This is a genomic window from Streptomyces sp. NPDC005181 (assembly GCF_040608395.1).
GTDB lineage: Bacteria > Actinomycetota > Actinomycetes > Streptomycetales > Streptomycetaceae > Streptomyces.
The window spans coordinates 1-113,138 of sequence record NZ_JBEXID010000003.1 but is presented as its reverse complement, the minus strand read 5'-3'; the positions used below and the strand labels follow the sequence as shown (position 1 = coordinate 113,138).

The 113,138-nt window shown below is 70.7% G+C and carries 96 protein-coding genes, 1 tRNA gene and 3 pseudogenes (1 of these 100 running past the window's edge); 44 read left to right on the top strand and 56 right to left on the bottom strand.

What is annotated here, in order from left to right; genetic code table 11:
• Together ABZV38_RS03540 and ABZV38_RS03535 are read right to left on the bottom strand one after the other, a co-directional pair.
• Positions 1-233: the 5' portion of an SDR family oxidoreductase gene (locus ABZV38_RS03540; RefSeq protein WP_356324112.1), read on the bottom strand. The gene continues 547 nt to the left of window position 1, outside the view; the window shows 233 of its 780 coding nt (coding positions 1-233); it begins with the start codon at positions 231-233; its stop codon lies beyond the left edge, outside the window.
• Entirely contained in the window at positions 230-1,576 is a 1,347-nt protein-coding gene (locus ABZV38_RS03535; RefSeq protein ID WP_356324110.1) for an L-fuconate dehydratase, read from the bottom strand. The genes ABZV38_RS03540 and ABZV38_RS03535 overlap by 4 nt, the downstream gene beginning before the upstream one ends.
• A gap of 256 nt (positions 1,577-1,832) precedes the next feature.
• On the opposite strand from ABZV38_RS03535, the gene ABZV38_RS03530 reads away from it, so the two are divergent.
• Positions 1,833-2,879 (top strand): PAC2 family protein, encoded by a 1,047-nt coding sequence (locus ABZV38_RS03530; protein WP_356324108.1) that lies wholly within the window; start codon positions 1,833-1,835, stop codon positions 2,877-2,879.
• 69 nt (positions 2,880-2,948) lie between these two features.
• Here ABZV38_RS03530 and ABZV38_RS03525 read toward each other — a convergent pair whose 3' ends face one another.
• The 5 genes from ABZV38_RS03525 to ABZV38_RS03505 form a co-directional block, all read right to left on the bottom strand.
• Positions 2,949-5,996, bottom strand: a complete 3,048-nt coding sequence (locus ABZV38_RS03525; RefSeq protein ID WP_356324106.1) for an NPCBM/NEW2 domain-containing protein — start codon at positions 5,994-5,996, stop codon at positions 2,949-2,951.
• 119 nt (positions 5,997-6,115) lie between these two features.
• Positions 6,116-7,345 carry a cysteine--1-D-myo-inosityl 2-amino-2-deoxy-alpha-D-glucopyranoside ligase gene (gene mshC / locus ABZV38_RS03520; protein ID WP_356324104.1) on the bottom strand — a complete coding sequence of 410 codons (1,230 nt, stop codon included), beginning with the start codon at positions 7,343-7,345 and terminating at the stop codon, positions 6,116-6,118.
• A gap of 329 nt (positions 7,346-7,674) precedes the next feature.
• Positions 7,675-8,520 carry an SCO1664 family protein gene (locus ABZV38_RS03515; RefSeq protein ID WP_356324101.1) on the bottom strand — a complete coding sequence of 282 codons (846 nt, stop codon included), beginning with the start codon at positions 8,518-8,520 and terminating at the stop codon, positions 7,675-7,677.
• Entirely contained in the window at positions 8,484-9,074 is a 591-nt protein-coding gene (locus ABZV38_RS03510; protein ID WP_356324099.1) for a DUF3090 domain-containing protein, read from the bottom strand. The genes ABZV38_RS03515 and ABZV38_RS03510 overlap by 37 nt, the downstream gene beginning before the upstream one ends.
• Before the next feature lie 104 nt (positions 9,075-9,178).
• Positions 9,179-9,877 carry a histidine phosphatase family protein gene (locus ABZV38_RS03505; RefSeq protein ID WP_356324097.1) on the bottom strand — a complete coding sequence of 233 codons (699 nt, stop codon included), beginning with the start codon at positions 9,875-9,877 and terminating at the stop codon, positions 9,179-9,181.
• Between the two features lie 59 nt (positions 9,878-9,936).
• Between ABZV38_RS03505 and corA the strand changes: the two genes are divergently transcribed.
• A complete protein-coding gene (gene corA / locus ABZV38_RS03500; RefSeq protein WP_356324095.1) occupies positions 9,937-10,932 on the top strand; it encodes a magnesium/cobalt transporter CorA in 996 nt (331 codons plus the stop codon).
• 64 nt (positions 10,933-10,996) lie between these two features.
• On the opposite strand, the gene ABZV38_RS03495 is transcribed toward corA, so the two are convergent.
• Positions 10,997-11,785 (bottom strand): ferritin-like domain-containing protein, encoded by a 789-nt coding sequence (locus ABZV38_RS03495; protein ID WP_356324093.1) that lies wholly within the window; start codon positions 11,783-11,785, stop codon positions 10,997-10,999.
• 199 nt (positions 11,786-11,984) lie between these two features.
• A complete protein-coding gene (locus tag ABZV38_RS03490; protein ID WP_356324091.1) occupies positions 11,985-13,034 on the bottom strand; it encodes an LLM class F420-dependent oxidoreductase in 1,050 nt (349 codons plus the stop codon).
• Between the two features lie 140 nt (positions 13,035-13,174).
• Here ABZV38_RS03490 and ABZV38_RS03485 point away from each other — a divergent pair, with 140 nt between their 5' ends.
• Entirely contained in the window at positions 13,175-14,158 is a 984-nt protein-coding gene (locus ABZV38_RS03485; RefSeq protein ID WP_356324089.1) for an aldo/keto reductase, read from the top strand.
• Positions 14,155-16,410 carry an ATP-dependent RecD-like DNA helicase gene (locus tag ABZV38_RS03480; RefSeq protein WP_356324087.1) on the top strand — a complete coding sequence of 752 codons (2,256 nt, stop codon included), beginning with the start codon at positions 14,155-14,157 and terminating at the stop codon, positions 16,408-16,410. The genes ABZV38_RS03485 and ABZV38_RS03480 overlap by 4 nt, the downstream gene beginning before the upstream one ends.
• A 63-nt stretch (positions 16,411-16,473) precedes the next feature.
• On the opposite strand, the gene ABZV38_RS03475 is transcribed toward ABZV38_RS03480, so the two are convergent.
• A complete protein-coding gene (locus tag ABZV38_RS03475) occupies positions 16,474-17,133 on the bottom strand; it encodes a hypothetical protein (protein ID WP_356324085.1) in 660 nt (219 codons plus the stop codon).
• A gap of 47 nt (positions 17,134-17,180) precedes the next feature.
• Here ABZV38_RS03475 and ABZV38_RS03470 point away from each other — a divergent pair, with 47 nt between their 5' ends.
• Positions 17,181-17,369, top strand: a complete 189-nt coding sequence (locus ABZV38_RS03470; protein WP_030918345.1) for a DUF5703 family protein — start codon at positions 17,181-17,183, stop codon at positions 17,367-17,369.
• 69 nt (positions 17,370-17,438) lie between these two features.
• On the opposite strand, the gene ABZV38_RS03465 is transcribed toward ABZV38_RS03470, so the two are convergent.
• The 3 genes from ABZV38_RS03465 to ABZV38_RS03455 form a co-directional block, all read right to left on the bottom strand.
• The gene (locus ABZV38_RS03465) at positions 17,439-18,203 is read right to left on the bottom strand and encodes a chaplin (RefSeq protein WP_356324083.1); all 765 of its coding nucleotides are present in this window, start codon (positions 18,201-18,203) and stop codon (positions 17,439-17,441) included.
• 137 nt (positions 18,204-18,340) lie between these two features.
• A complete protein-coding gene (chpH, locus tag ABZV38_RS03460) occupies positions 18,341-18,574 on the bottom strand; it encodes a chaplin ChpH (protein ID WP_356324081.1) in 234 nt (77 codons plus the stop codon).
• A gap of 142 nt (positions 18,575-18,716) precedes the next feature.
• Positions 18,717-20,042: a M20/M25/M40 family metallo-hydrolase gene (locus tag ABZV38_RS03455; RefSeq protein WP_356324079.1), complete on the bottom strand. Its 1,326-nt coding sequence runs from the start codon at positions 20,040-20,042 to the stop codon at positions 18,717-18,719.
• 183 nt (positions 20,043-20,225) lie between these two features.
• On the opposite strand from ABZV38_RS03455, the gene ABZV38_RS03450 reads away from it, so the two are divergent.
• Positions 20,226-20,313: transfer RNA gene (locus tag ABZV38_RS03450), tRNA-Leu, on the top strand.
• A 92-nt stretch (positions 20,314-20,405) separates the two neighbouring features.
• Here ABZV38_RS03450 and ABZV38_RS03445 read toward each other — a convergent pair.
• The gene (locus tag ABZV38_RS03445) at positions 20,406-22,196 is read right to left on the bottom strand and encodes a cation:proton antiporter (RefSeq protein WP_356324077.1); all 1,791 of its coding nucleotides are present in this window, start codon (positions 22,194-22,196) and stop codon (positions 20,406-20,408) included.
• A 96-nt stretch (positions 22,197-22,292) separates the two neighbouring features.
• Positions 22,293-23,213, bottom strand: coding sequence for an aldose 1-epimerase family protein (locus ABZV38_RS03440; protein ID WP_356324075.1), 921 nt, complete (start codon positions 23,211-23,213; stop codon positions 22,293-22,295).
• Between the two features lie 370 nt (positions 23,214-23,583).
• On the opposite strand from ABZV38_RS03440, the gene ABZV38_RS03435 reads away from it, so the two are divergent.
• The 4 genes from ABZV38_RS03435 to ABZV38_RS03420 all read left to right on the top strand — a co-directional run bounded on the left by ABZV38_RS03435 (position 23,584) and on the right by ABZV38_RS03420 (position 28,615).
• The gene (locus ABZV38_RS03435) at positions 23,584-25,407 is read left to right on the top strand and encodes a glycoside hydrolase family 15 protein (RefSeq protein ID WP_356324073.1); all 1,824 of its coding nucleotides are present in this window, start codon (positions 23,584-23,586) and stop codon (positions 25,405-25,407) included.
• Positions 25,408-25,485: 78 nt separating this feature from the next.
• A complete protein-coding gene (locus tag ABZV38_RS03430; protein ID WP_356324071.1) occupies positions 25,486-26,433 on the top strand; it encodes a cyclase family protein in 948 nt (315 codons plus the stop codon).
• A gap of 15 nt (positions 26,434-26,448) precedes the next feature.
• On the top strand, positions 26,449-28,029 hold the full coding sequence (locus ABZV38_RS03425) for a GMC family oxidoreductase (RefSeq protein WP_356324069.1): 1,581 nt from the start codon (positions 26,449-26,451) through the stop codon (positions 28,027-28,029).
• A gap of 292 nt (positions 28,030-28,321) precedes the next feature.
• Positions 28,322-28,615: a hypothetical protein gene (locus ABZV38_RS03420; protein ID WP_356324067.1), complete on the top strand. Its 294-nt coding sequence runs from the start codon at positions 28,322-28,324 to the stop codon at positions 28,613-28,615.
• A 7-nt stretch (positions 28,616-28,622) separates the two neighbouring features.
• On the opposite strand, the gene ABZV38_RS03415 is transcribed toward ABZV38_RS03420, so the two are convergent.
• The gene (locus tag ABZV38_RS03415) at positions 28,623-29,462 is read right to left on the bottom strand and encodes an SDR family oxidoreductase (RefSeq protein ID WP_356324065.1); all 840 of its coding nucleotides are present in this window, start codon (positions 29,460-29,462) and stop codon (positions 28,623-28,625) included.
• A gap of 417 nt (positions 29,463-29,879) precedes the next feature.
• Here ABZV38_RS03415 and ABZV38_RS03410 point away from each other — a divergent pair, with 417 nt between their 5' ends.
• The 3 genes and pseudogenes from ABZV38_RS03410 to ABZV38_RS03400 all read left to right on the top strand — a co-directional run bounded on the left by ABZV38_RS03410 (position 29,880) and on the right by ABZV38_RS03400 (position 35,031).
• The gene (locus ABZV38_RS03410) at positions 29,880-30,833 is read left to right on the top strand and encodes a DUF389 domain-containing protein (RefSeq protein ID WP_356324063.1); all 954 of its coding nucleotides are present in this window, start codon (positions 29,880-29,882) and stop codon (positions 30,831-30,833) included.
• A gap of 155 nt (positions 30,834-30,988) precedes the next feature.
• Positions 30,989-33,873: pseudogene (locus ABZV38_RS03405) on the top strand (glycoside hydrolase family 2 TIM barrel-domain containing protein).
• Between the two features lie 222 nt (positions 33,874-34,095).
• On the top strand, positions 34,096-35,031 hold the full coding sequence (locus tag ABZV38_RS03400) for an RluA family pseudouridine synthase (protein ID WP_356324061.1): 936 nt from the start codon (positions 34,096-34,098) through the stop codon (positions 35,029-35,031).
• Positions 35,032-35,041: 10 nt separating this feature from the next.
• Here the strand turns inward: ABZV38_RS03400 and ABZV38_RS03395 are convergent, their stop codons facing one another.
• The 4 genes from ABZV38_RS03395 to ABZV38_RS03380 all read right to left on the bottom strand — a co-directional run bounded on the left by ABZV38_RS03395 (position 35,042) and on the right by ABZV38_RS03380 (position 40,121).
• Positions 35,042-35,671 carry an MBL fold metallo-hydrolase gene (locus ABZV38_RS03395; RefSeq protein ID WP_356324059.1) on the bottom strand — a complete coding sequence of 210 codons (630 nt, stop codon included), beginning with the start codon at positions 35,669-35,671 and terminating at the stop codon, positions 35,042-35,044.
• Positions 35,671-36,756: an S-(hydroxymethyl)mycothiol dehydrogenase gene (locus ABZV38_RS03390; protein WP_356324056.1), complete on the bottom strand. Its 1,086-nt coding sequence runs from the start codon at positions 36,754-36,756 to the stop codon at positions 35,671-35,673. The genes ABZV38_RS03395 and ABZV38_RS03390 overlap by 1 nt, the downstream gene beginning before the upstream one ends.
• A gap of 169 nt (positions 36,757-36,925) precedes the next feature.
• Positions 36,926-38,569, bottom strand: coding sequence for an amidohydrolase (locus ABZV38_RS03385; protein WP_356324054.1), 1,644 nt, complete (start codon positions 38,567-38,569; stop codon positions 36,926-36,928).
• Positions 38,570-38,615: 46 nt separating this feature from the next.
• Positions 38,616-40,121 (bottom strand): APC family permease, encoded by a 1,506-nt coding sequence (locus ABZV38_RS03380; protein ID WP_356324052.1) that lies wholly within the window; start codon positions 40,119-40,121, stop codon positions 38,616-38,618.
• A 99-nt stretch (positions 40,122-40,220) separates the two neighbouring features.
• Between ABZV38_RS03380 and ABZV38_RS03375 the strand changes: the two genes are divergently transcribed.
• Positions 40,221-40,949: a TetR/AcrR family transcriptional regulator gene (locus ABZV38_RS03375; RefSeq protein ID WP_356324050.1), complete on the top strand. Its 729-nt coding sequence runs from the start codon at positions 40,221-40,223 to the stop codon at positions 40,947-40,949.
• A gap of 72 nt (positions 40,950-41,021) precedes the next feature.
• Here the strand turns inward: ABZV38_RS03375 and ABZV38_RS03370 are convergent, their stop codons facing one another.
• Positions 41,022-41,723, bottom strand: coding sequence for an FCD domain-containing protein (locus ABZV38_RS03370; protein WP_356324048.1), 702 nt, complete (start codon positions 41,721-41,723; stop codon positions 41,022-41,024).
• 144 nt (positions 41,724-41,867) lie between these two features.
• Here ABZV38_RS03370 and ABZV38_RS03365 point away from each other — a divergent pair, with 144 nt between their 5' ends.
• On the top strand, positions 41,868-42,377 hold the full coding sequence (locus ABZV38_RS03365) for a gluconokinase (protein WP_356324046.1): 510 nt from the start codon (positions 41,868-41,870) through the stop codon (positions 42,375-42,377).
• 11 nt (positions 42,378-42,388) lie between these two features.
• Positions 42,389-43,786: a gluconate:H+ symporter gene (locus ABZV38_RS03360; RefSeq protein ID WP_356324045.1), complete on the top strand. Its 1,398-nt coding sequence runs from the start codon at positions 42,389-42,391 to the stop codon at positions 43,784-43,786.
• Here ABZV38_RS03360 and ABZV38_RS03355 read toward each other — a convergent pair.
• The 4 genes from ABZV38_RS03355 to ABZV38_RS03340 form a co-directional block, all read right to left on the bottom strand.
• Complete coding sequence (locus ABZV38_RS03355) at positions 43,783-44,490, bottom strand: cytochrome b/b6 domain-containing protein (RefSeq protein WP_356324043.1); 708 nt, start codon at positions 44,488-44,490, stop codon at positions 43,783-43,785. The two genes, ABZV38_RS03360 and ABZV38_RS03355, sit on opposite strands and share 4 nt — an antisense overlap.
• Positions 44,432-45,097, bottom strand: coding sequence for a molybdopterin-dependent oxidoreductase (locus tag ABZV38_RS03350; protein WP_356324273.1), 666 nt, complete (start codon positions 45,095-45,097; stop codon positions 44,432-44,434). Before ABZV38_RS03350 ends, ABZV38_RS03355 begins: the two co-directional genes overlap by 59 nt.
• A gap of 137 nt (positions 45,098-45,234) precedes the next feature.
• Positions 45,235-46,797: an APC family permease gene (locus ABZV38_RS03345; protein WP_356324041.1), complete on the bottom strand. Its 1,563-nt coding sequence runs from the start codon at positions 46,795-46,797 to the stop codon at positions 45,235-45,237.
• A gap of 102 nt (positions 46,798-46,899) precedes the next feature.
• Complete coding sequence (locus tag ABZV38_RS03340) at positions 46,900-47,859, bottom strand: hypothetical protein (RefSeq protein ID WP_356324039.1); 960 nt, start codon at positions 47,857-47,859, stop codon at positions 46,900-46,902.
• Between the two features lie 247 nt (positions 47,860-48,106).
• On the opposite strand from ABZV38_RS03340, the gene ABZV38_RS03335 reads away from it, so the two are divergent.
• On the top strand, positions 48,107-48,577 hold the full coding sequence (locus ABZV38_RS03335) for an ASCH domain-containing protein (protein ID WP_356324037.1): 471 nt from the start codon (positions 48,107-48,109) through the stop codon (positions 48,575-48,577).
• Positions 48,578-48,765: 188 nt separating this feature from the next.
• Here ABZV38_RS03335 and ABZV38_RS03330 read toward each other — a convergent pair whose 3' ends face one another.
• Complete coding sequence (locus ABZV38_RS03330) at positions 48,766-50,421, bottom strand: FAD-binding dehydrogenase (RefSeq protein WP_356324035.1); 1,656 nt, start codon at positions 50,419-50,421, stop codon at positions 48,766-48,768.
• A 226-nt stretch (positions 50,422-50,647) separates the two neighbouring features.
• On the opposite strand from ABZV38_RS03330, the gene ABZV38_RS03325 reads away from it, so the two are divergent.
• From ABZV38_RS03325 to ABZV38_RS03310, 4 genes are all read left to right on the top strand, one after another.
• Positions 50,648-51,541, top strand: coding sequence for a DMT family transporter (locus tag ABZV38_RS03325; RefSeq protein WP_356324034.1), 894 nt, complete (start codon positions 50,648-50,650; stop codon positions 51,539-51,541).
• Between the two features lie 83 nt (positions 51,542-51,624).
• Positions 51,625-52,170, top strand: coding sequence for an NUDIX domain-containing protein (locus tag ABZV38_RS03320; protein WP_356324032.1), 546 nt, complete (start codon positions 51,625-51,627; stop codon positions 52,168-52,170).
• Between the two features lie 9 nt (positions 52,171-52,179).
• The gene (locus ABZV38_RS03315; protein WP_356324030.1) at positions 52,180-52,575 is read left to right on the top strand and encodes a DUF202 domain-containing protein; all 396 of its coding nucleotides are present in this window, start codon (positions 52,180-52,182) and stop codon (positions 52,573-52,575) included.
• The gene (locus ABZV38_RS03310; RefSeq protein WP_356324028.1) at positions 52,572-52,883 is read left to right on the top strand and encodes a DUF202 domain-containing protein; all 312 of its coding nucleotides are present in this window, start codon (positions 52,572-52,574) and stop codon (positions 52,881-52,883) included. The genes ABZV38_RS03315 and ABZV38_RS03310 overlap by 4 nt, the downstream gene beginning before the upstream one ends.
• An 18-nt stretch (positions 52,884-52,901) precedes the next feature.
• On the opposite strand, the gene ABZV38_RS03305 is transcribed toward ABZV38_RS03310, so the two are convergent.
• Positions 52,902-53,837, bottom strand: a complete 936-nt coding sequence (locus ABZV38_RS03305; protein WP_356324271.1) for an NADP-dependent oxidoreductase — start codon at positions 53,835-53,837, stop codon at positions 52,902-52,904.
• Positions 53,838-54,205: 368 nt separating this feature from the next.
• Here ABZV38_RS03305 and ABZV38_RS03300 point away from each other — a divergent pair, with 368 nt between their 5' ends.
• Together ABZV38_RS03300 and ABZV38_RS03295 are read left to right on the top strand one after the other, a co-directional pair.
• Positions 54,206-55,228, top strand: a complete 1,023-nt coding sequence (locus ABZV38_RS03300; protein ID WP_356324026.1) for a phosphotransferase family protein — start codon at positions 54,206-54,208, stop codon at positions 55,226-55,228.
• A 7-nt stretch (positions 55,229-55,235) separates the two neighbouring features.
• Entirely contained in the window at positions 55,236-56,450 is a 1,215-nt protein-coding gene (locus ABZV38_RS03295; protein WP_356324024.1) for an acyl-CoA dehydrogenase family protein, read from the top strand.
• A gap of 152 nt (positions 56,451-56,602) precedes the next feature.
• Here the strand turns inward: ABZV38_RS03295 and ABZV38_RS03290 are convergent, their stop codons facing one another.
• Genes ABZV38_RS03290 through ABZV38_RS03280 form a run of 3 tightly spaced genes read right to left on the bottom strand, consistent with a single transcriptional unit; the run spans position 56,603 to position 59,672 of the window.
• Positions 56,603-57,196 (bottom strand): TetR/AcrR family transcriptional regulator, encoded by a 594-nt coding sequence (locus ABZV38_RS03290; protein WP_356324022.1) that lies wholly within the window; start codon positions 57,194-57,196, stop codon positions 56,603-56,605.
• A gap of 38 nt (positions 57,197-57,234) precedes the next feature.
• On the bottom strand, positions 57,235-58,911 hold the full coding sequence (locus ABZV38_RS03285; RefSeq protein ID WP_356324020.1) for an AMP-binding protein: 1,677 nt from the start codon (positions 58,909-58,911) through the stop codon (positions 57,235-57,237).
• Entirely contained in the window at positions 58,908-59,672 is a 765-nt protein-coding gene (locus ABZV38_RS03280) for an SDR family oxidoreductase (RefSeq protein WP_356324018.1), read from the bottom strand. The genes ABZV38_RS03285 and ABZV38_RS03280 overlap by 4 nt, the downstream gene beginning before the upstream one ends.
• Before the next feature lie 184 nt (positions 59,673-59,856).
• Between ABZV38_RS03280 and ABZV38_RS03275 the strand changes: the two genes are divergently transcribed.
• Positions 59,857-61,134 carry a DUF1343 domain-containing protein gene (locus tag ABZV38_RS03275; protein ID WP_356324016.1) on the top strand — a complete coding sequence of 426 codons (1,278 nt, stop codon included), beginning with the start codon at positions 59,857-59,859 and terminating at the stop codon, positions 61,132-61,134.
• An 83-nt stretch (positions 61,135-61,217) separates the two neighbouring features.
• Here the strand turns inward: ABZV38_RS03275 and ABZV38_RS03270 are convergent, their stop codons facing one another.
• Positions 61,218-64,046, bottom strand: coding sequence for a penicillin acylase family protein (locus ABZV38_RS03270; RefSeq protein WP_356324015.1), 2,829 nt, complete (start codon positions 64,044-64,046; stop codon positions 61,218-61,220).
• Positions 64,047-64,308: 262 nt separating this feature from the next.
• On the opposite strand from ABZV38_RS03270, the gene ABZV38_RS03265 reads away from it, so the two are divergent.
• A complete protein-coding gene (locus ABZV38_RS03265) occupies positions 64,309-64,920 on the top strand; it encodes a hypothetical protein (protein ID WP_356324013.1) in 612 nt (203 codons plus the stop codon).
• Between the two features lie 32 nt (positions 64,921-64,952).
• Here the strand turns inward: ABZV38_RS03265 and soxR are convergent, their stop codons facing one another.
• Complete coding sequence (gene soxR, locus ABZV38_RS03260) at positions 64,953-65,426, bottom strand: redox-sensitive transcriptional activator SoxR (protein ID WP_330243991.1); 474 nt, start codon at positions 65,424-65,426, stop codon at positions 64,953-64,955.
• 149 nt (positions 65,427-65,575) lie between these two features.
• Between soxR and ABZV38_RS03255 the strand changes: the two genes are divergently transcribed.
• The gene (locus ABZV38_RS03255; RefSeq protein ID WP_356324010.1) at positions 65,576-66,037 is read left to right on the top strand and encodes a MaoC family dehydratase; all 462 of its coding nucleotides are present in this window, start codon (positions 65,576-65,578) and stop codon (positions 66,035-66,037) included.
• Between the two features lie 20 nt (positions 66,038-66,057).
• On the opposite strand, the gene ABZV38_RS03250 is transcribed toward ABZV38_RS03255, so the two are convergent.
• The 3 genes from ABZV38_RS03250 to ABZV38_RS03240 form a co-directional block, all read right to left on the bottom strand.
• A complete protein-coding gene (locus ABZV38_RS03250) occupies positions 66,058-66,681 on the bottom strand; it encodes a TetR/AcrR family transcriptional regulator (protein ID WP_356324008.1) in 624 nt (207 codons plus the stop codon).
• Positions 66,682-66,764: 83 nt separating this feature from the next.
• On the bottom strand, positions 66,765-67,055 hold the full coding sequence (locus ABZV38_RS03245; RefSeq protein WP_356324007.1) for a YiaA/YiaB family inner membrane protein: 291 nt from the start codon (positions 67,053-67,055) through the stop codon (positions 66,765-66,767).
• Between the two features lie 85 nt (positions 67,056-67,140).
• Complete coding sequence (locus tag ABZV38_RS03240) at positions 67,141-68,292, bottom strand: acyl-CoA dehydrogenase family protein (RefSeq protein ID WP_356324005.1); 1,152 nt, start codon at positions 68,290-68,292, stop codon at positions 67,141-67,143.
• Positions 68,293-68,358: 66 nt separating this feature from the next.
• Here ABZV38_RS03240 and ABZV38_RS03235 point away from each other — a divergent pair, with 66 nt between their 5' ends.
• Genes ABZV38_RS03235 through ppk2 form a run of 4 tightly spaced genes read left to right on the top strand, consistent with a single transcriptional unit; the run spans position 68,359 to position 71,791 of the window.
• Complete coding sequence (locus tag ABZV38_RS03235; protein ID WP_356324003.1) at positions 68,359-69,033, top strand: TetR/AcrR family transcriptional regulator C-terminal domain-containing protein; 675 nt, start codon at positions 68,359-68,361, stop codon at positions 69,031-69,033.
• Between the two features lie 15 nt (positions 69,034-69,048).
• Complete coding sequence (locus tag ABZV38_RS03230; RefSeq protein WP_356324001.1) at positions 69,049-69,768, top strand: winged helix-turn-helix domain-containing protein; 720 nt, start codon at positions 69,049-69,051, stop codon at positions 69,766-69,768.
• A 33-nt stretch (positions 69,769-69,801) separates the two neighbouring features.
• Positions 69,802-70,833, top strand: a complete 1,032-nt coding sequence (locus ABZV38_RS03225; RefSeq protein WP_356323999.1) for a DMT family transporter — start codon at positions 69,802-69,804, stop codon at positions 70,831-70,833.
• The gene (gene ppk2, locus ABZV38_RS03220; RefSeq protein WP_356323997.1) at positions 70,760-71,791 is read left to right on the top strand and encodes a polyphosphate kinase 2; all 1,032 of its coding nucleotides are present in this window, start codon (positions 70,760-70,762) and stop codon (positions 71,789-71,791) included. Before ABZV38_RS03225 ends, ppk2 begins: the two co-directional genes overlap by 74 nt.
• Before the next feature lie 116 nt (positions 71,792-71,907).
• Here the strand turns inward: ppk2 and ABZV38_RS03215 are convergent, their stop codons facing one another.
• The 3 genes from ABZV38_RS03215 to ABZV38_RS03205 form a co-directional block, all read right to left on the bottom strand.
• Complete coding sequence (locus ABZV38_RS03215; RefSeq protein ID WP_356323995.1) at positions 71,908-73,245, bottom strand: MFS transporter; 1,338 nt, start codon at positions 73,243-73,245, stop codon at positions 71,908-71,910.
• Positions 73,246-73,463: 218 nt separating this feature from the next.
• Entirely contained in the window at positions 73,464-74,543 is a 1,080-nt protein-coding gene (locus ABZV38_RS03210) for a Zn-dependent alcohol dehydrogenase (protein ID WP_356323993.1), read from the bottom strand.
• A 40-nt stretch (positions 74,544-74,583) separates the two neighbouring features.
• Complete coding sequence (locus ABZV38_RS03205) at positions 74,584-75,978, bottom strand: aldehyde dehydrogenase family protein (protein ID WP_356323991.1); 1,395 nt, start codon at positions 75,976-75,978, stop codon at positions 74,584-74,586.
• 669 nt (positions 75,979-76,647) lie between these two features.
• Between ABZV38_RS03205 and ABZV38_RS03200 the strand changes: the two genes are divergently transcribed.
• On the top strand, positions 76,648-77,694 hold the full coding sequence (locus tag ABZV38_RS03200; RefSeq protein ID WP_356323990.1) for a hypothetical protein: 1,047 nt from the start codon (positions 76,648-76,650) through the stop codon (positions 77,692-77,694).
• 110 nt (positions 77,695-77,804) lie between these two features.
• Here ABZV38_RS03200 and ABZV38_RS03195 read toward each other — a convergent pair whose 3' ends face one another.
• The 7 genes and pseudogenes from ABZV38_RS03195 to ABZV38_RS03165 all read right to left on the bottom strand — a co-directional run.
• The gene (locus tag ABZV38_RS03195; RefSeq protein ID WP_356323988.1) at positions 77,805-79,694 is read right to left on the bottom strand and encodes an ABC transporter ATP-binding protein; all 1,890 of its coding nucleotides are present in this window, start codon (positions 79,692-79,694) and stop codon (positions 77,805-77,807) included.
• 158 nt (positions 79,695-79,852) lie between these two features.
• Positions 79,853-80,493, bottom strand: a pseudogene (locus tag ABZV38_RS03190) (ATP-binding cassette domain-containing protein); the annotation flags it as partial.
• A 140-nt stretch (positions 80,494-80,633) separates the two neighbouring features.
• Entirely contained in the window at positions 80,634-81,893 is a 1,260-nt protein-coding gene (locus ABZV38_RS03185; protein ID WP_356323986.1) for an MFS transporter, read from the bottom strand.
• 3 nt (positions 81,894-81,896) lie between these two features.
• Positions 81,897-83,315, bottom strand: a complete 1,419-nt coding sequence (locus tag ABZV38_RS03180; protein ID WP_356323984.1) for a citrate:proton symporter — start codon at positions 83,313-83,315, stop codon at positions 81,897-81,899.
• Positions 83,316-83,436: 121 nt separating this feature from the next.
• Positions 83,437-85,716 carry a molybdopterin-dependent oxidoreductase gene (locus ABZV38_RS03175; protein WP_356323982.1) on the bottom strand — a complete coding sequence of 760 codons (2,280 nt, stop codon included), beginning with the start codon at positions 85,714-85,716 and terminating at the stop codon, positions 83,437-83,439.
• Positions 85,717-85,882: 166 nt separating this feature from the next.
• Positions 85,883-86,509: a TetR/AcrR family transcriptional regulator gene (locus ABZV38_RS03170; RefSeq protein WP_356323980.1), complete on the bottom strand. Its 627-nt coding sequence runs from the start codon at positions 86,507-86,509 to the stop codon at positions 85,883-85,885.
• Between the two features lie 46 nt (positions 86,510-86,555).
• Positions 86,556-86,974, bottom strand: a pseudogene (locus tag ABZV38_RS03165) (hypothetical protein); the annotation flags it as partial.
• Between the two features lie 135 nt (positions 86,975-87,109).
• On the opposite strand from ABZV38_RS03165, the gene hmgA reads away from it, so the two are divergent.
• The 3 genes from hmgA to ABZV38_RS03150 all read left to right on the top strand — a co-directional run bounded on the left by hmgA (position 87,110) and on the right by ABZV38_RS03150 (position 90,578).
• On the top strand, positions 87,110-88,447 hold the full coding sequence (hmgA, locus tag ABZV38_RS03160; protein ID WP_356323978.1) for a homogentisate 1,2-dioxygenase: 1,338 nt from the start codon (positions 87,110-87,112) through the stop codon (positions 88,445-88,447).
• A gap of 65 nt (positions 88,448-88,512) precedes the next feature.
• On the top strand, positions 88,513-89,298 hold the full coding sequence (locus ABZV38_RS03155; protein ID WP_356323976.1) for a GntR family transcriptional regulator: 786 nt from the start codon (positions 88,513-88,515) through the stop codon (positions 89,296-89,298).
• Positions 89,299-89,360: 62 nt separating this feature from the next.
• Positions 89,361-90,578 (top strand): type ISP restriction/modification enzyme, encoded by a 1,218-nt coding sequence (locus tag ABZV38_RS03150; RefSeq protein WP_356323974.1) that lies wholly within the window; start codon positions 89,361-89,363, stop codon positions 90,576-90,578.
• Between the two features lie 22 nt (positions 90,579-90,600).
• On the opposite strand, the gene ABZV38_RS03145 is transcribed toward ABZV38_RS03150, so the two are convergent.
• Positions 90,601-91,308 (bottom strand): TetR/AcrR family transcriptional regulator, encoded by a 708-nt coding sequence (locus ABZV38_RS03145; protein WP_352266526.1) that lies wholly within the window; start codon positions 91,306-91,308, stop codon positions 90,601-90,603.
• A gap of 64 nt (positions 91,309-91,372) precedes the next feature.
• Here ABZV38_RS03145 and ABZV38_RS03140 point away from each other — a divergent pair, with 64 nt between their 5' ends.
• On the top strand, positions 91,373-92,350 hold the full coding sequence (locus tag ABZV38_RS03140; RefSeq protein WP_356323972.1) for an ATP-binding cassette domain-containing protein: 978 nt from the start codon (positions 91,373-91,375) through the stop codon (positions 92,348-92,350).
• On the top strand, positions 92,347-93,174 hold the full coding sequence (locus ABZV38_RS03135; protein ID WP_356323970.1) for an ABC transporter permease: 828 nt from the start codon (positions 92,347-92,349) through the stop codon (positions 93,172-93,174). The genes ABZV38_RS03140 and ABZV38_RS03135 overlap by 4 nt, the downstream gene beginning before the upstream one ends.
• 338 nt (positions 93,175-93,512) lie before the next feature.
• Here ABZV38_RS03135 and ABZV38_RS03130 read toward each other — a convergent pair whose 3' ends face one another.
• A complete protein-coding gene (locus ABZV38_RS03130) occupies positions 93,513-93,776 on the bottom strand; it encodes a hypothetical protein (protein WP_356323968.1) in 264 nt (87 codons plus the stop codon).
• Positions 93,777-94,054: 278 nt separating this feature from the next.
• Here ABZV38_RS03130 and ABZV38_RS03125 point away from each other — a divergent pair, with 278 nt between their 5' ends.
• A complete protein-coding gene (locus ABZV38_RS03125; RefSeq protein WP_356323966.1) occupies positions 94,055-95,695 on the top strand; it encodes a serine/threonine-protein kinase in 1,641 nt (546 codons plus the stop codon).
• Positions 95,696-95,713: 18 nt separating this feature from the next.
• On the opposite strand, the gene ABZV38_RS03120 is transcribed toward ABZV38_RS03125, so the two are convergent.
• Complete coding sequence (locus tag ABZV38_RS03120) at positions 95,714-96,523, bottom strand: SGNH/GDSL hydrolase family protein (protein WP_356323963.1); 810 nt, start codon at positions 96,521-96,523, stop codon at positions 95,714-95,716.
• A 252-nt stretch (positions 96,524-96,775) separates the two neighbouring features.
• On the opposite strand from ABZV38_RS03120, the gene ABZV38_RS03115 reads away from it, so the two are divergent.
• Complete coding sequence (locus ABZV38_RS03115) at positions 96,776-97,879, top strand: DUF5925 domain-containing protein (RefSeq protein WP_356323961.1); 1,104 nt, start codon at positions 96,776-96,778, stop codon at positions 97,877-97,879.
• 120 nt (positions 97,880-97,999) lie between these two features.
• Here the strand turns inward: ABZV38_RS03115 and ABZV38_RS03110 are convergent, their stop codons facing one another.
• Positions 98,000-98,374, bottom strand: a complete 375-nt coding sequence (locus ABZV38_RS03110) for a GntR family transcriptional regulator (protein WP_356323959.1) — start codon at positions 98,372-98,374, stop codon at positions 98,000-98,002.
• Positions 98,375-98,443: 69 nt separating this feature from the next.
• On the opposite strand from ABZV38_RS03110, the gene ABZV38_RS03105 reads away from it, so the two are divergent.
• Positions 98,444-99,364 (top strand): GNAT family N-acetyltransferase, encoded by a 921-nt coding sequence (locus tag ABZV38_RS03105; RefSeq protein WP_356323957.1) that lies wholly within the window; start codon positions 98,444-98,446, stop codon positions 99,362-99,364.
• Positions 99,345-99,854, top strand: coding sequence for a DUF402 domain-containing protein (locus ABZV38_RS03100; protein ID WP_356323955.1), 510 nt, complete (start codon positions 99,345-99,347; stop codon positions 99,852-99,854). Before ABZV38_RS03105 ends, ABZV38_RS03100 begins: the two co-directional genes overlap by 20 nt.
• Here the strand turns inward: ABZV38_RS03100 and ABZV38_RS03095 are convergent.
• Complete coding sequence (locus ABZV38_RS03095; protein WP_356323953.1) at positions 99,851-101,329, bottom strand: trifunctional class I SAM-dependent methyltransferase/NUDIX hydrolase/VOC family protein; 1,479 nt, start codon at positions 101,327-101,329, stop codon at positions 99,851-99,853. The genes ABZV38_RS03100 and ABZV38_RS03095 overlap by 4 nt on opposite strands.
• A gap of 59 nt (positions 101,330-101,388) precedes the next feature.
• Between ABZV38_RS03095 and ABZV38_RS03090 the strand changes: the two genes are divergently transcribed.
• Together ABZV38_RS03090 and ABZV38_RS03085 are read left to right on the top strand one after the other, a co-directional pair.
• On the top strand, positions 101,389-101,583 hold the full coding sequence (locus tag ABZV38_RS03090; RefSeq protein ID WP_356323950.1) for a hypothetical protein: 195 nt from the start codon (positions 101,389-101,391) through the stop codon (positions 101,581-101,583).
• Entirely contained in the window at positions 101,567-101,863 is a 297-nt protein-coding gene (locus tag ABZV38_RS03085; RefSeq protein ID WP_356323948.1) for an integrase core domain-containing protein, read from the top strand. Before ABZV38_RS03090 ends, ABZV38_RS03085 begins: the two co-directional genes overlap by 17 nt.
• 40 nt (positions 101,864-101,903) lie before the next feature.
• On the opposite strand, the gene ABZV38_RS03080 is transcribed toward ABZV38_RS03085, so the two are convergent.
• Positions 101,904-102,395: a hypothetical protein gene (locus ABZV38_RS03080; RefSeq protein WP_356323946.1), complete on the bottom strand. Its 492-nt coding sequence runs from the start codon at positions 102,393-102,395 to the stop codon at positions 101,904-101,906.
• Positions 102,396-102,688: 293 nt separating this feature from the next.
• On the opposite strand from ABZV38_RS03080, the gene ABZV38_RS03075 reads away from it, so the two are divergent.
• A complete protein-coding gene (locus ABZV38_RS03075; protein ID WP_356323944.1) occupies positions 102,689-103,186 on the top strand; it encodes a hypothetical protein in 498 nt (165 codons plus the stop codon).
• Positions 103,187-103,441: 255 nt separating this feature from the next.
• Here the strand turns inward: ABZV38_RS03075 and ABZV38_RS03070 are convergent, their stop codons facing one another.
• Positions 103,442-104,425: a tetratricopeptide repeat protein gene (locus ABZV38_RS03070; protein WP_356323942.1), complete on the bottom strand. Its 984-nt coding sequence runs from the start codon at positions 104,423-104,425 to the stop codon at positions 103,442-103,444.
• Positions 104,426-104,743: 318 nt separating this feature from the next.
• Here ABZV38_RS03070 and ABZV38_RS03065 point away from each other — a divergent pair, with 318 nt between their 5' ends.
• The gene (locus ABZV38_RS03065) at positions 104,744-105,778 is read left to right on the top strand and encodes a lytic polysaccharide monooxygenase (RefSeq protein ID WP_356323940.1); all 1,035 of its coding nucleotides are present in this window, start codon (positions 104,744-104,746) and stop codon (positions 105,776-105,778) included.
• Between the two features lie 19 nt (positions 105,779-105,797).
• Here ABZV38_RS03065 and ABZV38_RS03060 read toward each other — a convergent pair whose 3' ends face one another.
• The 4 genes from ABZV38_RS03060 to ABZV38_RS03045 form a co-directional block, all read right to left on the bottom strand.
• Positions 105,798-106,691, bottom strand: a complete 894-nt coding sequence (locus tag ABZV38_RS03060; protein ID WP_356323938.1) for an alpha/beta fold hydrolase — start codon at positions 106,689-106,691, stop codon at positions 105,798-105,800.
• 190 nt (positions 106,692-106,881) lie between these two features.
• On the bottom strand, positions 106,882-107,889 hold the full coding sequence (locus ABZV38_RS03055; RefSeq protein WP_356323936.1) for a hypothetical protein: 1,008 nt from the start codon (positions 107,887-107,889) through the stop codon (positions 106,882-106,884).
• The gene (locus ABZV38_RS03050) at positions 107,886-111,374 is read right to left on the bottom strand and encodes a DNA polymerase III subunit alpha (RefSeq protein ID WP_356323934.1); all 3,489 of its coding nucleotides are present in this window, start codon (positions 111,372-111,374) and stop codon (positions 107,886-107,888) included. Before ABZV38_RS03050 ends, ABZV38_RS03055 begins: the two co-directional genes overlap by 4 nt.
• A gap of 324 nt (positions 111,375-111,698) precedes the next feature.
• The gene (locus ABZV38_RS03045) at positions 111,699-112,874 is read right to left on the bottom strand and encodes a macrolide family glycosyltransferase (protein ID WP_356323931.1); all 1,176 of its coding nucleotides are present in this window, start codon (positions 112,872-112,874) and stop codon (positions 111,699-111,701) included.
• Between the last annotated feature and the right edge of the window lie 264 nt (positions 112,875-113,138).

The following is a 113,138-nucleotide window of genomic DNA, read 5'->3' as shown; positions in this document are numbered from 1 at the left end:
TGCAGACCCCCCAGTTCGGCGGCGGCCCGGTCGACCGCGTCGCGTACGGCGTCGTCGTCGGTGACGTCCGCCTTGAGGGCGAGTGTGCCCGCGGGGGCGCCGGCGGTCTCCCGGTCGAGTACGGCGACGTTCGCGCCGCGCTCCAGCAGCAGGGTCGCGACGGCGGCCCCGATGCCGGAGGCGCCGCCCGTCACCAGGGCGGACATCCCGTCGAAGTCCCTTGTACCGGTCATCGGTTGGCCTCCTCAGGCGTGCGGCGGGCCTGCCATACGGGGCCCTCCGGATAGCGGTGTGCGGTGATCGACGCGGGGAGCATACGGGCGGAGAAGCCCGGGGAACACGGGGTGACATAGCGCCCCCCTTCGATCACGGCGGGGTCGGCGAAGTGTTCGTGGAGGTGGTCGACGTACTCGATCACGCGGTTCTCCCAGCTGCCGGAGACGGCCACGTAGTCGAACATCGACAGGTGCTGCACCAGCTCGCACAGGCCGACGCCGCCCGCGTGCGGGCAGACCGGTACGCCGAATTTGGCGGCGAGCAGCAGGATCGCCAGGTTCTCGTTGACGCCCGCCACGCGCGCGGCGTCGATCTGGACGAAGTCGACGGCGCCGGCCTGGAGCAGCTGCTTGAACACGACGCGGTTGGCGACGTGTTCGCCGGTGGCGACCTTGACCGGCTGGCCGGCCCGGACGGCGGCGTGGCCGAGGATGTCGTCGGGACTGGTCGGTTCCTCGATCCAGTGCGGGTCGTACGGCGCGAGCGCGGTCATCCACTCCACCGCGTCGGGGACGTCCCACCGCTGGTTGGCGTCGACGGCAATCCTGATGTCCGGTCCGACGGCTTCCCGGGCCAGGGCGAGTCTGCGGACGTCGTCGCCGAGGTCTCCGCCGACCTTCAGCTTGATCTGGGTGAAGCCGTCGGCGACGGCCTCTTTCGCCAGTCGGACCAGCTTGTCGTCGGAGTAGCCGAGCCAGCCGGGCGAGGTGGTGTACGCGGGGTAGCCCTCGGCGCGCAGCCGTTCGGCACGCTCGGTGCGGCCCGGTTCGGCGGCTTGCAGGATTTCGAGGGCCTCGTCGGGGGTGAGGACGTCGGTGAGGTAGCGGAAGTCGACGAGGGAGACGAGCTCCTGCGGCGTCATTTCGGAGAGGAACTGCCAGACGGGTCTGCCCGCCTGCTTGGCGGCCAGGTCCCAGGCGGCGTTGACGACCGCGCCGGCCGCCATGTGCATCACGCCCTTCTCGGGGCCGAGCCAGCGCAGTTGCGAGTCATGGGTGAGCTCGCGGTACAGCGCGCCGAGATCGGCCGCGGTACGGGGCGCCGGGCGCCCGATCATGTACGGGCGCAGCGCTTCGATGGCCGCTGCCATGACCTCGTTGCCACGTCCGATGGTGAAGCAGAAACCATGGCCCTCGACGGCGGTTCCTGCTTCGTCCGAACCGTGCGGGGTATCGCTACGCAGGACGACATAGGCGGCGGAGTAGTCGGGATCGGGGTTCATGGCGTCCGAGCCGTCCAGTTGCTCCGAGGTCGGAAAGCGGATGTCGTGGACCTCGAAGTCCGTGACGGTCTGACTCATGTGCGCCCCCAGGGGAATAACATCGGACCTCTGTTCCGGTCATCCGATGTATAGCGGTGCGACAGCCCCAACGTCCAGAGTTGAGACGAAATCCCCGGGGCACAGCTCGGATGAATTCGGAGACTGATGCCCTGGTTGGACTCGTGACGCACCCCGTGGGGGCAGATTCACCCGGCCGTGCGCAGGGGCTGCGGCGAGCGAGGCCGGAAGCCGTAAGGTTGGTGCGTACGCAAGGGAACTTCGGAAGGAGGCCTGGGTGATCGAGCTCGAGGGGGTTCCCGAGCTGATCGACCCGGTCATGGTGGCCGCGTTCGAGGGATGGAACGACGCAGGTGACGCCGCTTCCACAGCGGTCGCGCACCTGGACCGGGAGTGGAAGGGCGAGGTGTTCGCGGCGCTCGACGCCGAGGACTACTACGACTTCCAGGTCAACCGGCCGACGGTCTGGCTGGACGGCGGGGTACGCAAGATCACCTGGCCCACCACCCGGCTCTCCGTGGTCCGCGTCGGCGGGGACAAGCCCCGCGATCTCGTCCTGGTCCGCGGCATCGAGCCGTCGATGCGCTGGCGCTCGTTCTGCAACGAGCTCCTGGGCTTCGCCCATGAGCTGGGCGTGGAGATGGTGGTGGTCCTGGGCGCGCTGCTCGGCGACACCCCGCACACCCGCCCCGTGCCGGTCAGCGGAGTCACCTCCGACCCGGATCTGGCGCGGACCATGGACCTGGAGGAGACCCGGTACGAGGGCCCGACGGGCATCGTCGGCATCCTCCAGGAGGCCTGCACGCATGCCGGTGTGCCCGCGGTGAGCCTGTGGGCGGCGGTGCCGCACTATGTGTCGCAACCGCCCAACCCGAAGGCGACCATGGCGCTGCTGAACCGGCTGGAGGACCTGATCGGGCTGCGCATCCCCTTGGGCGAGCTGCCCGAGGACGCGCGGGCCTGGCAGGTCGGGGTCGACCAACTGGCCGCCGAGGACAGCGAAGTGGCCGAGTATGTGCAGACGCTGGAGGAAGCCAGGGACACCGCGGAGCTTCCCGAGGCATCGGGCGAGGCCATCGCCCGGGAGTTCGAGCGGTATCTGCGGCGCCGGGACGGCGCGCCCGGCCAGGCGCCTGGCGGGCATGCGACGGAGAGCGGCGACGCCTCGTATCTGCGCGACACGTCGAGCGGCCGGACCAGGCCGCCGAAGCCGCCCAAGCCGGGGCCGCCGCCGGGGGCCACGGGCGAGTCCGCTCAGGACCAGTCCTCCGACGACGACACCGGTCCCGGTCCCGAGGATTCATCAGATTCATCGGAGGACTGAGGAACGGCCCGGCCGTCTGTCACGGCCGTTCGAGCGCCGGGCGGGTCAGACCCGCCCGGCGCTCCGCTGTCAGGAACAGCTGAACCGCGCCGCGGCCCAGTCCCCGTGGTCACCGGTCTTGGAACCGTTGGTGTCGGTGACCTTCAGGTGCACATGGCGCGCACCGGCGACGTCCACCTCGACCGGCACGGTCGCCGACGCCCCGGTCACCTTCGGCGACGTCCACAGCACCTTGCCGTCCGCCTCGACGGAGAACGCCACTTCGCCGTAGCCGTTGATCTCGTCGTCGATCCCCGCGTCGGCCGTGAACGTGGTGCAGCGCCCACCGAGATAGACCTCGATGTCCGAGTCGGCGTGGGAGCCGACCCCCTTCTCGTACGTCTTCCCGGCGAGGGTGAGGGTGTGCCCGTCGGCCGCGCCCGACTCTCCGTTGCTGCGGTCGCGCTCGGCCGGCCCGTAGCCGTTGGCCGACTTCAGCCAGACCATGTCGTTCGCCCACGTGTCGGCGGTCGGGGGCTGAGGCATCACCCCGGCCGCGAACCGCTGGACCGTGGTGCGGGCTTCACCCGCCGCCCGGTAGCGGGCGACCGCGGTGATCCGGGCCTCCCCGGCCACGGCGTCCTTCGCCGGAGTGACCGCCAGCTCGACCCGCCAGGTGGTGCCCGCAGGGATCCGGTCCACGGTCCTCGCCGGGGTGACCTGCCAGCCCTCGGGGACGTCCAGGGTGACCGCGGCGCCCGTCACATCAGCGCTGCCCGCCGTCACATCGACGGCCACGGTGACTTCGACTCCCGCTCCGACCTCCTGCCCGTCCGGTGCGGAGACGACGGCCGTGGCGGACGCCTTCTTGCCGCCGACGGCGCTGGTGTCCTCCAGCTTCAGGCTGAACTCCCGGTCCGTGCTCAGCGGCGTGGTCTTGATCTTCACCACACCACCGCGGTCGTCCTGGTCGTACCACCAGCCCTGCTTCGCGGTCCTGTACGCGGCCGCGGAGCCCAGCCGGGGCAGTGTGCCGTTCAGCTCGACGGCGCGCGGCGCCGACCCGGTGTGCACGCTGAACTCGTACGGCCGCCTGCGCTGCTTGCCGGTGAAGTCCCCCTTGCTCTCACCGATGTCCACGGTGATGTCGCCCGCGCCCCGGACGGGTGCACCGACGTCCGCCCGCTGGGTGGCGTACTTGCCGTCGCGGTGCCGGCGGGTGACGCCGTCGTCGTCGTACAGCGTGAAGGAGGACCTGCCCTGCGGGTAGATGTCCCAGGCCAGCGCGGAGTCGCTCGTGCGGTCCTGGTACGAGCGGATGCCCGGCCACATCGGCACACTGGCGCCGGCCTTCACGAAGAGCGGCAGGGTGTCCAGCGGGGCACTGTAGTGGTCGACGGTGGTCGGCCCCTCGTACGTCCGGCCGCTCCAGTAGTCGATCCAGGTGCCCTTCGGCAGATAGATCCCGTCGCGCCGGGTGCTGTCCTGGTAGACGGGTGCGACGAGGAAGTCCTCGCCGGACAGGAACTCGTACTTCGCCGCGTCCGTCGCCGCCTTGGGGTCGTCCGGGTATTCGAGGACGAGCGGGCGGACCATGCCGACGCCGGTCTTGGTCGCCTCGTGTGCGTACGAGTACTGGTACGGCAGCAGCGACTCCTTGAGCTTGAGGTAGTCGCGGTTGATGGTGGTGTACGGCTCGCCGTACCGGTAGGGCTGCTTGTCGCTGGGCGCCCAGCCGTCCATGGTCATCGTGGTGCCGAGGAACATCTTCCACTGCAGGTCACGGGTGTACGTCTTGGCGCTGCCGCCGAAGATGCCGTCCACGTCGCCGGTGGTGTAGGCGAGGCCGGACATCGTGGCGCCCGCGTAGGTCGGGATCTGCCAGCGGATGTAGTCCCAGGTCCCGTACTGGTCACCGGACCACTGGACGCCGCAGCGCTGTGCGCCCGACCAGCTCTCGGGGGCATAGGTGAAGCCGCGGGCGTCGCTGTTGTCCTCGATGCCCTTGTACGCGTCCTTGCAGCCGTCGAGAGCGAACTTGTAGCCCGAGCCGACCCAGGCGACATCGAGCTTGGCGACCCGCTGACCGGCCCTGACCTGGTCGGCGATCTTGTCGATGCCGTCCTCGGTCCACAGCCCGAGCTGCATGCCGCGGTCCTGGAGGCCCTTGGAGGTCTCGGCGAGGTCCTCGTAACCGCAGCCGTAGCCGTCGTTGACGAGCATCCAGCCGTTCGGCATGTCGTGCTCGACGTAACCGTCGGCGACCTTCAGAGCGTCCAGGGTGCGGCGCTCGCCGCGGTTGGCGTTGTGCAGATAGCAGTCGGCGTCGCCGATCTCCATTCCGTACACGGGCGGCAGGAAGGGCTTGCCGGTGAGCTTCGTGTACTGGCCGATGACGTCCTTGGCATCGCCGCCGGCGAAGTAGTAGGCGTCGAAGCGCTGTTCCTGCGCGCTGGTGGTCACCGGGTCGGTGAACGCGTAGGTGTTGGGTGCGTACGTGTTGCGGAAGACGCCGTATCCGGCCGAGGAGAGGTAGAACGGCACGGAGTTGGGGTGGCCTCCGTCGTCCCAGTTGTAGTCGACGCCGACCTCGACGGTCTGGCCGCGGTGCGAGGTGTTGCCGCGGCCGTTCTGCATCCCGGCGCCGTAGAACTGCTCGTCGGCGCCGCGGGCCAGGGTCTGGGTGGTCCGCTTCCCGTCCCAGCTCAGCCCCGTCACCTCGGACCAGACGAGGCTGCCGTCGGCCCGCCGGAGTTCGAAGCGCAGCGGCGCCTTGTAGGCGCGCAGCGTGATGCTGCCGGTGGAGAGTTCGTAGCGGTCGCTCCTCTCCCTCCACCGGGTGTGCGGCGGGGCGCCCTGCGGCAGGACTATGTCGTCGCCGGTCGGGTCGGAGAACGTACCGTCCGGAGCCAGTTCGATGCGGAAGGTCTCGGCGGAGACGAAGCTGACGCGGGCCTCGGCGGCGCCGGCTTCGAGGTGGTAGACGGGCCCGTCGGCGGAGAAGCCGGTGAGATCACCGACCGTCGTGGCGTCGGGCTCGGCCGACTCGGCCTGTGCGCTTCCAGGTCCCGCGAAGACGGCGACCAGTCCCAGCAGAGCTGCAACTGCCGCCACTCTGATGCGCGTTGATGATTGCATAGAGCGCTTTTAGCGCAGCCGCGAGCATTTGACCACGGACAAAACGGGACCGGCCCCGAACTTCGTGGAGAAGTCCAAGGCCGGTCAGCAGACGGAAACAGACAGGTGGTTACAACGTGCTAGAGCGCGACGCCCAGCAGCGCGTCGACGGTGCGCGAGACGAGGCCGGGTGCGCCCTCGTCGGTACCGCCCTCGGCGTTCTGGCGCTCGGCCCAGCGGTCGACGGCGGCCAGGGCGGCCGGGGCGTCCAGGTCGTCGGCGAGGGCCTCGCGGACCTCCTCGACCAGGGCGTCGGCGGACAGCCCGTCGGGTCGGGAGACGGCGGCACGCCACCGTCCGAGCCGCTCGACGGCGTCGGCGAGCACCCGGTCGGTCCACTCCCAGTCCGACCGGTAGTGGTGCGAGAGGAGGGCCAGCCGGATCGCGGCCGGGTCCACACCGTCCCGGCGCAGCGCCGACACGAAGACCAGGTTGCCCCGGGACTTCGACATCTTCTCGCCGTCCAGGGCGACCATTCCGGCGTGCACGTACGCCTGTGCGAACGGGTGCTCGCCGGTCAGCACCTGGGCGTGCGAGGCGCCCATCTCGTGGTGCGGAAAAGCAAGGTCGGACCCGCCTCCCTGGACGTCGAAGCCCATGCCGAGGTGGTCCAGGGCGATGGCCACGCACTCGATGTGCCAGCCGGGCCGGCCCGGGCCGAGCGAGGCCCCGTCCCAGCTCGGCTCGCCCTCACGGGCGGCCATCCACAGCATCGGGTCGAGCGGGTTCTTCTTCCCCGGGCGCTCCGGGTCGCCGCCGCGCTCTGCGGAGAGCAGCCGCATCGCCTCGGCGTCCAGGTTGGACACCTCGCCGAAGTGCGGGTCGGCCTCGACGGAGAAGTACACATCGCCGTCGAGCTCATAGGCGGCGCCGGCGTCCCGGAGCCGTTCGACGAGCGGGACGATGCCGGGTATCGCCTCCACCGCGCCGATGTAATGCTTCGGCGGAAGCATGCGCAGGGCGGTCATGTCCTCGCGGAAGAGGGCCGTCTCGCGTTCGGCGAGCTCGGTCCAGTCCTGACCGTCGCGCACGGCCCGCTCCAGCAGCGGATCGTCCACGTCGGTCACATTCTGGACATAGTGAACCTGCCGCTTGGTGTCGAGCCACACGCGCTGAACGAGGTCGAACGCGTTGTAGGTCGCCGCATGACCCATGTGGGTCGCGTCGTACGGCGTGATGCCGCAGACGTAGATGCGGGCGACGGGACCGGGGTCAAGGGTGATCCGTCCGCCGGTCGCGGTGTCGTGGATCCGAAGGTCGCGGCCCTTGCCAGGCAGGGCGGGGACCTCAGAAGCGGGCCAGGCATGCATGTCATGAGCGTAACCGGACGTTGCTTCCGGATACGAACCGGATGCGGGATCCTGGCCGGAGAGGCGGTCTTGCGCGTGCAGGGTGTTCTCTCTCCACCCCGCCCCTTCCCCGCCGGGGCACGGCCCCGAACCCCCTGAAAGAAGCCCTCGAACGCCGGGGGCCGAAAAGATGTCCTCGGTCGCCGGACCCGCCCGATGTGGCCACCCCAGCAGTTTCAGCCGGACCGGCCGTCCCGGCTGCTCGCGCCCTCCGGCATCGGAGAAGCGGGGTCCGGGGCGGAGCCCCGGTTCCGGGAAGGGCGGACAGGGGAACAGCAATGCCCCGCTCGTCACACCGGCGGCCACGGTATGGACGGCCACCCCCCACTCGGTTCCGGATGCCGTCCCGCCACCCGCAACCCCTCCACCCTCCCCCGCAACGCATCGACCTCCACCGCAGTGATCAGCTCCGCCAGTCGAGTGACCAGCGCCGTCCCCGGCACGAGCTCCTCCGCCAACCGCCCCAGCACCCCGACGGCCTCGGTCGTCAACCGCTCGCCCGCCCACCCCCACAGCAGCGTGCGCAGCTTGTCGTCCGCGTTGAATGTCACACCGTGGTCGATGCCGTACAGCCGGCCGCCCGGCGCGGGCAGCAGGTGACCGCCCTTGCGGTCGCCGTTGTTGATCACCGCGTCGAGCACCGCGATCCTCCGCAGCCGCGGGTCGTCCGCGTGCACCAGCAGGGCCGTCTTCCCCTCGCCCACCTCGGCAAGGGCGACAGCCTTCCACCCGTCCGCCGGCTCCTCGTCCTCGACGAGCGCCAGCAGCGGTGGCTCACCGCCCGCCGCGTCCTCGGCCGGCGCCTCGATCCACAGCTGGCACATGCCCTCCCCGTACGGCCCGTCCCTGAGCACGGTCGGCGGCACCAGCCCCCACCCCGTCACCTCGGAGATCTCGTACGCGGCCACCTCCCGCTGGGCGAGCGTGCCGTCGGGGAAGTCCCACAGCGGCTGTTCCCCGGCGACGGGCTTGTAGACGCAGGTACGCTCCTCGCCCTCGTACACGACGGCGCAGTAGAGCACCGCGTTGGATGCCCCCCGGACCTGGCCGAGGACGGTGAGCTGCCCCTTGGTGAGCAGGGTGACCAGCTCGGCGTCCGTCAGGCTCCCCGGCGGTATCCGTTCTGGCGCGGGCATACGTGTCCTTCCGGGTCGAGCGGCAGGCTGCACAGCGGGCACGGCGGACGACCGGCGTTGACGACGTCCAGGGCGCGCTTGGCGAACGCGCGGGCCTGCGCACCGCTGAGCCGGACCCGGAGCATCGGCGGACCGTTCTCCTCGTCCTGCAGCATCCGCTCCTCGGCCTCCGCGAGATCGTCGTCGGAGTCCGCGTCCAGTTCGACCAGGGCCTGCGCCTCGACGATCATGCGCTGTTCCTCGCCGTCCCAGGCGAGTGCCATGGTGCCGACCCGGAACTCCTCCTCGACGGGCGCGTCGAGGGGCGCGGTGTCGGTGACATCCATGGGCGCCACGGCGGGCACCGGTGAATTGCCGCCGGTCCGCCGCACCACCTCGTCGAGGAGTTCGTCGATCCGTTCGGCGAGTGCGGCGACCTGGGTCTTCTCCAGGGCCACGCTGGTGACACGTCCGCCTGAGGAGGCCTGCAGGAAGAACGTACGACGTCCAGGCAGCCCGACCGTACCGGCCACGAAGCGGTCCGGGGGGTCGTAGAGGAACACCTGACGGGACACGTCCTGTCTCCCTTGAGTATTGACGGCAAATGAGGGGCGGCCGGGGTCCGGGGAGTCCCCCGGCAAGGGCGCCTACGGCGCGTCCACCCTACTGCCCGGAGCGATCACGGCGCCCCAGCGCCGCCCCCGACCGTCGCATCCGTATCCGCATCGGTCCCTGCGCTCTGCTCGCGCGGCTCCAGCGAGGCGAAGTCCCCGGTGTCGCCGAGCCGCAACAGGAAGGGCCGCAGCCGGGTGTACCGGATCGCAGTGACCGAGCAGGGTTCGGCCTGGATCCGCTGGAAGAGGTCGAGGTGCATCCCGAGCGCGTCGGCGACGAGGGACTTGATGATGTCGCCGTGCGAGCACATCACGTACACGGCTCCGTCGCCGTGCTCGGCCTCGATCCGGGCGTTCCAGTCCCGTACCGCGTCGACTGCACGCGCCTGCATGGCGCGCATCGACTCACCGCCGGGGAACGCCGCGGCCGAGGGGTGCTGCTGCACGACGGCCATCAGCGGCTCGTCGGTGAGTTCCGCGAGTTTGCGCCCCGCCCAGTCGCCGTAGTCGCACTCGCTGATCCGCTCCTCGGTGTGCAGCGGCAGCCCGGGCCGGGCGTCGAGCAGCGGCTGCAGGGTCTCCCGGCACCGCTGCAGGGGGCTGCTGACGGCGGCGGCGAGGGGCAGTGAGGCGAGTCGCCCGGGCAGCGCGGCGGCCTGCGCGGCACCGCGCTCGTCGAGCGCGACACCGGGGGTCCGGCCCGCAAGCACCCCGGCCGTGTTGGCGGTGGAGCGTCCGTGGCGTACGAGGATCAGGGTGGGCATACCGGCCAGCGTAGGCCGACGCTCCCGGGAAGGTGCGTCAGGGGCCGGAGCAGGGAAGAATGCGCGCCGTGATTGTGGACTGTGCCATCTACCGGGACGGGCGTCGTACCGACGGACCCGCCGATTTCTCCGATGCCCTCGACGAGGCACGGGCCGCCGGGGACGCTTTTCTCTGGATCGGACTGCATGAGCCCACGGAGAAGGAGTTCGACCTCGTCAGCAGCGAGTTCGGGCTGCACCCGCTGGCTGTGGAGGACGCGCTGCGCGCGCACCAGCGGCCCAAGCTGGAGGTGTACGACGACTCCCTGTTCGTGGTGATCAAGCCGGTGGTGTACGAGCCGGAGGGCGACACGGTCGCCACCGACGACCTGATGGTCTTCATAGGCGATTTGTTCGTCGTGACGGTCCGGCACGGGGAGGGTGCGCCCCTCGCCGAGGTACGCCGTCGGCTGGAGGCCGAACCGGAGGTGCTCAAACACGGGCCGACCGCGGTGCTGTACGCGGTCAGCGACGCCGTCGTCGACCACTACATCGATGTGGCCGCCGAGCTCCAGGTCGACCTGGAGGAGCTGGAGACCGAGGTGTTCGCACCGAGCAGCAGCGTGGACACCAAGAACACCGCATCGCGCATCTACACCTTCAAGCGGCAGGTGCTGGAGTACCGCCGGGCCACCGGTCCGTTGAGCGCGCCCATGGGTCGGCTGGCGGGCGCCAGTGTGCCGTTCGTCGACGAGCACTCGCAGCCGTTCTTCCGGGACGTGAGCGACCATCTGACGCGCGCCAACGAGCATGTGGAGGGGCTGGACCGGCTGCTCTCCGACATCCTGTCCGCACATCTGGCGCAGACGGGGCTGCGCCAGAACGACGACATGCGGAAGATCTCGGCCTGGGCGGCCATGGCTGCCGTGCCGACCATGGTGGCGGGGATCTACGGCATGAACTTCGACCACATGCCGGAGCTGCACTGGGTGTGGACCTATCCGACGGTGATCGTGCTGATGGGCTGTGCGGTCTTCGGCCTGTATCGCCTGTTCAAGCGCCGCGGCTGGCTCTGAGGCGGCAGACGGACCTTGCGACGCGGGCGGACGGACGCCCGACGGACGTCCCGGACGGTGCGGCTCAGGCGTACTCGGGCGCCGGGACCGGCGGGCCGCCCAGCGCGTCGGGCCGCTCGGGCGGTGCCAGGCTGACCATGCGCCGCCAGCCGACGAGGCGTTCGTACGCGTAGACGGCTCGGATCCCGGCGGCCAGCACCGCCACCTTGGTCCGCGGCCAGCCCAGGATGCGGCCCATGCGGTCCATCACCGCGAGGCTGACGTCGCGGTACACCCGGATCTCGGTGAGAGCGCACTCCCGCAGGATGCGCTGGATCGTACGGCCGTGCCCGGACCGGGCGAGGCGGAGCAACTCCTCGTGGCAGTAGGACAGATGGTTGTCCTCGTCGTTCGAGATCATCTTCACCGCGCGGCCCAGGTCGGGGTGGTCGGCAAAGTATCTGAGGAGCAGTTGCATCTGTTCGGAGGCGCGCTGCTCGGTGACTCTGCTGTGCGCGAGATACGTGATGATGTCCTGCTCGGTGAGCGGTTCGTCGCGGTTCAGCTGCTCGTGGGCGAGGCCGATGCCGTGCTTCTCCAGGAGCATCGTGTAATCGGTCTCGTGCGGCACCTCGACCGGCCGCAGACCGCGCCTCTTCAGCAGGGCATGGAAGATCCGGCCGTGCTTGTCCTCGTCGGCGCCGTGCCGGGCGATCTTGGGCACCAGGGCACGCTGGCTCTCGGGGGCGAGGGCCGCGATGCGGCCGTTCTCCCAGCCGCCCTGGGACTCGCCTCCGGCGGCGATGGAGCAGAAGAGCCGGAACGACTCGTCGTTGTCGAGAATCTCCTGGAACAGGTTCTTTGCCGAGAGCATCGCTGGCGCCTCCGTGCCGGTGTCCGCAGAAGGAAAGTCAAATGCGCTACGGCGAAGTAGGCAACAGGAGCCAGGTGCGACAGGGCCGAACGGGCGGATCGCGTAACCGATGACGGCGTGGCGCGTTGTGCTGCGTAACGGCCGTGGCGGGGAAGACCCCCGAGCCCCCACCACGGCCGTAGTGATGTCCGCGCAGGCGTTACGCGAGGCCGGACAGCTCCAGGGCGTCCGTACCGGCGCGCAGGGCGGCGAGCCGCTCGTCGAGCGTGAAGCCGGCCGGGGCGAGGGTCAGCGTGGTGACACCGGCGGCGGCGTAGGCCTGCATCCGCTCGGCGATCCGCTCGACCGAACCGAGCAGCGTGGTCTGGTCGATCAGCTGGTGCGGTACGGCGGCCGCGGCGCCGCTCTTGTCGCCGGACAGATACTTGTCCTGGATCTCGGCGGCTTCCTTCTCATACCCCATGCGCTGGGCGAGCTGGTTGTAGAAGTTCTGCTTGCGGCTGCCCATGCCGCCGACGTACAGCGCGGTGTACGGGCGGAACATGTCGGCGAGCCCGTTGATGTCGTCACCGACGGCCAGCGGCAGCGTCGGGCAGACGTCGAAGCCCTCCATGGTCTTCCCGGTCTTCTCGCGGCCCGCCCTCAGGTGCTTCACGGCGGTGTCCTCGAGGTGTTCGGCGGACGGGAAGATCAGCAGCGCACCGTCGGCGATCTCGCCGGTCTGTTCCAGGTTCTTCGGGCCGATCGCGGCGATGTAGAGGGGAATGTGCTCGCGCTGCGGGTGGACGGTCAGCTTGATGGGCTTGCCCGGGCCGTCCGGGAGCGGGAGCGTCCAGTGCTCGCCCTCGTACGAGAGCCGTTCGCGGGACATCGCCCGGCGGACGATCTCCACGTACTCACGGGTGCGGGCCAGCGGCTTGTCGAACTTGACGCCGTACCAGCCCTCGGAGACCTGCGGTCCCGACACGCCGAGGCCGAGGCGGAACCTGCCGCCGGAGAGCGAGTCGAGGGTGGCGGCGGTCATCGCCGTCATGGCAGGCTGACGGGCCGGGATCTGCATGATGGCGGAGCCGACGTCGATGGACTCGGTCTGCGCGGCGACCCAGGTCAGCACGGTCGGGGCGTCGGAGCCGTACGCCTCGGCCGCCCAGCAGACGTCGTAGCCGAGCCGGTCGGCCTCCTGGGCAACGGCGAGGTTGTCGCCGTCCATGCCCGCGCCCCAGTAACCGAGATTGATGCCGAGCCGCATAGCCGCTCCCCTTACTGATCAGTAACGTCCCTGTGCCGGGGACTCTAGCGCGCGGCAACGGGATCCGGCAGTGGTGACCTGGCCGCTGGTTGTCCACAGGCTTCCGCCGAGTGGGGCTCTGGCCAGTAATCTCAGCGCCCATGGAGCAGAGGCATCTCGGCCGCACCGGCCTTCGCGTGTCCCGGATCGGGCTCGGCACCCTCACCTGGGGCCGGGACACCGACGAGCACGACGCTGCCGAACAGCTGAAGGCCTTCTGGGAGGCGGGCGGCACGCTGGTCGACACAGCCGATGTGTACGGCGGTGGCGAGGCCGAGTATCTGCTGGGCCGGCTCGTCGAGGGGCTGGTGCCGCGGCACGATCTGGTCATCGCCACGAAGGCGGGCAGTGTCGCCGATCCCTACCGCCGTTTCAACGGCTCGCGCGGGCATCTGCTGGCCGCGCTGGACGCCTCGCTGGAGCGGCTCGGTACGGACTACGTGGACTTGTGGCAGGTCCACGCCTTCGACCCGGTGACCCCGCTGGAGGAGACCCTTCAGGCGGTGGACCTGGCGGTGTCCACCGGCCGCGCCCGGTACGCGGGGGTGTCCAACTTCTGCGGCTGGCAGCTGGCCAAGGCGGCGACCTGGCAGCTCGCCTCGCCCGGGGTGCGCACCCGGCTGGCCAGTACGCAGATGGAGTACTCACTGCTGCAGCGGGGCGTGGAGCGCGAGGTGCTGCCGGCCGCACTCGATCTGGGCGTGGGGCTGCTGCCGTCGTCCCCGCTGGGCCGCGGGGTGCTGACCGGCAAGTACCGGACGGGCACCCCGGCGGACTCGCGCGGCGCCTCGGAGCTGCTGGCCCCGTTCGTCGAGCCGTATCTCGACGACCCCGCGAGCCGCATCGTGGACGCGGTGGCGACCGCGGCCGACGGTCTGGCCACGACGACCCTGCAGGTGGCGCTCGCCTGGGTCCGGGACCGGCCGGGAGTGGTGGCTCCGATCGTCGGCGCGCGCAACGCGCAGCAGCTCATGGAGGCACTGTCAGTGGAGACCCTTAGTCTTCCTGACGAGATCTGCCAGGCGCTCGACGATGTGTCGGCGCCCGTGCACCGCTATCCCGACCAGGACTGGAGCACGCTGTGACTGCGCTTCCCCGGGGGGAAACCCCCGGCCCCTCGGCCGCCGCCGACGACGACACCGCTGCCGCCGCACCCGACCCGTCCGCCGAGGACGGGGGAGGCGACACGAGCGGGACGGCGACGGACACCGAGGCGGAGGAGACAGAAGGGACGGACGCGGCCGGTGCAGCGGACTCCACCGACGCCGCCGATGGCGAGGCGGCCGCCGCCGCGCCCTCCGAGGCCGCGGCCGAGCTCGCCGCCCAGCGTGAGCTGCGGGAGCGGATCGAGAAGCGCAAGGCCGAGAAGGACGGTCCCATCGCGGCCGGCGCCAAGCTGAGCGGACCGGCCGCCGACCTGCTGGCGGCGGTACGTGCCGTGGAGAGCGGCGAGAAGCCCGGTGCGGCGTTCTTCGACGCGTCCGCGCCCGCCCCCCGCCGGGCCGCTCCCGCACCCGCACCCGCGCCGGTGCGCCCCCGCGCACCCGAGCCGGTCCGCGCGCCGCAGGGCGCCTCGGCGGAGGCAGTCGCCGCGGTGTCGGCCGTGCTGGCCGAGGGCGGGGCTCCGAAGGCTCTGGCGGGCCCGGCGGCACAGACGCTCGGCGCTCAGGCGGCCGAGGCGCTGCGTGAGGATCCATGGCAGCTGCTGGCCGTCGCCGGAGTCCGGCCGGAGCAGGCCGACGGCTTCGCACGGGCGCTGCTGGGCGCCGCCTGCGGTCCGGACGACGAGCGGCGGACGGCGGCGCTGGTCTGCTGGCTGCTGGAGCGCGCCGCGCTGCAGGGGCACACCGCGCTGGACGCCTCTGCGGTGCGTGCCGCGCTCGCCGAGCGTGCGGTGACCGACCCCGAGGCAGCCGTGCAGCACGCTGTCGCCGAGGGCGTCGTGCTGGTGTTCCAGGAGGGTCTGGACGAGCTGGACGACGAGGGGGCCGAGGAGCTCGCGGAGTCCGGCGAGCACGCCGAGGACGCCGAGGACGGCGCCGGCGCCGGGGCCGGGCAGGAGCCGCCACAGGTGCTGCTCGGCCTCGACCGGTACGCGCTCGCCGAGGAGAGTCTCGCCGACGGTCTGGCCCGGCTGGTCAACGCCTGTGAGAAGGACGCCGACTGGTCGGAGGCGGCCGCGGCCGCCGGTTCTCCGTCGGCCGCCGAGCTGATCCGCACGGTCGCCGCCGTTGGTCTCGTCGCGCACACCGGCGGCGAGGCGGCCAGGGCCGAACCCGCCGCGCTGATCACTGCCGCCCGTTCCCTCGGGCTGCGGGCCATCGGCGCCGCCCACAGCCTGGACGGCAGACGGCGGCTGGCCGAGGCGCTCGACGACCCGTCGGCGGCCGTCACCCTCACCGGACTGCTCTCCGGTGCGGATGGCCCGGGCCGGGACGAGGACGGAGCGATCGCCGTCGACGTAATGGTCGTGCTGGACGCCCCGCAGCTGGATGTCGAGACGGCCGCGATCCTGGTGGAGTCGCTCGCCGACGGCACCAGGCTGGTGCTGAGCGGCGATCCGGGGGTGCTGGGCTCGGCCGGCGCGGGCCGGGTGTTCGCGGATGTGCTGGCCGCCCGCGCGTGCCCGCAGGTCGTCTCCCGTACGCCGGATCCCGGTCCGATCGGCGAGCTGGTCTCCGGCATCGGCATCGGTGAGCTGAACCAGGTGGAAGCGCCCGGCAAGGAAGTGGTGATCGTCCCGGTGCACGACGCGGGCGAGGCGGTGCACCGCACCGTGCAGCTGGTCGCCGACTCGGTGCCGCGCGCCATCGGCGTACCGCCGGCGGACACGCAGGTGATCACCGTCGGGCACGGCGGCTCGGCAGGCACCCGGGCGCTCAACGCGGCGCTCAAGCAGCGGCTGAACGCCGGTCCCGGGCGGTTCGGCGGTTTCGACCCGGGTGACAGGGTCGTGCACGTCCCGACGCCCGGCAGAACGGTCCCCGGTGTGGTCGTCTCGGCCGACGCCGAGGGCCTGCATCTGGACTGCGCGGGCACGCCGGTCGTCGTACCGCAGGAGCGGGTGGAGTCGTCGGTACGCCACGGCTGGGCCCTCAGCGCCCACCAGGCGGCCGGAATGCGGTGGCCGGCGGTGGTCGTCGTGCTGCCCGGTGACGCCGCGCAGGGGCTGAGCCGGGCGTGGGTGTACACGGCGTTCAGCCGTGGGGAGCGGCATCTGTCCGTGGTGCACGGGGTGGACCAGGCGCTGCCGCGCGCGGTGGCCCAGTCCCCGTCCCAGGACCGCACGACCCGGCTGCGCGCCCTGCTGGAGGCGCTGCCGACGGCCACTGGCTAGCACCGGAGGACCGGAGGACCGCACAGGACAGCGGTCAGGTCCTCCGGCTCGTCGGCGAGGGGATCAGGAGCTGTCGGCCGCCAGGTCGTCCAGCTCCTCGTCGAGGTCCTCCTCGTCGAAGACGGAGCTGACGTCGAAGCGGCAGACCACCAGCTGCGGGTCGGCCTCGTCGAAGGGGGCGCTGAGCCACTCCCCCGCCTCGGAAAGCTCCTCGGCCGCCGAGACCCAGAGCGTGGAGTCGCCCTCCTCCAGGCCGAACTCCTGATGCCGGGAGGCGATCTCGTCCGGTTCGTACTCGCCGAAGAGCACACCGAGCGCCGCATGGACACTGGCTCCGGCCACGGCGCCGGTCCCTGTGCCGCGGTCGCCCGGGTCCGCGTCGGCGATCCGCTGCGCCTGTGCGAGCAGCCGGGGCGGCTCCACCACCGCGTAGTCGCGACGGATCAGCACACTGAGGGCTTTCGGCTCCTCGGGTCCGGTGTACGGCGGCATGGAGTCGTCGACGCCGGGGATCTCGAAGGGGGTGACCTCGTCGTAGCGGTCGTAGAGGAGTTCGTCGTAGACCTCGGCCGCAGCGGCCAGTGCGTTGAACGCGTCGTAGACGGCCGGGTCGTCGTCCCCGGACCGGCGCTCGACCGCCTCGAGGTGATGGTCGAGCGCGGCTTTGACGGCATCGGCGGCGGCGCGTACCTCGGCAGCGGTGGGCTGCGCAGCATCAGACATAGTGCAGACGCTATCCGTACACGGCCTCTGCTTGCACAATAGATGCGATGCCGGAATACGAATTTGTCGACGTGTACGTGCCGCGCGGGGTGTCCCGGAAGGAGACGGCCCGCCTGCTGACCGACCATGCCGAGTACGGGCACTGGGAGTTGGACCGACTGACGCTGCGCCGTGACGGCAGCCGCCGGGTGCGGCTGCGCCGACGGATCATCCGCCAGCTGCGCGCCACCTGGTGAGACGGAGCGGGCCCCGCATCTGCGGGGCCCGCTCGTTTCGTTCCGCCTGTGCCGGTGTTCGCCGTGCCGCTACGCGGACATGCGGGAGCGGCGGTACAGCACCGTGCCCGCGCCCGCCAGCAGCAGGCCCGCGCTCGCCGGGACGAGCAGGTCGAGCCCGCCCGCTCCGGTGTGCGCGAGCTCGACTGCTTGGGGCTCGGGCGCATTCGGGGCGGTGGGCACTCCGAACGCTGTGGGCGCCCACGGGGTGGGCGTTTCCGGGGTGTCACTCGCGACCGGCGGTGGTGCGACGTCCGGGTCGTTCTCGCAGTTGTTGCCGGAGGCGGGGTCGAGGAGTCCGCCGATGGTGATGCTGTTCCCGCAGGCGTTCACGGGGATGTCGATGGGCGCCTGGACGGTGTTGCCCGAGAGGATGCCGGGCGAGCTGTTCGTGTACCCCTCGGCGATCGCCCCGCTGCCGCTGCCGACGGCCCGGTGCTTGCCGGTCCCCGCCCGGTGATCCACTGCCGACGGGCCCTGGGCCCTGTGGTTCGCTACCCGGCTGCCGTATGCGTGGACGCCCGATCCGTGCCGGCTCGCAGTCGCGCTTCCCGAACCGTTTCCGCAGGCGTTTCCGGCCGCCGGATTGAGCAGCCCGACCACACTCACGGAGTTACCACATGCGTTGACCGGTACGTGGACCGGGATCTCGACCGAATTCCCTGACAGCACCCCCGGGGAATTCGATGCGTCGCCGGCCGCTCCCGCGTCGGCGTGCGCATAGCCACCGCTCAGCGCGAGCACTCCGCCCGCTGCCGCCATGGTGATCAGGCCTTTACGCGTGACCTGTCGCATAGGTTGTTCCTGCCTTCTACCTTCCGGAAAACCCCCGGACTTGACCGTGCGGGGGCGGAGTGCCCAGCGGCCCCGGAGTGCATGGCGTGCACCCCGGGGCCGACCGGACTCAAACCCTTACGGGTTGACGCACAACGTCAGCCGTTGACGCAGGTGTTGCCGAAGGCGGGGTTCAGCAGCCCGATCACGGAGATCGTGTTGCCGCACACGTTCACCGGCACGTGCACGGGAACCTGGATCGTGTTGCCCGAGATCACGCCGGGGCTCCCGACAGCGGCACCCTGCGCGCCCGAGTCGGCGACGGCCATGCCCGCACCCGCGAGCACCAGACCACCAGTGACTGCCGCAGCAGCTACGATCTTCTTGATCATTATTCCTCCTAGTTGGCAATGCGGCCCCAGCCGCGGACCGCACCACCTGTAACGAGGAAGAAGTAATGGGGCTACGAGCGTATGGTTCCTTTCACTCGTTCCGGTCATCTACGCACACGCTGGCGATTACCGGCGTGGTTATTCAGCAGTTGTCGATGAAACGGTCGAGCACCCGCACGCCGAATTCGAGACCGTCGACCGGCACCCGCTCGTCCACACCGTGGAACATGCCCGCGAAGTCGAGCTCCGGCGGCAGCTTCAGCGGCGCGAATCCGAAGCAGCGGATGCCGAGGTCGTCGAAGGACTTCGCGTCGGTGCCGCCGGAGAGCATGTACGGAACGGCGCGGGCGATCGGGTCCTCCGCCTTCAGCGCGACCTGCATCGCGTCGACCAGGGAGCCGTCGAAGCTGGTCTCCAGCGCCTTGTCGCCGTGGACGTCCTCGCGCCTCACCCGCGGGCCGAGGATCCGGTCCAGGTCGGCCAGGAACTCGTCCTCGAAGCCGGGCAGGTAGCGGCCGTCGACATGGGCGACGGCCTGGCCGGGGATCACGTTCACCTTGTACCCGGCGCCCAGCATGGTCGGGGCGGCCGAGTTGCGCAGGGTGGCGCCGATCATCTTGGCGATGCCGCCCAGCTTGGCGAGCGTGACGTCCATGTCCTCCGGGTCGAGCGGGGTGCCGAGCGCGTCGGACAGCTCGTCGAGGAAGGACCGTACGGTCTTGGTCACCCTGACCGGCCACTTGTGCCGCCCGAGCCGCCCCACGGCCTCGCAGAGCTCGGTGATCGCGTTGTCGTTGTTGGTCATCGAGCCGTGCCCGGCGGTGCCGTCCACGGTGAGCTTCATCCAGTGCATGCCCTTCTCGGCCGTCTCGACGAGATAGAGCCGCAGCTTCTCGTTGACCGTGAAGGAGAAGCCGCCGACCTCACCGATCGCCTCGCTGACGCCGTCGAAGAGGTCCGGGTGCTTGTCGACGAGATATCGCGCACCGTACGTACCACCGGCCTCCTCGTCGGCCAGGAACGCCAGCACGATGTCGCGCGGGGGCTTGCGGCCGCTGCGCATCCGGTCGCGGACGACCGCGAGGGTCATCGCGTCCATGTCCTTCATGTCGACCGCGCCGCGCCCCCACACGCAGCCGTCCGCGACCTCGCCCGAGAACGGGTGGTGCGTCCAGTCGACGGCGTTGGCCGGCACGACGTCGGTGTGGCCGTGGATGAGCAGCGCGGGCCTCGACGGGTCCTCGCCCTCGATCCGGGCCACGGTCGAGGCACGGCCCTTGTGGGATTCGAAGATCTTCGGTTCGAGCCCGACCTCGGCGAGCTTCTCGGCGACGTACTCGGCGGCCGCCCGTTCACCCGGACCCGAGTGGTCTCCGTAGTTACTGGTGTCGATCCGGATCAGCTCGCGGCAGAGGTCCACGACCTCGTCCTCACCGGACGGGCCGCCGACCGTGTTGGTCTCGCTCACACTGCTTCCTTCCGCTGTCACCCTGGTGCTCCCGCCCATCCTCCCGCGCCCGGCCCACCCGCCCAAGGCCGCCCACCCCTCGTCATGCGCCGTTCACACCGCCAGTGGCGTGATCGAGCACCTCCGAATGTTTGCTATTGTTTTCCACGTCGGAACGGGCACGGCCCGCGAGACAGACACCTTGTCCGGGTGGCGGAATGGCAGACGCGCTAGCTTGAGGTGCTAGTGCCCTTTATCGGGCGTGGGGGTTCAAGTCCCCCCTCGGACACCATCGGTCTTCCTCCCCTGTGCGGGAAGACGGAGCAGATGCGGATCGAGTATCACTTCGATCCGCATCTGCTTTTTGTGCGTCGTACGCCGGTGTCACGGCCTGCCCGCGGGGCGTGACACCGGGCGATCGGCGGAGGCGGGAGCCAGAAGGACGGCGAGGTCCCCCGGTCCGGGCAGCGGACGGTTCGCCTCGGTGACCGGATCGAGTCGGCCGTCGCCCCGGACCAGGAACAGCATGTCCCAGCCGGCCGGTGCGGCCTGATCTGCAGGCCTTGTCACGATGGACGCCCCGTCCTCGTACCTCCGGGTCAGCGCCGCTCCGGTCAGCTCCGTACCGAACAGGACTTCGCCGCCGATGAACGGGGCCACCACGCCGAGGCTCTCGCGCGGAGAACCGACACGATGGACGGATCCCTCGACGCTGCCCCGCAGGATGGTGGCCGCCAGCGCGTTGAAGTCGTCCTCGGCGGTCAGGAAGTACACCGCCGTGATGCCCTCCAGCTCGGCGCCCTCCCCGGCGGCGGCAGCCAGCAGCTCCCCCGGGGCCAGTTCGAGTCCGGCCTCTCCGATGCGCTCGCGCTGCTGGTCCAGGCCGGCCCACATCAGTACCTGCAGCCCCGCCGCTTTCAGCGCCAGTGCGAGGTCCACCACCCATGGCTCGCCGCCGACCAGCAGCGGACGTGAGCGGGACGGTCTGACGACGCCCAGGCGCCTGGCGACCACCGATGCCGTCAGCCCGTACAGCGTCACCGTGGCAACGATGACGACGAAGGTGGTCGGCAGGATCTTCGAAGCGCCGCCGATCCCCTTCGCGACCAGGGCGGCGGAGAACGTCGAGGCGGTGGCCGCCGCGACGATGCCGCGCGGTGCCATCCAGCCGATGAGGCCCCGCTCGCCCCTGGTCAGGTCAGTGCCGAGCGTCGACACGATCGCCACCAGTGGCCTGACCACGAGCACGAGGACAACGGTGAGGCCCAGCGCGGGAAGTACCACGTGCCGTAGCGATTGCGGGGTGACGGTGGCGGAGATGGAGATGAAGAGCAGGCCGAGGATCAGACTGACCGAGGTCTCGAAGAAGGGCCGGCGTGCCGGGACGTCGAGACGCGTGAGGTTGCCTACTGCCAGGCCCATCATCACGGCGGCGATGAGTCCGGAGTCCTCGCGGATGACATCGCAGAAGGCCGCCACTGCGATCGCCGCGGCGAGCTGGGCCGTGGTCCCGAGGACCTCGCCGAGCCTGAGCCTGCGGAACAGCACCCACAGCATCGCGGCCCCGACGATGCCTCCCGCCATCCCGACGCCAACGCTGCCGAGGAACTTCAGTACTCCGCTGCCGACATGACGATCAGTGCTCGCGTCGACGATGTGGAAGACGAGCGCTCCCAGAATGCCGCCGACCGGGTCGATGAGGGAGCCCTCCCAGACCAGGATGTGCTGCAGCCGCTCTTTCGGCCGGACGAAGCTGAGCAGCGGCCCGACCACGGTCGGTCCGGAGACCACGAGGATCGCGCCCAGCATGGCGGCCGCCCGCCGGTCCATGCCCATCAGGGGCATGGCAAGGAACGCAGCGAGCACCCAGGTGATCAGGGCCCCGATCCAGATCAGCCTGATGACGACGCGGCGGATATGGCCCTTCAGCTTCCTGAGATCGAGCCCGAGGCCCGCGTCGTAGAGGATCACCGCGACGGCGAGCGACACCAGGGGTGAGAACGCCGGGCCCAGCAGCTGTTGCGGATCGAGATCGTCCACCAGCGCGCCGGCGACGAACCCGACCGGCAGCAGCACGATGAGTGCCGGGATACGCAGCCGGCTCGCCAGGATCTGCGACCCGACGGCGAGCACCAGGGTCAGCCCCACGCCGATGAGGACCTGATCCGTCGTCACGTAGTGCCTCCGTGGTGCCGCGTCGGCCGACGAGCCGGTGGGTGCTCCTGCCGGCGAGCCGGGGACCGGGCAGCACCGGACACCACGGCACAGCCGTCATTCCTGCCACGGGGTGATCCCCCAGCGGACCGTGTGCTCCTCACCGGGCCCCAGAGCGACAAGTCCCGTACCACTGCGGAACGCGTCCGGTGGGCACGACATCGGCTCGATGGCAACGGAGCGGCGCCGCTCCCCTTCGGGCAGGGTGTCACCGGTGTACAGCTGGACATGATCGGCGCCCTCACCGAGCCATACGTCGGTACCCCATGCGCCGGAGGAATGGGCGAGGGTCACCACGGCCCGCCCGCGCGCGTCCCGGTCGAGGTCGCCGTACGGGGTGTCCAGCCGCTGGGCCCCGATGGTTCGTGGCGTACGGAAGTCGTAGGGCGTGCCCTGGACGGGTTCGGCAGCCACCGGCAGCCCGCGCTCGTCGGTGCGCAGCCTTGTCCGCGCCGGTACGGTCAGCAGCGCGTCGTCCACGGTCCCGGTGCCGACCGTGAGATAGGGGTGCTGGCCGACCCCGTAGGGAGCGGCGCTCTCGCCGAGGTTGCGTGCGATGACGGCCACGCCGAGGCCGTCGTCGTCCAGGGTGTATTCGGCGCGGACCCGGAGGTGGAAGGGGTAGCCGGGCTGGGGCCACAGGGAGACATCGAGCACCGCCCGGTCGTCCTGCGCCTCGACGATCCGCCACGATGTCCAGCGGAGCAGACCATGGATGGCGTTGCCGTTCACCGGTTCGGTCAGAGGCAGTTGCTGGTCCTGTCCGTTCCAGCGGTAGCGGCCGTCCTGGATCCGGTTGGGCCACGGCACGAGCAGCTGACCGCGCCCGCCGGTGATCCGGTCTTCCGGCGCGAATCCGTCGAGTACGAGCCGGTCGCCGACGGCGTAGTGACGCAGGGCCGCTCCGAGTTCGACGACGACCGCGCTCCGGTCCCCATGGCGGAGAGTCAGCTGCCGTCCGGTCCGGCTCTCGTGCACGCGTGGCCTCCTCGGTCTGCCCGCAGGCGGACGGCCCCTGGGCCCGGGCTGGGTGGCGACCGGTCCGTCGGCCGCCTCTCGGGAGCGTGCGGACAGCGAACTGCCCAGTCAAGCGGGACACGAGCGCCCTGCTCCAATGGCCTGCCAGGTTCGCCCGCCGGGGGCATGCATGGCGGTACGTGGCCCGGCCACCCACCCTCTGCACGCGGGCCGCAGCACGGTCGAGCGGTTACGCCGTGACACCGGCCGGGCGGGCGGTGGACGGCGGGGTGGGGCCGGCGCCCCTCCACCGTGCATCCCGGGCGGCGGGATCCGTTCTGTCGGATAGTGGTGGGTGAGGGTCGGGGGCTGCCTACCCACCGGAGCCACGATGGACGAGCGCTATCCACCGATCGCCGAGCACGGTCTGGTCGGCGATCTGCAGACCGCCGCGCTCGTCTCGTCCCGGGGGATTATCGACTGGTTCGCCGCTCCCCGGTTCGACTCGCCCAGCATCTTCGCCGCGCTGCTCGACGCCGAGCGCGGGGGGTATTTCCAGCTGGCGCCGGAGCATCCCGACGTCAGCTGCAAGCAGCTCTACTACCCCGACACGGCGGTCCTGGTGACCCGGTTCATGTCGCCGGACGGGGTGGGCGAAGTGATCGACTACATGCCTCCCGACCCGACTGGTGTCCCCACCGACCGGCACACCCTGATCCGTGTGGTGCGCGGCGTGCGGGGGACCGTCGGTTTCACGCTCCAGTGCCGGCCGCGTTTCGACTACGGCCGGGCCGAGCACGAGCTCGACGTCGGTCCCGAAGGCGCTCTCTTCCAAGCCCCCGGCATCAGAGCTCATCTGCAGAGCACCTTCCCGCTGGAACGCGACGGCCAGGATGTACGGGGCACGGTGACTCTGAAGGCGGGCGAGGTCGGCAGCGCCGTGTTCACTGTCTGCGCTCCGGGCGGCGAGGCTCCCCCGCCCCTGACAGTCGACGGGATCACCGCCCAGGGCTGGGACGTCATCCACTTCTGGAAGAAGTGGATGCGGACCTCGCGCTACCGGGGCCGGCGGCCGGAGCTGGTGCACCGCTCGGCCATCACCCTGAAGCTGCTCATCTACGCCCCCACCGGAGCCATGATCGCGGCGGCGACGATGGGGCTGCCGGAAAAGGTGGGCGGAGAACGCAACTGGGACTACCGGTACGCCTGGGTCCGCGACGGTTCGCTGTCCGTTCGCGCACTGCTGGACCTCGGCTTCGTCGAGGAGGCGACCGCGTTCGTCCACTGGCTGGTCGCCCGGCTGCATGACCGCGAGGGCGACGGCGGAGAGGCACTGCAGACCATGTACCGGGTGGACGGTGACCCGAACCTGCCCGAGGAGATCCTGGAGCACTTCGAGGGCTATCGGGGCTCGTACCCCGTCCGTTCGGGCAACGGCGCCGCGGACCAGCTCCAGCTGGACATCTACGGCGAAGCCCTCTACGCGCTGTCGCAGGGGCACTGGATCGGCCGGCAGGCCACCTACGCGGGGTGGAAGGCGCTCACCCGGGCGCTCGGCTGGCTCGCCGACGCCTGGGACCGGCCGGACGAGGGCATCTGGGAGACCCGCGGCGGCCGCAAGGACTTCACGTACAGCCGGGTGATGTCGTGGGTCGCCTTCGACCACGGGCTCCGCCTGGTGGACGTCTTCCGCAGGCCCGCCGACACCGTCAGGTGGACGAAGGCCAGGGACGCCATTTTCGAGCAGGTCATGGAACGCGGCTGGAGCGAATCGGAGAAGGCCTTCGTCCAGCAGTACGGCGGCGACGTACTGGACGCCTCCCTGCTGTTGATGCCGAGAGTCGAGTTCATCGCCCCCAAGGACCCGGCGTGGCTGTCCACGCTGGACGCCATCGACCGCAAACTCGTCTCGGACAGCCTCGTCTACCGCTACGACCCGGCAGCCTCGCCGGACGGGCTGCCCGGTTCCGAGGGCACGTTCAGCCTCTGCACCGTCCTGTACGTCGACGCGCTGGCCCGCGCGGACCGGCTCCCGCTGGCGAGATACGCCTTCGAGAAGATGCAGACCTACGCCAACCACGTCGGACTCTTCGCCGAGGAGATCGGCCCGAGAGGGGAGCAACTGGGCAATTTCCCGCAGGCATTCACCCATCTGTCCCTGATCATGGCCGCCACCACGCTCGACGAGGCGCTCGACCGGGAGGAGGGCCGCTGACCCCGCCGTCCCGGCAGCCGCCGGGAGACCGCTCGCCCGGGCACCCGCCCGGCCGGCTCTCCGAGAGGATCACGGCCCATGACCGCACAGCCACGCCCCGCAGGACCGTCCCCGGTGAGCGCCGCGGAGTTCGCCGGTCTCTATGCGCGCGTTCGCCGCCCGGCCGACCCCGGTACTGCCGGCCGCGGCGCCCTGGACAACATCACACCGCGGCAGGTTCGGGCGGCGGTGGACGAGGTCGGATCGGGTCTCACGGTGACGATGGCGGCGCCCGTGGAGACCCGGCAGGGGCCGGACAATCCCGATCCCTGCCGACATGTGATGACCGGCGCCGTCGCTGGCGCCATCAAGGCGAGCGGGCTGCAGTTCGCGAGGGACCGCATCGCCATGAACGTGCACGGGGACGCCGACAGCCATCTCGACGCCCTGTGCCATGTGATCTTCGACGGGACGCTGTACGACGGCGTGCCGGCGAGCGGTCTGACGCCGGACGGAGCGGCCGATCTGACGGTCGGCATGGCGCGGGACGGCATCGTCGGCCGGGGTGTTCTCCTCGACATTCCCCGGTTGCGCGGAGTCCCGTGGCTGGAGCCGGGCGAGTTCGTGACCGGGGACGAACTCGCCGCCGCCGAGACCGCGCAGCACCTCCGGGTCGGACAGGGCGACCTGCTCTTCGTCCGGGTGGGCCACCGCCGCCGGCGCGACGACCTCGGGCCCTGGGACACCACCGAGGCCCGCGCCGGACTCCACCCCACAGCCATGGAGTTCCTGGCGGAGCGCAAGGTCGCGCTGCTCGGCAGCGACGGCAACAACGACACCGCGCCCAGCACGACGGAGGGCGTCGACTTCCCCGTCCACGTACTGGCTGTCCACGCCATGGGGCTGCACCTGCTGGACTTCCTGCAGTTCGAGGATCTGGTGCCGGTCTGCGCGGCGGAGGACCGGTGGTCCTTCCTCTGCGTGATCGCCCCCCTCCGGCTTCCCGCGGCCACCGGCTCACCTGTCAATCCGATCGCGATCCTGTGAGGTACGGGAGCTCTCATGCCGGACGACCAGAGTTACGACGTCATCATCATCGGTACGGGCGCGGGCGGCGGCACTCTCGCCCACCGGCTGGCCCCGTCGGGCCGGCGTGTCCTGATCCTGGAGCGGGGCGGCTACCTGCCCCGTGAGATCGACAACTGGGACTCGACCGCGGTGTTCGTGAAGGCCAAGTACCTTGCGCCCGAGACCTGGTACGACAGGCACGGCCACGAGTTCACCCCTGAGGTGAACTACTACGTCGGGGGCAACACCAAGTTCTACGGCGCCGCGCTGTTCCGTCTGCGGCCCGAGGACTTCGGTGAACTGCGCCACCATGACGGCATCTCCCCGGCCTGGCCCATCCGTTACCGGGATCTCGAGCCGTACTACACCGAGGCCGAGCACCTCTACCTGGTGCACGGCAGGCACGGCGAGGACCCCACGGAGGGGCCGGCCAGTGCCCAGTACCGCCATCCGCCGGTCCGGCACGAGCCGCGGATCCAGCAGCTCTGTGACGACCTGGAGAAACAGGGACTGCACCCCTTCCATCTGCCGATCGGTGTCAACCTCACGCAGGACGACGACGGCAACGCCACCCACGGCAGTGTCTGCATCCGCTGCAACCGGGTCGACGGATTCCCGTGCCTGGTGAACGGCAAGTCCGACTCCCAGGTGATCTGCGTCGACCCCGCGCTCGAACACGACAACGTGCGCATGATCACCGGCGCCGATGTGCGCCGGCTGGAGACGGACCCGACCGGACGCACGGTCACCCAGGTGGTCGCGGAGCTCGAAGACGGCTCGACCGCGCGCTTCGCCGCCGACATCGTGGTGGTCGCCTGCGGGGCGGTGAACTCCGCCGCGCTGCTGCTCCGGTCCGCGAGCGACACACACCCGAACGGCCTCGGCAACAGCTCGGACGTGGTCGGGCGCCACTACATGAGGCACAACAACCTGGCGCTGATGGCCATCTCCAGAGAGCCGAATCCGACCCGCTTCCAGAAGACCCTGGCGCTCAACGACTGGTACCTCGGATCGGAGGACTTCGACTATCCGCTGGGCGGCATCCAGATGCTCGGGAAGTCGGACTCCGAGCAGATCCGCGGGGAGGCACCGCGCTGGGCCGGAAAGGTCTCGCCCGACATGCCGTTCGAAGTGCTCGCCCATCACGCGGTCGACTTCTGGCTGTGCGGAGAGGACCTTCCGCTGCCGGACAGCCGCGTCACGCTGGACGGCGACGGAAGGCTCCACCTGTCGATCGACGAGAAGAACAACATGACGGGGCTCACCAGGCTCCGGCGCCAACTGCAGGAGATGCTCGGACATCTGGGGATGCACCCGCACCACCTGCTGGACCACAGCCTCTATCTGCACAAGGGCATGCCGATCGGGGCCACCGCGCACCAGGCCGGCACGATTCGATTCGGTACGGATCCGAGGAGTTCGGCGCTGGACATCAACTGCAGGGCCCATGAGCTGGACAACCTCTACGTCGTCGACACCAGCTTCTTCCCGAGCATCGGCGCGGTGAATCCGTCCTTGACCGCCATCGCCAATGCCCTGCGGGTGGGCGACCACATCGTCGAACGGCTCCGCTGACGTGCGGCGGAGATCCCCGCCGGGTTCCCCTGTCGGCGGGGTGCGGCCCGGGCCGCCGGCGAGGGGTTGTGAGCTGCTGTCGGTTTACTGAGCTGAAGTGAGTTGTGGTGTGCGGGAGTGAATTTTGTCGGTGGGTTGGTGGGGGTGGGAACGGGGGTTCTGGGGTCGAATGGGTGACCTTGGCGGCTGTTGCTCGTTGGGCTGGGTGACAGGCGTCCGGCCTGGGGGGGGTGATGTGGTAGGTGGTTTACGGAAGCTGACGGCCTCGTTCGTGGTGCCCGGGCCTTGCGGGGTGGCGATCCGGGACCGTCTGGGGCACCTCACGCCCCAGGACGAGAAGGTGCTGCGTGCGGTCGGTGAGCATCAGGGTGCGCTCGCTTCCCGTGATCTCAAGGCCCGCTGCGCGGATGGCCTGGAGCAAGGTGCGGACACCTGGGCGGCGCGTAAGCGGGAACTGACGAAGGAGTCGTCGTCGCGGATCGTCACCGAGCGGGAAGCGAAAGCGGGAACCCAGCGCATCCAACACCGTTCGGGATGCGCCCAGTACGCAGCAGTGGGTCCAAAACTCACTCACGCACACTGGTGAGGAACGCTCAGCCTCCGGTGGCGAAGCCGGGGAAAAGGGTCATTCCGCCGTCCACGTACAGCGTGGCGCCCACCACGTAGTCGAGCAGATCGGACGCCATCGCGACGACGGCGTTGGCGATGTCGTCCGGATCCCCGACCCGGCGGTACGGGATCAGCCGCAGGAGGTCGGCCTCGGCCTCGGGGGTGTCCCAGGCACTCCTGTTGATGGGGGTGCGAATGGCGCCGGGCGCGATGGCGTTCACCCGGATTCCCTGGGGGGCCAACTCCTGTGCGAGGGTCTCCATCATCATGCCCACGCCGCCCTTGGAGGAGGCGTAGTTCACATGGCCCGCCCAGGGGACGATCTGGTGGACCGAGCTCATGCAGATGATTTTCCCGGCAGACCGGGAGACCTCCGGTACGACGCCGCGCCGCACGAACTCCTTGGCGGCCTCCCGCGCGCAGAGGAACTGGCCGGTGAGATTGACGTCGATGACCTTCTGCCACTGGGCGAGCGTCATTTCCACCGTCGGCGCATCCCGCTGGAGGCCCGCGTTGGCCACCATGATGTCGATGGTGCCGAGCTCCTCGATCATGCGGGCGACCATGCCGACGACCTGGTCCTCGTCGGAGACATCGGCCTGATGGGCGTAGGCGCGGACCCCGAAGCCCTTGATCTCCGCGACGACCTTTTCGGCCTCGTCCTCACCCACGACGTAGTTGACCACGACGTCCGCACCGGCCCGTCCGAGTGCGATCGCGGTCGCCTTGCCGATACCCGAATTGGCTCCGGTCACCAGCGCTCTCTGCCCTGCCACGAGCCGCGCGGACAGCGCGCCCCGGGCCTCACCGGTACTTCCAGCCACCACGACTTCTCCTTCGGCACTCAGGCGGCCCGTCGATCGGCAGACACCGCCGCCGGGCGGGCCGCTGAACCGGCAGTCGCTGCGGGAGGGGCGGCGCGGCGTCACCGTGCCGTCCTGCCGGGAGCAGAAGCGCGCGAGCCTGTTCGCACCGCCCACCTTCCTCAGGAAGGGAACACCGAACGCGGCGAGCGGCCCGGACCCGGCGCGCAGAGCGGTCGCGGCGGGGCAGGAATGTCACACAACCGGGCCAATGCCGCGCCCAGGACGCCCGTGCCGCCTGACTGCACGTCGTCTCCTGTATCCCGCGTCGCTGACCGGTGTGGCGCACCCCCCGGGCGGACCAGTCGCCATCGCTCGTCCGTGTCAGGTGCGTTCGGCGTGCCGCGACCGGTGCGGGAAGGGGCCGAGGATGGCCGGATGGACATGATCCACGTTCGTCTCGTGATCCCACCGGATCTGGCCGACGAGACGGTCGCAGTTCTGTCGGCCGATCGCTGCGTCTTCAACCTGGTCTCGCTTCCGGATGCTGCACGCCATCCGGACGGCACCGCCGTCCAGTGCGACATCCTGGCCGGCGCGGCGAACGAGACGCTCGGCCGTCTGCGTGGCCTCGCGGTGGAACAACGCGGTTCGATCGTGGTCGAGCCCGTGGACATGGCGCTGTCGGGACCGGCTGCCGAGGTCGAGAAGCAGACACTCGGAGCTCGCGCCCGCGCCCCGATCTGGGAGGAGGTCGAGGCCCGGATCCACGCCGAGGGCACCTATCGTCCGAGCTTCTACCTCTACCTGGCCATCGCGGGGATCATCGGGTCGGTGGGAATCATCACCAACTCCCAGATCCTGATCGTCGCGGCGATGATCGTCGGGCCCGAATACGGCGCCATCACCAGCATTTCGCTCGGCCTCGCGAATCACAACAGCGTGCGGATCCGGCAGGGGCTGCTGGCCCTGCTCCTCGGCTTCACCCTGGCAGTCGTCGCCACGTTCCTGTTCTCCCTGCTCGTCCGGGGTCTGGGACTTCAGCCCACGGCCTTCACCCTGGGCATCAGACCGGTGTCCAACCTGATCAACACGCCCAACTTCTTCTCCTTCGTGGTGGCGGTGCTGGCCGGAGTCGTCGGGATCGTCTCCCTGACCCAGGCGAGGACGAGTGCGCTGCTCGGGGTCTTCATCTCGGTCACCACCATCCCGGCGGCAGCCGACATCGGCGTTTCCTGCGCCTTCTCCAGCTTCACCGAGGCCCGGGGCTCACTGCTCCAGCTGCTGCTGAACATTGCGGTTCTGATCGTGGTCGGCCTCGCCACACTGACGGCCCAGCCGGCGATCTGGCGCAGGATCAGCCGGCGCAGGAGCCGCGCACACGAGCGCTGACTGTGCCCTTTCATGGGGTCGGTCCCACGCCCGCGAGCGCTGCGCAACCCGAACTCCCCCTCGCTGATCGCCGCTTCTCCACACCCCCTTGTTGAAACGGTTCACCCCTGGCTAACGTCCAGCAGCGAAGCGGGCGTTGCCGAGCAAGGAGAATCATGAGCCGTACGGACAGCCACTCGCTCCCCTGGCACATGGACGTGTCCCCCGGATCGGGCGGACTGCCGCCCCGGACCTGGTACGCGGGATCGGACGCCCGGCGGATGTCGTTGAACGGGGAGTGGCGGTTCCGGCTCCTGCCGACCGCGACCGCCGAGGACACCTCGTTCACACGGTCCGGATTCGACGCGTCCGGCTGGAGCACGGTCGCGGTGCCCGGGCACTGGGTGCTGCAAGGGGCCGGCGGAGCGCCGGCGTACACCAATGTCGTCTATCCGTTCCCGGTCGACCCGCCCCACGTGCCGACCGAGAACCCGACCGGTGACCACCTGCGGACCTTCGATCTGCCCGACGGATGGCCGGCGGGCGGCGATGCCGTGCTGCGGTTCGACGGGGTGGAGTCCGCGGCCCGGGTCTGGCTCAACGGCGTGGAGCTGGGGGACTTCAAGGGGTCGCGGCTGCCGCACGAGTTCGCGGTCGGCGGCATCGTGCGGGCCGAGGGCAACGTCCTGGCCGTCCGCGTGCATCAGTGGTCATCGGGGAGCTATCTGGAGGACCAGGACCAGTGGTGGCTGCCCGGAATCTTCCGGGACGTCACGCTGATGCACCGGCCACCGGGTGCGCCCAGGGACTTCTTCGTGCACGCCGGCTACGACCACCGCGCCGGGGCCGGGACCCTGCGGGTGGAGTGCGACGGGGCCGGCGGCCGGGTGGTCGTGCCCGAGCTGGGGGTCGACGTCGCGACGGGTGAGGCGGTGACCGTCCCGGTCGAGCGTGGACAGCCGAGACGCCCCGGCTGTACGAGGGTGAGCTGGTGACTCCCGGCGAGCGGATCCCGTTGCGGATCGGCTTCCGTACCGTCGTCGTCGAGGACGGGGTCGTCGAGGTCAATGGCCGGCGCGTGCTGTTCCGTGGGGTGAACCGGCACGAGTTTCACCCGGAGACCGGGCGCGCCGTGGACGCGGAGACGATGCGGCGCGATCTGGTGCTGATGAAGCAGCACCACATCAATGCCGTACGGACCAGCCACTATCCGCCGCATCCGGCGTTTCTCGAGCTCTGCGACGAGCTGGGGCTCTGGGTGATCGACGAGTGCGATCTGGAGACTCATGGCTTTGTCGGCCTGGAGTGGCGCAACAATCCGGTCGACGACGAACGGTGGACCCCCGCGCTCCTCGACCGGGCCGCGCGGATGGTCGAACGCGACAAGAACCATGCGTCGGTGATCATCTGGTCGCTGGGCAACGAGTGCGGCTCGGGGCGCGGGCTGACCGCGATGGCCGAGTGGATCAAGAACCGGGATCCGGACCGGCTGGTGCACTACGAGGGCGACCTGTCCTGCAAGGACGTCGACCTGTACTCGCGGATGTATCCGACGCACGCCGAGGTCGAGCTGATCGGGAAGCGTGCCGAGGACCCGTGGGGCGACCCTGAGTTGGACGCCCGGCGGCGCGCCATGCCGTTCATCATGTGCGAGTACGGGCACGCGATGGGCAACGGTCCCGGCGGGCTGAGCGAATACCAGCGGCTCTTCGAGCGGTACGACCGCTGCCAGGGCGGGTTCGTCTGGGAGTGGATCGACCACGGTCTCGCCCACCCGGAGCACGGCTTCGCCTACGGCGGGGACTTCGGCGAGGAGCTCCACGACGGCAACTTCGTCTGCGACGGGCTGCTCTTCCCCGACCTCACTCCCTCCCCCGGGCTGATCGAGTACAAGAAGGTCATCGAACCGGTCCGGATCGAGGCCGGGACGTCGGCCGGCACGGTCAGGATCGCCAACGGGTACGACTTCGCAGGGCTGGGCCACGTGGAGTTCGTCTGGTCGCACGAGGTGGACGGCGAGGTCCGCGGATCGGGCCCGCTCACCGTGCCCGACGTGGCGCCCGGAGCCCACGCCGAGGTCCGGCTCCCCCGGGACGGCGCGGGTGTGTGGACCGTACGGGCGCTGCTCGCCGAGGACAACGCGTGGGCGGAGCGCGGGCATGTGGTGGCGTGGGGGCAGGTGGAGGTCGGTGCGGCGGTCCCGGCTGTGGCAGCGGTGGGCTCGCGCCCGGAGACGGGTGGGGGGGTGATCACGCTCGGGGGCGGTGTCTTCGACGCGCAGAGCGGGGCGCTGGTGCGGCTCGGGGGCGTACCGGTGGAGGGGCTGCGGCTCGATGTGTGGCGTGCACCGACCGACAACGACAACGGTGCGGCCTGGCAGCCGGACGAGCGGTACGGGCTGCGGTGGCGGGAGTTGGGGCTGCATCGGATGCGGCACCGGATCGACGCCGTGGAGGTGGGCGAGGAGTCGTTGACCGTACGGACGTGGGTGGCGCCCGCCGGGGTGGACCTGGGGCTGCGTACAGAGTACCGGTGGACCGCCGACGGGGATCGGCTCGGGCTCACCGTGTCCGTGGCACCAGAGGGCGACTGGCGGGTGCCACTGCCCCGGCTCGGGGTCCGGTTCGGGCTGCCCGCCGCGTACGGCGGGGCGCGGTGGTTCGGCGGCGGGCCCGGCGAGGCGTACCCGGACACCCGGGCAGCGTCGGTGCTCGGGCGGTGGGAGATGCCCGTGGACGCGATGCAGACCCCGTACGTCCGGCCGCAGGAGAACGGCGCGCGGGCCGACGTCCGGTGGGCGGAGCTGACGGACGACGGCGGTGCGGGCGTGCGGGCCGAGGGGGGTGCTCCGTTCTGGTTCACCGCCCGGCGGTGGACGAGCGAGCAGCTGGATGCGGCGGAGCATCTGCCGGATCTGGTGGCCGGGAAGACCGTCTGGGTCCATCTGGATCAGGTGGTGCAGGGCATCGGATCGCAGTCGTGCGGGCCGGGCGTGCTGCCGCAGTACCGGCTCGACGCGGCGGCGGCGGAGTTCTCGTTCGTGTTCTCGACCGTGGAGTGAGCAGGAGGTGAGCAGGGCCCGTTCCTCCTCGGTGGCCGTGGAGCCGAGCGCATCGGCTGCGGCCACCGAGGAGATGACGCTGCTGCCCGCCCGCTGCCGGTGGGCGTGACCGCGCAGTCGCCGGTGACCTGCGCCGACGCTGTGACAGGATTGCCGCACCATGACCACCAGCACCGCGAGCCGCCGCGCCCCGGGCGCCGACGATCAGGCAGGGCCTGCGCGATGAGAGGCCGCGCGAAGCCTCCGTCGGCGCCTCTGCCGCAGCGGGACGGCATCGATCCGGTCAGGGTGCGGCTCCCCGAGGATCCGGACGGTGAGTGGGCGACGGTCCGCGATCATCTGCTGGCGCGGTTCGCCGGTGCGATCGGGGCGGACCGGGTGGACGCCATGTTCGCCGAGGGCCGGTTCGTCTCGGTGCAGGGGCCCGTGGCCCCCGACGAGCCGTACACAGCAGGCCGGTTCCTCTGGTTCCACCGGGACTTCGCCCCCGAGGAGCCGGTGCCGTTCCCGGTCGGTGTCGTGTACCGCGACGCCCGTCTCGTCGTCGCCGACAAACCTCACTTCCTGGCCACGACACCGCGCGGCCGGCACATCACCGAGACGGCCGTGGCGCGGCTCCGCCGGGAGCTGGGGCTGCCGACGCTGCAGCCCGCGCACCGGCTGGACCGGCTGACCGCGGGCCTGGTGCTCTTCGTCGTACGGCCCGAGGACCGGGGTGCGTACCAGACGCTGTTCCGGGACAGGCTGGTGCGCAAGGAGTACGAAGCGGTGGCACCGTACGACCCCTCGATTGCCTTCCCCCGCACGGTACGGAGCCGGATCGTCAAGGAGCGCGGGGTGATCGCCGCCCGGGAGGAACCGGGCGCGGCGAACAGCGAGAGCCGGATCGAACTGCTGGAACACCGGGAAGGGCTGGGCCGCTACCGGTTGCTGCCCGCCACCGGGCGGACCCACCAGCTGCGGGTGCACATGAACAGCCTGGGGCTTCCGCTCGTCCACGATCCGGTCTATCCGGTGGTCGAGGCGGAGGGTGCGGCGGACGACTGGACCCGCCCGCTGCAACTCCTGGCCCGGGTGCTGGAGTTCACCGATCCGGTCACGGGCGAGCCGCGCCGCTTCGAGAGCGGGCTGCGGCTCTCGGCGTGGCCGGACCGGTGAGACCCGGCGGTCAGTGACCCCTGGCGATCCACTCGTCCAGGTGCGGTGCCTCCGCGCCGATCGTGGTGGAGTCGCCGTGTCCGGTACGGACGGTGGTCTCCGCCGGCAGCGCGAGCAGCCGGTCCCTGATCGACTCGACGATCGTCGGGAAGTGTGAGAACGACCGTCCGGTGGCGCCGGGCCCGCCCTGGAAGAGCGTGTCCCCGGTGAAGACGGTGGCCAGCCCGGGGGCGTACAGACTGACGGCACCCGGGGCATGACCGGGCGTGTGCAGGACCTGGAGCGTGGTCCCGGCGATCTCCAGCTCCTGGCCCTCGGCCAGTTCGGCGTCGGGGGTGCGGTGCGGGTGGGTCTGCTTCCACAGCGGCAGGTCGTCGGGGTGCAGCAGGATCGGTGCACCGGTGGCGTCGGCGAGGGCCGGGGCCGCGTCGATGTGGTCGTTGTGCGCGTGCGTGCAGACGATGGCACGCAGCGTACGGCCGCCGAGTGCGGCCTCGATGGCGGCGGCGTCATGGGCGGCGTCGATGACGATCGCCTCGGTGTCGTCGCCGACGATCCAGACGTTGTTGTCGACGTCCCACTCGCCGCCGTCGAGGGCGAAGGTGCCGGAGGTGACGAGGTGGTCGATGCGGGCGGTCATCAGAAGACCACCACCGAGCGCAGCACGTCGCCGCCGTGCATCCGGGTGAAGGCCTGCTCGATGTCGCCGAGTCCGATGGTCTCGGTGACGAACGCGCCGAGGTCGATCCGGCCCTGCTGGTGCAGGTCGATGAGCATCGGGAAGTCGCGCGAGGGCAGGCAGTCGCCGTACCAGGAGGACTTGAGCGAGCCGCCACGGCCGAACACGTCGATCAGCGGGAGTTCGAGCTGCATCTCCGGGGTGGGAACGCCGACCAGGACAACGGTGCCGGCGAGGTCGCGTGCGTAGAACGCCTGCTTGTACGTCTCCGGGCGGCCGACCGCCTCGATGACGACGTCGGCGCCGTTTCCGCCGGTCAGGGAACGGATCGCCTCGACCGGGTCGGTGGAGCGGGAGTTGACGGTGTGTGTGGCACCCATCCTCTTCGCCGTGTCCAGCTTGCGGTCGTCGATGTCCACCGCGATGATCTTCGCCGCGCCGGCCAGCCGCGCGCCGACGACAGCCGCGTCGCCGACACCGCCGCAGCCGATGACGGCGACCGAGTCGCCGCGGCCGACCGCGCCGGTGTTGATGGCGGCGCCGATGCCCGCCATGACGCCGCAGCCGAGCAGCCCGGCGACGGCCGGGGAGACCTCGGGGTCGACCTTGGTGCACTGGCCGGCGGCGACCAGGGTCTTCTCCGCGAACGCACCGATACCGAGCGCGGGCGACAGCTCGGTGCCGTCCGTCAGCGTCATCTTCTGCTGGGCGTTGTGGGTGTTGAAGCAGTACCACGGGCGGCCGCGCAGACATGCCCGGCACTGCCCGCAGACTGCACGCCAGTTGAGGATGACGAAGTCGCCGGGCTCGACGTCCGTGACGCCGTCACCGACGGACTCCACGATGCCCGCGGCCTCATGGCCGAGCAGGAACGGGAAGTCGTCGTTGATGCCGCCCTGCTTGTAGTGCAGGTCGGTGTGGCAGACGCCGCACGCCTGGATCTTCACGACGGCCTCGCCGGGGCCGGGGTCGGGAATCACGATCGTCTCGACCCGTACCGGCTCGTTCTTCCCCGGTGCAATGACCCCTTGTACCTGCTGCGCCATACCGCGGTCTCCCTTTTCGTGACGGTTCCGGCTTCTGTGACGTTCGACCGGTACCCGATGATCGAACGCGAACAACCGTACGCGGTGCGTGGGTGTCACGGCACCGATGGCGCGATGGCGCGCGGCAGGCGCCCCCCGGTGGTTCCGCCGGGGGACGCCTGCCGGTGTGTCAGGCCTGCGTGTCGTGCACCCGGTGTCCGCCGACGTACGTCTGGAGGACGCGGGTGGCGCCGATCTCCTCAGGCGGCCCCGCATACACGTCGCGGTCCAGGACCACCAGGTCGGCGAGGGCTCCGGCACGGATGGAGCCGGTGTCGTCCAGGTGGTTCACATGGGCCGAGCCTGCCGTGTACGCGGCGATGGCGGCCGTGAGCCCGATGCGCTCCCCGGGCAGGAAGACCGGTCCTTCGCCGTCCGGGGCGATCCGGTTGACCGCGGTGTGGATGCCGTGCAGCGGCTCGGCGCTGCTGACCGGCCAGTCGCTGCCGGCCGCGACGGTCGCGCCGGACCGCAGCAGCGCGCCGAACGGGTACTGCAGCGCGGCGCGTTCGTCGCCGAGGAAGGGGATGGTCAGCTCGTCCATCTGCGGTTCGTGGGCGGCCCACAGCGGCTGGATGTTGGCTGTGGCACCGAGCTCGCGGAACCGGGGGATGTCGTCGGGGTGGACGATCTGGAGGTGGGCGAGATGGGGCCGGGTGTCGGTGCGGCCGTTGGCGGTGCGGGCGGCCTCGACGGCGTCCAGTGCCTCGCGCACGGCGCGGTCGCCGAGGGCGTGGAAGTGGGTCTGGAAGCCGAGGGCGTCCAGTTCGGTGACGTACCGGCGCAGCTCGACGGGGTCGATGAAGCTGGTGCCGCTGTTGGCGGTGGCGCAGCCGCAGGCATCGAGGTACGGGGTGAGCAGGGCGGCAGTGCCCGTCTCGGCGACCCCGTCCTGCATGATCTTCACCGAGCCGGCCCGGAACCGTCCGCCCGTCAGCTCCCGCCTCCTGGCTACAAGTTCGGGAATCTGCTCGGCGCCGCGCTCGCGGTCCCACCATAGGGCGCCGACGACGCGGGCGGTGAGCAGGCCGTCGCGGGCTGCGGTCAGATAGGCGTCGGACGCATCATCCATCGAGCTGTAGACGCCGACGATGGCGTCCTGCCAGGCGGTGATCCCGTACGAGTGAAGGAGGCGCTGGGCGCGGAGCAGGGCGGTGAGCCGGTCGGCGGGCGTGGAGCGCGGGGCGTGACGGGCGACCAGATCCATGGCGCCCTCCTGGAGGAGTCCGGTGGGCTCACCCCGGTCGTCGCGTTCGATGCGGCCGTCGCCCGGGTCGGGGGTGTCGCGGGTGATGCCGGCGAGTGTCAGGGCGCGGGAGTTGACCCAGGCGCCGTGGTGGTCGCGGTTGACCAGGAAGACGGGACGGTCGGGTACGACGGTGTCCAGCCGGTCCCGGGTCGGGCTGCCGCCGTCGAAGGCCTCCATGGACCAGCCGCCGCCGTTGATCCACTCCTGGTCCGGGTGGCTGTCGGCGTAGGCCCGTACCGCGGTGAGGGTGTCCGCCGCCGTACGGCAGTCCGTGAGGTTGCACTGCGCGAGTTCGAGGCCGGCGGCGACCGGGTGGATGTGCGCGTCCTGGAAACCGGGAACGAGCAGCCGGCCGGCGAGATCGACGACTTCGGTCTTCGGGCCGATCAGTTCTCGCACCTCGTCGTGGCCGACGGCGGTGATGCGGTCGCCGGTGACGGCAACGGTCGTGGCGCGGCTGCGGGCCGGGTCCATGGTGAGGACCGGGCCGCCGGTGAGGACGAGATCGGCGGGGGTGTGGTGCATGGGTGGTTCCGTTTCGGTGGGAGTCGTGGGGTGGTGCGCTTCGGGGTCAGGCAGCTTCGGTGACCGCGGATTCGGCAGGGGCCAGGGAGCGGCCCGTGACGAAATACGGGGACTTCCTTACCCACTTGGCCCAGGCCGCCGCACCCACGCCGGTCACCAGCATGGCCGCCGGGCACAAGAGCATGAACCAGCCGTTGTCCGGGCTGATCGCGAAGTGGTCGGCGGAGGTGTAGAAGGACCAGCAGAGATAGCCGCCGAGGCCGAGCAGTACGACGGCACTGAGCACCGGGAGCACGACGGCGCGCAGCGCCTCGGACAGGCTTTCGCGCAGAAGGCCGCGGAAGCGGGCGGCGGCGGCCAGCGCGGTGAGCGCGTAGTAGACCGAGACGACGACGCCGATCGCGTTGACGGAGGCCAGGACGAGGTCGCCTACCTTCGGGATGGCCAGGGACAGAACGGCGACGGCAGCGGCAACGCAGCCGATCGCGACCGTTCCGGCCGCCGGTGTGCCGAACCGCGGGCTGATCTTGGTCCAGAGCGGGCCGAGCGTACGGTCCCGGCTCATCGCGAACATGCCGCGCACGGTCGGGATCACACCGGACTGGAGTGAGGCCACGGCGGAGAAGGTGAGGGCGATCAGCGGCAGCGCGGCAAGCGGCTGGTCGGCGAGCCGGTCGCCGAAGTAGGTGAGCCCCGTGGCGCCATGACCGGTCAACTCGTCCAGCGAGAGGACGCGTTGGAAGGCGAAGGAGCCGAGCAGGAAGAGGCCGAGCATGGTGAAGAGGGTGATGAGTCCGGCCCTGGAGGCGTCCTGCGGGTCGCGGACCTCCTCGTTGACGCTGAACGAGGACTCGAATCCCCAGTAACAGAAGACCGAGAGGAGAAGTCCCTGGGCGAGCTGCTGCCCGGAGGGAATGGTGAACGGGTTGATCCAGTCCAGGCTGAACGGGTGCGGGCCGACGACCAGTCCGTACCCGCAGAATCCGAGCAGCACGACGTACTCGAAGACGAGCAGGTACTTCTGCAGGTTGGCGGCGGACCGGATGCCGGTGATCGCGGTGAAGGTGACGGCGATCAGGACGGCGATGCCGAGGGCGGTCGACTGGGCGGTGGAATCCGGGTCGAGGTGGAGCCCGGCGAGGGTGTGCAGCCCGCCCTCCCCCGCGAGTTGGAGCAGGGCGGAGCCGGTGACCGTCGTGGTGTACGAGAGGAAGACGACGGTGGAGACGATGCCGATCCAGCCGACGAGGAAGCCGAGCCAGGGGCTGAGGGAGCGGCCGACCCAGACATAGCCGCTGCCCATGTTCGGCTCGACCCTGTTGAGCCGGGAGTAGGCACTCGCGATGCCCACGATGGGCAGGAATCCGAGCAGCATGATGATCGGCAGATGGAGGCCTACGGCACCCGCGGTGACGCCGAGACCGATGCCTATGCTCGTGGTTGCGGCGGTGGAGGACGCGGCGATGGCGAATCCGTCGACGACGCCGAGGCTCTTCCTGAGGGACGCGGCTCCTGGTGGGTCGCTGCCGTAGGGGGTGGGTGAGTCCGTCACGGTGGCTCCTTCGCCGGGGGCACTCTTCGGCCCCGATGGCGGCACATCGAACTCCTCGGGGGTTCCGCACGTCAACGCTGTTGTCATAAGGTGCGCCGCATGAGCGCGAGTGAGCGGGTGGTGGCGGAGGGGGCGCGGCGCCGCAGGCGTCCCACCAAGCAGGGCACGGTCCTGTCGGAGCAGCTGATCGTGGAGACGGCGCTGCGGCTGATCGGCGAGCACGGGGCGGCGGCGCTCACCGTGCGCCGGCTCGGCGCGGCCCTGGGGTGCGATCCGAGCGCGATCTACCGGTACTTCCATGACACGGACGACCTGCTGCTCGCAGTGGCCGACGAGCTGATCGGCCGTACGCTGTCCGGCTGGCGGGCGACCGGTGACTGGCGGGCCGACCTGCGTGACCTGGGGTTGCGGATGCATGCCGACTATCTGGCGCATCCGCAGGCGGCCCAGCTGACGTGTGCCCGGGTCACCGGCCGTACGCACGAGATCCAGTCCGTGGAGACCATCCTCGGGATTCTGCGCGGGGCGGGCTTCCCGGACGGGGAGGCGGTGCGCATCTATCACGTGTTCGTCGACCAGGCGCTGTCGTTCGCAGCGCTGGACGCGTCGACGCTGGTGCTGTCGGAGCGGGCCCGCGCGCTGGAGGTGCAGACGTGGCCGCAGACGTATGCACGGCTGGAGCGGACCACGCATCCGCACATCGCGGCGACCGCGTCGGTGCTGGTGGCGGAGATGGGCCGCAGCGGCTATCCGGCGGCGCTGGAGATGATGCTCGCGGCAGCCGCGGCGCGGCTGCAGCATGTGACAGCGAGCCCGTCCGGCACGTGAGGCCGGGGCCCGCCAGACCTCAGGGCGCGGGCACGTCCGGCTCGTGGCGGGCGGGGCGCTTGAGGCAGGGCCTCAGGGCGCCAGGACGTCCAGCTCGTGCAGGGCGCCCACCGCGATCTCCTTCGTCAGCCGCTCCGACTCCACCGCGTGGCCCTCCCGCACCGCCTCCGCGAGCCGTACGTGAAGGGTGACGGCGGCCGGGTCGGGGTCCTCGAACATCACCTGGTGGTGGGTGCGCCCCGCCAGGACCTCGGCGACGACGTCCCCGAGCCGCGCGAACATCTCGTTGCCGGAGGCGTTGAGGACGATCCGGTGGAACGCGATGTCGTGTTCCAGATACCGCTCCAGCTGCTGGCCACGTGAGGTCGCGACCATGCCGAGAGCGCATTCGGTGAGGGCTGCGCACTGGTCCGGCGTGGCGTGCCGGGCCGCGAGCCCCGCCGCGACAGGTTCGATCGCCGAGCGCAGCACGGTCAGGGAGCGCAGCTGGCGCGGCCGGTCGGTGCCGGCCAGTCGCCACCGGATGACCTGCGGATCGTAGACGTTCCAGGCCTCGGTCGGCTGCACGGTCACACCGACCCGGCGCCGGGATTCGACCAGGTGCATGGACTCCAGGACGCGGACCACTTCGCGTACGACCGTGCGCGAGACGTCGAAGCGCTGGGCCAGCTCGTCGGTACGCAGCACCTGGCCCGGCGGGCAGTCACCCGCGGCGATCTCCAGACCCAGGGTGTCCAGCACGTGTGTATGCAGCCCGGGGCCCTGTGTGGTCATGGACAAAGCCTACGGGGCGCCCTTCGGGAACAAAAAGTACGACGTTTATGTCACAGCATCTTGAATAAGTCGTACGTATAGGTTTCAGTAGCGCGACGGACCGATGTCGAGGAAGACGTCGACGGAGACAGCGAGGCACCACCAATGAGCACCCCCCACGTCGTCGTGGTGATGGGCGTAGCAGGGACCGGCAAGACCACGATCGGCCCCCTGCTCGCAGCCGAACTCGGCGTTCCCTACGCCGAAGGCGACGACTTCCATCCCGCGGCGAACATCGCCAAGATGTCGGCCGGCACCCCGCTGGACGACTCCGACCGGTGGCCCTGGCTCGATGCGATCGGGCAGTGGGCGCACGGCCGGGCCGGGCTCGGCGGCGTCGTCAGCAGTTCGGCGCTGAAGCGGGTCTACCGCGACCGGCTGCGGGCCGAGGCCCCCGGTGTCGTCTTCCTCCATCTGACCGGCGACCGCGCCCTCATCGAGGAGCGGATGGCTGAGCGCAAGGGCCACTTCATGCCGACCGCACTGCTCGATTCGCAGTTCGCCACCCTGCAGCCGCTGCAGGACGACGAGGCCGGCGTCGCCGTCGATGTGTCCGGCACCCCCGAAGAAATCACCCAGCGAGCCGTCGCCGCTCTGCGCCGGCTCGAAGCCTAAGGATCATCCACGTGACCAGTCTCAACGTCGAGATGCTGGCAGCGGACGCCGTCGAACCCATCACTTCGGCCGGCAACGCGCAGCTGGGCATCGCCGTTCTGGCGGGCATCGCCGTCATCGTTCTGCTCATCACCAAGTTCAAGTTGCATGCCTTCCTGGCGCTGACCATCGGCTCGCTCGCGCTCGGCTCCTTCGCCGGCGCCGCTCCCGCCAAGACGATAGCCAGCTTCACCGCCGGCCTCGGCTCGACGGTCGCCGGCGTCGGTGTCCTGATCGCGCTCGGCGCCATTCTGGGCAAGCTGCTCGCCGACTCCGGCGGCGCGGACCAGATCGTCGACACGATCCTCGCGAAGACGAGCGGGCGCGCCATGCCCTGGGCGATGGTCCTGATCGCCTCGATCATCGGTCTGCCGCTCTTCTTCGAAGTCGGCATCGTGCTGCTGATCCCGGTGGTGCTGCTCGTCGCCAAGCGCGGCAACTACTCCCTCATGCGGATCGGTATCCCGGCGCTCGCCGGTCTCTCCGTGATGCACGGGCTGATCCCGCCGCACCCCGGCCCGCTGGTCGCGATCGACGCCCTCGGCGCCAACCTCGGTGTCACGCTGGCGCTCGGTGTGCTCGTCGCCATCCCGACGGTGATCATCGCGGGTCCGGTCTTCTCCCGTTATGCCGCCCGCTGGGTGGACATCAAGGCGCCGGAGAAGATGATCCCGCAGCGTCCGTCCGAGGAGCTGGAGCACCGTCCCAGCTTCGGCGCCACGCTGGCAACCATCCTGTTGCCCGTCGTGCTGATGCTGGCCAAGGCCCTCGTCGACATCGTCGTGGACAACCCGGAGAACCACATCCAGCGGGTCACCGATGTGATCGGCTCGCCGCTGATCGCTCTGCTCGCGGCCGTCATCGTCGGCATGTTCACGCTGGGCCGGGCCGCCGGTTTCACCAAGGCGCGGCTCTCCACCACCGTCGAGAAGTCCCTCGCCCCGATCGCGGGTGTGCTGCTGATCGTCGGTGCGGGCGGTGGCTTCAAGCAGACCCTCATCGACGCCGGTGTGGGCCAGATGATCCTGGACTTCTCCAAGGACTGGTCGATCCCGGCGCTGCTGCTGGGCTGGCTGATCGCCGTCGCGATCCGGCTCGCGACCGGCTCGGCAACCGTGGCCACGATCTCGGCGGCCGGCCTGGTCGCCCCGCTCGCCGCCGACATGTCGACGTCGCACGCGGCGCTGCTGGTCCTCGCCGTCGGTGCGGGCTCGCTCTTCTTCAGCCACGTCAATGACGCCGGCTTCTGGCTGGTGAAGGAGTACTTCGGGATGAGCGTCGGCCAGACGGTGAAGACCTGGTCGGTGATGGAGACCATCATCTCCGTGGTCTCGCTGGCCTTCATCCTGCTGCTGTCGCTGATCCTCTAGCCGGACAGCCCCTGGCGACCTGCCGGATCCTCGTCCGGCGGCTCGGCGGACTCCCCCCACAGCGGGTGTTCGGTCCGCGCCCAATGGCGCTCGACCGACCCGGTGCGCATGCCACGGCGTGCCTCCGGGTCGGCGAGCGCCATAGCCATGTGTCCGGCCAGCAAGGTCCCGATCGCGAGCGCCAGCCAGTCGTGCACAAAGGTGGCACCGGTACGCCACATCAGCGGGGCGAGGCCGGTGAACCACATCAGCACCCCGGTGCCGGTCATGACCAGCACGGCGCCCGCGATCCAGGCCGCATACAGCTTCTGACCCGCATTGAACTTCCCGGCCGGGCGGGAGCCGGTCCGGTGGTCGCGGCGGCGTACCGCCCGTAGCCACACCCAGTCGTACGGCCCGAACCGGCCCAGCCGGGACAGGTCGGCGCGCAGCGCCCGGGAGACAAGACCGGCCAGCAGCGGTACGGGGCTCAGCAGCCCGGACCATTGGTGCACGGTGACCACGAGATGGCGGCGGCCGACCAGTTCGGCGAGCTGGGGTACGTACAGGCAGGCCGCGGTCGCCACGCACAGCAGCATCAGCCAGGCCGTGGTGCGGTGCACCCAGCGCTCCGCCCTGCTGAAGCGGTGCAGCCGCCCGGCGGGGTCAGCCGGTGGGGTTGTCGTCGCGGCCGTTGGACCGCCCGACCCAGGCGTCGACGTCATAACCGAGCTCCTCCCAGTAGCCGGGCTTCACGGCGTCGGTGGCGGTGATCCCGGAGAGCCACTTCGCCGACTTGTAGAAGTACATCGGGGCGACATAGAGGCGGACCGGGCCGCCGTGCGCGTGGGCCACCGGCTTGTCCTGCATGCGCAGGGCGACCAGCACATCGGGGCGCCGGGCCTGATCGAGGGTGAGGCTCTCGCTGTAGGTCCCGTCGAAGCAGGTGAAGCGGATCGCCTTCGCTCCGGGCCGCACCCCGGCCGCGTCCAGCAGCGCGGAAAGCCGGACGCCCTCGAACGGGGTCTCGGGGACCCGCCAGCCGGTGACGCACTGGACGTCGCGGACCAGCCTGGTCTGCGGCAGGGCGCGGAGCCGGTCCAGGGTGTACATGGCGGGCCGGTCGACGAGACCGTCGACCTTCAGCCGGTAGTCGGCGGCGCTCTTCCTCGGTACGGACGAGGCGACGGAGTAGTAGCGGAAGCCGCCGCCGTTGGGCAGCAGCCCGGTCAGGCCGGTGGGGTCCTTGTCGGCGACCGCGCCGAGCCCGGATTCCATCATCCGCTGCAGGGCGGGCGCCGCCACGACCGCGCCGGCGCCGAGCCCGAGCATGGTCAGGACCAGGCGGCGGCCGACGGGTGTGCCTTCGGCATCGGGAGGGCGACTGTTCACCCGACCATTCGAGCACCCGCGGCCGCCCGTCACCAGGGGCCGCGGGTATCCGTCACACTTCGGTAAGGCGATGGGGCTCAGTGGTGGACCGAACCGCTCTCGGCCGCCTTCTCCAGCTGGAACGCCTCGTTGCCGAGCCCGATCCTGGCGTGCACCGCCGGCCTCGTCGAGCGCAGCACCGCCCCGTACACCAGGCCGATGACGAGCGCGGCGACGATGACACCGGGCAGCAGCCAGTTGAGGACCGAGCCCGGGCCCGAGCCGACCAGCACGTCGAAGTCCCGGACGGTGAAGACGGCGATCGCCAGCATCGCCACCCCGGCCAGGCCCGAGGCGATCAGCCGCGGCAGCTGCGCCCGGCCCGCGCCGCGCTTCACGAAGAACGCGATCACGGCGAAGGAGGCCGCGGCCATCAGCACGATGACGCCGAGCGCGCCGACGTTGCCCATCCAGGTGAACAGCTGCAGCACGGGCGCGGTCGGGTCTCCGAACGGCTTGTCGTCGGTGAACGCGAAGGCCAGCACGATCACCAGGGAGACCGCGGACTGGAGCAGCGAGCCGGTGGCGGGTGCGCCGCTGGTCTTGTTGGTACGGCCGAAGGCGGCGGGCAGCAGGCTCTCGCGGCCCATCGCGAACGCGTAGCGGGCGACGACGTTGTGGAAGCTGAGCAGTGCGGCGAACATGCCGGTGACGAAGAGCACGTGCAGCACATCGGTGAAGGTCGTGCCGAGCCGGTCCTCAGTGAGACCGAACAGCATCGCGGGGCCCTGCTTCAGCGAGGTGTCCGCGATGAAGCCGGGGCCGGCGGCGACGGTCAGCGCCCAGGAGCTGACCGCGAGGAACAGTGCGGCGTAGCCGACGGCGAGGAACATCACCCGGGAGACGACGATCTGCGGACGGCTGGTCTCCTCCGCGTACACCGGGGCCTGTTCGAAGCCGACGAACGCGGCGATGCAGAAGCAGAGCGCGGTGCCGAGTCCGGCGCCGGTGAGGGTGTCGGGGCTGAAGGCGTGCAGGGACAGGCCCTCGGGTCCGGGCTTGGAGACGGCGGCGATGTCGAAGATCACGACGAGGGCGCACTCGACGACCAGCAGCACGCCGAGGACCTTGGCGTTGAGGTCGATCTTCAGCCACCCGAGGACACCGACGATCAGTACGGCGACGACGGCCGGTATCCACCAGTCGACTTCGATCTCGAGGTAGGTGGAGAAGAGCCCGGAGACCTCGAAGCCGAGGATGCCGTAGATGCCGACCTGCATGGCGCTGTACGCGACGAGGGCGACGAGTGCGGCACCGGCGCCCGCGGTGGGGCCGAGCCCACGGGCGATGTACGCGTAGAAGGCACCGGCGTTGTGGACATGCCGGCTCATCTCCGCGTAGCCGACGCTGAACAGCATCAGGACGATGCCGAGGATGACGTACAGCAGGGGCTGGCCGACGATGCCCATCACGCCGAAGACGGTGGGCATCACCCCGGCGACGACCATCAGGGGGGCGCTTGCGGCGAGAACCGAGAGCAGCAGCCCCGCGGTGCCGAGCCGGTCCGCACGCAGGGCCCGCTCCTCACCCTTGTAGGTGCTGATGCCGCCCGTATCGCCGGTCGCGCCGGTCTCACTCGTTCTCGAACTGCCCGTCGACATGGCGGGGGTGGTCCCTTCGTTGAGGAGAAACAGGGGAGAAACACTGGGAGGTGCACAGCAGCGGGCGACTCCGCGGCAGACGGCTCTGCGGCGGGTGACTCCTCACGGCGTACCGAGCGCGGTACCCCGCGCCGTGAGGAAGGCCTGGTACGGGTCCCGGCCCGAGTACGACCAGGGTGCGGCCGTGGCGTGGGGCCCGATGCGGTGGAAGAGGGCGGCGGCCTCGGCGAGCCTGCCCTCGCAGACCTTGGCGTGGGCCAGGAAGTTGAGGTCGGCACGGTTGCGCGGGTGGTCCTCGCGCTCCCATTCCAGCCACCAGTCGAACGCGGCCTTCATCACCTGCCGGGCCCGCCGTCCCGACCAGTGCCCGGAGCGCACCGGGTCGTCGGGCTCGCTGCCCGCGGCAACCAGGACGCGGTAGCGCTCGGCGTGCGCGACGACCGGGAGGACGGCGAGCGGCGAATCGGCGGGGGCCTGTTCGGCGGCCCAGGCGGCGAAGTCGTAGACCTCGTGCAGCGGGTCCTGGCCGCTGTCGGGGTGGTTCTCGGCGAGCCGGGCCGTCATCAGATGATGCGCGTGGTGGTGGTCGGGGTGGCGGATGCGCACCGCGTCGAAGAGCTTCCCCGCCTCCTCCTGGGTGCCGTGCGCGCGGGCCAGCATCAGCTGCCCCAGCCAGGGCGTGGGGTCGTCGGGGACCAGTCGCGCGGCGTGCAGGCAGGCCTCTCGGGCCGCCTCGGGTGTGTCCTTGCCATGCAGGGCGCGGACCACGGTGGCGCAGGCCAGCAAGGTGGCGGCGTCGGCGCTGTCGGGTTCGGCGAGCAGCCAGTCGCGGGCCCAGCCGGCGGCGGCCGGAGTCTCGGCGAGGGCCACGACGCGATGGCTGCGGCGGTCCCAGTCGCTGCCGGTGCCGGCCAGCAGGGAGCGGGCCCTGGTCCACCGCCCCTGGGTGAACTGCCCCCGCACCTCGATGAGTTCGGTGTCATCGAGCGCCGGGTCGAAGGGATGACCGGAGCGTCCGCCCCGTCTTCGGGAGCGGCCCAGGGGAGGCGGAGGCGGGGACACCGCTGGCTTCCTTTACGAAACGAGTACGAGCAAGTACGGGCTGGAAAAGGACGGCGGTGAGAGCGTTGGGGCGCGTTGGGGCGCGTTGGGGCGCGAGCGTTGTCGATCGCGGACAGCCAAGCGGTAGGCAAGGCTCCGCGTCAAGAGTTGACCTTGATCAACTGCATTCAATTACAGATGAGTTGGCCGGAACCCGGCATTCATGAGCCCTCGTCACGTACGTGACGAGGCATGCCAGACTTGTGCCATGTCGAACCGTGAGCCTCTCAAGCCCTTTCTTCTTGCCTTTCCCGGGCCGCTGCGCGATCAGCTGGTCGAGGCGGTACTCAGCGGCGCGAAGGTGTCGACGACGGGGCTGCTGGCGGAGTACGAGGCGGAGAAGGAGGAGCTGCCTCCGGTGGGCGAGCGGTCGGCGCTGATCGACTCGGCGGGCCGGGAGATCGCGGTGGTGGAGGTGACCGAGGTACGGATCCTGCGGCTCGGCGACATCGATCTCCAGCACGTGATCGACGAGGGCGAGGGCGACACCTCGGCGGCCGAGTGGCGCGCGAGCCATGAGCGGTTCTGGCAGGGGGAGGAGATGCGGGAGGCGCTCGGCGACCCGGAGTTCACGGTCGACGACGGCACACTGATCGTCGCCGAACGGTTCCGCGTCGTCGAGCTCCTCGATCCCTGCGCAGCGGCGGAGGACCGGCCGACCGGCAGTACACAGCACTGACCGGCCGGCACCCGTTGCGCGTCATGGCACAAGGGCGTCGCGCCCGGGGCCGACCTGCTGATGGGCAAGGTCCTGGCCGACGAGGGCTACGGCGTCGGACAGTGCCGCGTCGGCCGTGCTCCTTCCGACGGGAGAACCCGCCCGCACGGGTGGCCGGCCGAGCAGAGCAGGGGCCGGCGGACTACGGGTCAGCCGACCGCCTCCGCCGCGGCCCGGCCCGCCGCCCGTCCGGAGAAGATGCAGCCGCCGAGGAACGTCCCTTCGAGCGAGCGGTAGCCGTGCACCCCGCCGCCGCCGAAGCCTGCCGCCTCCCCCGCCGCGTACACACCGGGCAGGGGTGTGCCGTCCGCCGTGAGCACCCGTGACGACAGGTCCGTCTCCAGCCCGCCGAGCGACTTGCGGGTCAGGATGTTGAGTCGTACGGCGATCAGCGGACCGGCCTCGGGGTCCAGGATGCGGTGCGGCGCCGCCGTGCGGATCAGCTTGTCGCCCAGATACGTGCGGGCGCCGCGGATCGCCGTGATCTGGAGATCCTTGGTGAACGGGTTGGCGATCTCGCGGTCCCGGGCGGTGATCTCGCGGCGCAGCCCGTCCGCGTCGATCAGAGGTTCGTCGGTGAGCGCGTTCATGCCGCGGACCAGCGCGTCGAGGTCCTTCTCGACCACGAAGTCCACCCCGTTGTCCATGAACGCCTTCACCGGACCCGGCACGTCCGCGCGCGCCCGGCCGATCACACCGCGGATCGACTTCCCGGTCAGGTCGGGGTTCTGCTCCGAGCCGGAAAGCGCGAACTCCTTGCCGATGATCTTCTGGTCGAGAACGAACCAGGTGTAGTCGTAGCCGGACTTCATGATGTGCTCGAGGGTGCCGAGCGTGTCGAAGCCGGGGAAGAGCGGGACCGGCAGTCGCTTGCCGCGGGCGTCCAGCCAGAGCGAGGACGGTCCCGGCAGGATCCGGATTCCGTGCTTGGCCCAGATCGGGTTCCAGTTCTCGATGCCCTCGGTGTAGTGCCACATCCGGTCGCGGTTGATGTGATGGGCGCCCGCCTCCTCGGTGATGCCGAGCATCAGTCCGTCGACATGGGCGGGGACCCCGGACAGCATCTTCGCGGGCGGGGTGCCCAGCCGCTCGGGCCACTGGGCACGGACGAGATCGTGGTTGCCGCCGATGCCACCGGAGGTGACGATCACCGCTTGGGCCCTCAGCTCGAAGGTGCCGGTCGCCTCGCGGCTGCTCGCGGTGCCGCGGGAGACACCGCTCGGTTCGAGGAGCTCACCCGTCACGGTGTCCACGGCGCCGGCGGTGCGGCCGAGGCCGGTGACCCGGTGCCGGAACTTCAGCTGGACGAGGCCCTTGGCGACGCCTTCGCGGACCCGGCGCTCGAAGGGGGCCACGACGCCGGGGCCGGTGCCCCAGGTGATGTGGAAGCGGGGTACGGAGTTGCCATGCCCGTTCGCGTCGTAGCCGCCACGCTCGGCCCAGCCGACGACGGGGAAGATCCGCAGCCCCTGGGCCTGCAGCCAGGACCGCTTCTCACCGGCCGCGAAATCGACGTATGCCTGGGCCCACTTGCGTGGCCAGTGGTCCTCCTTGCGGTCGAAGCCGGCCGTACCGAGCCAGTCCTGGAGGGCCAGCTCGTGGCTGTCCTTGATCCGCATGCGGCGCTGTTCGGGTGAGTCGACGAGGAAGAGGCCACCGAAGGACCAGTGCGCCTGGCCGCCGATCGACTGTTCGGGTTCCTGGTCGAGCAGGATCACCGTGCGGCCCGCGTCGACGAGCTCGGCGGTGGCCACGAGACCCGCGAGTCCAGCCCCGATCACGATCACATCAGCGTCGTACGCCATGGGTTCCATCCTTGTCGGGGCGAGTCGGGCGAGTCGGGCGAGTCCGGGTGAGCGGGTGAGCCGGGGTCCCGAAGGAGCACCGGAAGTTACTCGTGCGTCAGATCTTCGGCACCGGTCGCTGCGGCGTCAACCGCCCGGTCGGCCGCGCTCCGGCCGCGCCCTTGGGCCGGAGGCGCTATCGTCGAAACAAATCACCCTCTCCTGGCCGGACTTGAGGTAGAGAAGCGTGTCGGTGCTGGTGCTCGTACTCGCCGTGAGCGCTGCCTGCTGTCTGGGATTCGGCTTTGTCCTGCAGCAGGCTGCCGCCCGGCACGCCCCGAGGAGGGACTATCTCTCCCCCCGGCTGCTGCTCGACCTGATGCGGGTGCGGAGCTGGCTCGCCGGGATCGGCCTGATGGTCTGCGGCATGGCGCTGGGGGCGGTGGCCCTGGGCAACGGCGAGGTGTCCGTCGTCGAGCCTCTCCTGGCGACCAATCTGCTCTTCGCGATGGCCCTGTCGCGCCACCGCACCGGCCAGCGGCTCGGCCGGCAGGGCTGGGCCGGGCTCTGGCTGCTGGCCGGCGGGGTCACCGCCTTCCTGCTGGGGGGCCGGCCGCAGGGCGGCGAGACGATCACGAACGCACTGCGGCACTGGCTGGTGGTCGGCGTGGTCGTGGGCATAGCCCTGCTGCTCACCACCTTCGCCAAGCGCTCGCAGCACGGAGCGGCCCCGGCGCTGCTCGCGGTGGCGGCCGGGCTGCTGTACGGCCTCCAGGACGCGCTGACCCGGATGAGCGGGCAGCTGCTGTCGGCCGCGGGATGGACGGCACTGGTGACGAGCTGGCAGCCGTACGCGGTGGTGGTGCTGGGTGTGACGGGACTGATCCTGGTGCAGAGCGCGTTCGAGACGGCGCCGCTGCGGATGTCGCTGCCCGCGCTGACCGCCGCGCAGCCGCTGGCCGGGATCGCCTGCGGGATCGGCTTCCTCGGCGACCAGGTGCGCACCGATGCGGGTGCGCTGGCCTGGCAGGCGGCCGGACTGGCGGCGATCGTCGTCGGGATCGTGCTCCTGGGGTTGCATCCGGCGATGCCGACGGGCCACGGCCACCACGACCGGAAGCACAGTCTGCAGCCGCACTGACGGGCGGGCGGTTCATGCGTCCGCCCGGCCGGTGCTGCCCGGCCGGTGATCCTCGGCCCCGGAGCTGGGGTTGGATGGGCTTTATGACTGCTGCTGACGAAATTCTGGACATCGTCGACGAGAACGACGAGGTCGTCGGTCAGGCCCCGCGCGGTGAGGCGACCGCGCGAGGTCTGCGCCACCGCTGCGCCTTCATCGAGGTCCGGGACGCCGAGGGCCGGCTCTTCGTGCACCGCAGGACCCCGACCAAACTGGTCTTCCCCTCGCACTACGACATGTTCGTCGGCGGGGTGGTCGGCGCGGGCGAGTCGTACGACGAGGCGGCGCTGCGCGAGGCCGAGGAGGAACTCGGGGTCACGGGGCTCCCCCGCCCCGAGCCGCTCTTCAAGTTCCTCTACGAGAGCGCGGAGCACTCCTGGTGGTCGCACGTCTACCAGGTGCGGTGCGAGCTGCCGGTGAACCCGCAGGTGGAGGAGGTCGCCTGGCACACCTTCCTCACCGATGACGAGCTGACGGAGCGGCTCGGCGACTGGGAGTGGGTGCCGGACGGCCTGGAGACCTACCACCGGCTGCGGGAGTTCCGGGCAGGCCGGGCCCCGGCAGGCGATCGGCGACAAAGTGCTGGTTAGGGTTCGGACGTGAACGACTTCGTACAAGGCCTGAGGCTGTGGTTCGCACCGGAGCGGATCCGTGACGAGGGCGACACCCCGGACTACCGCTTCTCGCTCGCCAACGAGCGCACCTTCCTCGCCTGGATCCGGACGGCTCTGGCGCTCATCGGCGGCGGCTTCGCCGTCGATCAGTTCCTGCCGGAGCTGGCCTGGGGGGTCAGGACGGGGCTGGCGCTCGCGCTCCTCGCAGCCGGTGTGCTGTGTGCGCTGCGGGCGGTCAACCACTGGGTGCGGTGCGAGCGGGCGATGCGGCGCGGCGAGGACCTGCCGGTCTCCCGCTTCCCGACACTGCTCGGCCTTGCCGTCGGCGTCGTCGCCGTCGCGATGGTGGTGGTGGTCGTCTTCGGCTGGGAGGGCCGGTGACGGCCCCCGTCCGGGACCCCGGGCTGCAGCCCGAGCGGACCAGGCTGGCGTGGCGGCGCACCACCCTGTCCTGCACGGTGGTGGCTCTGCTGGCGGGCAAGCAGGCCCTGCACAACGGTGCGAGCCCGGCCGGACTCGCCGCCCTGTCGCTGAGCGTGCTGGCCTGGCTGGGCTTTCTGCAGGTGGCGCACCGGCGGGTGCTCGGGATGGGGACCACGCAGCCGCAGCCGCTGTCACCGCGCGGCGCGCTGACGGCGGCCGTGTGCACGGTGGCGCTCGCGGTGTTCGCCGCGGCGATGATCTTCTGAGGGGTCGTGCCGGGGCTGTCAGTTGTCCCAGGGGACGGTGACGACGATCTTCCCGCGGGTGCGTCCCTCCTCGTTCAGCCGGTAGGCGTCCGCGGCCTGTTCGAGCGGGAACGTCCGGTCGATATGGACCGAGATGATGCCCTGCTCGGCCAGGGTGCTCAGCTGGGCGAGATCCGTCGCGTCGGGCCGGACGAAGGCATAGCGGCCGCCGTACGAGAAGACCTCGCCGTCCGCGATGGACACCAGCCGGCCCCCGGGCTTCAGCACTTCCGCGGAGACGCGCAGGGCCTCGCCGCCGACGGTGTCGAAGGCGGCGTCCACCCCGTCGGGGACCAGGGCCCGGATCCGGTCGGCGAGCCCCTCGCCGTACGCCACCGGCTCGCCGCCGAGCTCTCGCACATGGTCGTGGTTGCGCTCGCTGGCGGTGCCGATGACGCGGGCGCCCGTGTGCCGGGCGAGCTGGACGGCCAGCGAGCCCACCCCGCCCGCGGCCGCGTGGACGAGCACGGTGTCGCCGTCCTGGACCCGCAGCGAGCGGTGCAGCACCTGGTACGCGGTGAGACCGGCCAGCGGCAGGCCTGCCGCCTCCTCGAAGCTCAGGCTCAGCGGCTTGCGGGCGAGGGTGCGCACGGGGGCGGCGACGTACTCGGCGAAGGTGCCGCGGGACAGGAAGTCCTCCCGCACATAGCCGATGACCTCGTCGCCGACCGCGAATTCGTCGACGGCGATGCCGGGCTGTACGACGACTCCGGAGACGTCCCAGCCGGGGATCACCGGAAAGACGGCCTCCAGTCCCGACTGGAGGTGGCCCTCCCTGGCCTTCCAGTCGACCGGGTTGACGGCCGCTGCACGCACTTTCACCAGCACACTGTCCGGGCCGACCTTCGGGTCGGGCCGCTCGCCGTACTCCAGGACGTCGGCCCCGCCGTACCTGCTGTAGCTGATCGCCTTCATCATCCGACCTTCCGGGCTGCTCAGGCCGGACGCAACTCAGGCGGTGACGGCCTCGGACGGCGGCGCGGAGTGCGCCGGCCGCGGGCGGATCAGGTCCGCGGTGACGGCCTCCGGGCATCCGGCCAGCCCCCGGGCAGCTCCGGGCTCACCGGCGCGGGACGGCCGGGCGTCACCCACTCCGGCGCTTCGTCGATCACCAATCCAATGCCGTATTCATATGTGAACTCCATTCAGCGACAAGACTGAACGCCAGATTCCGGACCACCGGGGGCGGAGTCCGCACGGGGGAATCCGGGAGTTCACTGGACGACATACCGACTGGTCGGCATCATGAGCTTCGACGACTTTTCACCCCGGAGGTGCGCACGATGAGCTCAGTCCACCCGCCAGGCCTCGACCTGGACCGGCTCCGCGGATATCTCGACCGCGAACGGCCGGGTCTGGTGAACGGACCGCTCGAAGCCCGGCTCATCGAGGGCGGTCGCTCCAACCTGACGTACATCGTCACGGACGGCACCGGTCACTGGGTCGTCCGCCGGCCTCCGCTCGGCCATGTCCTCGCCACCGCGCACGACATGAAGCGCGAGCACCGGGTGATCAGCGCGCTGCATCCGACCGCCGTGCCGGTGCCCGAGCCGGTACTGCTCTGCGAGGACGACTCCGTCATCGGGTCGTCCTTCTACCTCATGGAGTACGTCGAGGGGACTCCGTACCGCACCGCCGAACAGCTCGCCCCGCTCGGCCCCGAACGCACCCGGGCTGCCGTCCTCGGGCTGGTCGACACGCTGGTGGAACTGCACGCGGTGGACCCCGAGTCCGTGGGACTCGGCGACTTCGGGCGCCCCGAGGGCTTCCTCGACCGGCAGCTGCGCCGCTGGGGCAAGCAGCTGGACGCCTCCCGCAACCGCGAACTGCCCGGCATCGACGAGCTGCACGCCGCGCTGGGGCGCGAGCTGCCCGTCTCCCCCACGCCGACCGTCATCCACGGCGACTACCGCCTGGACAACGTCCTGATCGGCTCGGACGACGAGATCAACGCCGTCCTCGACTGGGAGATGTCGACGCTCGGCGACCCGCTGACCGACCTCGGCCTCCTGGTGATGTACAGCTCCGATCTCGGTCTGCCGGGGTCCCCGGTCTCCACCACCAGCGGCGCGGCCGGCCACCCCACCCCCGCCGAACTGATCGAGCGCTACGCCGCCCGCTCCGGCCGGGACACCTCCGCCATCTCCTGGTACACGGCGTTCGCGTGGTTCAAGCTCGCCGTGATCCTGGAGGGCATCCACTACCGCTACACCCTCGGCCAGACGGTCGGCGCCGGCTTCGACCGGATCGGCGATCTCGTCCCCGTCTTCATCGAGCACGGCCTCACCACCCTTCAGGAAGGCTGATCAGTCCATGGATTTCGCATTCGACGCCCGTACGGAAGAGCTGCGCACCAGGCTGCTCACCTTCATGGACGAACATGTCCACCCGGCCGAGAAGATCGCGGAGGAGCAGCGCGCACTGCTCGCCTCCCCGTGGGACACCCCGCCGATCGTCGAGGAGCTGAAGGCGCAGGCGCGTAAGCAGGGCCTGTGGAACCTCTTCCTGCCCGACGCGGAGTACGGAGCCGGGCTGACCAACCTCCAGTACGCGCCGCTCGCCGAAATCACCGGCCGCTCCCCGCAGTTGGCGCCGACCGCACTGAACTGCGCGGCGCCGGACACCGGGAACATGGAGGTGCTCTTCCAGTTCGGCACGGACGGGCAGAAGAAGCAGTGGCTGGAGCCGCTGCTCGCCGGGGAGATCCGGTCGGCGTTCGCCATGACGGAGCCCGAGGTGGCCTCGTCGGACGCGACGAACATCGAGACCCGGATCGTGCGGGACGGTGACGAATACGTCATCAACGGCCGCAAGTGGTACATCTCCGGGGCGATGAACCCGGACTGCCGGATCTTCATCGTGATGGGCAAGACCGACCCGGACGGCCCCGACATCCGCCGTCAGCAGTCGATGATCCTGATTCCGCGCGACACGCCCGGCCTCGAAGTGCGGCGCGCGATGCAGGTGTACGGGTACGAGGACCACTACCACGGCGGTCACGCCGAAGTCGTGTTCAACGATGTGCGGGTGCCCGCCGCGAACCTGATCGGCGAGGAGGGCGGCGGCTTCGCCATCGCCCAGGCGCGTCTCGGCCCCGGCCGGATCCACCACTGCATGCGGCTGATCGGGATGGCCGAGCAGGCCATCGAGCTGATGTGCAAGCGGGCGGTGTCCCGTACGGCCTTCGGCAAGCCGCTCGCCCAGCAGGGCGTCGTGCAGAACTGGATCGCCGACGCGCGGGTCACGGTTGAGCAGCTGCGGCTGCTGGTGCTGAAGACGGCGTGGCTGATGGACACGGTGGGCAACCGGGGCGCGCACACGGAGATCCAGGCCATCAAGATCGCCACCCCGCGTGCGGTGGTCGACATCCTCGACCAGGCGGTGCAGTTGCACGGCGCGGGCGGCGTCAGCCAGGACTTCCCACTGGCGGAACTGTGGGCGGCGGCGCGGACACTGCGGCTGGCGGACGGGCCGGACGAGGTGCACCAGCGGTCGCTGGCGCGGCGCGAGATCAAGCGGTACGTGTAGGCGGTGGCCGGGGCGGGCGGTGACCGGGTGCGTCCGGTCGCCGCTGCCGTCCTCGGACGAGCGAACCCGGACCAACCCGGAGCCACGGACAGGCAGGAAAAATGAAGCCCGTCCGGCGATTGAGGACGAAGCGGCAACCACCGCCCCGGTGCCTACGGTCGGAGCGCGCGCAGCAGCAAGTCGGCCAGGTGGTCGGCGACCTCCTGCTGGCTCAACGGGCCGTCCGGGCGGTACCACGTCGACAGGTGGTGCACCGAGCCGAAGTGGTAGTCCACCACCAGATCCGCCGGCGTCGCGGTCGAGAACACCCCGCTCCGCTGGCCCTCTTCCACCAGCGCCCGGAACCGCTCGTGGTAGCGGCGCCGCTCCACCCGCACCTGCTTGTTCTTCTCCGGGCTCAGATGGTGCATCGACCGGAAGAAGATCGACGCGTCGTCGAGGTTCTCGATCGTCGTGACGACGACATCCGCCGCCGCGTCCCGCAGCCGCTGCTCGACCGGCGCCTCGGCGGTGGCGAAGGCGTCGAGCCGCTCCTGCTGGAGCCGCAGCACCCGGGCGTAGACCTCCTGGAGGAGGTCCTCCTTGGACCCGAAGTAGTGGTACAGCGCACCCTTGGTGACGCCCGCCGCCTCGACGATCTCCTGGACCGACGTGCGGTCGTAACCCTGCTCGGCGAAGAGCCGGGTGGCGGCGGCCAGCAGCCGCTGCGGGACCGGGGCATCGTTCCCGTCCGTCGTTCTGGCCATTGCCGCCGCCCTGCCTTTCGTACGATGTTTCCGCTGCTCTACTGCGCTGAACGCAGTTCCCGCCTGAGGATCTTCCCACTTGCCGTCTTCGGGAGTTCGGCCAGGATCTCGACCTCGCGCGGGTACTTGTAGGCGGCCAGCCGCTCCTTGCAGTAAGCGCCCAGCTCTCCGGGCCCGACCACCGCACCGGGCCGCAGGCTGACGTACGCCCGGACGGTCTCGCCGCGGTAGACGTCGGGGACGCCGACGACGGCCGCCTCCCGCACCGCCGGGTGGGTGTACAGGACATCTTCCACCTCGCGCGGCCAGACCTTGAAACCGGAGGCGTTGATCATGTCCTTCTTGCGGTCGACGACGTACAGCCAGCCGTCACGGTCCATGAAGCCGATGTCGCCCGTCCGCAGCTCACCGTCCGGGAAAGCGGCGGCGGAGGCGTCGGGCAGCCGCCAGTAGCCGGAGACGACCTGGGGACCGCGGACGGCGATCTCACCCTGTTCGCCGAACGGCACCTCGTCGCCGTTCTCGTCGAGGATCCGGACGATCGTGTCGGGGCCGGGAACGCCGACAGAGAGCGTCCCGGAGACCGGGTCGACGGGGGCTTCCCGCTCGGGCGGTACGGAGGCGCAGGGCGCGGTGCACTCGGTGAGGCCGTAGCCGTTGCGGATGTACGGGCCGAAGCCTGCCCGGAACTTCTCCACGAGCGCGGGCGGCAGCGGTGCACCGCCGGAGGAGATCACCTGGAACGAGGCGAAGTGCTCACGGGTCGCACCGGGATGGGCGGCGAGCGCCATGAAGGCGGTCGACGGGCCGACGGTGTACGCGGGGCGGTGCTCGGCGAACGCGTCGAGGACGACACCGGGATGGAAGCGGTACGCGAGGACGAGGGTGCCCGCATTGGTGAGACAGGCGGCCAGCTGGCACACCATGCCGGTGATGTGGAAGAGCGGCGCGAGCGCGAAGTACGAGGAGCCCTCGGCGACCGGGTGTCCGGTGCGCTGGCGCTCGGCGTTGACCATGATGTTGCCGTGGGAGTTCATGGCGCCCTTGGGGGTGCCGCTGGTCCCGGAGGTGTAGCTGATCAGCGCCACGTCGGCGGCGGTGAGCTCGCGGCCTTCGGGGGCGGCGAGCCCCTGGCGGGCGACGGCCACCAGGTCGTCGGCGTCCTCGGGCGCGGGCAGCCGCTCGAAGTTCAGGACCCGGTCGTCGTTCTGGCTCTGGAGGTCGAGCTCGCAGGCGGTGACGGCGATCCGTACGGTCGGGGCGGCGGCCGCGGTGTCCCGCAGGTACGACTCCCACGCCCGGTCCGCGCAGATCAGCGCGGTCACCTCGGCGTCCTTCAGTACGTGGCCGACCTCACCGGACTTGTACATCGGGTTGAGCGGGACGACGGTCGCCCCGGCCTTCCAGGCGCCGAGCAGCGCGAGTACGAACTGCGGGGAATTCTGCAGCATGATCGCGACCCGGTCGCCGCGCTCCAGGCCCTTCGCGGCGAGATGGCCGGCCACCGAGTCGGAGAGCGCGTCGGTCTCGCGGTAGCTGAGGCGCCCGTCGAAGTAGGCGAGCGCCGGGTGCTCCGGGGCGCCGGCGACGGAGGCACGGAAGGCGTGCACCAGGGTCGCGGCGGGGCTGACAGGGGCCCGCTGGGCCTCGCTGAGCAGGGAGATCCAGGGCTTCGCCGCGTAGACGGACCCGGGGACGGTGTCGGACTCGGTCATGCGCCGGTCTCCTCCCACTTCTGCTGAAGGTGGTTCATGTTGTCGAGCCAGTGGTCGGTGTCCGTGGTCCGGGCCCGGTAGTACCCGGCGACCTCGGGGTGCGGCAGGACGAGGAAGCGGTCCTCGGACATGGCGTCGAAAAGCGCGTCGGCGACGGCCTCCGGCTCGATGGCGCTGGGGGCGAGCACCAGCTCGCCGGCCGACCCCGCGGCGGTGAGCATGTCCGTACGCACGCCCTGCGGGCAGATCGCGTGGACCTTGACGCCGCGGTGGCGGTAGGTCAGCGAGAGCCATTCGGCGAAGGCGACGACCCCGTGCTTGGTGACGCTGTACGGCGCCGCGCCGATCATCGTCAGCAGCCCGGCGGCGGACGCGGTGGAGACGAACCGGCCGCTGCCGCGCTCCAGCCAGTCCGGCAGCAGCGCCCTGGCCGCGCGGACATGAGCCATCACATTGACATCCCAGGCCGCCGCCCAGACCTCCTCGTCGGCGAAGACGTCGCCGGGCGAGGCGAGGCCCGCGTTGGCGCAGTAGATGTCCACGGTGCCGTCCAGGGCATCCCGGGCGGCGTCCACGATCCGTGAGGCGTCACCGGCGACGGCGATGCCGCCGATCTCCTCGGCAAGCACCTTGATCCGGGCCTCGTCGAGGTCGTTGACGACGACCCTGGCGCCTTCCGCGGCGAATCTGCGGGCCAGAGCGGCGCCGATGCCGCCTCCGGCTCCGGTGACCACTACGCCCGCGCCCTGCACCGTACTCATCGGGTCCCGCCTCTCTCAGCCGACTTCCCCAGCAGACTAACCAGTCGGTATGTCGTCGGGGAAGAGGTGGGGCCGGGTTGTCACCACTCCCGTCACAGCAGTACCGTCCGGCTCGTTCCGCAGAGCGCTTGCGCGCGCTAGCGTGCGTGACCATGACAGTCGGAGCGATCATGGAGGTAGCCGAATGAGCCTGTCCAGACGTGGTTTGCTGGCCGCCGGCGGTGCGGCGGGAGCCCTCGCGGCGACGGCTGCAGGAACCGGGACCGCGGCAGCGGGACCCGTGCCCGGGAAGGGGCAGGGCGCCGGGCGGAACCGGATCCGGACCGGCTTCGACCGGCTGGCCGCTGATGGCTACGCACTGCTGAAGGGGCAGAAGGTCGGGGTCGTCACCAACCCGACCGGGATCACCTCCGATGTGCGCCACATCATCGATGTGATGCACCCGGACGAGCGGGTGAACCTGGTCGCGGTCTTCGGACCCGAGCACGGCTTCCGCGGCACCGCGCAGGCGGGCGGCTCCGAGGGGCGGTACGACGACCCGGCGACCGGACTCCCCGTCTACGACACGTATTTGAAGAGCGGGCAGCCGCTCGCCGATGTCTTCACCGCGTCCGGCGTGGACACGATCGTCTTCGACATCCAGGACGCGGGTGCACGCTTCTACACGTACATCTGGACGCTGTACGACTGCATGGAGGCGGCGGCTCTCGCGGGCAAGCGGTTCGTCGTACTGGACCGGCCGAACCCGGTGACCGGGCGGGCCGCGCTCGGGCCGGTCCTCGACCCGGCTTTCTCGACCTTCGTGGGGCGCCGGGAGATCGCGCAGGCGCACGGCATGACGGTCACGGAGCTCGCGCTGCTCTTCAACGCGGAGTTCCTGGCCGAGCGGCCGGTCGAGCTGGACATCGTGAAGATGTCGGGGTGGCGGCGCGCGGACTTCTTCGACGAGACCGGGCTGCCGTGGGTGCCGCCGAGCCCCAACATGCCGACGCCGGACACCGCGCTGGTGTACTCCGGGACCTGCCTCTTCGAGGGCACGAACCTCTCCGAGGGGCGCGGCACCACGCGACCGTTCGAACTGCTCGGTGCGGAGGGCATCGACCACCGCTGGGCGGCGGCCGCGAACGCGCTGGATCTGCCCGGAGTCGCGTTCCGCGAGGCGTACTTCGCGCCGACGTTCTCCAAGTTCCAGGGGAAGACGGTCGGCGGCGTGCAGCTGCATGTGCAGGACCGGGAGGTCTTCGACCCGGTGCGCACGGGGATCGCGCTCCTGGTGACGGCGAAGCAGACCTGGAGCGGGTTCGCGTGGCGCTCGGACAACTGGATCGACAAGCTCACCGGCAACACACGGGTCCGCACGATGATCGATGCGGGTGCGGACACGGATGAGGTGGTGGGGGCCTGGGCGGCGGATCTCGCCGCGTTCCGGGCGGTACGCAAGAGGTACTTGCAGTACCGGTGAGGCGGACCGGGCGGGTCCGAGGGTTCGGACCCGCCCGGTGAACCGGTTCCGTCCTCGAGCACCGGACGGACTGGAATGAATGCCTACCGGTGTGTGGGGAACTCCACCACCTGCTGGTACGTCGGGCGGTTCTGCCAGTGGATGGCCTTCTGGCTGATTCCGCCCAGCGCGCGGTGGATGATCGAGTCCGTGCACCACTGCTCGCCGGCCCCGCAGCTGTCGTCACCGGGGTAGACCTCGGTGACCGGTTCGGACGCTGCCTGCTTCAGGGAGGCGAGCAGGGTGTTCCGGCAGCTGCTCAGGTCTCCGTTTCCGCAGTACGTCCTGGCGAGCGGACCCTTGACCGGCCGGCCGAGGACCTGGCGCAGATCCTTGTCCACAAAGCCCCACCAGCCGTACTGGAACGCCGATCCGCTGTGCGCCCCGCTCGGGCCGTGGCTGGCCGCCGGTGACTCGTCGGTGGCGAGATTGGCGGTCAGCGCCCCGAACAGGCTGTCGCCGAGCCCCGGTTTGAACTCGGCCTCGACCAGCTTCGGCCACCACGCGTCCATGATTCGTACCGCGTCCGCGTCGGTGTAGGTGTGCGAGCCGGGGCTGCGCTCCCTGCGCTGCGATCCCGAAGCCCGCCAGGACTCCAACTGCTGGATCACCGCGTTCAGTTCCGGATCGGTGACCGGCCGGGAGCGGAGCACCTGCAGCAGTTCGGGCAGCAACTGCTCACCGCGCAGGTCGGTGAGTGCGGCTTCCGCCATGGCCCGGGTGAGCGAGGCGCGGGTGACGCCGCCCTGCTCCACCAGCTTCGCCACCCGGTCGTCGAGCAGATCCGCCCGGTGCACCGCGCCGAGGCCGAAGCCCGCGGAGGCGTACCCCTCGGCCTGCTTGTTGTTCCAGGAGACGTAGTAGTCCTGGCCGCTGGAGTGCGGGTGCGCTGCGAACGGGGTGTAGACGGCGGTATTGGCGACCGGGTCGTACCCCTGCCATTCGTACGCCTTCTCGGCCTTGACGGGCAGGGCCGGGTCGACACCCGCCGCGCGCACCGGGTTCAGGCCGCTGTTGTAGTAGGCGGCGGTGCGGGAGTCGGCGTAGAACCAGTTGAAGGCGTAGTCGATGGTGCTCGCCGCCTGCTGGAAGGAGGCCGCGTCCGTCACGTACGCCGGGTCGTTGAGCATCTGGAAGCCGACGATCGAGTCGGCCTCGTGGCGGTAGGTGGTGCGCAGCGAGGTGTACCCGACGGGCTTGCCGCCCACCGTGGCGCGGTGGGTGACGATGCCGTACGCGGTCCTCCACACCTGCATCCGGTAGGAGCCCTTCGCCGTGGAGTCGGCGACGGTCGGCGCCCAGGAGTTGGTGCGCTCCAGCTTCTCCATCGCGGTGCAGGTGCCGTGATGGAGGTAGCGCGTGGAGTCCTTGGTGGGCGCGGATCCGTCCGGCTCGCACAGCTCGATGGCGTAGGTGTCGGTGATGTCCTGGCCGGCCGAGGTGGCGCTCCACGCGTAGTCCTGGCCGCGGCCCATCTGGACGTACATCCCGACACCGGCGAAGGCGACCCCGCGGGCGCTGATGCCGGGACCCTGGAGCTCCTGAAGCATCATCAGCTGCGGTGCGAAGTAGCCGGTCTGCGGGCCGAAGACGGCGATCGGGTTTCCGCTCGCGGTGTGCTTGCCGGAGACCAGCAGGGCGTTGGACATGCCGCGCCTCTGGGCGCCCGAGCCGGAGCCGGGCAGCGAGCCTTCCGGTATGACGCCGTCGTCGTAGATCCCCTGGGCCTTCCTGAGCGCGGCCGGGGCCTTGACCGGGGCCTTCCTGTCGGTGCCCGCGGCGCCGGTGCGGTCGTGGACGAGCGGCTCGGGGGTGACTGAGCCCGGGTCGGGAAGGGCCGTGCCGCGCGCCTGGGCGGGCTTGCCGGCGTAAGGGAAGGAGGTACCGTCGTGGATGGTCAGCACGGCCTCGGGGTCGTTGCGCTGCCGGAACGACTCCCAGACCTTGGTGCCTTCGGCGACCCCGTACTTCTGCTGGGCGGACAGCAGCGAGAGCGCCGCCTGCACTTCGCCGCCGCCGCCACCGCCGAACTGACCGCCGACGACGGAGGCGATCGAGATCAGGTCGGTCAGCTTGAACGGCTGGATCTCACCGATGTTGGTGATCGCGTCGATCTTGCCGGTGAGGACGTACTCGCCGGGGAAGTAGCGGCCCTTTTTGGACTTCTCGCGGTACGCGTTGATGCCGTCGACATACGCCTGCGCGTCGGCCATGGCCTGCTCACCGCGGGCGCCCTCGTGGGTCCTGATGTACGCGACCTGCGCTTCGAGATCGGCCTCGGTGTACGGGGCCTGCGGCCAGAACTGCTGCTCGAGCCCCTGGTTGGCGAGTGCGCCACCGGCGAACGAGGTCAGCTCGCCGCGTCCGATGTGCCGGAAGAGGTCCATCAGCCAGAGCCGGTCCTGCCCGGCCGCATACCCCGCGCCGAACTCGGTGCCGTAACGGGTGGTGCCCTTGATGTGTGGGACACCTGACGCCTTGTCGCGGGTGATGGTGACGTCGTCGCGCGGCGAGGTGACGGACTCGACCTGGTCCTTCGGTACGCCGAACGAGGCGTCGTTGAAGAATGCGGTCAGCTTCTGGTCGGTGAGTCCGGTGTACCCGGCCACCAGGCCGTTGTAGCGGTCGAGTTGGTCGTCGCTGTGCGCGGGGTGCGTACCGAAGGCCTGGTTGCCGAGAATCTCGACGAGCGTGGCGTTGCCGTTCTCGCCGGGCGGCAGGATGTCGTCGCACTGCCCCTGGCAGTAGTCGGCGACGGGGGCGGGTTCCGCTGCCACGGCGCCTGACTGCGGCGTGGCTGCGATCAGGGTGGCGCCGAGGGCGAGAACCGCCGCGACGGTGGCGGCTCTGAACTTGACGGTGCGTGGGGGCATGCGTGCTCCTCCGGGTGGCCGATGCGCCGCAGGTTACTGGCGGTATGACCCGCCGGTAAGGTGAACATCGGTCACCTTCTCCGAATCACCACATGACGCCGCGTCCGAGCCGAATTCGAGCCGGGTCCGGGCCCCGTTCGAGCCGCGTCCGACGCGGGCCGTCTCGGCCAATGGACGCGAATCACCTTTCGATGGAGCCGAATCGGGCAGTCGTACGTCCATTCCTTGACGCCGAAGTACGAGCGACGGAGGTGGCAGTGCGATGGCCGGTTTCCGGAGTCTTGCGAGACAGGTCCGCGATCCGCGGGGTGACCTGGCGCTGCGGCGGTACTCGCTGCGCAAGTGCCTGGAGAGGTTCGCCCCTTACGGTCACCGGGCGACCTGGCACCATCTGTGTGCCCGGCAACGGATCGAGCCCGAAGACCGGGCTCCCGACCCGGTTCGGCTGGTGCACGCGCTGGAGGAGCTGGAGGAGGCCCGGGCCGTCTGGCTGGGGTACGAGGCCGGGTTCGCGGAGCGCCGCAGGCGGGAGAAGCACGAAGGGCTGCGCCGGCCGGGCGCGTTCGACGACTGGCACCGGCGCACCTGGGGCGGGAACGGGGTGGCGCGCTGCGACGATCCGGCGGTCCATCCGTCCGCGCCGCTGGGCTACGTGCTGGGCCGGCTCATCGCCGCGCTGGAGTCGGAGCCGGGCAGGGCCTGCCCGGTGTGCACGGAGACCGGGATCGTCTGGCGCCAGGACCTCGGCCACGAGCCGTGGTCGGGGCCGGTCTGCACGGGCTGCGGGATCGTGGTCCCGCAGCCCGTACTGACGCCGGCGGCGCTGGCGAGGGCGCGGCGCATACGGACGAGGGACCTGACGTCCGCGGCATGACGAGCGCCGCTCCGCCCCGGCCCGCGACTCGCCTACGGGCAGTCCGCCGACCGGCGCTCCGGCATCAGCCGGGAACCGCTGATCGTGTCGCCGGAGATGTCGTTCGGGTTGGAGAGCACACACGTCTCCAGCGACAGACAGCCGCAGCCGATGCAGTCGGTGAGATGGTCGCGCAGCCGGCCCAACTGCTTGATCCGTTCGTCCAGTTCGGAGCGCCACGCCTCGGACAGCCGCGCCCAGTCGTCGCGGTTCGGGGTGCGCTCCTCCGGAAGCTCGGCCAGGGCATCGCGGATCGTGGCCAGCGGTATGCCGACCCGTTGCGCCGCACGGACGAAGGCGACCCGGCGCAGTGCGTCCCTGCTGTAGCGACGCTGGTTGCCGCTGGTGCGGCGGCTGCTGATCAGGCCCTTGGCCTCGTAGAAGTGCAGGGCCGAAACGGCGGCGCCGCTGCGCGCGGAGAGCTGGCCGACCGTGAGTTCATGGAGTGTCTGTGGGATCTGGGGCACCCCTCGAACCCTACGTGCACTCCTCGGGGCCGGTCCGTCGTTGACAGGAACGCCACGCCCAACCATGCTGAGCAAGCGCTTAGAAAGTAGCGATGAATGACGGATGCATGACGATGCACGGTCGAGAGCGGGAAGGCAGGACCAGGGACATGGCAGAGCCGAGGATCTTCACGTCCGCGCAGGAGCTGCGCGACGGGGTGGGCGAGCAGCTGGGGCACAGTGACTGGCTGGAGATCGACCAGAAAAGGGTCGACCTCTTCGCCGACGCCACCGGGGACCACCAGTGGATCCATGTGGACCCGGAGCGGGCCGCGGCCGGCCCGTTCGGCACGACGATCGCGCACGGCTATCTCACGCTCTCGCTGCTTCCGGCGCTGGTCCCGCAGATCATGCGGGTCGAAGGCATGAAGATGGGCATCAACTACGGAACCAACAAGGTCCGCTTCCCGGCCACCGTGCCGGTGGGCTCGCGGCTGCGGGCGACGGCCGCCCTCAAGAGCGTCGAGGACGCGGGCGGCGGCGTCCAGCTCACCGCTGTCGTCACGGTCGAGCGCGAGGGCGGCGACAAGCCGGTCTGTGTCGCCGAGTCGGTGTCGCGCTACTACTTCTGAGCCCGCGGGCCGGACAGCTTCTACCGCTGGGCCGCGACCATGCGCAGGACGAGGTCGGCGTAGAGCGCGCCGACCTCGTCGGGCGTCCGGCTCCCCTGCGCACTGAACCAGCGCGCCACATCGATGCAGAGCGAGAGCACGGCGAGCGTGGTGCCCGGGACGTCGGGGACGTCGAACTCCCCCGTCTCCACGCCTTCGCTGATGATCCGGCGGATCACCGCGTCGCTCTTGCGTCGCAGCGCGACGATCTCGGTGCGGTGTTCCGGGCCGAGGGCGTCGAGTTCGTACTGGACCACGCGGGCGGTGGTGTGCCCTTCCGCGTGCCAGCGAACGAAGGACCGCACGGCGCGGGCGAGCCGCTCGGACGCCGTGCCTTCGCTGTCCGCGGCCGTCTCCAGGAGCAGCAGGGCCCGGTCGTGACCGATCCTGCTGATCCGGTGGAGCAGCTCTTCCTTGGTCTTGTAGTGGATGTAGAGCGCGGCGGGGCTCATCCCGGCGCGGCCCGCGATGTCACGGGTGGTGGTCGCGTGATACCCGCGCTCGGCGAAGGCATCGACGGCCGCGACGAGGAGCCGCCGGGCCGCCTCGGGCGTCACCTCGCCCCACGGCGTGCCGTCGCCGCCCGTATCCTCCGCCGCGCTCATCGTCACCGACCCCTTCCATTCACCAGGACGCACACCATACCCCGAACCTGAGCAAGCGCTTAGGGGTCCGGTGGCTGAGATCGTCAGAGCTTCTGGAAGGGGTCGCGCTCGGCAAGGATCTTCTCCAGCCGGGCCTGGTCGACCCGGCTGATGAGCTGCCCCGCCTCCTGGCGGTCCCGGATTACCTTGGCGAGGGTGAAGCAGGACGTGACGAGGTAGAGGACGCCGATGGCGAGGAAGCCCCGCACCCAGGCGTTCGCGTCGAGGAAACAGATGCCGAGGGTCACCGCGCCCATCGCCACCCCGAAGGATGCGACGGCCTGTCCGTAGAAGGCCGCGGTGCTCTGCTGCTTGACCGATGTCGTCTCACTCATGAGGGACAGCATCGGCCGCCGTGGCGCCCGCCGCATCCGCCCCCGTACTCAGCCCCGGTACTCAGACGCCGGTTGGTGACGCGGCTCAGAAGGCGGACACCCCCGTCAGTGCGCGGCCGATGATCAGCTTCTGGATCTGGCTGGTGCCTTCGTACAGCGTCATCACGCGGGCGTCGCGCAGGAGCTTGCCGACGGGGTACTCGTCGATGTAGCCGTAGCCCCCGAAGACCTGGAGCGCGTTGTTGGCCGCGCGGACGGCGGCCTCGGAGGCGAAGAGCTTCGCCTTGGACGCCGCGGTGGCGAAGTCCTCGCCGCGGTCGATCAGGTCGGCGACCCGCCAGGTCAGCAGCCGGGCGGCGTCGACGTCCACCGCGATGTCACTGATCAGTTCCTGGACGAGCTGGTGGCTCGCGATGGACTTGCCGAACTGCTCGCGTTCGCCCGCATAGCCCACGGCGGCGTCGAGGGCGGCCTGGGCGATGCCGACACAGCCGGCCGCGACCGACATCCGGCCCTTGGCGAGGGCGGACATGGCGATGGAGAAGCCCTTGCCCTCGGGGCCCAGGAGCGTGGCGGCGGGGACGCGGACGTCCTCCAGGACCACTTCGGCGGTGGCCTGGCCGCGCAGGCCGAGCTTGCCGTGGATGGTGCGGCGGGTGAGGCCGGGCGTGTCGGTGGGCACCAGGAAGGCGGATATGCCCTTGTGGCCGGGGGTGTCGTTGGTGCGGGCGAAGAGCAGCACGACGTCGGCCCAGGTGCCGTTGGTGATGAACATCTTGGTGCCGTTGATGACGTACGAGTCGCCGTCGCGGACGGCCTTCGTCGCCAGGCTCCCGGCGTCGGAGCCGGTGCCGGGCTCGGTGAGCCCGAAGCAGCCGATCGCCTCGCCCGCGGTGAGCCGGGGCAGCCACTGCCGCTTCTGCTCCTCGTCGCCCCAGGTGGCGATGGTCTTGGCGACCAGGCCCAGGGAGACCGAGACGATGCCGCGGACCGAGGAGTCGCCGCGGCCGAGCTCCTCGGTGACCAGGCAGTACGCCAGGTGGTCGCCGCCCGAGCCGCCGTACTCCTCGGGGACGGTCAGCCCGAGGAAGCCGAGGGAGCCCAGCTTCTTGACGATCGACCTGTCGACATTCTCGGCGCGGTCCCACTCGACGACATGCGGGGTGATCTCGCGGGTGACGAAGTCCTTGGCGAGCTGCCGGACGGCTTCCTGCTCCTCACTGAGCTCCAGGTTCATCCTTCGGTTCTCCCACTTTTAATTAGCACTGCTAGTTTTCCGTTCGCAGGCCCTACTATGTGCCGCATGGCCCGACCGCGCAAGCCCCTCCTCAGCAGACACCGCATCGTCGAAGCGGCGAGCGCCCTCGTGGACGCCGAGGGGCTCGACGCCGTCTCCACCCGCCGGCTCGCGGCCGAACTCGGGGTCAGCGGACCCTCGCTCTACAACCACTTCCGCAACAAGGACGAGATCCTGGACGCGGTCGCGGACGCCGTGTCCGCGCAGGTCGATCTGTCGATGTTCGACGAGTCCGACGGCCGCGACTGGCGAGCCGGCCTGCATGACTGGGCGGTCTCCTATCGTGCGGCGCTCGCCGAGCACCCGCATATCGTCCCGGTGCTGGCCCAGGGCCCCGGCCGCCGTCCGGCCGGGCTGCGGGTCGCCGACGCGGCCTTCGGCGCGATGGTCCGCGCGGGCTGGCCGCCCGCCCAGGCCACGTACATCGGCGCACTGATGCGGTACTTCATCACCGGCTCGGCGCTGGGCTCGTTCGCGCGCGGCTTCGTCGACGACGAGACGGCGTACGACCCCGCCGACTATCCGCACCTCGGCCAGGCCCATCTGCTGGCCGACCGCCGTCAGCAGGTCGACGACGGCGCGTTCGAGACCGGGCTGCGGGCGCTGCTCGACGGTCTCGCCCTGCAGTACGAGCAAGGGCATCCCGCGGACACGGTTCGGCCGGCGCCGAAGCGTTCCTGACGCATCCTGGGTCATATGGCACGCATGGCACCCCACGACCCGGCCGCACCCCGTCTCGCCGCCCTGGCCGCGCTCCTCGCCGACGAGACCCGCGCCTCCTTCTGTCTGGCCCTGCTCGACGGCCGCGCCTGGACGGCGGGTGAGCTGGCGCGGCACGCATCAGTGGCACCGTCGACCGCCAGCGAACACCTGGGGAAGCTGATCGCGGGCGGGCTGCTGGCCGAGGAGCGGCAGGGCCGCCACCGCTATGTGCGGCTCGCCGACGAACGGACCGCCCATCTCGTCGAGGATCTCGCCGCCCGGGCCGCACCCGGCGACGGGGACCGGCCACAGACCTTGCGAGCGGCAAGCACCAGCAGCGCACTGGCCCGCGGACGCACCTGTTACGACCATCTCGCGGGCCGGATAGGCATCGCGATCGCGGACGCGATGACCGGACGCGGGCTGCTGCGGCAGGACACCGGCTTCGCGCTCACCGACGCGGGCCTCGGCTGGTTCGCGGAGCTGGGCATCGGGCTGGACACCGGAACGCGGCGTCCCCTCGTGCGCAGCTGTCTGGACTGGACGGAGCGCAGGCCACATCTGGCGGGAGCGGCGGGCGCCGCACTGTGCAGGCACGCCCTGGATGCCGGATGGTGCGTAAGGATCGGGTCCGGGCGGGCGGTGAAGTCGACCGGGGGCGGGGAGCGGGCGCTGCACGAGCTGCTCGGGATCGAGCCGGAAACAATTCGGTGAGCGCCGAACCGTTCCCCGTCTAGGGTCGGGCTCATGACGACACCCATAGCGGTCTCCGCCGCGACCGCCGCCGCACCCGCGGGCCGCGACCGGCGGGCGATTGCCGCGGCCTGCACCACCGTGGTGCTGTGGGCCTCCGCCTTCGTCTCCATCCGCAGCGCCGGTGAGGCCTACTCCCCCGGTGCGCTCGCGCTCGGCCGGCTGCTCGCGGGTTCGCTGACACTCGGTGCGTTCCTTCTCGTACGCCGCGAGGGGCTGCCGTCCAGGGCGGCGTGGCCGGGCATCATCGCGTCCGGGCTGCTCTGGTTCGGGCTCTACATGGTGGTGCTCAACTGGGGCGAGCAGCAGGTCGACGCGGGCACGGCCGCGATGGTCGTGAACATCGGCCCGATCCTGATCGCACTGCTCGGTGCCCGGCTGCTGGGCGAGGGGCTGCCGCGCAGGCTGCTGGCGGGGATGGCCGTGTCGTTCGCGGGCGCCGCGGTGGTCGGTCTCTCCATGTCGGGGCACGGGAGTTCGTCGGTGCTCGGGGTGGTGCTCTGTCTGCTGGCGGCGATGGGATACGCGGGCGGGGTGGTCGCCCAGAAGCCGGCGCTGCGGCACGGCTCGGCGCTGCAGATCACCGCGTTCGGCTGTGTGGTCGGTACGGTCGCCTGTCTGCCGTTCTCCGGTGCGCTGGTCTCCGAGGCCGCCGACGCCCCGGTGTCCGCGACACTGAACATGGTCTATCTGGGCGTCTTCCCGACCGCTCTGGCCTTCACCACCTGGGCCTATGCGCTCGCCCGCACCACCGCGGGGCGGATGGGCGCCACCACGTATGCGGTGCCCGCGCTGGTGGTGCTGATGTCGTGGCTGCTGCTCGACGAGGTGCCCGCGCTGCTCACGGTCGGCGGCGGGCTGCTCTGTCTGGCCGGGGTGGCGGTCTCCCGGATGCGTCCGCAGACTGGACGGACCCGAAATAGTCCGGCACAGCCGGTGGAGGGACGCCGTCATGACCCGGAGCGCCAGGGATCCGAGCAGCCGCAGGAAGGCGAAGAAAAAGAAGAAGGCGGCCGACGACGCTGACCACAGGGAGGCCGCTCTCGCCTGGGCGGCCCGACACGGCGGCGCCGCGCTCGATGCCTTCGGCGTGACCGGCAGCGGGGACGACGAGCCGGTCCTGGTGATGCCCGACGGCCGGGCGCGCGACGCCTGGCGCGAGGACTATCCGTACGACTACAAGCTGGGCCGGAAGGCATACGAGAAGGACAAGCGCGCGCTGCAGATCGAGCTGCTCAAGTTCCAGCACTGGGTGAAGGAACACGACGAGCGGCTCATCATTCTCTTCGAGGGGCGCGACGCGGCCGGCAAGGGCGGCACGATCAGCCGCTTCACCGAGCACCTCAACCCCCGTGGCGCTCGGGTCGTGGCGCTGGAGAAGCCCACCGAACGCGAACGCACCCAGTGGTACTTCCAGCGATATACGGCACATCTGCCGAGCGCCGGGGAGATCGTGCTCTTCGACCGCTCCTGGTACAACCGGGCGGGTGTGGAGCGGGTGATGGGGTTCTGCACGAGCCGCGAGTACCTCGAATTCATGCACCAGGCACCGGGCTTCGAGCGGATGCTCGCCCGGGACGGCATCCACCTGGTGAAGTTCTGGTTCTCCGTGTCCCGCAACGAGCAGCGCAACCGGTTCATGATCCGCCAGACCGATCCGGTACGGCAGTGGAAGCTGAGCCCGGTCGACCTCGCCTCGCTGGACAAGTGGGACGCGTACACGGAGGCCAAGGAGACGATGCTGTTCCACACGGACACGGCGGACGCGCCCTGGACCGTGGTGAAGAGCAACGACAAGAAGCGGGCCAGGCTGGAGGCGATCCGGCATGTGCTGCACCGCTTCGACTACCCGGACAAGGACACGACGGTGGTCCGCGAGCCGGACCCGCTGATCGTGGGCCCGGCCTCCCGGCTCTTCGAGCAGGGCGAGATGGATGCCCGGCTGCTCACCACACACCGGTCGGAGGCCGGGCAGACGGAGTGAGCCCGGGCCGCAACAGCACGAGGGCGCGGCCTCCCTTGCCCGCGATCACGGCTCCGGCACCGGCACGGGTGGGGGAGTCACCGGTGCCGGGGCCGGACCGGGTCCGGGAGCCGTGATCAGCGTGAACTCGCTCGTCCGGCAAGGACCTTGATGGAGACGAGGGCGATGACAGCCAGGCCGATGATGTAGGCCGCCACCGCCATCGACGTGCCCGTCGCTTCCAGCAGCAGCACCATCACGAACGGGGCGAGGCCGCCGCCGAACACCGCCGCGATCTGGTAGCCGAGCGAGGCACCGGTGTAGCGCATCTCGGCCGTGAACAGCTCGGCGAACAATGCTGCCTGCGGCCCGTACATGATGCTGAGGAAGCAGCTGGTGACGAAGGTGGCAACGGCCAGCCAGAGCAGCGACTTGGTGTCGATGAGCAGGAACATCGGCACCGCCCACACGGCGAGCCCGGCCGCCCCCAGCGCGTAGATCCGCAGCCGGCCGATGCGGTCGGACAGCGCCGCAGATGCCGGTATCAGGACGAGCTGGGTGAGACTGATGCAGAGCGAGACGGTGAGGACGGCCTCGCGCTTCATGCCGAGCTCACGGGTCGTGTAGTCCAGGACGCCGGTGATGATGATGTAGAAGGTCGCGGTGTTCACGGCGAACGAGCCGCCCGCGAGGAAGACCGTGCCGAGGTGCTCCCGCACGATGGTGCGCAACGGGGAGCGTGCCGAGCGGCTCGCCTCCTGCTCGGCCAGCTGCTTCTCCGCCTCGCGGAATTCGGGGGTCTCCTCGACACGCGTGTGGATGTACCAGGCCAGGACCAGGACCAGCAGGCCGATCAGGAAGGGCAGCCGCCAGCCCCAGGCGGCGAACTGGCTGTCGCTGGTGACGGCTCCCGCGGCAAGGAAGACGGTGTTGGCGGTCACCACACCGATGGGGACGCCGAGTTGGACGAGGCTTCCGTAGACGCCGCGCTTGCCCTCGGGGGCGTATTCGGTGGCCATCAGCATGGCGCCGCCCCACTGGGCGCCGACCGCGATGCCCTGGACGACGCGCAGGGTGACGAGCAGCACCGGAGCGGCGATGCCGATCGTCTCGTACGTGGGGAGCAGGCCGATACCCGTGGTGGCCACGCCCATCAGGGTGAGCGCGAGGACCAGCATGGGCTTGCGACCGTGCTTGTCGCCGAGCTGGCCCGCGATGATGCCGCCGATCGGACGGGCCAGGAAGCCCACAGCGAAGGTCGCGAACGCGGCGAGGACGCCGGCGGACCCGCTGCCCGCGGGGAAGTAGAGGTCTCCGAGTACCAGGGCGGCGGCGATGCCGAAAACGAAATAGTCGTACCACTCCACGGCGGAGGCGAGCGCCGCGGCGGTGGCCACCTTGCGGCGGGCCCGTGTTTCGGTGGGGGTCGGAACGCTGTCGGTGGCGCCTGAACGAGCGGATGGTGCTGTGTCCATGCGTGCACACTCCGGTAGATACGGGGACGGGGGTGCCCGGCAGGGCTGATCCGCCGGTCCGGGGAACGTACTGACCGGACGGTATGCGGGTCAACGGGTCGTGCAGCAGCAGTTTTTACCTGCATATGACACTCGGACGACCGCACCAAGGAGGGTCCGGGCACGTCGAAATCCCCGGCCGTCGTCGAGGGCGGCCGGGGTCCCCTTCCGGGCATCGGCTAGAAGACCACCAGGGCCCGTCCGCCCTTGCCCGCGATCATGTTGTCGAACGCCGCCGGGATACCGTCCAGCGCGATCCGTTCGGTGACCATCATGGAGAGGTCGAACCTGCCGGCCCGGATGTGCTCGGCGAGCACGGGCAGATCGCGGGCGGGGTCGCTGTTCCCGTAGACGCAGCCGGTCAGCGAGCGGCCCCAGTGGAAGATCTCCAGGGCGTTGAAGGTCACCTGCTGGTCCTTGCCGCCGATGCCGACGACGGTGGTGCGGCCGCCGCGCCGGGTGGAGTCCCAGGCGCCGCGGATGGTCGCGGGCCGGCCGACGCACTCGACGGCGGCGTCCGCGCCCTGTCCGCCGGTGAGTTTGCGGATCGCGCGCGGCGTGGCGTCGGACGCGATGACGTAGTCGGTGGCGCCCGCCCGGCGGGCGAGCTCCTCCTTCTCCGGGGAGACATCGACGGCGATGATCTTCGAGGCTCCGGCGATTCGGGCGGACTGGAGCACGGCCAGACCGACGCCGCCGATACCGAAGACGACGACCGTCTCGCCGGCCCGGACCCGGGCGCTGTGGTGGACGGCGCCGTATCCGGTGAGGACCGCGCAGCCGAGCAGGGCGGCGTCGGTCAGCGGGATGCCGGCCGGGGCAGGCAGCGCGCAGTTCGCGGCGACGACCGTCTCCTCGGCGAACGCCGCGACGTTCAGGCCGGGGTGGAGTTCGGTGCCGTCGGCGGTACGGGCGTGAATGTTGCCCGCACCCGTCAGTGCGTTGGCGCACAGCCAGACCTCGCCGATCCCGCAGTGGTGGCAGCTGCCGCAGGAAGGCGCCCAGTTCAGCACGACGCCGTCGCCCGGCGCCACATGGGTGACGCCCTCGCCGACGGAGAGGACGGTACCCGCTCCCTCATGGCCGAGGACGGCTGGGACGGGCACCCGCATGGTGCCGTCGGACAGGGACAGGTCGGAGTGACAGACGCCGGCGGCGGCGAGACGGATCCTCACCTGACCGGGTGCCGGCTCCGGGAGTTCGATGTCGGTGACCTCCAGGGGAGCTCCGACGGCGGGAAGTACGGCGGCGCGGACCACGGACCGGCTCCTTGCTGATCGGGGGTGCATCGGGGGTGGTTCAGAACTGGAGGGACTTGGTCTGGAGGTACTCACCGAGGCCGTGCGGGCCGAGCTCACGGCCGACGCCGGACTGCTTGTAGCCGCCGAACGGGGCGATCGGGTTGAACCGGCCGCCGTTGATGTCGACCTGTCCGGTGTCCATCCGGCGGGCGAAGGCGACGGCTTCCGCGTCGTCGGCGGCCCAGACGGCGCCCGCGAGCCCGTACACCGTGCCGTTGGCGATCCGGAGCGCGTCGTCCTCGTCCTCGTACTTCAGGATCGAGATGACCGGGCCGAAGATCTCCTCCTGGGCGATGGTCATCTCCGGGGCGACATCCGCGAACACGGTGGGGCTGACGTAGTACCCGGTCGGGTGCGGGGCCTCGGGGCCGCCGGCGACGAGCCGGGCACCCTCCTCGATGCCCTTCTCGATGTAACCCCGCACCCGGGCCTGCTGCCTGGCGTTGACGACGGGGCCGACCCGCTCCCCCGGCACGTACTTGGCGACGGCTGCGGCGGCGAGGGCGACGGCCTCCTCGTACCGCTCGGCGTCGACGAGCATCCGGGTCCAGGCGCTGCACGTCTGGCCGGAGTTGGACATCACGTTGGCGACGCCGACGATGACGGCCTTGGCCAGATCGGCGGAGGGCAGGATGACGTTGGCGGACTTGCCGCCGAGCTCCAGTGCGACGCGCTTGACCGCGCCGCCCGCAGTGGCGCCGATCTGCTTCCCGACGGCGGTGGAGCCGGTGAACGAGACCAGGTCGACGTCCTCGTGCGCGGCGAGGGCCTGTCCGGCGACCGGGCCGAGGCCGGTGACCAGGTTGAAGACTCCGGCGGGCAGGCCGGCCTCCTCGGTGGCCTCGGCGAAGAGCTGTGCGGTCAGCGGGGTGTCCTCGGCGGGCTTGAGGACGATGGTGCAGCCTGCCGCGAGTGCGGGAGCCACCTTGGCGACGATCTGGTGCAGCGGGTAGTTCCACGGGGTGATCGCCCCGACGACGCCGACGGGCTCCAGCAGGACGGTGGAGTTGCCGTGCTTCTCCTCGAAGGCGTACGACGCGGCAAGTTCCGCGTACGAACCGGCGACCAGGACCGGCACACCCGCGTGCACCGCCCGCGACAGCGGGAGCGGTGCGCCGAGCTCGGCGGTGACGGTGGCGGCGATCTCGTCCTGGCGGGCCACCAGGACATCACGCAGGGCGGCGATCCGCGCACCGCGCTCGGCGGGCGACGTGGCGGCCCAGCCGGGGAAGGCGGCGCGGGCGGCCCGTACCGCGGCGTCGACGTCCTCGGCCGTTCCTGCGGGGACCTGGGCGATGACCTGCTCGTCCGCCGGGTTCACGACCGCGATCGTGTCCCGTCCTGCGGCGGGCCGCCACTCGCCGCCGATGTACATGCCGTCGTGGGCCTTCATGGCTGTTCCTCCCGGGCCTGGGTACGGACGATGTCGTCCGGGCCCCAAACTAGCGCCGTTAGTTTTCACATGCCAGAGACGCCGGTCACGCCTGGTCCGGCAATCGGTCCGGCAGCCCGTGCGACGTTCCGCCGCTGTTCGTCCGACGGTGCTTGCGCGCTCCAGTAATTCCCCGGTAACGGCCTCCTCCTAGCGTCCGGGAACAGCCCGCCAACTCCGCACTTCCCCCGTGGTCGCGGTCCGGTGCGGGCTCCCCGTACGAGTCCTGGAGGAGCACTCCCATGCATCTGCCCCGATCCCTCCGGCGCAGATCCGCCGCGTGGTCCGCGGCCGCGATCACGGCGGCGGCCGTGCTGATCGGCCCGGCCCCCGCCTTCGCACAGTCCGACACGGCAGCCAACAGCACCGCCAAGGTCGACTCCGCCGTTCTCGACACCGTCGGGAAGGGCAAGGAGTCGACCTTCTTCGTCGTCCTCAAGAAGCAGGCGGACCTGTCCGCGGCCAAGGGCAGGCGCAGTCACGCCGCGAAGGCGCAGTCGGCGTTCGCGGGGCTGCGCGCCGAGGCGAACAGCAGTCAGCAGCCCCTCCAGGCCTTCCTGGACAAGGAGAAGGTCGGCTACCAGTCCTTCTGGATCGCCAACGCAGTCAAGGTGACCGGCGGCAAGCAGCTTGTCGAGGACCTGGCCAAGCGCTCCGACGTGGCGAGCATCGTCAAGGAGCACCACTACAAGCTGGACGCCACCGAGAGAGGGCGAGGAGCTGCTGCGTACGTATCCCCCGGGCCCGCACACCCCGCCGACCACCACCGCGACGCACCATCTGGCGGCGGCGGTCCTGCGGTTCGTGGGCGGCCGGTACGAGTCCGCGCACGCCTCGGCCGTCCGGGCGCAGGAGGCCGCCGAGGCCGTGCAGGGCGGCGAACGCCGGGGGCTGCTGGCCAGGTCCCTGGGGAGCCGGGCGACCGCTCTCGGCCTCGCGGGCCGGTTCGCGCAGGCCCGCGCCGCGGCCGATCTGGCACTGCCGCATGCCGAGGCGCACGGGGACCAGGAGCTGCTGGTCACCATCCTCTCCGTGCTGCGGGAGCATGCGCGCCGGTCCGGCCTGCTCGACGAAGCGGTCTCCATCGGCCGGCAGGCACTGAGCCTGGCCGATCACACCGGCGATCCGACAGCGGTGGCCTTCGAGCGCGCCAATCCGGCCGAACTGCACCTGATGCTGCGCGAGTTCACCGAGGCACGGGAGCATGCCGAGGCGGCCGTCCGGGACGGCGAACCCAGCCCCGCCTGGTGCACCCCGTACGCCCTGGCCGCTCTGGCCCGGGTCCGGATCAGAACCGGTGAGTCCGGTGCGGCAGAACTGCTGGCGCGGGCCGGGCGGACCGCCGAGGGGCAGCGCGACCGTCAGGCCGTGCACGAGGTGCACACCGCGGAGGCCGAACGACTGGTGCGCGAGGGCCGCCCGCAGGAGGCCCTCACGCTGCTGGCCGACGACGGCGACCCGTCAGCGGCCCCTCTGCTCGCCTGGGCGGAGCTGCTGTCGGGCCGCCCGGAGCGGGCGGCACGGCGGGCGGCGGCGGAGATGCTGCGTGCGGAACGGGTCGGCGAGCGGCTGTCGGAGACCGAGGCCCGTACGGTGCATGCGGCCGCGCTCGCGGCGCTGGGCCAGGAGCGGGCGGCGCACGAGGAGTTCGGGCGCGCGGCGGCCCTGTCCCGGTAACTCCCCTACCCGGCAGGGGCGTTCGCTGTGGATGAGGCCTGCGGAACGGACTGGACCGCCCGTCCCGCATTCCCCGGCTGACCAGCGGTCCGCTGCCGCGACGGCTGCCGTCAGCCGCCGAGCTCCGCGGGCTCCGCGCCCGGACGCTCGAACTGGGTGCGGTACAGCTCCTCGTACCGGCCGCCGGCCGCGAGGAGTTCCTCGTGGGTGCCCCGCTCCACGACCTGCCCGTTCTCCACGACGAGGATGAGGTCCGCCGACCGTACGGTGGAGAGCCGGTGGGCGATCACGACGGCGGTGCGTCCCTGGAGGGCTTCGGCCAGTGCCTCCTGGACGGCCGCTTCGGAGGTGTTGTCGAGGTGGGCGGTGGCCTCGTCGAGGATGACGACGCGCTGGCGGGCCAGCAGCAGCCGGGCAATGGTCAGCCGTTGGCGCTCGCCGCCGGAGAGCCGGTAACCGCGTTCGCCGACGACGGTGTCGAGTCCGTCGGGCAGCGAGGCGACCAGTCCGTCGAGGCGTGAGCGGCGCAGGGCGTCCCAGAGGTCTTCCTCAGTGGCCTCGGGACGGGCGAGGAGCAGGTTCGCGCGGACCGACTCGTGGAAGAGGTGGCCGTCCTGGGTGACCATGCCGAGCGTCTCGCGCAGGGTGTCGGCGGACAGGTCGCGTACGTCGATGCCGCCGATGCGTACGGAACCCTCGTCCGTGTCGTACAGCCGGGGCAGCAGCTGCGCGATGGTCGACTTGCCCGCGCCGGACGATCCGACGAGTGCCACGGTCTGGCCGGGTTCGGCGCGGAAGGAGACACCGCGCAGCACATCGGTGCCGCCGCGGGTGTCCAGGGTGGCGACGTCCTCGAGCGAGGCGAGGGAGACCTTGTCGGCGGACGGGTAGCCGAAGCGTACGTCGTCGAACTCCACGGACACCGGCCCTTCCGGAACCGCCCGCGCGTCCGGCTTCTCCTCGATGAGCGGCTTGAGGTCGAGGACCTCGAAGACCCGCTCGAAGCTCACGAGCGCGCTCATCACCTCGACGCGCGCCCCGGCGAGGGCGGTGAGCGGTGCGTACAGCCGGGTCAGCAGCAGGGCGAGAGCGACCACCGCTCCGGCATCCAGCCGGCCGCGCAGTGTGTAGTACCCGCCGAGCCCGTAGACGAGGGCGAGTGCCAGCGCCGATACGAGGGTGAGCGCCGTGATGAACGCGGACTGGGCCATGGCCGTGCGGACGCCGATGTCGCGCACTCTGCCTGCCCTGGCGGCGAATTCTGCGGACTCGTCGGCGGGCCTGCCGAAGAGCTTGATCAACGTGGCGCCGGGCGCGGAGAAACGCTCGGTCATCCGGGTTCCCATCGCCGCGTTGTGGGCGGCCGCCTCCCGCTGGAGTCTCGCCATCCGCGTGCCCATCCGGCGTGCGGGCAGGACGAACACCGGCAGCAGGACCAGCGCGAGTGCGGTGATCTGCCAGGAGATGCTGAGCATCACACCGAGGGTGAGAAGGAGCGTGACGACATTGCTGACGACGCCCGACAGGGTGTTGCTGAAGGCACGCTGGGCGCCGATGACATCGTTGTTGAGGCGGCTGACGAGCGCACCGGTGCGGGTACGGGTGAAGAACGCGATCGGCATGCGCTGCACATGGTCGAAGACCGCGGTCCGCAGATCGAGGATGAGCCCCTCACCGAGGTTGGCCGAGAGCCAGCGGCCGACCAGCCCGAGCCCCGCCTCCGCGACGGCGATCACGGCGATGAGCACGGCCAGCCGCGTGACGGTGCCCGCCTCCTTGCCGGTCACGATCGCGTTCACGACACGGCCGGCGAGCACGGGGGTGGCGACAGCGAGCAGCGCCGTCGCCACGCTCAGTACCAGGAACAGGGCGACCCGGCGCCGGTGCGGGCGGGCGAACGCGGCGATGCGCCGCAGGGTGTTCCGGTCGAAGGGGCGTCGGTCCTGTTGCGCGTTCATGACGTTGTGGAGCTGCGTCCACGCGGTGGCTTCCATGCTCATGGAAAGACCGTACGACCTCCACCGGACTTGAGGTCAACGCCCGTGTTCGGCCGTCGCACGGTACCCGCTGGAGGGTGCCCGCAAAGTCCCGCCCGGCCCGCGAAACACTTCGGGTTCACGGCGGGACTGCGCCAGCACCTTCTACTGCCGCCGACGGCGCGGCGACGGCGCGGGGCGGCCCTGTCGGCGCGGGCCGATTCGAGTTCGGGCACCACGGCGGGCTGCGACCCCGTGTTGAGGTGGACCAGCGCCTCGTGCCCCTGGTACTCGACGTGCTCGACGATGCCGCTCAGTGCCACCTCACCGGGGCGGGCCTGGCTGGGCGCGGCGATCCTGGCCGCCTCCGAGCGCAGTCCGACGATGATCTGGCGGCCCTGCTGGATCCGGAGCAACTGGTGGTCGGGGCTGAGCGGTTCGGGCAGCGGCAGCCGCTGGCGGCCGAGGTCGATCGACATCCGCCCGTCGAGGGGAGCTTGCACGACGGCCTGGAGGAGGTTGATGCGCGGGGGTGCCCCCGGTTGGTCATCGTCGGGTAGAGCGCGAAATTCTGGAACACCATGGCCATGCCGCGCTCGCGGGGGGCCAGGTGGTTGGCCGGTTCGCCGTCGAGCAGCAGCTCGCCCTCGGTGATCTCCTCCAGGCCGGCGATCATGCGGAGCACGGTCGACTTGCCGCACCCTGAGGGGCCGAGCAGGACGACGAACTCGCCCGGGTCGATGGAGAGCGAGAAACGGCCGACGGCACGCTGGGCCCGTCCGTATGCCTTGCTGACGTTGTGCAGGGAGATGGCGCGAGTCATGTGGTGGGTCCGCCCGGGAGGATGGTGAGGGTGGAGCGGTGGGGAGCGGCTGCAACGCGCTGAAATTAGCCCACTACCCGGGGTGCTGGGAATGACTCGTGCAAAGGTTGCGCAGTACTGGGGCGGGTGAGCCGGAAGGTTCAGGTGAGATTCCGGTTCACGGCGGGCAGTTCGGACCTGGGAACGGGTGCGGACGCGGCCGGGGTCGCACCGACGGTCCGGGCACGCCTGCCGCGCACCCCCAGCGCCGCCGCCGCGAGCAGAAGTGCGCCCAGCATCACGAACGGCGCGGCGGTGCCCGCCACTCCGGCGATGACACCGGCGGACGCGGGGGCCGCGACCTGACCGAGCCGGTTGCCGGTCAGCCGGAGTGCGAGCGCGGTGGAGCGGGCCTGCACCGGAGCCGCCTGGACGACGGTGGTCATCGACAGGGGCTGGCCGACCCCGAGACAGAAGCCGAGCAGAGCGAGCATCGTGGCCAGCGCCCAGACGGGGACCGGCAGGGCGATGCCCGCACAGAGCAGCCCGGCCAGCAGACAGGTCGTGGTGAGGAGCGCCGTACGGCCCAGGAGGCGCAGCATCGGCGTCATCACCAGGCGGCAGGCAATGGTGGCGGCGGCCCGCAGGCTGAGCAGGAGCCCGATGGTGGCGGGGGCGATGGAGCGGTGCTCGCCGACGACGGGCAGATAGGCGGTGAGAATGTCGGTCGCGGAGAGCACGGCGAGGCTGATGAAGATGCCGGCCGGAACACCGCGGGTACGCAGGATGCGGCCGACGGGCACTTTGTCGCCCCGGGCCGCCGCGCGGGCGCCCGGAGCGGCGCGGTGTTCGATGCGCCAGAGCGAGACGAAGGACGCGGCGGCGACGGCCGCCGAGACGACCAGGGCGAGTGCGCTCGTACGGGCCAGGGCGCTGTCCTGCTCGGAGATCACGTATCCCGCGGCGATCGGCCCGATGAGCTGGCCGAGCGAGGCACCGATGGTGAAGTGGCCGAAATTTCGGTCCTGTTCGGCGGGGGCGGACTGGCGGGCGACGATCGACTGGGCGCCGATCACGAAGCAGAGATGGCCGAGCCCCATCACCCCGCTCCACGCCGCCATCGCCGGGAGGGAGCCCGCCGTACCACTGAGTGCGCAGCCGCCGGCGATCAGGACGACGCCGAGGGGCAGCAGGGGTGCGCACCGGCCGTGGTCCGTCCGGCGCCCGAGGGGGACGGCGGCGAAGAGCGGGAGGAGTGCGTACACCCCGGTGATCACGCCGATGGCGCGCTCGTCCGCACCGAGCGAGAGCGCCCGGTAGGAGACGGCGGGCCGCGCCATCGACACCGCCCCCTGCGCGAAGGCGAAGGCGATGACGAGGCGCAGCAGCCAGCTCCTGCCGGGCTTTTCCGTGTCGGCCATGGATCAGATGATGCCGAACAGGAGTCCGGCGCAGAGCACCACCAGGGAGGTGAGCGCGGCCCACTTCACGGTGAACCTGGTGTGGTCGCCGAATTCGACCTTCGCCATTCCGACGAGCACATAGACGGCGGGAACCAGCGGGGACGACATGTGGAGCGGCTGGCCGATCAGGGAGGCGCGGGCGATCTCCAGCGGGGAGACACCGTGGGCGGCGCCGGCCTCGGCGAGCACGGGGACGACGCCGAAGTAGAAGCCGTCGTTGGACATGAAGTAGGTGAGCGGGATGCTCAGGATGCCGGTGATGATCGCCATGTGCGGGCCCATGCCGTCCGGGATCGCGCCGACGAGCCAGTCCGCCATGTGCTCGACCATGCCGGTGCCGGTGAGTACGCCGGTGAAGACAGCGGCGGCGAAGACCATGCCGGAGACGTTGAGGACGTTGTCCGCGTGGGCCGCGATGCGGGCCCGCTGGTCGGGCATGTGCGGGAAGTTGACCGTGAGGGCGAGGGCCGCGCCGAGCAGGAAGAGCACCGGGATCGGCATCACCTCCATGATCATCGCGGTGAGGAGGGCGACAGTGAGCCCGGCGTTGAACCAGTAGAGCTTGGGCCGCAGGGTGGCACGGTTCGGGTCGAGGCCCTTGAAGCCGTCGTCGTCCGCGTCGTCGTGGGCCGCTGCCGCGGGCTCGCCATCCATGCCCGTTCCGGCCCCGCCGGAGGTCTTGCGGGCACGGTCGTCGCCGGCTCCGCCGCCCGTACCGACGAGGACCGTCTCGGACTCCTGGACCACGGCCTCGTCGAGGGTGAGGAAGCCCAGCCGCTTGCGCTCGCGCCGGCCGAGGACGACCGCCAGGAGGATGACCGCGAGCAGTCCGACGCCGAGCGCCGGGATCATCGGGACGAAGATGTCGCCCGCGTCCAGCTTGAGGGCGGTGGCGGCGCGGGCGGTGGGACCGCCCCAGGGCAGGGTGTTCATGACGCCGTTGGCCGTCGCGGCGACACCGGTCATCACGACCAGGCTCATCTTGAGGCGCTTGTAGAGCGGATACATCGCCGAGACGGTGATCATGAAGGTGGTGGAGCCGTCGCCGTCCAGCGAGACGATCGCGGCGAGCACCGCCGTACCGACGACGATCCGCATCGGGTCGGCCTTGCAGAAGCGCAGGATGCCCCGGACGATCGGGTCGAAGAGGCCGACGTCGATCATCACCCCGAAGTAGACGATGGCGAACATCAGCATCGCCGCGGTCGGGGCGAGATTGCCCACGCCGTCGATCACGTAGTCACCGAGCTTGGCGCCCTGCCCGACGGCGACACAGAAAAGTGCGGGGATCAGGACGAGCGCCGCGATCGGCGACATCTTCTTCATCATGATCAGGACCAGAAAGGTCGCAATCATGGCAAAGCCGAGGATTGTCAGCATGTGGGATACCTATCGTTCACCCTTGAACTCCCACCGGGGTCGGCGGTCCGGATGACGTTAGGTCGCACCTCGCAGCGTTAACAAGACGTTGACATGTGAGCAATACGAGCAAAACCCCAGGTCAATGGCTTGGTTCCGTGCTGGGGGCCACCGCGACGGGGATGCCGTTGAGGACGGCGGTGCCGGACAGCGGGTCGAGCAGAGTGCCGTCGAGGAGCTGGTTGACATTGACTCCGGGGGCGGCGGACGCGACCGACATCCGGGTGCCTGGCCGGTCGTGTCCCCATCCGTGCGGGAGGCTCACCACTCCGGCCCGTATGCCCTCGGTGATCTCCACGGGAGCGGTCAGTGCGCCACCGGCCGCAGTGATCGTGGCGGGGGTGCCGTCCGCCAGGCCGAGCCGGGCCGCGTCGGCCGGGTGCATCTGGAGGGTGCAGACATTCGAGCCCCCGCCGAGGGGCGCGACGTTGTGCATCCAGCTGTTGTTGGAGCGCAGATGGCGGCGGCCGACGAGGACGAGCGAGTCGGCTCCCGGCCGGTCGGCGAGGGCGCTGCGGAGCCTCGGCAGGTCGGCGGCGATCGGCGCGGGAAGGAGCTCGATGCGCCCGCTGCGGGTGGTCAGGACCTGTGGGATGCGGGGCCGGAGGGGGCCCAGATCGATGCCGTGCGGGTGGGCGAGCAGCCGGTCCAGGGTGAGGCCGTCGGGGTCGGCGCCGAAGCCTTCGCCGTACGGGCCGAGGCGGAGCATCAGGTCGAGGCGGCGTTCCGGCCCGGTGCGGCCGGTGAGCGCGGCGGCCAGTTCGGCGGGGGTGCGGCCGTGCACGGGCGAGAGAGGGTCGGCGACGGCCTTGGTCAGCACCCGGTCGATGAGCAGGGCGTCCACGGCAGCGACGGCGGACCGGTCGGCCCCGCGCGTCCCGGAGACGGCGAGGACGAGCCGGGCGAGGATCTCGCTCTCGTCGAGGAGGCCGTCGTCGAGCGGGACGGCGGGGCGGGTGTAGCGCACCTGGTTGCGTACGGCGAGTGCGTTGAACGCGAAGTCGAAGTGGGCGCTCTGCGACGGCGGCGGCGGGGGCAGCACCACATGGGCGTGGCGCGAGGTCTCGTTGAGGTACGGGTCGACACTGACCATGAAGTCCAGCCCGGCCAGGGCCCGGTCGAGGCGGTCGCCGTCGGGTGCGGAGAGCACGGGGTTGGCGGCGAGGACGATCAGGGCGCGGATCCGGTCCTCCCCCGGCGTCTCGATCTCCTCGGCGAGGGCGGCGACGGGCAGTTCGCCCTTGGCCTCGGGATGCCCGGAGACCCGGCTCGTCCAGCGTCCGAGCGCGAAGCCCTTGCCGGGGGCGGCGGGCCGGGGGGCGCGGGCGGTGGCGGAGAGCGGGAAGAGGGCGCCACCGGGGCGGTCGAGGTTGCCGGTGAGGATGTTGAGGACGTCGACGAGCCAGCTGGCGAGCGTGCCGTGCGCCACGGTGCAGCTGCCGATGCGTCCGTAGACGGCGGCGGTGGGGGCGGCGGCCAGCTCCCGGGCGATCGTACGGATGGTCGCGGCGTCCACATCGCACGCCTCGGCGACCGCCTCCGGGCTGAACTCCCGTACCGCTTCGGCTACTTCGTCGAGTCCTTCGAGATGGTCGGCGAGCGCGCCGGGGTCGGTGAGCTTCTCCTCGAAGAGTACGTGGGTGAGTGCGGCGAGCAGGAGTGCGTCGGCGCCGGGGCGGATGGCGACATGCCGGTCGGCGAGGCGGGCGGTCCGGGTGCGGCGGGGGTCGACGACGGTGAGGGTGCCGCCGCGGCGGCGCAGCGCCTTGATCCTGCCGGGGAAGTCGGGGGCCGTGCAGAGGCTGCCGTTGGATTCGAGCGGGTTGGCGCCGAGGAGCAGCAGATGGCCTGTGCGGTCGATGTCCGGTACCGGGATGGCGTTCGGGTCGCCGAAGAGCAGTCCGCTGGAGACATGCTTGGGCATCTGGTCGAGGGTGCTCGCGGTGAAGAGAGCCCGGGTGCGGAGCGTGGCGAGCAGGGCGGACGGATAGAGCGCGCCGGCCATGGTGTGCACGTTCGGGTTGCCGAGGACGACACCGACGGACTGTTGCCCGTGCTGCTCGGTCAGTGCGGGCAGGGCGGCGGCGATGGCGTCGAACGCCTCGCCCCAACTGGCCTCCTGCAGCACGCCGTCCTTGCGGACGAGGGGGGTGCGGAGCCGGTCGGGGTCGGCTTCGAGCCCGCCGAGGGACGCACCCTTGGGGCAGATGAAGCCCCTGCTGAAGACGTCGTCCCGGTCACCGCGGGCGCCGGTGACCCGTGTCCCCTCGATGGTGAGGGTGAGTCCGCAGGTGGCTTCGCACAGGGGGCAGATACGCAGGGCGGTGCGGGACTCGCGGGAACTGCTGGAGTCGTGCGGCATGGGCCCTCCCCGGGGCGGCAACAGCGGTGACGCGGAGACGTGGGCAAGCACGACCGAGCATACCGACCGGTACGCACGGTGGGGAGGTGTTGTCGTGACGATGTTGCCGGTCCGGGGATCTCGTCGGATTTCCGCGAAGCGCGGTGCGGTGGGGTGCCGTGCGGTGTCAAGTTGACTCCAGGACCCGGGCCAGGTACGCCTGGATCAGGACGCGGGTCTCGGCAACGATGGCCTGATCGCCCGACGGCTCGGTGCGGAAGGCGAGTTGGAGGAGCGCGTCGGCGGCTTCGACGCAGACCAGGATCGTCCGGAGCAGATCTTCGTCAGGAGTGCGCCCCAGATGGCCGGAAAGCAGGTGGGTGAGCCGGTCCGCGACGCGGTGGTTGGCATCGGAGGCCGGGTCGTCCACGGGGGCCGGAGCGCCGAAGTCGACGAGGGCGAAGCCGGGGACGGAGCGCTTCATCTCGAGGTATTCGTCGAGCACGGCGTCGATGGCGCTGCGCCAGTCGGCGGCCGGGATGGCGGCCAGGCGGCCGGTAATGCGCTCCGCGTAACTGTCCAGGTTGCGCCTGGCCAGGGCGTCGGCGAGGGCGCGCTTGTTGGAGAAGAACCGGTAGACGGATCCGATCGGGACCTCCGCGCGGGCGGCGACGGCCCGGGTGGAGAGCTGCTCGTAACCGGTCTCGTCGAGGAGTTCGGCGCAGGCGTCAAGTATCCGGGAGAGGCGTTCGGCACTGCGCTGCTGCACGGGGGCGCGGCGGAGGTTCGCATTCGCGTGGGGCACGGGCTCCATGATGCCGTGGCTCTCCTCTGCGGGACGGGCGGGTGCGCACCTGCGGTCAGGCGAGGAGCAGGGTCAGCCCACCGATGGTGTACGCGATCATCAGGGCCAGCAGGGGGAGTTGCCCTGCGACGGCGCGCGCGGGCGGGAAGAAGCGGACGGACCGGTCGTGGGCGGCGACGACGCCGAGGACGTGCCCGATGACGATCGCGGCGACCTGAAGCGTGGCGACGCCGTCTGGGGCCAGGGGCGGTTCGGGCGGGACCGGATCGTCAGCGCCGAGCGCCACCATGACTGTATGTAATGCTTCGGTGACGAAGAGTGGGCGACGAGTTGGCCGACGTTGATCGGGACGAGCGAGTGCGCGAAGGCGGTGAGGGGGTGGCGAAGTTGACCGGAGATCAGCCGGGTGGCACCGGTACAGAGGGCATACAGGGTGGCGACGAGGGCGACGGCGGCGAGCAGTCCGAGCGTGGCCGCCGCGGCGGACCAAAGGATTTCCGGCACGGCCCCGCCCCGGATCCGCGGCGCGCCACCGCCCCGCACCGTTGACGTGCCCCGATCTGATTCCTACGGTGGCCCATAGGATTTCTTCGGCACCGGGAGCGCGGCATGGGCGGCACCAGCGGCATCGAGCAGGCGAGGAAGACGGCGGAAGCGCTTGCGCACTCCGCCGGTTTCGGCAATGAGCACAGCTCCGAGGCGGTCCCGGGGGCGCTGCCGCACGGCCGTAACTCGCCGCAGCGAGCGCCCCTCGGGCTCTACGCCGAGCAGCTGAGCGGCTCGGCCTTCACCGAACCACGCCCCCACAACCGCCGTTCATGGCTCTACCGGATCCGCCCCTCGGCCGCCCACCCGCCGTTCGTCCGGATCGACAACGGCGCGGTGCGCACCGCCCCCTTCACCGAGTCCGTCCCCGATCCGAACCGGCTGCGCTGGGACCCGCTCCCCGAGCCCGCGCCCGGTACGGACTTCCTGGCAGGCCTGTGGACCCTCGGCGGCAACGGCGACGTCACCCAGCGCACGGGCATGGCGGTGCACCTCTACCACGCCAACACGGCGATGACAGACCGGGTGTTCAGCGACTCCGACGGCGAACTGCTGATCGTTCCGGAGCGCGGCGGCCTGCTGCTCCGTACCGAACTGGGCCTGCTGCGTGCCGAACCCGGCCACATCGCACTGATCCCCCGTGGCGTCCGCTTCCGCGTGGAACTCCTCGACGACTCCGCCCGTGGCTATGTCTGCGAGAACTACGGGCAGCCGTTCACCCTTCCCGACCTCGGACCGATCGGCGCCAATGGCCTTGCCAACGCCCGGGACTTCCTCGCCCCCGTCGCCGCGTACGAGGACGAGGACCGCCCGGTCCAGGTGATCAATAAGTTCTGCGGCAACCTCTGGTCCGCGACGTACGACCACTCGCCGCTCGATGTGGTCGCCTGGCACGGCAACCACACCCCGTACGTCTACGACCTGCACCGCTTCAATGTCATCGGCTCCATCAGCTACGACCACCCCGACCCGTCCATCTTCACGGTGCTGACCTCGCCGTCCGACACCCCCGGCCTGGCCGGTGTGGACTTCGTCGTCTTCGCGCCGCGCTGGCTGGTCGGCGAGGACACGTTCCGGCCGCCGTACTTCCACCGCAATGTGATGAGCGAGTACATGGGGCTGATCGAGGGCGCGTACGACGCCAAGACGGCCGGCAAGGGCGGCTTCGTGCCGGGCGGCGGCTCGCTCCACAACATGATGTCCGCGCACGGCCCGGACCGGGAGACCTTCGACCGGGCGAGCGCGGCGGAGCTGAAGCCGCAGAAGATCGACGACGGTCTTGCCTTTATGTTCGAGACCCGCTGGCCGGTCACGGCGACCGGGCAGGCGGCAGCCGCCGACCATCTGCAGCGCGGGTACGACGACGTGTGGCAGGGTCTCGAACGCAACTTCCGGCCATAGGTGAAGCCGGCGCTTCCCAGCCCCCCGCTCGTCGCGTCCGCAGTGTCGCAGTACGGAGAGTCCAGGTGACCCAGGTGCCTCAACTGCCCCAGACGCCCCAGGTGACGGCCTTCGCCCCCGACTCGCTGGTCCTGAACCGCAAACTGCCGCTGTGGTACCAGGTCTCGCAGTCCCTGCGCGCGTCCATACTCGGCCGCGCCCAGGACGCCTCGCTGCGGCTGCCGACCGAGGAACAGCTTGCCGCGCACTACGGCGTCAGCGTCCTCACCATGCGGCAGGCGCTCAAGGAACTGGAGACGGAGGGGCTGATCAGCAGGCACCGGCGGCGCGGCACCTTCATCGAGCCGCGCGCCCGCCGGGTGTCGCCGGTGCGGCTGCTCGGCTCGATCGATGCGATCGTCGCCCAGCAGTCGGGCGAGCAGACCACGGTTCTCGGCCATGGTCCGCTGGCGCTGACAGGTGATCTCGTGGAGTACTTCCCGGAGTGTACGGAGGTGGTCGGCTACCGGCGGCTGCGCTGCGACGGCGACAGCGGCGAGCCCACCAACTGGGCTGAGAACGCCGTGCATCCCGAGGTCGCGGCCCGGCTCGATGCCACCGATCTCGAACGCTGGCCGATGACCAAGGTGCTGCGCGACCGCGTCGGCATCCGGATCGCGCGGATCACGGACACCGTCGAGGCACGGCTCGCCGACCCGGCCACCGCCGAGCTCCTCCAGGTCCCGCTGCTCAGCCCGATCCTCTTCTACACGGGGGTGACGTACGACGAGAGCGGCCGGGTGGTGGATGTGGCGCAGATCCGGTACCGGGGGGACCGGTTCTCGTTCTCGGTGACGGTGGAAGCGCACTGACGGCCCGCCCTCCGGCGCCGTTACGATGCGGGAGGCGGCGTGGCGACGGGGAGGACGACACGGTGGCAGCACGGGCGGCGGCCGGAGCCGACGGGGACGACGACATCCCGCTGCTCGACGACCTCATGCCATGGTCCGTTCGGCCTCTGCGGACCGGGCGCCCCTGGGTGACCGCCCCGGACGCGGATTCCCTCAAGGCCCGTTGGGGACGACTGGTCGGCGCCGAGGGAGCCGAGCGCGAACGGCTCTTCCGGCCCACCCGTTCCCGTACCCCGCAGACTCCGGTCGCGGCGCTGCCCGGACAGTCCACCTCCACCGCCCGGTTCGCCCGGGAGTCCGGGCCGTGCCCTGAGCCGGTACGGATCCAGCACGGCCCGTTCGACGAGCAGTGGCTGATCCCCGACCACCGGCTGATCGACGCCGCCCGTCCCGAGCTGTGGCGGGTCGCCGACGGCCACCAGCTCTTCGCCGTCGAGCACGGTCACGTACCGCAGGACACCGGCCCCGCCCTCTCCGTGACGGCGCTGCTGCCCGACGGCCACTCCCCGGCGGGCCGCCCCGGCCGGATCCGGCCGCTCTACCGGCGGCCCGGCGGACTGGAACCCAATCTGGCGCCCGGTCTGCTCGGGCTGCTGCGCGCCCGGCACGGGGATGCGGTCGCCGCGGAGTCCGTGCTGGCGTGGATACTCGCGGCGGCCCGCCACTCCCCCGCCGGGTGTGTCGTACCGCTGCCCGCCGACACCGCACGCTGGTGGGCCGGGGTGGAGCTGGGCCGGGAGCTGTTGCGGCTGCAGCTGCGCGGCGCCCGGGGCGGGGAACGCCCGCGGCTGCCCGGCGGGCGCCGCCCTTATGTGCGGGCCGCGGTGCCGGCCGCGCCGGGCACGCTGGAGTACGACCCCGCCGAGGAGGCGCTCCTGCTGGGCACGGGACGCATCTCGCCCGTACCGGCCGGGGCGTGGGAGTTCCGGGTGGGCGGGGTGCGGATGCTGGAGCTGTGGTTCGAGCGGCGGGCGACGGCGGACGGGGCGGACGGCCTGGAAGCGATACGGCCCCGGGGGTGGCCCCAGGAGTGGACCTCGGAGCTGCTGGAGCTGATCACCGTGCTGGCCCTGCTCGACGAACTCCAGCCCCGGCAGCAGGAGTTGGCCGACGGCCCACAGCTCACCACCGGTGACCTGCGGGCGACCGGTGTCCTGCCGGTGCCGGCCACGGCCCGGCGGCCCGCATCGGTGCTCGACCATCAGGAGGAGGGGCCGGACGGCCAGTTCGCGCTGCTGTGACGGCATCGGGGGTACATCCGCGCTACCGGTCGAACGAGTCCAGCACCCGGTGCAGCGCCCGGTCGAAGACGCCGTCCAGATCGATCGGCCCGGGGTCCTCGGCGAATCCCGCCGCCATCCGTGGATACTTCCCCGTCGCGATCTGGCTGATCAGATAGCCGGTGCGCGCGGCGTGCTCCTGCTCCTCGGACCAGGGCAGCGACCGACTGCGCTCCGCCGTGGCGATCTCGTTGGCCACATAGGTGGTCACCACGCCGTTGACCATGGCGATGAGTTCCATCTTCTCGCCGAACCGCGCGTCGACCCCGTCCAGGCAGCTGAGCGTGTACTCCAGATACCGCAGCGCGTTCGGGCTGAAGCCGTACACGGGTGACATGAGCCGCGGCACCCAGGTGTGGCGGTGCATCATCTCGCGGGCCTGATGGGCCAGCGCGATGAGATCGGCACGCCAGTCGCCGGACGGCTCCGGGAACTCGTACCCGCCGCTGACCGCGTCGAGCATCAGCTCGTACAGGTCCTCCTTGCGGGGCACGTAGTTGTAGAGCGACATCGTGCCGCAGCCGAGCTCCGCCGCGACCTTCCGCATGGACACCGCGTCGAAGCCCTCCGCATCGGCGATGCGGACGGCGGCTGCCGCAATGTCGGCGCGGCTGAACGCGGGCCTGGGGCCGCGGCCCGCACGCTCGGGGCGCGCCCAGATCACTTCGGGTACAGCGGGTCGCCCCACCATCGATCATCACCTCACTCACCATCCTAGTTACGTACACCGTACGTAGTGCGCTACGGTGGGCCACATGAGAACTACGTACGCCGTACTTAGTGAAGGTCTGGGGAAGCACTACGGAGATGTCCATGCGCTGCGCGGACTCGATCTCGCTGTCGCCGAGGGCGCCGTCTGCGGAGTGCTGGGGCCGAACGGCGCGGGCAAGACCACCGCTGTCCGGGTGCTCACCACACTGACGGCCCCGGACAGCGGCAGCGCGAGGGTCGCGGGGCACGACGTGGTGCGCGAGGCGGGCTCGGTACGCGCGGCGATCGGCGTCACCGGGCAGAACGCCTCGGTCGACGGCGAGCTCACCGGCCGGCAGAACCTGAGGCTCTTCGCCAGGCTCCTGCGGTTCCGCGGCGAGGCCGCGCGCATCCGCGCCGACGAGCTCCTGGAACGCTTCGAGCTGACCGACGTCGCCGACCGCCCGGCCCGGACCTACTCGGGCGGCATGCACCGGCGCCTCGACCTCGCCGCCAGCCTGCTGACCCGGCCGAGGGTGCTTTTCCTGGACGAGCCGACCACCGGACTCGACCCGCACAGCCGCAACCAGATCTGGGCGGCGGTACGCGAACTGGCCGGCCGGGGCACGACCGTCCTGCTCACCACGCAGTATCTGGAGGAGGCCGATCAGCTGGCCGACGACATCGTGCTGATCGACCGGGGCCGGACCGCCCACCGCGGCACCCCCGCCGAGCTGAAGGCCCTCATCGGTTCGTACGCCGAGGTGGTCGTCCCCCAAGCATCGGCGCTGATCCCGGCAGCGGCCGTCCTCGACCAGCTCACCGGCGCCGAACCGGTGCTCGACCACGAGCGCCGCACCGTGGGCGCCGTCGCGACCGACACCACGCTCACCCTCCCCCGTATCGTCCGCGAACTCGACGCGGCCGGCGTACCGCTGATCGATGTGAGCCTGCGCCCGCCGACGCTCGACGAGGTCTTCCTCCGCCTGACCGGCCGCGGCGACAGCCGCACCTCCCCGCCCCTGAAGGAGACGGCAGCATGAGCAGCACCGTACTGGCCCACGAGCAGCGCACCGGACCCGCCACCAGCACCCCGATCGCCGACAGCCTGGCCGTGCTGGGCCGCCATCTGCAGCGGATCAAAGCAGCCCCGGGCGTAGTGATCCTGACCCAGACCATGCCGATCACGATGCTGCTGTTCTTCGGCTACGTGTTCGGCAGCGCCCTGGCCATGCCCGGCCAGGAGTACCGCGCGTTCCTGGTGCCGGGTCTGCTCGCGGCGACGGCGGCCAACGGCATCATGACCGGGATGTTCCAGTCCGCGCAGGACTGCCACCGCGGGGTGATGGACCGGTTCCGTACGCTGCCGATGAGCCGGGCCGCCGTACCGTTCGGCCAGACCGCCGCCGATCTGCTGACCACGGCCATCGGCATGGTCCCGCTGATCCTGGTCGGGCTCGCGGTCGGCTGGCGGATCGAGGGCGGTCCGCTCGCCGCCCTGGGCGCCTTCGGGCTGCTGCTGCTCCTCCGGTTCGCCACGTCGTGGATGGGTTGCTGGCTGGGCCTGCTGATCCGCAACGAGGAGGTGGCCGGCCAACTGGGCAGTGCCACCTTCATCCTGCCGCTGCTGTCCAGCGCGTACATCCCGACCGACAACCTGCCGGGCTGGCTGCGGACCGTCGCGGAGTGGAACCCGATCAGCGCCATGGCCGCCGCCACCCGCGACCTGTGCGGCAATGCGGCGCCGTCCACGGACGGCGCCTGGCCGGTCGCCCACCCGGTGGCGGGCACGCTCGCCTGGTCGGCGGTGCTGCTCGCGGTCTTCGTACCACTGGCCGTACGGCGCTGTGCACGCGGCGGCGAGTGACACGGGCCGGCTCCGGCGGGCTCCAGCACCGTGCCCGCGGTTATGCGCTGGTGCGGCCGGAGTTGGCGGGCGACCGGGCGGTGCGGCGGGGCCGCGCTGCCGCCGGATCACGCGCGACGCCGGCCGGGAGCACCGGGGAACGGGAATCTGGGATGCGGACCGTACCGGCGCTCGGCGAGCACACCGAAGCGCTGCTGCGGGCCGCGGGGATGACGGACGAGCAGAGAGCAGCGCTGCGCCGGGACGGTGTGATCGCCTGAGCGGCCCGAGCGGTGGGCAGGATCAGTCAGGGACGAACGATCGATCAGGGGCCGGATCGGTGGTGACGGGCCGTCGGGTCAGTGGCGGCCGCCGAAGAGCGAGCGCCGCAGTCGCCGCAGCGGCGCGAAGAGCGAGACACGCGCGCTCCTGCTCCGGCGGGTGCGCGCGGCGTCGCGCGAGGTGAGCTCGAGCATCAGCATCGTCGCTTCCGCGGTCTCGCGCTGCGGGACGGCGGGACCGCCGAGCACCGCGAGATGGCGGTCGAGGCGCGAACTGGTCGCACTGCTCCCACATGTGATGGCAGGCACACGCGGCCTGCTGCGCATCGCTATCTGTTCCATGTCACTCCCCACCCGTACGAGGGCACCCGGCCCGGGCAGGTTAACCCTATCCCCCCATGATGACACTCGTGTATCCCGGTAGTCGGATTGAGCACACACATACGGAGGTTGACGATCGGGCTCATAATTCGCTCGATTCCAGGGCGAGTTGGACAGATCGGGAGCGGTTGCCCCGCAGCGGCGGATTGTTGCGCAAGGGGGTCTGGAACGGTCCGGTCTGAGCTAGCGTGGAGAGGTTTCCGCCGTGCTGCCGTCACTCCTGCGGATGGGGGATCACCGTGAGCGAAGTGCCGGGCGACGACCGACTGATCGCGGGCCGCTACCGCCTGCTGGGCCCGCTGGGCCAGGGCGGGATGGGGGTCGTGTGGCGGGCGCGCGACGAGGTGCTGGGGCGCGAGGTCGCCGTGAAGGAGGTCCGCGCCCCGTCGGGGCTCGCCGCCTCCGACGTACAGCGGCTGTACGCGCGCCTGGAGCGGGAGGCATGGGCGGCGGCCCGGGTCTCGCACCGCAATGTGGTCACCGTCTACGACGTGGCGACCGAGGACTCCCGCCCGTGGATCGTGATGGAGCTGATCCGGGGGCTCGCGCTGTCCGAAGTCCTCGACGCCGAGGGTCCGATGGCCCCTCAGCGGGCCGCGCGCGTCGGCGCGGAGGTGCTGGCCGCGCTGCGCAGCGCCCATGCCTCCGGGGTGCTGCACCGTGATGTGAAGCCCGGCAATGTGCTGCTCGCCAACGACGGGCGGGTGGTACTGACGGACTTCGGCATCGCCATGGTCGAGGGGACGTCCGCACTCACCATGACGGGCGAGCTGATCGGCTCGCCGGAGTTTCTCGCACCGGAACGCGCACTGGGGCGCACGCCGGGGCCCGAGTCGGATCTGTGGTCGCTCGGAGTGCTTCTGTACGCCGCGGCCGAGGGCAATTCGCCGTTCCGTCAGAACACGCCGCTGAACACCCTCCGGGCGGTGGTCGACGAAGAGCTGCCCCCGCCCCGGCGGGCCGGCCCGCTCGCGCCGGTCATCGAGGGGCTGCTGCGCAAGGATCCCGCCGAGCGGCTCTCCGCCGAACAGGCCGAGCACCAGCTCCGCATCGTCGCGGCGGGCGGGGCGCCGCGCGCCACCGGGGCGGGTGCGGCGGATCCGTACGGCCCGACGATGACGGCCGGCACCCTGACACCTCGGACGCCTCTTCCCGTACTCCCGCCGCCCTCCCCGGACCCGTCCACGACGGCCGAAGTCACCCCCGGTGGGCCGCCGCGCCGGGCGGTCACGCTGCTCGCCGTGGGCGTGGCGGTGCTGCTGCTGGCGGTCGGCGGGATCGTCTGGACGCTCGCGGACCGGGGCGACGGCAGCGACACGGGAGGTGCCACGGGCAGCGGCCCGGGCGCGACCAGCAGTGCTCCGCGCACGACGCCCGCCGCACAGGAGGCGCCCGGATCCGCCGGAGCGCAGGGCGGCAGCAGCTCCACGGACGACGGCGACACCGCGGGCAAGGGCGGCAGCGGCGGAAGCAGCCACAGCAGTACGAGCAAGCCGTCGCCGCAGACCGTGACGGTCTACCTCACCTCGGTGCGCGGCAGTTACGAGGGCAGCTGTCCTCCCCCGCACGCAACGGCGCCGGCGGTCGAGGCGACCATCACGGTGGGGCGTACGCCGGTGAAGGTCGAGTACCGGTGGGTGCTGAAGGACGGTACGAGTTCCGATCCCGGCTGGCAGTCACTGTCCTTCGGTTCCGGCGACGGGCGCACGAAGCAGGTCTCGCACACGGAACTCACGTACCAGCAGGACACGACGTACCACGGGACGATCACCCTGGAGGTGAGGAGTCCGGTCGCGGTCACCTCGAACGGGGTGGAGTTCTCGGTGACCTGCCGGACGGAGACCCCGTCGGACGGGGCCTCCTACCCGGCGGAGGACTGACCCGGGCGGTCCGCCCGGTCAGACGGCCGAGCCGAAGGCGGGCAGGTAGCCGCCCGACTGTCCGGCGGCGGTGGGGTGGTACGACTCACCGATGTTGAGCCAGTTGACGCTGTGCAGCCACGCGCTTCCCGAGCAGATCTCGTGCCCGGTGAACCTCCCGGCGACATCGCTGAAGGTGAAGCCGTGGTCGGCCGCACGCTTGGCGGTTGCCGCGTTGAGGTAGTCGGAGGCGCTGTTGATGGCGGCGCGCTCGGTCTCGCTCAGACCGGCGATGCAGCTGCCGCCGAGCTTGTAGAAACGGGGATAGCCGAGGACGACGACATGGGCGGACGGCGCCTTGGACGTGATCGCCGTGTACACCGAGTCGAGCTTGCCGGGCAGGGTGGTGTCGACGTAGCTGCGGGCTGTGGCGATCCGGCTGAGGCAGGTGGACTCCGACTGGAGCACACAGGTGGTCATGACATCGGCGAAGCCTGCGTCATTGCCGCCGATGGAGATCGAGACGAGGTCGGTCGAGGAGTTGAGCGGGGAGAGCTGTCCGGCCGTCACATCGCCGGTGCGGGCACCCGAGCAGGCGGTGAAGGCGAACGACGCGGGCGAGTTGGCGTTCGCCCAGAGGGCGGGGTAGGTCTTGGTGCTGCGCTTGCAGTCACCGCTGGCACTGTCGTAGCTGCCGGACCCGACCCCCGAGGAGTACGAGTCGCCGAGGGCAACGTAGTCGACGGCCAGGACGGACGATGCGGCGTTCGCGGTGGCTGCCCCGGTCAGGGCGAGTACGGCACCGAGCAGGAGCGAGGACGAGAACGCCACAAGTCTGGACATTTTCATGGAACCTCCCTTGGACCGACCAGCAGGATCTCTGCCTACTCAGTGGTAGCAGCGGCACCGTCGGTCCGGAAGTGTCCATGCCAAGTCAATCGGATGAGCGCTTCCTGACAGCCTCCTGAGGTTGCGTCACACCCAATCCGGCATCCGGCGCACCGGATGACAAACCACTGCCGCGAAGTGAACGGCCCCTGTGAAGGCCGGTTGACGGGAGGTGGCGAAACCTGGGTGCGCCGGGTGCCACCGTGCCGGATCATGGGCGCCATGTCTGCCAACCCTGAGGCCGCTCTGCCGATCCGGCTCACCGTCGACGACAGCGATTCCCCTTCCGACGTCGTCGACGCGCTGTTCCTCGGCCGCTTCGCGACGGGCGAGCAGCCGTACTCGCACAGTTCCTCCCTCGACCGGGTGAAGTCCGGGGCGACTCTGCTGCCCCCCGCCGCCAAGGTGCTGCGTGCCGCCCGCGACGACGACCGCAGCGCCACACTCGCCGAGGGCGACGGCTGGACACTCCTCATCTCCCGGTGGAACCGGGGCGCCGACGTCACCGTCACCGCGACCAGCCCCGAGCTGGCGCAGAAGATCCTCGACCAGGCGACCGACGGCGCCCAGGACGAACCGGAACCGCAGCCCGAGAATGTGACGATGGGCTTCTGGTACGTCTCCCCGCGCCGCGGCCCGCACCGCACCACCCGGCAGATCGCCGCGGGCACCTGGGACGAGGTGCGCAGCAACTACACGGCGCCGGTGGCCCATGCCATGGACCGGCTGATGAAGGTGACGCCGGACGACATCGCGGGCCGGCTGCTTCTGCTGCACGGCCCGCCCGGCACCGGCAAGACATCTGCACTGCGCACGCTGGCGCGGTCCTGGCGGGACTGGTGCCAGGTCGACTGCGTACTCGACCCGGAGCGGCTCTTCAACGACGTCGGCTATCTGATGGACATCGCCATCGGCGAGGACGACGGCACGGCGAAGGGGCGGTGGCGGCTGTTGCTCCTGGAGGACTGCGACGAACTGATCCGCGGCGAGGCCAAGCACACGGCGGGCCAGGCGCTGTCGCGGCTGCTGAACCTCACCGACGGGCTGCTGGGCCAGGGCCGCAATGTGCTGGTGGGGGTGACGACCAATGAGGACCTGGAACGGCTCCACCCGGCGGTGGTCAGGCCCGGTCGCTGCCTGGCCCGGATCGAGGTGGGCTCACTGACCCGCCGGGAGGCGGTGGCCTGGCTGGGCACGGGGGAGGGGCTCGGCAGGGAGGGCGCGACGCTGGCCGAGCTGTACGCACTGCGGCGCGGCACCGGGCCGGCGTCGGTACCGAAGCAGGAAGCGGGGGCGGACGCGGGGCTGTACCTCTGAGGTGCTGTTCCCGGCGCCCGACGGGCTCGATCTCAAGTCCGTCCGGCGCCTGGGGACAGCTTGTGAGCCCGTCCGGCGCTTGAGGGCACAACCGCTACCGGACGGCCCCGGTTCCCCCTGTCACCCCTCGTACGCCACCCGCACCGCATCCTCCACCAGCGACTGCGCCCGGGCGCGGGACAGCCCCAGCCGCTTCGCCTGCTCTGCGTACTCCCGCGCCGCCGCGGCCGCCTTGCGGTCCGCCGTGTCGCCCGCGGCCGCGATGAACGTGCCGTTGCGCCCGCGGGTCTCGATCACCCCGTCCGACTCCAGCGCCCGGTACGCCTTGGCGACGGTGTTCGCGGCGAGGCCGAGCTCCTCGGCGAAGCCGCGTACGGTCGGAAGTCTGTAGCCGACGGGCAGTTCGCCGGACCGGGCCAGTTCGGAGATCTGCGTGCGCAGTTGCTCGTAAGGGGCGGTGGCGGCGTCCGGATCAAGGGCGATCTTCAAGGTCACGGACCGATTCTCCCCCACCCCCGGAAATTCGGAGGCGACCGGGCCGGACCGCCGCGTACCGTCCGGCGTATGACTGTCATCGTTCGCGACTTCCTGCCCACCGATGCCGAGGCCTGGGTACGGGTGCGGCGAGCCGCTCTTCCGTACATGGTGACCACGCCCGAGCAGGTTGTCTTCGAGCAGGCGACCGCCCACCCCGACAAGCGGTACCGGCTGCTGGTCGCCGAGGAGGACGGGGAGATCATCGGCACGGCGCAGGTCGGTATCGCCTATGACAGCCCGGAGCCCGGACAGGGCTTCTGCAATCCCTACACGCTCCGCCGGCGGGCGGGCCGCGGCGCGGGCTCGCTGCTGGTGCGCACCGCCGAGGAGTATCTGGCCGGCGTGGGGGCCGTCGCGGTCTACACCTGGGTGCTCGACGAACCGGCGAACCGGGCCTTCGCCGAGAAGCGCGGCTACACGCCGAGCCGCCCGGCGCACTTCCTCCATCTCGACCTGGCACACGGCACCCTGCCTCCCCGTCAGGAGCTCCCGGCCGGTGTGCAACTGCGTACGGCCGCTGACTTCGCCGACGACCCGAGGCCGCTGTTCGAGGCGGACGCCGAGTCCACGGCGGACGAGCCGAGCGACACCCCGGCCGAGCTCGCGGACTACGAGGACTGGCTGCAGCACACCTGGAACAACCCCGGTCTCGACCGGGAGCTCACCTCGGTCGCCGTGGTGGACGGCGAGGTGGCGGCGTTCAGCGCGGCGAACACCGACGGTCTGACCCGCTACTGGTCGGGGATGACGGGCACCCGCAGGGCGCACCGCAACCGGGGCCTGGCAAAGCTCGCCAAGAGCGACTCGCTGCACAGGGCACGCGCGGCCGGCTACACGGACGCGTACACCGGCAACGATGCGGACAACGGTCCGATGCTGGCGATCAACACATGGTTCGGCTACCGGATCTGCGCCACGGAGGTACGGCATGTCCGCAAGCTCGGTTGAGGTCACTCTGGTCAAGGCGGGCCGGACGAAGATCCGCTACCCGGCGGACGTCGTACGCGACGACGGCACCCGGGTGACGGTGACGGCCCCGTGGGCCGCGCCGGGTGTGCGCGACTTCGGCTTCGTACGGTTCGAGCCGGGCGATGTCTTCACCGAGCACTACTGGCGCAACCGGTGGTTCGCGGTGAAGGAGGTCCGCACCGGAGCGGGGACGCTGAAGGGCTGGTACTGCGACATCACCCGGCCTGCCGTGCTGCGCGACGGGGAGCTGCTCGTCGAGGACCTGGATCTCGATCTGTGGGTGTCGGCGGACGGCGACTCCGTACTGCGGCTGGACGAGGACGAGTTCGAGGAGAGCGGCCTGGCCGCACGCGATCCGGCGGCGGCGGATGCCGCCCGCCGGGCGCTGGACGAGCTGGAACGCCTCGCCCTGGCGGGCGGCCTCGCGGGGCTCCTGGCACCGTCGAGCCCGTCCGGCGACACCCCCTAACGCACCACCAGCTCCACCTCGAACCCCGCCGCGTCCTCCAGATACGCGGCGCAGTGCCCCTCGCCACCGGCGTACGGATGACGGTCCGGGAACAGCAGCCGCCAGCCGTGGTCCGGGGCCCGCGTCACCAGTGCGTCCAGCGTGGCCCGGTCCCGGACATGGAACGCCAAGTGGTTCAGGCCCGGGCGGAGCCGGTCGTGCGGACCCGGGGTCAGATCGGCCGACTGCTCGATCACCAGATAGCTGTCGCCCCGCCGCCAGCTGCGGCCGCGCTTCCAGCTCTGGTACGGCACATGGCCCAGCTCGCCGAGCAGCCAGCCCCATCCCGCCTCGGCCGCCGCCAGGTCGGGCACCCACAGCTCGATGTGGTGCACCCCACCGGTGCGGGCCCCGGCCGACGGCAGCGGGACCGCGCGGCGGATGCTGTGCGGCTGGTACGCCACGGTGTCGCCGTCCTCGTGCCAGTGGATCAGAAAGCGCTCCCCCGCACGGTATCCGTCCAGCCCCGCACGGCAGTACGCGACGATGTCGTCGGGCAGGGCGTCCAGCGGGAACCAGGCGAGTCCGGAGCACTTCTCCGGTTCACGGTTGTACGGCGGGCGGGCCGGGTCGTACTCCGCCTCGAAGAACCAGCCGGTCCGGGGGGCGCCGCCGGGACCGCGGTGCTGCATGACCAGCGCGACCCGCAGCTCGTCCGGGTCCAGTTCGACACCGATCTCCTCGGCGGCCTCACGGATCATCGCCTCGCGGACGTCCTCGCCGTCCTCCACATGCCCGGACGGCCCGTTGAACAGCCCGTCCGCGTATCCCGTGCCGGCGCGGCGGGCGAGCAGGACGTCGGGGCCGCGGCGCAGGATCAGATGCACATCGACGACCTCGGTGTGCCGGTGCGGCGGTTCGACGCGGGCCAGCAGGGCGTAGCGGTCGTCGTCGACGTGCTTGCCCCACAGGTCCGGGTCGTCGGAGAGCCGCTCGTGGTGGATGCGCTCGGTGAGCGGGGCGAGGAGCCCGGTCAGCTGCTCGGCGGAGAGACCCACCCCGCCCCACACCCCTTCGATCGTCAGCAGCCGCCCGCCGGGCCGGAGCAGTCCGAACCAGTGGCGCAGGGCCGCCGCGGGGTCGGGCAGCAGCCACACCACATGGCGGACCATGATCACGTCGAACTGCTGCTTCCCGACCGGCGGTCGGGCCGCATCACCGACCAGCACCTCGGCGCCCGTCCCGGCGAGCTTGGCCCGCGCCTGCTCGACCATGCGCGGCGACCGGTCGACGGCGGTGACCCGGTGGCCCTGCCCGGTGACGAGCAGGGCCAGACTTCCGGTGCCGCATCCCAGGTCGAGCACATCGGAGCGCTCGCCGGGCAGCCAGCTCTCCAACCGCTGCGCCCATGCGTGCCTGACCACCGGATCGAGCAGCCCGTGGTCGGGCTCCTCGTCGAAGGAGTCGGCGGCGGAGTCCCAGTCGATCGTCGTCATGCGTCGATCGTCCCAGCCACCACTGACACAGTCGATCAGCAGGCCGACCGCTCGCGGTGGTGGAAGGGGTTGCACGCGCCGTCCGCGCGCCACTCCACCCGCTCGTCCTCTACCTGGCCACCGTCATCGACATCGCCTCCCGCCGCGTGGTCGGCTGGGTGACCGCCGAGCATCTGCGGACCGACCTGGTCGCCGACGCCCTGAACGAGCATCTACTATCGGTCCAGGAAGCCGGTGTTGCGACGACCGGTTGAGTCCGCGCAGTACACGAGCCAGCAATTCGCTTCCCTGGCCAACGAGTTCGGCGTTCGGCTGTCGGTCGGCCGCACCGGTCAGTGCTGGGACAACGCGCTCGCCGAGTCCTTCTTCGCGACGATCAAACGGGAACTGCTCGACACAAAACCCTGGCCGAGCCGGGCTCTGGCCCGAACCGCGATCTTCGACTTCATCGAGGGCTGGTACAACTTGCACCGACTGCACAGCAGCCTCGGCTACCTCAGTCCCGCCGACTACGAGACCGCACTCGCAGCCTGACCACCACACCAAGGGTGTCCGCCAAAGCGGAACAAGCTCACTAGTTCGCCAATGAGGCCTGGATGCGCTCGATGGCCCGCAAGACCTCAGCTCGATTCTTCGCGCTCTTGATCCAGGTTGGCAGCCGGGCGATGAGCGTCATCTTCTTTCGCGCCTTCGTGTCCCGAGGAGCTCGTTCGCGCAACGGCGCCTGAACGAACTGCCTTATCAAGTCCAGGTGCTCGGGGTTGTACGCCCACAGCCAGCCGTGACGTGTCTCAGACTGCAACCACAGCGGCAGACCGAAGTATGGATCTACAGCCTCCCCCGTGCCCCGAAAGAGGCGAAGACCGCCGGCCGCATGACGCGTCAAACCACACGCCCGGCAGACGAGCCGACGCTGCGCGAACATCGAAGGAGCCTCGTCCTCAGTCGCAGGTGCGGCCGGAATCACATGCGCAATGCTGGTGCACTTCGGGCAGCGCACGAGCACATGATCGACGAAGTCGTACTTCGTGTGCCGGGCATCCCGGAACCGCTGCGGCGAGAGCATGACGCCAGTATGCGATCCCCAACGGAGCATAGTCGCCCGTGCCCCAGGGCTGGCTTACGCCGAATGGCGTGCCCCTTGCGTGCCCGATTGGGCGGGGACGATGGGGGAACCACGGGGAACACGAGTCACAACAACCCTCCGCCGCAGGTCAGCGCATCCGCAGCTCAGCACGCATCCACATACGGGATCTTCCAAACAGGTGCTCCAGGAACAATGCGGCGGCGCTTGGCTGGGCCCCTGAGCCTCCGGGACTGGGCAGCTAAGCCACGCGGGACACTGCGGTAGCATCCCGCATGCCCATTCCATGGCGATCAAGCGCCGAAGTGTTCGCGCAGATACTGAGACAGCGTGGGGTCGAGCCAGCTGCCGTACGCGACGTCAACGCTGCGTGGGACGCCTTCGCCGAGTTTCTCCAGATCGAGATTGCAGGGATCGAACCTCCCGAGAACGATGGCGACGGCTTCATTGCCGAGTGGGGCAAGTGGGACTGGAACGATGACCAGCCTGCGCTTTCCTTCGGGCGACTGTTCGCGGTCAACGATGTCGGGGAGCGCGACGATCCCCATTGGCAGCCGGAGTACTGGAAGGTGGAGTTGCAGCTCCTCTTCTGCGAGGACCCCGCATGGGCTGATCTCGACAGCATGGGACATCAGGACACCGGGTTTGACTACGTTTCAAGGACTGCCGCACTCGGAGAGATGCGTCGCTTTATCGAGTCCTACCCCCAGCTGGCCTCTATGTGGCGAGCCGAACCCGCTCGCAGCAACTTGACCCTCGAACGAGCGGGGTAGCTACCGCGCCCGGTACAGCAGCCCCGTACCGCAACCCCAGCAACCTTCCCCGTGCGCTTCCGTCCCTCCGGGGCCTCGTAGCGGCCGGAATGACCGTCGCTGACCGATCCGGCTAGAGCTACGGATCAGAAGGTTGCGGGATCGAGTCCTGTCGAGTGCACACAGGTCAAGCACCCTGGGAGATCGTCCCGGGGCCCTTTTCGCTGTACTTCGTGCTGAGATCAGCCCCTGAGCGTCCTGCCAGAAAGCGCGTGTTCAGTTCTCGCAGATACGGCGGGCCTTGGCCACGAGTCCCCGGGGCAGCCCCGGTCCCGCGCACGCGTAGTCGATCAGCAGCTTCCGATAGGAGATGTTCGCGAGCTCCGGCGCCAGGACGATCAGGGCCCGCAGGTCATCGGACGAGCCGGACAGGCGTGTGCGGTAGGCGGCACCTGCCGCGCGTAGGGAGACTTCGTGCGGTGTGTATGCCAGGCCTTGTTCGACGAGGCCCACGGCCGTGGCGAACTCGCCCTGTTCGGCACGTACATCGGCAAGGTCCAGGTAGAGGGACCAGTTGGCAGGGTCCAGGGTCAGAGCGCCCTCGAAGGCCGTCGCAGCCTGGTCCAGGTCGCCCATCACGCGCCAGGTGGCCGCTCGTGCGACCGCGGTCCACATGACCCGATCGACGGCATCGGCGCGGTCGCACAGGGCGAAGGACAGCTCGTAGCGGCCGCAGGCCCGGGGCAGCCGGGCCATGGCGGCCAGCGACTCCGGCACGGGACTGCGTTCGGACACCACGTCGATGGCATGGAACCAGGGCGCGAGCCGCTCACGCATCTCGTCGGTGTCCAGGTCATGGCCGTAGTCCAACGTCCGTAGACACGCCTCGGCCAGCGCCTCGGCACTCACCGCGCCGAGAAAGCGCGCATCGCCGAACCAGGGGGCAGAGCCCCACGCCACATCGGGCCGACCCCCCGTGACCGAACCCAGGGCCATCACCGCGTCGTCCATGTCCCCATCGAGGAAGAGGAAGTACGCCTGGGCCAGCACAGCGCTCAAGGAGCCGTCCCCTTCGAGGCCCTCTTCCAGTTCCGAGCGCCGGTCCCGCCACAACTCTGCGAGGGCCGCATAGGGCTCCGGGGCCGCCGGCGCGGAAGCTATCGCCCCCACCAAGAGCTGCACGGCGCCGACCGGGCTTCCGCCGCAATGCGCCATCACACCAGCGAGAGAGACTCCCACTGCCACCGACTGATTCGACATCGTCAGAGAATATCCATGGCCAAAGGTTCTGTGGGCCTTCCGCTCGCGCGCGCGGCACAGCCGTCGGTGACCCAGAAGTGACGGCACCCTGACGCAACGACGGCACACAGCGGCCGATGATCATTCGCTGGGCCGTGTCCGGGCCGCATCAAGGCTGCTGACAGGAGCCCACTGGTGGACTTTCCTGAGCCCCTTCTTAGACGCTCCTTAAGCCGGCCATAACGATCGCCGGGTACCCCTTCCAGCAGCCGTTTTGTGGCCGGCGGGCGGCTAGCTTCTCCTCCACGCAGACGTGAACCGCCGAAGGAGAGACGCACCATGACCGTGATCAGGACCGCCCACCGCAAGGCCGCCGCAATCGTCGCGCTCGGTGTGGCGCCGCTCGCGCTGACCGGTCTGTCCGCAGCCCCGGCCGCCGCACACGGCTCGCTGACGGATCCGGTCAGCCGCGTCTCCGCCTGTTTCGCGGAGGGGCCCGAACAACCGAAGTCGGCGGCGTGCGTGGCCGCCGTCGCGGCGGGCGGGACGCAGGCGCTGTACGACTGGAACGGGGTCAACATCGCCAATGCGGCAGGAAATCACCGGCAGTTGATTCCGGACGGGAAGCTGTGCAGCGCGGGCAACGACAAGTTCAAGGGGCTCGATCTGCCGCGCGCCGACTGGCCGTCGAGCAAGTTGGCGGCGGGCAGCCACACCTTCCGCTTCCGGGCCACCGCACCGCACAAGGGCTCGTTCGCGCTGTATCTCACCAAGGCCGGTTACGACCCCACGAAGCCCCTGAAGTGGTCGGACCTGGAGTCCGAGCCGTTCGCCACGGCCACCGAGCCGAAGCTGGAGAGCGGATCGTATGTGTTCGACGGGACCGTGCCGAAGCGTTCGGGACGGCAGCTGATCTACACCGTCTGGCAGCGCTCGGACTCCCCCGAGGCGTTCTACGCCTGCTCCGATGTGGTCTTCGGGAACACCGACGGCGGTGCCGGCGGCAGTGGTTCGGTGGCCGTGGTCCCGGCGCCGACCGCATCCGCGCCGTCCGAGCAGGAGATCGCCGGGGGCGCCGACAAGTCGTCGGTGGAGCACGGCGGGCATGGTGACGACGACGCCGGTACGGGCGCGAAGGTCACCCAGGCGGCTCCGGCCGCCGAGGCATCGGCCGGTCCGTCCGAGGCGAACGCACCCGAGCCGGACAGCGCCACCGGTCCCGCCCCGGCAGGCGAGAGCCTCGCCGAAACAGGTGGTGACGGCAGCACCCCGTACCTTGCGATCGGCGGTGCGGCCGCGCTCGCCATGGGCGCGGCCGCCCTGTTCGCCTCGTTCCGTCGCCGGGCCGGCGATGCGGCCCGACGCGGACACTGAGAGGCAGTTCAGCCCTGGCCTAGCCGATGACGGAGGCGCAGGTGGTCGGGGTGGCGTGCGCCGGGTCCAGGGCGTTCGCCACCTCGTGGTAGGCGATCAGGTCCAGGGTCCCGATCGCCACATGCTCGGACAGGTCGACCAGGCACAGGTCCTGGAGCAGGACATTGCGTACATTCGGCCCGTCCAGGTACTGCGTGCGGTACGGGGTCACGACCTCGTCGTACCTGGTCGCGATGACCGTGTACCGCACCCCGGGCACGGTGTCGCCGCCCGCGTTGAGCTTGGTGATGAAGGGCGATCCGGCCATCTGGTCGGTGAGGCCGGGCGTGTGGGTGTTCAGCAGGTCCTCGGCGCCCGGGAAGTACGGCAGCAGCTTCGTCAGACCGAGGAGGGTGGTGCCGTGGTTGTCGGGCGCGAGCCCGATCATGGCATTCACCTTGGCGGCGCCACCGAGGAACTTCAGGTAGTAGTGGGGCATCATGCCGCCCTGGGAGTGACCGACGATGTCGGCCTTGGGCGCTCCGGTGGCGGCGAGCACCTGGTCGACGAAGGTGGCGAGCTGGCCGGCCGATTTGTCGATCGGGCCGAGGCCGTTGAAGAACGGCACGCCCGGCAGCTGCCCGTAGTCGAGCGAGTAGACGCAGTAGCCCCGGCCGACCAGGTACGGGGCGAGGACGAGCCAGTTGTCGATCGAGTTCCCGAAGGTTCCGTGGACCAGGACGACGGGTCGGGGGTGGACTGCGGAGGGTTTGCAGGAGTAGTCGTTCCAGCCACGGGAAGGGGCTGTGGCGGCGGTGGGGGTGGCTGCGGTGGCGGTCGCCGTGGGGGTGGCGAACGCTGCGACGGCGAGGATCAGTGCGGCGAGTCCTCTCCGCGCACGTGGGGTGCGCGGCGCACGTGTCCGGGGCAGCATCGTGTGGTCTCCTTGCGGCTCAAGGGAGTTGCGATGTCAATGCGCCCTGCGGCCCGGACCACAAGTTCTGTACCGACGTACCATGTGCTCATGCCAAATTACGCGCCAGTAAGGTGGCGGGGGAAGTTACGCGTCGGTAAAAACTGACGCGGCATCACCCCGATCGCCGGCCACGTCATAGGGCGGCAGGTCAGGCAGCGAGTCGGCCCGGCATCACGGCCTGCGGACCGAACCTGGCCCGCAGCCGGTCCGCCACCGCCTCGATCCGCCGCGCCCGCTCGTCCACCGGGTCGAACGACAGCTGATGGGCGGCCCGTTCGCGGTCCGTGAGCCCCTCGGCGCGCAGCCCGATCCCTCGTACCCGGGCCCGCTGCAGCCCGAACGAGTCATGGATCCGGTAGGCGAGTTCGGTGAGCGCCGCGGAGTGGGCAGTCGGCTCACGGAGCGTACGGCTGCGGGTCAGCGTCGAGTAGCCGGTCCGGTCGGCGTAGCGCACGGAGACCGCGAGCGCCCGGCACACCTGGTCGTCCCCGCGCATCCGGGCCCCCAGCTCCTCGGTGAGCGACATGAGTGCGCGGCGCTGCCGCTCCGGGTCCAGCTCGTCGCGCGGGAAGGACCGCTCGGCGGCGACCGCCCGGGCGGCGGCGTTCGGCACGACCCTCGTACGGTCGATGCCGCGCGCCCGCTCCCACAGTTCGCGCCCGGTCCGTACGCCGGTGATCCGTTGCAGGGTGGCGAGCGGAGCCGTCGCGATCCGGCCGACGGAGTCGAGCCCGTATCCGCACAGGGTGCGGGCGGTCGCCGCCCCGACACCGTCCAGTGCGACGGCCGGCTCGGCCGCAAGAAATGCGGCGCCCCCGCCGCCGGGCACCACGAAAGTCGCCCCGGGCGCGGCCCGCCGCGCCGCCATCCGGGCCAGCATCGGGTTCTCCGCCGCCCCGATCGCACAGTCCACCCCGTGCAGGGCGAGCGCACGGACCCGGATCACCGCCGCCAGCCCTGCCGCGTCCCGCCCGAAGTAGCGCAGCGCACCGCGCACATCGGCGAGCGCCCCGTCCGGCGGCGCCGCCTCGACGACCGGGGTGAATGCGCCGAGGAGGGCGAGCAGCCCGGCGTAACCGGCACTGTCCGGAAGGCCGCCGCCGACCTTGCGGAACCGCAGGTACAGGATCCCCGGCTCCTCGTCCGTATCGCTCATCCCGCACTCCCCGGGGACTGGTGCCACAGCTTCCTTCCGGTGGCGACGCCTTCGCCGGGCGGCTGGAGGTCGGACCAGGGGTTCATCTCGTACCCGGTCGGCAGGTGGATACGGCGGCCGTTGTCGGCCACCTGGTCGCCCGGGGGCTCCTCCTCCGCTGCGGCGTCCTCCACCAGCCGGGCCGCGACCGCGTCGAGTCCGCCGGTGCGCCGCAGTTCGGCCAGTTCCGCCAGGTTCCAGGCCGCCTCGCCGACCACGCTGAGGCTCTGCGGCCCGCGCCGCTGCACCACTCCACGCACGAGCAGCAGCCAGGAGTGGAAGACGGTGTGCGCGCAGGCGGCGTGGCTGTCGTCGAAGAAGGCCAGGTCGACCAGGCCCGTACCGTCGTCCAGGGTGGTGAAGATGACTCGGCGGCCGGACCGGACCGGCGGGGTCTGGGTGGCCGCCTTGGCACCCGCGACCAGCACGGTCTCCCCGTGCCGCGCCTCCCGCAGCCGCTTGGCGGAGACCGCGCCGAGCTCCTTCAGGAACGCGTGGTGATCACCCATCAGATGGCGGGAGACGTCCATGCTCAGGACACCGAGCTCGGCGCTGAGGCGTTCCGCGTCATTGAGGTCGGGCAGGCCGATGGAGCCGGTCTTCCGGCCGTCGCCGAGCGGGAGTTGCGCGCCACCGGATCCGGACCTCGTCCCGGTTCCCCGCTGGGCGCGGTGGAGCTCGGAGAGATGCAGCAGCAGGTCACGGCGGTTGGCCCCGAAAGCGTCCAACGCGCCTACCTGAGCCAGTCGTTCGGCGTCCGCCTTGCCCGGCCGGGCCCGCTGCCAGAAGTCCAGCAGTGAGGTGTAGGGCTGCCCGGCCTCGATCCGGGCGACCTCGGCCTTGCTGATGCCATGGACGTCCGAGAGCGCCAGCCGCAGCCCCCACACTCCGGCCCCCTCCCCCTTACCGGACACCAGTTCGATTTGATGGGCGGCCGCCGACCGGTTCACATCCAGCGGCAGCACCGGCACACCGCGCCGTCGCGCGTCCGCGAGCAGCAGCCGTTTCGGGTACATCCCCGGGTCATGGGTGAGCAGCCCGGCGTAGAAGGCCGCAGGGTGGTGCGCCTTGAGCCACGCCGACTGGTACGTCGGTACGGCGAAGGCGACCGCGTGCGCCTTGCAGAAGCCGTACGAGCCGAACGCCTCGATGATCTCCCAGGTCCGGGCGATCACTTCGGCGCTGTAGCCCTTCCCCGCCGCCCGCTGCACGAACCCGGCCTTGATCCGGCCCTGCAGCTCGGGGTCGGAGAGCCCGCGCCGCACCCGGTCGGCCTCGTCCCGGCCACAGCCGGTCATGATGTCGACCATCTCGATGATCTGCTCATGGAAGACGACTACGCCGTACGTCTCGCGCAGCGGTCCCTCCAGGTCGGGGTGGGGGTAGCGGACGGGCGCCCGGCCGTGCCTGGCCTCGATGAACGGCCGCACCATGTCGGCGGCGACCGGCCCCGGCCGGAACAGCGAGATGTCGACCACCAGATCGTGGAAGGTGGCGGGCTGCAGCCTGCCGACCAGATCGCGCTGGCCGGGTGATTCGATCTGGAAGCAGCCCAGCGTCTCGGCGGTCCTGATCAGCCGGTACGTCTCCGGGTCGCCGGGCGGTACGGCGTCCAGGTCGACCTCCTGGCCCGAGGCCCGCTTCACCTCCATGACCGCGTGCGCCATCGCCGACTGCATCCGTACGCCCAGCACATCGAGTTTGAGCAGCCCGAGTTCCTCCACGTCCTCCTTGTCGAACTGCGCCATCGGGAAGCCCTCGCCGCTGGTGGGCATGACGGGCGTACGGCGCAGCAGCGAGGCGTCCGAGAGGAGCACCCCGCACGGGTGCATGGCAATGCCGCGCGGCAGGGCGTCCAGCGCCTCCACCAGCTCCCAGAGCCGCCCGTACTTCTCCTTCTCCCGTGCCACCTCGCGCAGTTCGGGCAGCTCCTCCATGGCCGCGCGGGCGTCGCGCGCCCGGATGTGCGGGAAGGCCTTGGCGAGCCGGTCGGTCTCGGCCGGGTTCATGGAGAGCGCGGCGCCGACGTCCCGGATGGCATGGCGCACCCGGTAGGTCTCGGGCATGGCGACGGTCGCGACCCGCTCGGCGCCGAAGCGTCCGATGATCGCGCGGTAGACGTCGAGGCGGCGGGCGGACTCGACGTCGATGTCGATGTCGGGCAGCACGAAGCGGCGCTTGGAGAGAAAGCGCTCCATCAGCAGCCCGTGCTCGACGGGGTCGGCGTGGGCGATGCCCAGGAGGTGATTGACCAGGGAGCCGGCCCCGGAGCCACGCGCAGCCACCCTGACCTTCATCTCCCTTACGTCATCGACGACTTGGGCGACCGTCAGGAAATAGGAGGCGAAGCCGTGGTAGTCGATGATGTCCAGCTCGTGGTGCATCCGCTCCCAGTAGTCCCGCCTGCGGTCGTAGCCGCGCAGCACCATGCCGGCGGCGGCGCGGGAGGCCAGTACGCGCTGGGCGGTGCGGCGTCCGGCACCGACGAGGTGCGGTTCGGGGAAGTGGACGGTGCCGAGGCCGAGGTCGCGCTCGGGGTCGACGACGCAGGCGTCGGCGGTGTGCCGGGTCTCCGCGAGCAGCCGCGCTCCGGCATCGCGGCCGAGTCCGGCGGCGGAGGTGATCCGCTCGGCGGTCTCCCGCATCGCGCGGTCGTCCTTGAGCCAGCGCTCGCCGCTGTCGAGCGGGGCGCGGCGCGGATCGACGGGGACGAGCCTGCGGGCGGCGTCGAGCACATCGGCGACCGGGCCCTGCCCGGCGTCGGCATACCGGACGGCATTGGTCAGCACGGCCCGCACCCCTTGTTCGGCAGCGAAGCCGACGGTACGGGCGGCGAGCCGCAGCGACCCGGGGCCGGTGCCTTCACGCCCGTGGTGGACGGCTTCGAGGCGCAGGTCGTCGCCGTAGATCTCCCGCCAGGGCGCGAGCAGCACGGCGGCCCGGTCGGGGCGTCCGGCGGCCAGCGCCCTGCCGACCTCGGAGGCCGGGCCGAGCAGCACGGTGAGCCCTTCGGCGGGCAGCGCGGACCGGTCGACCAGGGGCTGCCCGGCGCCGGTCTGCGGATCACCGGTCACGGCATGCGCGGCGGTGACGAGGCGGCACAGCTCAGCCCATCCGCGCGCGCCGTCCCGGGCGAGGAAGGTGACCCGGGGCGCCGATTCATCGACGAAGGCGCCGCCACGGACCGGGGTCCGCAGCCGATGCGTACGCCCGCTCTCTCGCGTGTGCTCCGCCTCCACCGCGAGCCCCACCCCGAAGAGCGGCCGCACCCCGGCCCTGTCGCAGGCCTTGGCGAAGCGGACCGTGCCCGCGAGGGTGTCGCGGTCGGTCAGCGCGAGGGCATCCATCCCCCGCTCGGCAGCGCGCTCCGCCAGCCGCTCCGGATGCGAGGCCCCATAGCGCAGGGAGAACCCGGAAACAGTGTGCAGATGCGTGAACCCGGGCACCCGCACCTCCTGGACCGATCCGTACTCACCACCCCCTCGCTCTCCACCATAGACCAAATTTCGAACACTCGTACGATAACCGAAGGCGCACCCACTCTTCTGCCATTCGACCCGCCCCCGCCTGCGCGAATGCCGGACTCCCCGGACCGTGGGGGCATGACTTTCGCTGACGAGGTGAAGAACGCCGTCACCGCACGGGCGCGCTGCTGGTCGTCGGCGTAGGCACTGCAGCTGCTGTTCTTCGCCTCCTACGTCGGCGCGCCGGACGACACCAAGGGAGCGGCGACCGCTCCCGGTGGCTCGAGCCCTGCCTGAGGGCAGGGATCAGCCCAGCATCTCCTCGATGAGGCCGGCTGCCCGTGCCGTGCCGCCCTCGGCCCGCGCTTCGGTGCGGAGCTGTGCCGAGCGCCGGGCGACATCCTCGTCGGCGACGAGTTCGGTGAGCGCGGTGCGCAGGGCCACGGCGGTGGCCTGTGCGGTGTCGATGCGGCGGGCCACGCCCAGGGCGACGAGCCGGTCCGCGTTCATGAACTGCTCGGCGGCCTGCGGGACAGCGATCATGGGAACCCCGGTGTACAGCCCCTCGCTGCTGCCGCCCATCCCCGCGTGGGTGACAAACGCGTCGGCCTGCTCCAGGACCGTCAGCTGAGGCACCCACGAGTGCACCTCGACGTTGGCCGGGATGTCACCGAGTTCGCCCGGGTCCGTGTGCTTCCCGATCTGGAGTACGACGTGCCAGCCGGCCAGGTTGCCGTAGGCGGCCAGGCCCTGGCGGTAGAGCTCCGGCTGGTTCGTGTACGCCGAGCCCAGCGAGATCAGCAGGACGTTCTCGGCACCGGCAGGCCGCGTCCAGGTGTCCCGGTCCGCGCGGGAGCCGAAGCAGGGGCCGACGAACGTCACCACGTCGGTGTCGACCTGGTCGGCGTGCGGCTGCATGGCCCTCGGGATCATCGCCAGGGCCCTCGCAGGCCGGCCGGAGAAGACGTCCACGTCCGTGGTGGACGCCCCCGACACGGCGAGCCACTGCGCGAACTTCGTCCGGTACGCGTCGGCGCCCGGCAGCCTCCACAACTGTGCGGCCATGTCCTCGTCGTAACCGTCCCAGGCAACGAAGGTCGGGGAGAGCTGAAGGACGGGCCGGCCCTGTGACTCGGCGAGGGCGCGTGCGGCGTAGGCGCCGATGTCGTACAGGTACAGATCCGCCCTGTCCTGGTCGTACGCGGCGCGCAGCTGCTGCAGCGCCTGGACGGCGTCGTCGAGGAAGATGCCCATCGCGGCGATCGGGTCGTCCGGCCAGTCGTTGCCGGCGACCGGCAGGACCGAACCGTACGGAACGAATTCGGCGCCGGTGGCCGTGATCAGGCCGGCCACCGCGGGGTCGTTGGCGTACGTCACCCGATGACCGCGAGCCACCAGCTCACGCACGATCTCGAGGCTCGGCAGGACGTGACTGACGGCGGGGATGCCGACCATCGCGATGTGGGCACGGCGAGGGGACATGGAAGATCACTCGTTTCAGGTCTACGGCGAAGAGGACACACCGGACCGGTGCGCCGCAGCCCTGCAGAACTGCCGGGGGCACGCACGGGTACCCGGTCCGGGGAACGGGGACGCTGCCCCGTCCGTGTCAGCCGTAGATCTGGTGGAAATACATGCCCAGCATTTTAAGGGCTCTTCGCCCAGATGTGTGGGTCGGTTCGCGTCGTGGCACGAACAACGCCGCACCCTCCGTAGTTTCTTGATCGCCAAGATCGGAAACGACGT

What these genes read in the sequence shown, in the direction of transcription:
- ABZV38_RS03400 (WP_356324061.1), top strand. Translation starts at nt 34,096, where the DNA reads ATGAGAGGCCGCGCGAAGCCTCCGTCGGCGCCTCTGCCGCAGCGGGAC.
- ABZV38_RS03265 (WP_356324013.1), top strand. Translation starts at nt 64,309, where the DNA reads ATGGCCGGTTTCCGGAGTCTTGCGAGACAGGTCCGCGATCCGCGGGGT.
- ABZV38_RS03270 (WP_356324015.1), bottom strand. Translation starts at nt 64,046, where the DNA reads ATGCCCCCACGCACCGTCAAGTTCAGAGCCGCCACCGTCGCGGCGGTT.
- ABZV38_RS03320 (WP_356324032.1), top strand. Translation starts at nt 51,625, where the DNA reads ATGACTGCTGCTGACGAAATTCTGGACATCGTCGACGAGAACGACGAG.
- ABZV38_RS03495 (WP_356324093.1), bottom strand. Translation starts at nt 11,785, where the DNA reads ATGCTCTCGGCAAAGAACCTGTTCCAGGAGATTCTCGACAACGACGAG.
- ABZV38_RS03345 (WP_356324041.1), bottom strand. Translation starts at nt 46,797, where the DNA reads ATGTCGACGGGCAGTTCGAGAACGAGTGAGACCGGCGCGACCGGCGAT.
- mshC (WP_356324104.1), bottom strand. Translation starts at nt 7,345, where the DNA reads ATGCATGCCTGGCCCGCTTCTGAGGTCCCCGCCCTGCCTGGCAAGGGC.
- corA (WP_356324095.1), top strand. Translation starts at nt 9,937, where the DNA reads ATGCGCGCCGTGATTGTGGACTGTGCCATCTACCGGGACGGGCGTCGT.
- ABZV38_RS03485 (WP_356324089.1), top strand. Translation starts at nt 13,175, where the DNA reads ATGGAGCAGAGGCATCTCGGCCGCACCGGCCTTCGCGTGTCCCGGATC.
- ABZV38_RS03055 (WP_356323936.1), bottom strand. Translation starts at nt 107,889, where the DNA reads ATGAGCGATACGGACGAGGAGCCGGGGATCCTGTACCTGCGGTTCCGC.
- ABZV38_RS03065 (WP_356323940.1), top strand. Translation starts at nt 104,744, where the DNA reads ATGACCGTGATCAGGACCGCCCACCGCAAGGCCGCCGCAATCGTCGCG.
- ABZV38_RS03490 (WP_356324091.1), bottom strand. Translation starts at nt 13,034, where the DNA reads ATGCGGCTCGGCATCAATCTCGGTTACTGGGGCGCGGGCATGGACGGC.
- ABZV38_RS03285 (WP_356324020.1), bottom strand. Translation starts at nt 58,911, where the DNA reads ATGACCGAGTCCGACACCGTCCCCGGGTCCGTCTACGCGGCGAAGCCC.
- ABZV38_RS03370 (WP_356324048.1), bottom strand. Translation starts at nt 41,723, where the DNA reads ATGACCACACAGGGCCCCGGGCTGCATACACACGTGCTGGACACCCTG.
- ABZV38_RS03515 (WP_356324101.1), bottom strand. Translation starts at nt 8,520, where the DNA reads ATGCCCGCGCCAGAACGGATACCGCCGGGGAGCCTGACGGACGCCGAG.
- ABZV38_RS03095 (WP_356323953.1), bottom strand. Translation starts at nt 101,329, where the DNA reads ATGACGACGATCGACTGGGACTCCGCCGCCGACTCCTTCGACGAGGAG.
- ABZV38_RS03465 (WP_356324083.1), bottom strand. Translation starts at nt 18,203, where the DNA reads ATGCGACAGGTCACGCGTAAAGGCCTGATCACCATGGCGGCAGCGGGC.
- ABZV38_RS03275 (WP_356324016.1), top strand. Translation starts at nt 59,857, where the DNA reads ATGAGCCTGTCCAGACGTGGTTTGCTGGCCGCCGGCGGTGCGGCGGGA.
- ABZV38_RS03525 (WP_356324106.1), bottom strand. Translation starts at nt 5,996, where the DNA reads ATGCAATCATCAACGCGCATCAGAGTGGCGGCAGTTGCAGCTCTGCTG.
- ABZV38_RS03100 (WP_356323955.1), top strand. Translation starts at nt 99,345, where the DNA reads ATGTCCGCAAGCTCGGTTGAGGTCACTCTGGTCAAGGCGGGCCGGACG.
- ABZV38_RS03245 (WP_356324007.1), bottom strand. Translation starts at nt 67,055, where the DNA reads ATGAGTGAGACGACATCGGTCAAGCAGCAGAGCACCGCGGCCTTCTAC.
- ABZV38_RS03075 (WP_356323944.1), top strand. Translation starts at nt 102,689, where the DNA reads ATGCCCATTCCATGGCGATCAAGCGCCGAAGTGTTCGCGCAGATACTG.
- ABZV38_RS03435 (WP_356324073.1), top strand. Translation starts at nt 23,584, where the DNA reads ATGGACGAGCGCTATCCACCGATCGCCGAGCACGGTCTGGTCGGCGAT.
- ABZV38_RS03195 (WP_356323988.1), bottom strand. Translation starts at nt 79,694, where the DNA reads ATGAGCATGGAAGCCACCGCGTGGACGCAGCTCCACAACGTCATGAAC.
- ABZV38_RS03300 (WP_356324026.1), top strand. Translation starts at nt 54,206, where the DNA reads ATGAGCTCAGTCCACCCGCCAGGCCTCGACCTGGACCGGCTCCGCGGA.
- ABZV38_RS03135 (WP_356323970.1), top strand. Translation starts at nt 92,347, where the DNA reads ATGAGCAGCACCGTACTGGCCCACGAGCAGCGCACCGGACCCGCCACC.
- ABZV38_RS03355 (WP_356324043.1), bottom strand. Translation starts at nt 44,490, where the DNA reads ATGACGTCGACGCCTGGGTCGGGCGGTCCAACGGCCGCGACGACAACC.
- ABZV38_RS03475 (WP_356324085.1), bottom strand. Translation starts at nt 17,133, where the DNA reads ATGTCTGATGCTGCGCAGCCCACCGCTGCCGAGGTACGCGCCGCCGCC.
- ABZV38_RS03045 (WP_356323931.1), bottom strand. Translation starts at nt 112,874, where the DNA reads ATGTCCCCTCGCCGTGCCCACATCGCGATGGTCGGCATCCCCGCCGTC.
- ABZV38_RS03280 (WP_356324018.1), bottom strand. Translation starts at nt 59,672, where the DNA reads ATGAGTACGGTGCAGGGCGCGGGCGTAGTGGTCACCGGAGCCGGAGGC.
- ABZV38_RS03180 (WP_356323984.1), bottom strand. Translation starts at nt 83,315, where the DNA reads ATGCTGACAATCCTCGGCTTTGCCATGATTGCGACCTTTCTGGTCCTG.
- ABZV38_RS03390 (WP_356324056.1), bottom strand. Translation starts at nt 36,756, where the DNA reads ATGGCGCAGCAGGTACAAGGGGTCATTGCACCGGGGAAGAACGAGCCG.
- ABZV38_RS03335 (WP_356324037.1), top strand. Translation starts at nt 48,107, where the DNA reads ATGTCGAACCGTGAGCCTCTCAAGCCCTTTCTTCTTGCCTTTCCCGGG.
- ABZV38_RS03295 (WP_356324024.1), top strand. Translation starts at nt 55,236, where the DNA reads ATGGATTTCGCATTCGACGCCCGTACGGAAGAGCTGCGCACCAGGCTG.
- ABZV38_RS03365 (WP_356324046.1), top strand. Translation starts at nt 41,868, where the DNA reads ATGAGCACCCCCCACGTCGTCGTGGTGATGGGCGTAGCAGGGACCGGC.
- ABZV38_RS03470 (WP_030918345.1), top strand. Translation starts at nt 17,181, where the DNA reads ATGCCGGAATACGAATTTGTCGACGTGTACGTGCCGCGCGGGGTGTCC.
- ABZV38_RS03115 (WP_356323961.1), top strand. Translation starts at nt 96,776, where the DNA reads ATGGGCGCCATGTCTGCCAACCCTGAGGCCGCTCTGCCGATCCGGCTC.
- ABZV38_RS03290 (WP_356324022.1), bottom strand. Translation starts at nt 57,196, where the DNA reads ATGGCCAGAACGACGGACGGGAACGATGCCCCGGTCCCGCAGCGGCTG.
- ABZV38_RS03235 (WP_356324003.1), top strand. Translation starts at nt 68,359, where the DNA reads ATGGCCCGACCGCGCAAGCCCCTCCTCAGCAGACACCGCATCGTCGAA.
- ABZV38_RS03255 (WP_356324010.1), top strand. Translation starts at nt 65,576, where the DNA reads ATGGCAGAGCCGAGGATCTTCACGTCCGCGCAGGAGCTGCGCGACGGG.
- ABZV38_RS03385 (WP_356324054.1), bottom strand. Translation starts at nt 38,569, where the DNA reads ATGCACCACACCCCCGCCGATCTCGTCCTCACCGGCGGCCCGGTCCTC.
- ABZV38_RS03205 (WP_356323991.1), bottom strand. Translation starts at nt 75,978, where the DNA reads ATGAAGGCCCACGACGGCATGTACATCGGCGGCGAGTGGCGGCCCGCC.
- ABZV38_RS03395 (WP_356324059.1), bottom strand. Translation starts at nt 35,671, where the DNA reads ATGACCGCCCGCATCGACCACCTCGTCACCTCCGGCACCTTCGCCCTC.
- ABZV38_RS03350 (WP_356324273.1), bottom strand. Translation starts at nt 45,097, where the DNA reads ATGCTCGGGCTCGGCGCCGGCGCGGTCGTGGCGGCGCCCGCCCTGCAG.
- ABZV38_RS03215 (WP_356323995.1), bottom strand. Translation starts at nt 73,245, where the DNA reads ATGGACACAGCACCATCCGCTCGTTCAGGCGCCACCGACAGCGTTCCG.
- ABZV38_RS03225 (WP_356323999.1), top strand. Translation starts at nt 69,802, where the DNA reads ATGACGACACCCATAGCGGTCTCCGCCGCGACCGCCGCCGCACCCGCG.
- ABZV38_RS03080 (WP_356323946.1), bottom strand. Translation starts at nt 102,395, where the DNA reads ATGCTCTCGCCGCAGCGGTTCCGGGATGCCCGGCACACGAAGTACGAC.
- ABZV38_RS03430 (WP_356324071.1), top strand. Translation starts at nt 25,486, where the DNA reads ATGACCGCACAGCCACGCCCCGCAGGACCGTCCCCGGTGAGCGCCGCG.
- ABZV38_RS03120 (WP_356323963.1), bottom strand. Translation starts at nt 96,523, where the DNA reads ATGAAAATGTCCAGACTTGTGGCGTTCTCGTCCTCGCTCCTGCTCGGT.
- ABZV38_RS03535 (WP_356324110.1), bottom strand. Translation starts at nt 1,576, where the DNA reads ATGAGTCAGACCGTCACGGACTTCGAGGTCCACGACATCCGCTTTCCG.
- ABZV38_RS03175 (WP_356323982.1), bottom strand. Translation starts at nt 85,716, where the DNA reads ATGCCGCACGACTCCAGCAGTTCCCGCGAGTCCCGCACCGCCCTGCGT.
- ABZV38_RS03130 (WP_356323968.1), bottom strand. Translation starts at nt 93,776, where the DNA reads ATGGAACAGATAGCGATGCGCAGCAGGCCGCGTGTGCCTGCCATCACA.
- ABZV38_RS03410 (WP_356324063.1), top strand. Translation starts at nt 29,880, where the DNA reads ATGGACATGATCCACGTTCGTCTCGTGATCCCACCGGATCTGGCCGAC.
- ABZV38_RS03425 (WP_356324069.1), top strand. Translation starts at nt 26,449, where the DNA reads ATGCCGGACGACCAGAGTTACGACGTCATCATCATCGGTACGGGCGCG.
- hmgA (WP_356323978.1), top strand. Translation starts at nt 87,110, where the DNA reads ATGGGCGGCACCAGCGGCATCGAGCAGGCGAGGAAGACGGCGGAAGCG.
- ABZV38_RS03230 (WP_356324001.1), top strand. Translation starts at nt 69,049, where the DNA reads ATGGCACGCATGGCACCCCACGACCCGGCCGCACCCCGTCTCGCCGCC.
- ABZV38_RS03375 (WP_356324050.1), top strand. Translation starts at nt 40,221, where the DNA reads ATGAGCGCGAGTGAGCGGGTGGTGGCGGAGGGGGCGCGGCGCCGCAGG.
- ABZV38_RS03070 (WP_356323942.1), bottom strand. Translation starts at nt 104,425, where the DNA reads ATGTCGAATCAGTCGGTGGCAGTGGGAGTCTCTCTCGCTGGTGTGATG.
- ABZV38_RS03185 (WP_356323986.1), bottom strand. Translation starts at nt 81,893, where the DNA reads ATGGCCGACACGGAAAAGCCCGGCAGGAGCTGGCTGCTGCGCCTCGTC.
- ABZV38_RS03330 (WP_356324035.1), bottom strand. Translation starts at nt 50,421, where the DNA reads ATGGCGTACGACGCTGATGTGATCGTGATCGGGGCTGGACTCGCGGGT.
- ppk2 (WP_356323997.1), top strand. Translation starts at nt 70,760, where the DNA reads ATGACCCGGAGCGCCAGGGATCCGAGCAGCCGCAGGAAGGCGAAGAAA.
- ABZV38_RS03145 (WP_352266526.1), bottom strand. Translation starts at nt 91,308, where the DNA reads ATGGTGGGGCGACCCGCTGTACCCGAAGTGATCTGGGCGCGCCCCGAG.
- ABZV38_RS03170 (WP_356323980.1), bottom strand. Translation starts at nt 86,509, where the DNA reads ATGGAGCCCGTGCCCCACGCGAATGCGAACCTCCGCCGCGCCCCCGTG.
- ABZV38_RS03105 (WP_356323957.1), top strand. Translation starts at nt 98,444, where the DNA reads ATGACTGTCATCGTTCGCGACTTCCTGCCCACCGATGCCGAGGCCTGG.
- chpH (WP_356324081.1), bottom strand. Translation starts at nt 18,574, where the DNA reads ATGATCAAGAAGATCGTAGCTGCTGCGGCAGTCACTGGTGGTCTGGTG.
- ABZV38_RS03505 (WP_356324097.1), bottom strand. Translation starts at nt 9,877, where the DNA reads ATGCCCACCCTGATCCTCGTACGCCACGGACGCTCCACCGCCAACACG.
- ABZV38_RS03060 (WP_356323938.1), bottom strand. Translation starts at nt 106,691, where the DNA reads ATGCTGCCCCGGACACGTGCGCCGCGCACCCCACGTGCGCGGAGAGGA.
- ABZV38_RS03140 (WP_356323972.1), top strand. Translation starts at nt 91,373, where the DNA reads ATGAGAACTACGTACGCCGTACTTAGTGAAGGTCTGGGGAAGCACTAC.
- ABZV38_RS03240 (WP_356324005.1), bottom strand. Translation starts at nt 68,292, where the DNA reads ATGAACCTGGAGCTCAGTGAGGAGCAGGAAGCCGTCCGGCAGCTCGCC.
- ABZV38_RS03250 (WP_356324008.1), bottom strand. Translation starts at nt 66,681, where the DNA reads ATGAGCGCGGCGGAGGATACGGGCGGCGACGGCACGCCGTGGGGCGAG.
- ABZV38_RS03305 (WP_356324271.1), bottom strand. Translation starts at nt 53,837, where the DNA reads ATGAAGGCGATCAGCTACAGCAGGTACGGCGGGGCCGACGTCCTGGAG.